The organism is Paenibacillus jilunlii (assembly GCF_900102965.1).
Lineage (GTDB): Bacteria > Bacillota > Bacilli > Paenibacillales > Paenibacillaceae > Paenibacillus_AQ > Paenibacillus_AQ jilunlii.
Map to the genome: position 1 here is coordinate 1 of NZ_FNGM01000021.1, position 111,679 is coordinate 111,679.

The 111,679-nt window shown below is 50.6% G+C and carries 96 protein-coding genes, 1 rRNA gene and 1 riboswitch; of the genes, 69 read left to right on the forward strand and 28 right to left on the reverse strand.

The annotated features are described in order from the left end of the window. The coding region (locus BLQ82_RS32420) for a hypothetical protein (protein ID WP_208861955.1) at positions 1–189 on the forward strand (189 nt) is incomplete at its 5' end. Positions 190–602: 413 nt separating this feature from the next. On the opposite strand, the gene BLQ82_RS26085 is transcribed toward BLQ82_RS32420, so the two are convergent. Beyond that, positions 603–1,544 carry an AraC family transcriptional regulator gene (locus tag BLQ82_RS26085; protein ID WP_062524296.1) on the reverse strand — a complete coding sequence of 314 codons (942 nt, stop codon included), beginning with the start codon at positions 1,542–1,544 and terminating at the stop codon, positions 603–605. 195 nt (positions 1,545–1,739) lie between these two features. On the opposite strand from BLQ82_RS26085, the gene BLQ82_RS26090 reads away from it, so the two are divergent. Next, entirely contained in the window at positions 1,740–2,765 is a 1,026-nt protein-coding gene (locus tag BLQ82_RS26090) for a glycoside hydrolase family 88/105 protein (RefSeq protein WP_062524298.1), read from the forward strand. Between the two features lie 174 nt (positions 2,766–2,939). After that, positions 2,940–6,305 carry a HEAT repeat domain-containing protein gene (locus BLQ82_RS26095; protein ID WP_062524468.1) on the forward strand — a complete coding sequence of 1,122 codons (3,366 nt, stop codon included), beginning with the start codon at positions 2,940–2,942 and terminating at the stop codon, positions 6,303–6,305. Here the strand turns inward: BLQ82_RS26095 and BLQ82_RS26100 are convergent. Further along, entirely contained in the window at positions 6,270–6,743 is a 474-nt protein-coding gene (locus BLQ82_RS26100; protein WP_062524470.1) for an acetyltransferase, read from the reverse strand. The two genes, BLQ82_RS26095 and BLQ82_RS26100, sit on opposite strands and share 36 nt — an antisense overlap. A gap of 94 nt (positions 6,744–6,837) precedes the next feature. Between BLQ82_RS26100 and BLQ82_RS32855 the strand changes: the two genes are divergently transcribed. Next, entirely contained in the window at positions 6,838–6,945 is a 108-nt protein-coding gene (locus tag BLQ82_RS32855; protein ID WP_342028183.1) for a hypothetical protein, read from the forward strand. A gap of 457 nt (positions 6,946–7,402) precedes the next feature. Next, on the forward strand, positions 7,403–8,041 hold the full coding sequence (locus BLQ82_RS26105; RefSeq protein WP_062524300.1) for a glycoside hydrolase family 11 protein: 639 nt from the start codon (positions 7,403–7,405) through the stop codon (positions 8,039–8,041). A 224-nt stretch (positions 8,042–8,265) separates the two neighbouring features. Here the strand turns inward: BLQ82_RS26105 and BLQ82_RS26110 are convergent, their stop codons facing one another. After that, positions 8,266–8,865, reverse strand: coding sequence for a CDP-alcohol phosphatidyltransferase family protein (locus BLQ82_RS26110; protein WP_208810764.1), 600 nt, complete (start codon positions 8,863–8,865; stop codon positions 8,266–8,268). Between the two features lie 81 nt (positions 8,866–8,946). On the opposite strand from BLQ82_RS26110, the gene BLQ82_RS26115 reads away from it, so the two are divergent. The 7 genes from BLQ82_RS26115 to BLQ82_RS26145 all read left to right on the forward strand — a co-directional run bounded on the left by BLQ82_RS26115 (position 8,947) and on the right by BLQ82_RS26145 (position 15,780). Next, the gene (locus BLQ82_RS26115; protein ID WP_062524302.1) at positions 8,947–9,660 is read left to right on the forward strand and encodes a response regulator transcription factor; all 714 of its coding nucleotides are present in this window, start codon (positions 8,947–8,949) and stop codon (positions 9,658–9,660) included. Continuing rightward, positions 9,657–10,754 carry a sensor histidine kinase gene (locus tag BLQ82_RS26120; RefSeq protein WP_062524304.1) on the forward strand — a complete coding sequence of 366 codons (1,098 nt, stop codon included), beginning with the start codon at positions 9,657–9,659 and terminating at the stop codon, positions 10,752–10,754. The genes BLQ82_RS26115 and BLQ82_RS26120 overlap by 4 nt, the downstream gene beginning before the upstream one ends. A 126-nt stretch (positions 10,755–10,880) precedes the next feature. After that, on the forward strand, positions 10,881–11,792 hold the full coding sequence (locus tag BLQ82_RS26125) for an ABC transporter ATP-binding protein (protein ID WP_062524306.1): 912 nt from the start codon (positions 10,881–10,883) through the stop codon (positions 11,790–11,792). After that, positions 11,789–12,496 carry an ABC transporter permease gene (locus BLQ82_RS26130; protein WP_062524308.1) on the forward strand — a complete coding sequence of 236 codons (708 nt, stop codon included), beginning with the start codon at positions 11,789–11,791 and terminating at the stop codon, positions 12,494–12,496. Before BLQ82_RS26125 ends, BLQ82_RS26130 begins: the two co-directional genes overlap by 4 nt. A 17-nt stretch (positions 12,497–12,513) precedes the next feature. Next, positions 12,514–13,254 carry an ABC transporter permease gene (locus BLQ82_RS26135; protein ID WP_062524309.1) on the forward strand — a complete coding sequence of 247 codons (741 nt, stop codon included), beginning with the start codon at positions 12,514–12,516 and terminating at the stop codon, positions 13,252–13,254. A 189-nt stretch (positions 13,255–13,443) separates the two neighbouring features. Then, positions 13,444–13,631: riboswitch (cyclic di-AMP (ydaO/yuaA leader) on the forward strand. Positions 13,632–13,781: 150 nt separating this feature from the next. Continuing rightward, on the forward strand, positions 13,782–14,336 hold the full coding sequence (locus tag BLQ82_RS26140) for an NfeD family membrane protein (protein ID WP_143013556.1): 555 nt from the start codon (positions 13,782–13,784) through the stop codon (positions 14,334–14,336). A 22-nt stretch (positions 14,337–14,358) separates the two neighbouring features. Then, on the forward strand, positions 14,359–15,780 hold the full coding sequence (locus BLQ82_RS26145; protein WP_060862778.1) for a flotillin family protein: 1,422 nt from the start codon (positions 14,359–14,361) through the stop codon (positions 15,778–15,780). Between the two features lie 249 nt (positions 15,781–16,029). Here the strand turns inward: BLQ82_RS26145 and BLQ82_RS26150 are convergent, their stop codons facing one another. Genes BLQ82_RS26150 through BLQ82_RS26160 form a run of 3 tightly spaced genes read right to left on the reverse strand, consistent with a single transcriptional unit; the run spans position 16,030 to position 17,926 of the window. Beyond that, positions 16,030–16,686: an ABC-2 transporter permease gene (locus BLQ82_RS26150; protein WP_062524315.1), complete on the reverse strand. Its 657-nt coding sequence runs from the start codon at positions 16,684–16,686 to the stop codon at positions 16,030–16,032. After that, a complete protein-coding gene (locus BLQ82_RS26155; protein WP_062524317.1) occupies positions 16,686–17,546 on the reverse strand; it encodes an ABC transporter ATP-binding protein in 861 nt (286 codons plus the stop codon). Before BLQ82_RS26155 ends, BLQ82_RS26150 begins: the two co-directional genes overlap by 1 nt. 2 nt (positions 17,547–17,548) lie before the next feature. Continuing rightward, positions 17,549–17,926: a GntR family transcriptional regulator gene (locus BLQ82_RS26160; protein ID WP_025703781.1), complete on the reverse strand. Its 378-nt coding sequence runs from the start codon at positions 17,924–17,926 to the stop codon at positions 17,549–17,551. 172 nt (positions 17,927–18,098) lie between these two features. On the opposite strand from BLQ82_RS26160, the gene BLQ82_RS26165 reads away from it, so the two are divergent. From BLQ82_RS26165 to BLQ82_RS26180, 4 genes are all read left to right on the forward strand, one after another. Further along, positions 18,099–18,779: a response regulator transcription factor gene (locus tag BLQ82_RS26165; RefSeq protein ID WP_062524319.1), complete on the forward strand. Its 681-nt coding sequence runs from the start codon at positions 18,099–18,101 to the stop codon at positions 18,777–18,779. Next, entirely contained in the window at positions 18,776–20,161 is a 1,386-nt protein-coding gene (locus BLQ82_RS26170; RefSeq protein WP_062524321.1) for a sensor histidine kinase, read from the forward strand. The genes BLQ82_RS26165 and BLQ82_RS26170 overlap by 4 nt, the downstream gene beginning before the upstream one ends. A 69-nt stretch (positions 20,162–20,230) precedes the next feature. Continuing rightward, positions 20,231–21,916 carry a S41 family peptidase gene (locus BLQ82_RS26175; protein ID WP_062524323.1) on the forward strand — a complete coding sequence of 562 codons (1,686 nt, stop codon included), beginning with the start codon at positions 20,231–20,233 and terminating at the stop codon, positions 21,914–21,916. Between the two features lie 15 nt (positions 21,917–21,931). Beyond that, positions 21,932–22,639 (forward strand): DNA alkylation repair protein, encoded by a 708-nt coding sequence (locus BLQ82_RS26180; protein WP_062524325.1) that lies wholly within the window; start codon positions 21,932–21,934, stop codon positions 22,637–22,639. Between the two features lie 143 nt (positions 22,640–22,782). Here the strand turns inward: BLQ82_RS26180 and sstT are convergent, their stop codons facing one another. The 6 genes from sstT to BLQ82_RS26210 all read right to left on the reverse strand — a co-directional run bounded on the left by sstT (position 22,783) and on the right by BLQ82_RS26210 (position 27,082). Next, positions 22,783–24,012, reverse strand: a complete 1,230-nt coding sequence (gene sstT, locus BLQ82_RS26185) for a serine/threonine transporter SstT (protein WP_062524327.1) — start codon at positions 24,010–24,012, stop codon at positions 22,783–22,785. 222 nt (positions 24,013–24,234) lie between these two features. Continuing rightward, positions 24,235–24,789, reverse strand: a complete 555-nt coding sequence (locus BLQ82_RS26190) for a CDP-alcohol phosphatidyltransferase family protein (RefSeq protein ID WP_208810766.1) — start codon at positions 24,787–24,789, stop codon at positions 24,235–24,237. A gap of 17 nt (positions 24,790–24,806) precedes the next feature. Continuing rightward, positions 24,807–25,229 carry a VOC family protein gene (locus BLQ82_RS26195; RefSeq protein WP_062524329.1) on the reverse strand — a complete coding sequence of 141 codons (423 nt, stop codon included), beginning with the start codon at positions 25,227–25,229 and terminating at the stop codon, positions 24,807–24,809. A 130-nt stretch (positions 25,230–25,359) separates the two neighbouring features. Further along, complete coding sequence (locus tag BLQ82_RS26200; RefSeq protein WP_062524330.1) at positions 25,360–25,998, reverse strand: NADPH-dependent FMN reductase family protein; 639 nt, start codon at positions 25,996–25,998, stop codon at positions 25,360–25,362. Beyond that, positions 25,995–26,498 carry a flavodoxin family protein gene (locus BLQ82_RS26205; RefSeq protein WP_062524332.1) on the reverse strand — a complete coding sequence of 168 codons (504 nt, stop codon included), beginning with the start codon at positions 26,496–26,498 and terminating at the stop codon, positions 25,995–25,997. Before BLQ82_RS26205 ends, BLQ82_RS26200 begins: the two co-directional genes overlap by 4 nt. Next, the gene (locus BLQ82_RS26210) at positions 26,495–27,082 is read right to left on the reverse strand and encodes a TetR/AcrR family transcriptional regulator (protein WP_062524334.1); all 588 of its coding nucleotides are present in this window, start codon (positions 27,080–27,082) and stop codon (positions 26,495–26,497) included. The genes BLQ82_RS26205 and BLQ82_RS26210 overlap by 4 nt, the downstream gene beginning before the upstream one ends. Positions 27,083–27,428: 346 nt before the next feature. Between BLQ82_RS26210 and BLQ82_RS26215 the strand changes: the two genes are divergently transcribed. Both BLQ82_RS26215 and BLQ82_RS26220 read left to right on the forward strand, forming a co-directional pair. Next, on the forward strand, positions 27,429–28,052 hold the full coding sequence (locus BLQ82_RS26215; protein WP_062524336.1) for a tetratricopeptide repeat protein: 624 nt from the start codon (positions 27,429–27,431) through the stop codon (positions 28,050–28,052). A 734-nt stretch (positions 28,053–28,786) separates the two neighbouring features. Next, positions 28,787–30,589, forward strand: a complete 1,803-nt coding sequence (locus BLQ82_RS26220; protein ID WP_062524338.1) for a sensor histidine kinase — start codon at positions 28,787–28,789, stop codon at positions 30,587–30,589. Between the two features lie 92 nt (positions 30,590–30,681). Here BLQ82_RS26220 and BLQ82_RS26225 read toward each other — a convergent pair whose 3' ends face one another. The 3 genes from BLQ82_RS26225 to BLQ82_RS26235 all read right to left on the reverse strand — a co-directional run bounded on the left by BLQ82_RS26225 (position 30,682) and on the right by BLQ82_RS26235 (position 35,361). Then, positions 30,682–32,457 carry an ABC transporter ATP-binding protein gene (locus BLQ82_RS26225; RefSeq protein ID WP_062524340.1) on the reverse strand — a complete coding sequence of 592 codons (1,776 nt, stop codon included), beginning with the start codon at positions 32,455–32,457 and terminating at the stop codon, positions 30,682–30,684. After that, complete coding sequence (locus BLQ82_RS26230; RefSeq protein ID WP_062524342.1) at positions 32,444–34,219, reverse strand: ABC transporter ATP-binding protein; 1,776 nt, start codon at positions 34,217–34,219, stop codon at positions 32,444–32,446. Before BLQ82_RS26230 ends, BLQ82_RS26225 begins: the two co-directional genes overlap by 14 nt. Positions 34,220–34,371: 152 nt before the next feature. Beyond that, positions 34,372–35,361, reverse strand: a complete 990-nt coding sequence (locus tag BLQ82_RS26235) for a DUF4003 family protein (RefSeq protein ID WP_062524344.1) — start codon at positions 35,359–35,361, stop codon at positions 34,372–34,374. 183 nt (positions 35,362–35,544) lie between these two features. On the opposite strand from BLQ82_RS26235, the gene BLQ82_RS26240 reads away from it, so the two are divergent. Beyond that, complete coding sequence (locus BLQ82_RS26240; protein WP_062524346.1) at positions 35,545–37,098, forward strand: glycosyltransferase family 39 protein; 1,554 nt, start codon at positions 35,545–35,547, stop codon at positions 37,096–37,098. Between the two features lies 1 nt (position 37,099). Continuing rightward, a complete protein-coding gene (locus tag BLQ82_RS26245; RefSeq protein WP_062524348.1) occupies positions 37,100–37,414 on the forward strand; it encodes a hypothetical protein in 315 nt (104 codons plus the stop codon). On the opposite strand, the gene BLQ82_RS26250 is transcribed toward BLQ82_RS26245, so the two are convergent. Then, positions 37,381–37,926, reverse strand: coding sequence for a ClbS/DfsB family four-helix bundle protein (locus BLQ82_RS26250; protein ID WP_062524350.1), 546 nt, complete (start codon positions 37,924–37,926; stop codon positions 37,381–37,383). The genes BLQ82_RS26245 and BLQ82_RS26250 overlap by 34 nt on opposite strands. A 512-nt stretch (positions 37,927–38,438) precedes the next feature. Here BLQ82_RS26250 and BLQ82_RS26255 point away from each other — a divergent pair. From BLQ82_RS26255 to BLQ82_RS26290, 8 genes are all read left to right on the forward strand, one after another. Continuing rightward, complete coding sequence (locus BLQ82_RS26255) at positions 38,439–39,227, forward strand: hypothetical protein (protein ID WP_143013557.1); 789 nt, start codon at positions 38,439–38,441, stop codon at positions 39,225–39,227. Continuing rightward, positions 39,224–39,838 (forward strand): hypothetical protein, encoded by a 615-nt coding sequence (locus BLQ82_RS26260; protein ID WP_062524354.1) that lies wholly within the window; start codon positions 39,224–39,226, stop codon positions 39,836–39,838. The genes BLQ82_RS26255 and BLQ82_RS26260 overlap by 4 nt, the downstream gene beginning before the upstream one ends. 71 nt (positions 39,839–39,909) lie before the next feature. After that, on the forward strand, positions 39,910–41,379 hold the full coding sequence (locus BLQ82_RS26265) for a type I restriction-modification system subunit M (RefSeq protein WP_062524356.1): 1,470 nt from the start codon (positions 39,910–39,912) through the stop codon (positions 41,377–41,379). Further along, positions 41,372–42,544 carry a restriction endonuclease subunit S gene (locus tag BLQ82_RS26270; protein WP_062524358.1) on the forward strand — a complete coding sequence of 391 codons (1,173 nt, stop codon included), beginning with the start codon at positions 41,372–41,374 and terminating at the stop codon, positions 42,542–42,544. Before BLQ82_RS26265 ends, BLQ82_RS26270 begins: the two co-directional genes overlap by 8 nt. A 26-nt stretch (positions 42,545–42,570) precedes the next feature. Next, complete coding sequence (locus BLQ82_RS26275) at positions 42,571–45,918, forward strand: DEAD/DEAH box helicase family protein (RefSeq protein WP_062524359.1); 3,348 nt, start codon at positions 42,571–42,573, stop codon at positions 45,916–45,918. A 95-nt stretch (positions 45,919–46,013) separates the two neighbouring features. Next, entirely contained in the window at positions 46,014–46,211 is a 198-nt protein-coding gene (locus BLQ82_RS26280) for a Fic family protein (RefSeq protein WP_062524361.1), read from the forward strand. A 43-nt stretch (positions 46,212–46,254) separates the two neighbouring features. Then, a complete protein-coding gene (locus BLQ82_RS26285) occupies positions 46,255–46,695 on the forward strand; it encodes a hypothetical protein (protein ID WP_062524363.1) in 441 nt (146 codons plus the stop codon). 26 nt (positions 46,696–46,721) lie between these two features. Then, the gene (locus BLQ82_RS26290) at positions 46,722–47,717 is read left to right on the forward strand and encodes a hypothetical protein (RefSeq protein ID WP_062524365.1); all 996 of its coding nucleotides are present in this window, start codon (positions 46,722–46,724) and stop codon (positions 47,715–47,717) included. On the opposite strand, the gene BLQ82_RS26295 is transcribed toward BLQ82_RS26290, so the two are convergent. From BLQ82_RS26295 to BLQ82_RS26310, 4 genes are read right to left on the reverse strand one after another with little or no spacing between them, the layout of a single operon-like run. Further along, positions 47,714–48,322: a M56 family metallopeptidase gene (locus BLQ82_RS26295; protein ID WP_082722710.1), complete on the reverse strand. Its 609-nt coding sequence runs from the start codon at positions 48,320–48,322 to the stop codon at positions 47,714–47,716. The genes BLQ82_RS26290 and BLQ82_RS26295 overlap by 4 nt on opposite strands. Beyond that, entirely contained in the window at positions 48,312–48,644 is a 333-nt protein-coding gene (locus BLQ82_RS26300) for a hypothetical protein (protein WP_163704252.1), read from the reverse strand. Before BLQ82_RS26300 ends, BLQ82_RS26295 begins: the two co-directional genes overlap by 11 nt. Continuing rightward, the gene (locus BLQ82_RS33265; RefSeq protein WP_074648661.1) at positions 48,554–48,895 is read right to left on the reverse strand and encodes a M56 family metallopeptidase; all 342 of its coding nucleotides are present in this window, start codon (positions 48,893–48,895) and stop codon (positions 48,554–48,556) included. The genes BLQ82_RS26300 and BLQ82_RS33265 overlap by 91 nt, the downstream gene beginning before the upstream one ends. Next, positions 48,892–49,185: a BlaI/MecI/CopY family transcriptional regulator gene (locus tag BLQ82_RS26310; RefSeq protein ID WP_143013558.1), complete on the reverse strand. Its 294-nt coding sequence runs from the start codon at positions 49,183–49,185 to the stop codon at positions 48,892–48,894. The genes BLQ82_RS33265 and BLQ82_RS26310 overlap by 4 nt, the downstream gene beginning before the upstream one ends. Before the next feature lie 86 nt (positions 49,186–49,271). Between BLQ82_RS26310 and BLQ82_RS26315 the strand changes: the two genes are divergently transcribed. Together BLQ82_RS26315 and BLQ82_RS32425 are read left to right on the forward strand one after the other, a co-directional pair. Continuing rightward, on the forward strand, positions 49,272–49,826 hold the full coding sequence (locus BLQ82_RS26315) for a GNAT family N-acetyltransferase (RefSeq protein ID WP_062524476.1): 555 nt from the start codon (positions 49,272–49,274) through the stop codon (positions 49,824–49,826). 68 nt (positions 49,827–49,894) lie between these two features. Beyond that, the gene (locus BLQ82_RS32425) at positions 49,895–50,332 is read left to right on the forward strand and encodes a hypothetical protein (protein WP_062524371.1); all 438 of its coding nucleotides are present in this window, start codon (positions 49,895–49,897) and stop codon (positions 50,330–50,332) included. Here BLQ82_RS32425 and BLQ82_RS26325 read toward each other — a convergent pair. Next, positions 50,313–51,194, reverse strand: a complete 882-nt coding sequence (locus BLQ82_RS26325; RefSeq protein ID WP_062524374.1) for a LysR family transcriptional regulator — start codon at positions 51,192–51,194, stop codon at positions 50,313–50,315. The two genes, BLQ82_RS32425 and BLQ82_RS26325, sit on opposite strands and share 20 nt — an antisense overlap. A gap of 99 nt (positions 51,195–51,293) precedes the next feature. Here BLQ82_RS26325 and zwf point away from each other — a divergent pair, with 99 nt between their 5' ends. The 19 genes from zwf to BLQ82_RS26415 all read left to right on the forward strand — a co-directional run bounded on the left by zwf (position 51,294) and on the right by BLQ82_RS26415 (position 73,756). Next, the gene (gene zwf, locus BLQ82_RS26330; protein ID WP_062524376.1) at positions 51,294–52,805 is read left to right on the forward strand and encodes a glucose-6-phosphate dehydrogenase; all 1,512 of its coding nucleotides are present in this window, start codon (positions 51,294–51,296) and stop codon (positions 52,803–52,805) included. 39 nt (positions 52,806–52,844) lie between these two features. After that, entirely contained in the window at positions 52,845–53,513 is a 669-nt protein-coding gene (fsa, locus tag BLQ82_RS26335; protein WP_062524378.1) for a fructose-6-phosphate aldolase, read from the forward strand. A 119-nt stretch (positions 53,514–53,632) separates the two neighbouring features. After that, the gene (gene gndA / locus BLQ82_RS26340; protein ID WP_062524380.1) at positions 53,633–55,048 is read left to right on the forward strand and encodes an NADP-dependent phosphogluconate dehydrogenase; all 1,416 of its coding nucleotides are present in this window, start codon (positions 53,633–53,635) and stop codon (positions 55,046–55,048) included. 271 nt (positions 55,049–55,319) lie between these two features. Beyond that, positions 55,320–55,802, forward strand: coding sequence for a VOC family protein (locus tag BLQ82_RS26345; RefSeq protein WP_062524382.1), 483 nt, complete (start codon positions 55,320–55,322; stop codon positions 55,800–55,802). A 237-nt stretch (positions 55,803–56,039) separates the two neighbouring features. Next, the gene (locus BLQ82_RS26350; RefSeq protein ID WP_163704325.1) at positions 56,040–57,299 is read left to right on the forward strand and encodes a hypothetical protein; all 1,260 of its coding nucleotides are present in this window, start codon (positions 56,040–56,042) and stop codon (positions 57,297–57,299) included. 294 nt (positions 57,300–57,593) lie between these two features. Further along, a complete protein-coding gene (locus BLQ82_RS26355) occupies positions 57,594–58,955 on the forward strand; it encodes an amino acid permease (protein ID WP_062524386.1) in 1,362 nt (453 codons plus the stop codon). A 120-nt stretch (positions 58,956–59,075) separates the two neighbouring features. Then, positions 59,076–60,302, forward strand: a complete 1,227-nt coding sequence (locus BLQ82_RS26360) for a GGDEF domain-containing protein (RefSeq protein WP_062524388.1) — start codon at positions 59,076–59,078, stop codon at positions 60,300–60,302. A gap of 614 nt (positions 60,303–60,916) precedes the next feature. Next, positions 60,917–62,656: a peptide-binding protein gene (locus BLQ82_RS26365; RefSeq protein ID WP_062524390.1), complete on the forward strand. Its 1,740-nt coding sequence runs from the start codon at positions 60,917–60,919 to the stop codon at positions 62,654–62,656. A 117-nt stretch (positions 62,657–62,773) separates the two neighbouring features. Then, the gene (locus tag BLQ82_RS26370; protein WP_062524392.1) at positions 62,774–63,745 is read left to right on the forward strand and encodes an ABC transporter permease; all 972 of its coding nucleotides are present in this window, start codon (positions 62,774–62,776) and stop codon (positions 63,743–63,745) included. A gap of 41 nt (positions 63,746–63,786) precedes the next feature. Beyond that, positions 63,787–64,722, forward strand: a complete 936-nt coding sequence (locus tag BLQ82_RS26375) for an ABC transporter permease (RefSeq protein ID WP_062524477.1) — start codon at positions 63,787–63,789, stop codon at positions 64,720–64,722. Then, a complete protein-coding gene (locus tag BLQ82_RS26380) occupies positions 64,689–65,705 on the forward strand; it encodes an ABC transporter ATP-binding protein (protein WP_062524394.1) in 1,017 nt (338 codons plus the stop codon). The genes BLQ82_RS26375 and BLQ82_RS26380 overlap by 34 nt, the downstream gene beginning before the upstream one ends. Then, the gene (locus BLQ82_RS26385) at positions 65,702–66,724 is read left to right on the forward strand and encodes an ABC transporter ATP-binding protein (protein ID WP_062524396.1); all 1,023 of its coding nucleotides are present in this window, start codon (positions 65,702–65,704) and stop codon (positions 66,722–66,724) included. The genes BLQ82_RS26380 and BLQ82_RS26385 overlap by 4 nt, the downstream gene beginning before the upstream one ends. Before the next feature lie 192 nt (positions 66,725–66,916). Then, positions 66,917–67,570, forward strand: coding sequence for a M48 family metallopeptidase (locus BLQ82_RS26390; RefSeq protein WP_062524398.1), 654 nt, complete (start codon positions 66,917–66,919; stop codon positions 67,568–67,570). A gap of 477 nt (positions 67,571–68,047) precedes the next feature. After that, positions 68,048–69,976 (forward strand): asparagine synthase-related protein, encoded by a 1,929-nt coding sequence (locus BLQ82_RS26395; RefSeq protein ID WP_062524399.1) that lies wholly within the window; start codon positions 68,048–68,050, stop codon positions 69,974–69,976. A gap of 29 nt (positions 69,977–70,005) precedes the next feature. Beyond that, positions 70,006–70,131: a paeninodin family lasso peptide gene (locus tag BLQ82_RS31635; RefSeq protein ID WP_020426161.1), complete on the forward strand. Its 126-nt coding sequence runs from the start codon at positions 70,006–70,008 to the stop codon at positions 70,129–70,131. A 113-nt stretch (positions 70,132–70,244) separates the two neighbouring features. Beyond that, entirely contained in the window at positions 70,245–71,186 is a 942-nt protein-coding gene (locus tag BLQ82_RS26400; RefSeq protein WP_062524402.1) for a hypothetical protein, read from the forward strand. Then, positions 71,183–71,488 carry a lasso peptide biosynthesis PqqD family chaperone gene (locus tag BLQ82_RS26405; RefSeq protein ID WP_062524404.1) on the forward strand — a complete coding sequence of 102 codons (306 nt, stop codon included), beginning with the start codon at positions 71,183–71,185 and terminating at the stop codon, positions 71,486–71,488. The genes BLQ82_RS26400 and BLQ82_RS26405 overlap by 4 nt, the downstream gene beginning before the upstream one ends. Continuing rightward, positions 71,485–71,943 carry a lasso peptide biosynthesis B2 protein gene (locus tag BLQ82_RS26410; RefSeq protein ID WP_062524406.1) on the forward strand — a complete coding sequence of 153 codons (459 nt, stop codon included), beginning with the start codon at positions 71,485–71,487 and terminating at the stop codon, positions 71,941–71,943. Before BLQ82_RS26405 ends, BLQ82_RS26410 begins: the two co-directional genes overlap by 4 nt. 13 nt (positions 71,944–71,956) lie before the next feature. Then, positions 71,957–73,756, forward strand: coding sequence for an ABC transporter ATP-binding protein (locus BLQ82_RS26415; RefSeq protein ID WP_062524408.1), 1,800 nt, complete (start codon positions 71,957–71,959; stop codon positions 73,754–73,756). A 246-nt stretch (positions 73,757–74,002) separates the two neighbouring features. Here the strand turns inward: BLQ82_RS26415 and BLQ82_RS32430 are convergent, their stop codons facing one another. Both BLQ82_RS32430 and BLQ82_RS26425 read right to left on the reverse strand, forming a co-directional pair. Continuing rightward, positions 74,003–74,272, reverse strand: a complete 270-nt coding sequence (locus BLQ82_RS32430; RefSeq protein ID WP_062524410.1) for a hypothetical protein — start codon at positions 74,270–74,272, stop codon at positions 74,003–74,005. A 631-nt stretch (positions 74,273–74,903) separates the two neighbouring features. After that, on the reverse strand, positions 74,904–76,088 hold the full coding sequence (locus BLQ82_RS26425) for a nucleotidyltransferase domain-containing protein (protein WP_074648663.1): 1,185 nt from the start codon (positions 76,086–76,088) through the stop codon (positions 74,904–74,906). Between the two features lie 261 nt (positions 76,089–76,349). Between BLQ82_RS26425 and BLQ82_RS32860 the strand changes: the two genes are divergently transcribed. From BLQ82_RS32860 to BLQ82_RS26455, 6 genes are all read left to right on the forward strand, one after another. Then, positions 76,350–77,222, forward strand: coding sequence for a DUF1186 domain-containing protein (locus tag BLQ82_RS32860; RefSeq protein WP_062524418.1), 873 nt, complete (start codon positions 76,350–76,352; stop codon positions 77,220–77,222). 191 nt (positions 77,223–77,413) lie between these two features. Continuing rightward, positions 77,414–78,664, forward strand: a complete 1,251-nt coding sequence (locus BLQ82_RS26435) for an MFS transporter (RefSeq protein ID WP_062524421.1) — start codon at positions 77,414–77,416, stop codon at positions 78,662–78,664. Positions 78,665–78,673: 9 nt separating this feature from the next. Then, positions 78,674–79,597, forward strand: coding sequence for a phosphotransferase family protein (locus BLQ82_RS26440; RefSeq protein WP_062524422.1), 924 nt, complete (start codon positions 78,674–78,676; stop codon positions 79,595–79,597). 133 nt (positions 79,598–79,730) lie between these two features. Continuing rightward, complete coding sequence (locus BLQ82_RS26445) at positions 79,731–80,171, forward strand: HEAT repeat domain-containing protein (protein WP_062524424.1); 441 nt, start codon at positions 79,731–79,733, stop codon at positions 80,169–80,171. A gap of 89 nt (positions 80,172–80,260) precedes the next feature. Next, entirely contained in the window at positions 80,261–80,857 is a 597-nt protein-coding gene (locus BLQ82_RS26450; RefSeq protein WP_062524426.1) for an SMI1/KNR4 family protein, read from the forward strand. 70 nt (positions 80,858–80,927) lie between these two features. Continuing rightward, positions 80,928–81,818 (forward strand): CPBP family intramembrane glutamic endopeptidase, encoded by an 891-nt coding sequence (locus BLQ82_RS26455; protein ID WP_062524428.1) that lies wholly within the window; start codon positions 80,928–80,930, stop codon positions 81,816–81,818. Positions 81,819–81,918: 100 nt separating this feature from the next. Here the strand turns inward: BLQ82_RS26455 and BLQ82_RS26460 are convergent, their stop codons facing one another. Then, on the reverse strand, positions 81,919–83,460 hold the full coding sequence (locus tag BLQ82_RS26460; RefSeq protein WP_062524480.1) for an acetate--CoA ligase: 1,542 nt from the start codon (positions 83,458–83,460) through the stop codon (positions 81,919–81,921). A 403-nt stretch (positions 83,461–83,863) separates the two neighbouring features. On the opposite strand from BLQ82_RS26460, the gene BLQ82_RS26465 reads away from it, so the two are divergent. After that, on the forward strand, positions 83,864–84,388 hold the full coding sequence (locus BLQ82_RS26465; RefSeq protein ID WP_062524430.1) for a GNAT family N-acetyltransferase: 525 nt from the start codon (positions 83,864–83,866) through the stop codon (positions 84,386–84,388). A gap of 128 nt (positions 84,389–84,516) precedes the next feature. Next, positions 84,517–85,233, forward strand: coding sequence for a stalk domain-containing protein (locus BLQ82_RS26470; RefSeq protein ID WP_062524432.1), 717 nt, complete (start codon positions 84,517–84,519; stop codon positions 85,231–85,233). 80 nt (positions 85,234–85,313) lie between these two features. Here the strand turns inward: BLQ82_RS26470 and BLQ82_RS26475 are convergent, their stop codons facing one another. The 3 genes from BLQ82_RS26475 to BLQ82_RS26485 form a co-directional block, all read right to left on the reverse strand. Next, entirely contained in the window at positions 85,314–85,439 is a 126-nt protein-coding gene (locus BLQ82_RS26475) for a DUF4023 family protein (RefSeq protein ID WP_074084383.1), read from the reverse strand. A 103-nt stretch (positions 85,440–85,542) separates the two neighbouring features. Then, positions 85,543–86,370, reverse strand: a complete 828-nt coding sequence (locus tag BLQ82_RS26480) for a WYL domain-containing protein (RefSeq protein WP_062524434.1) — start codon at positions 86,368–86,370, stop codon at positions 85,543–85,545. Then, positions 86,357–87,679, reverse strand: coding sequence for a helix-turn-helix transcriptional regulator (locus BLQ82_RS26485; protein WP_062524436.1), 1,323 nt, complete (start codon positions 87,677–87,679; stop codon positions 86,357–86,359). Before BLQ82_RS26485 ends, BLQ82_RS26480 begins: the two co-directional genes overlap by 14 nt. Positions 87,680–88,141: 462 nt before the next feature. On the opposite strand from BLQ82_RS26485, the gene BLQ82_RS26490 reads away from it, so the two are divergent. The 11 genes from BLQ82_RS26490 (at position 88,142) to BLQ82_RS26540 (ending at position 110,585) form a co-directional block, all read left to right on the forward strand. Then, entirely contained in the window at positions 88,142–89,635 is a 1,494-nt protein-coding gene (locus BLQ82_RS26490; protein ID WP_062524438.1) for a TROVE domain-containing protein, read from the forward strand. 619 nt (positions 89,636–90,254) lie between these two features. Then, positions 90,255–92,081, forward strand: coding sequence for a cache domain-containing sensor histidine kinase (locus BLQ82_RS26495; protein ID WP_062524440.1), 1,827 nt, complete (start codon positions 90,255–90,257; stop codon positions 92,079–92,081). Further along, positions 92,074–93,600, forward strand: a complete 1,527-nt coding sequence (locus tag BLQ82_RS26500) for a response regulator transcription factor (RefSeq protein ID WP_062524442.1) — start codon at positions 92,074–92,076, stop codon at positions 93,598–93,600. Before BLQ82_RS26495 ends, BLQ82_RS26500 begins: the two co-directional genes overlap by 8 nt. Positions 93,601–93,778: 178 nt before the next feature. Beyond that, on the forward strand, positions 93,779–95,275 hold the full coding sequence (locus BLQ82_RS26505; protein ID WP_062524444.1) for an ABC transporter substrate-binding protein: 1,497 nt from the start codon (positions 93,779–93,781) through the stop codon (positions 95,273–95,275). Positions 95,276–95,359: 84 nt separating this feature from the next. Beyond that, positions 95,360–96,280 (forward strand): ABC transporter permease, encoded by a 921-nt coding sequence (locus tag BLQ82_RS26510; RefSeq protein ID WP_062524482.1) that lies wholly within the window; start codon positions 95,360–95,362, stop codon positions 96,278–96,280. A gap of 23 nt (positions 96,281–96,303) precedes the next feature. Further along, on the forward strand, positions 96,304–97,221 hold the full coding sequence (locus tag BLQ82_RS26515; protein ID WP_062524446.1) for a carbohydrate ABC transporter permease: 918 nt from the start codon (positions 96,304–96,306) through the stop codon (positions 97,219–97,221). Between the two features lie 27 nt (positions 97,222–97,248). Then, positions 97,249–99,687 carry a glycoside hydrolase family 3 N-terminal domain-containing protein gene (locus BLQ82_RS26520; RefSeq protein WP_062524449.1) on the forward strand — a complete coding sequence of 813 codons (2,439 nt, stop codon included), beginning with the start codon at positions 97,249–97,251 and terminating at the stop codon, positions 99,685–99,687. Further along, positions 99,674–102,916, forward strand: coding sequence for an alpha-mannosidase (locus tag BLQ82_RS26525; RefSeq protein ID WP_062524450.1), 3,243 nt, complete (start codon positions 99,674–99,676; stop codon positions 102,914–102,916). Before BLQ82_RS26520 ends, BLQ82_RS26525 begins: the two co-directional genes overlap by 14 nt. A 407-nt stretch (positions 102,917–103,323) precedes the next feature. After that, positions 103,324–104,643, forward strand: a complete 1,320-nt coding sequence (locus BLQ82_RS26530) for a glycoside hydrolase family 125 protein (RefSeq protein WP_062524451.1) — start codon at positions 103,324–103,326, stop codon at positions 104,641–104,643. Further along, entirely contained in the window at positions 104,640–107,804 is a 3,165-nt protein-coding gene (locus BLQ82_RS26535) for an alpha-amylase family protein (protein WP_074648665.1), read from the forward strand. Before BLQ82_RS26530 ends, BLQ82_RS26535 begins: the two co-directional genes overlap by 4 nt. 27 nt (positions 107,805–107,831) lie before the next feature. Beyond that, a complete protein-coding gene (locus tag BLQ82_RS26540) occupies positions 107,832–110,585 on the forward strand; it encodes an alpha-mannosidase (protein ID WP_062524453.1) in 2,754 nt (917 codons plus the stop codon). 91 nt (positions 110,586–110,676) lie between these two features. On the opposite strand, the gene BLQ82_RS26545 is transcribed toward BLQ82_RS26540, so the two are convergent. Then, complete coding sequence (locus BLQ82_RS26545) at positions 110,677–110,964, reverse strand: hypothetical protein (protein ID WP_062524455.1); 288 nt, start codon at positions 110,962–110,964, stop codon at positions 110,677–110,679. Between the two features lie 523 nt (positions 110,965–111,487). On the opposite strand from BLQ82_RS26545, the gene BLQ82_RS26550 reads away from it, so the two are divergent. Next, a 16S ribosomal RNA gene (locus BLQ82_RS26550) occupies positions 111,488–111,679 on the forward strand; the annotation flags it as partial.

Genomic DNA, 111,679 nt, shown 5'->3' on the forward strand with positions numbered 1-111,679 from the left:
CCGGAAACAACGGCAGAAATGCCGTTGTTGGAGCGCCGTAGGCCGGTTTGGCCTTATCTTGGAAACTATAAAGTTGGGGAACCAGTCGGTCTAGATATCCTAATTCCAACTAGTGCTTTTTCACCGGCTTCTTCACAAACGCTAGTTGGAAAAAGGGAACTTATTTCTCCCCAAAATCAACAATTGTGAGATTGAAGTGGAAAAAGGGAGCTTAATTAGGCCATATTCCCTCGACAGGAGCGAAATGAGCCGGATTAGTGACCCTTTTTCCACTTCACCTGTGGAGAATAGGGTGTACGAGCAAATTAGTGATCCTTTTTCCACTTGGAGTTGCTGAAGGAGTCATACAGGGGTTCTCCAGGGAACGCTTAATTGAAATTCTAAACGGCTGCCTTATCCAGTCAAAGGCGGCGTAGCTGTTTTGTTCAAATATAATCTATATATTCCACGCTATATATTATTCTCCTATTTCTCGCTGAAACACCCCGTCCTTTAAAAGGACGGCGTAGCCGTTTCTACTTGTGCTGCAATCACAAATCTGATCCGCTCACATTGACCAAGGACGAACTCATCTCTACAGGGTTAGCCGATAAGGCCCCCCCTCACACCCACCCCGTAAACTCCAATATCGACGCCTTCGCGGATTGCGCTTCGGCTTGTGCGCCTGTACGCCATTGTTTGGGGGACTCTCCCATAAGCCTGGAGAAGCAGCGGTTGAAGCTGGAGATGGAGTGGAAGCCGACTTGCCCGGAAATCGAAAGAATGGAATCATCTGTGCTTTTTAACTGCTTGCAGGCCTCTTCGATTCGGGTTCTGCTCAGGAATTCCAGGGGGGCGGCTCCCATGATTTCATGGAATTTTCTGCGGAAATGGGTTGTGCTTAAATGGCATAGCCCGGCTAGGGAATCGATGGTGATGGGGGTCATGTAGTTTTTGGTGATATACTCCAGCGCCGGGGAAATGACAAAATCGCCTTTCAGACTATGCTCGGCTTCTTGTTCTGCCAGCATTTCATTCGTGGAATGAATTCTAAGAAGCTCTATATAAAGGGATAACAATAAGCCGTAGGCGTTTTCCTGGTAGTAGGGCTTCTGCTGCTTCAGTTCCTCTACGACCGACGTGGCAAGGATATACACCTTCGGATACTGCTCCTTGTTCAATATACAGTTCTTTCCCGTCACCGCCCACAAATTCGGCTCGAAGCTGCTGTACCCGCTTTTGAATGAATGCTGAAAAAGATCCTCCGGCGAAAAGAAGAGATAGGACCACAGACTGGCGGTATCCGGCGAACTGTATGTCGTATGGGGGAGATACCTGGGGATGAAGGTTACGTCACCGGCTGCAAAAGGTACCGATTCCCCTTGGATCTCCATGATGCCGCTGTCAGAATAGCAGATGCCAATCTCCAAATGGTTATGGAAATGGAGATGTTCGCTTCGGATATCGGAAATCTTCCAGCGTTCCCCGCTTAACAGCAGGACCGGAAAATCGATGGGCAGGCTATAGTGGCGGTATTCAATAACGGGCTTCTTTTTTCTGGGCATATTGAGGTACTCCTGCTCTCATGACGTTAAATTTAGTAATTATGAATAAATGATTGAAATTGCGCAGTTTTGCTGCGAATGTGCTTAGATGTAGACCATTATACTGCTTACAATAGAATACATAAAGCGTTTACAGGATTACGGACGGCTCTCAAGCGCCTTTGGGGGGCGTGTGTATCAGAGAGGGGAATTTAGATGCTTCAATTGAAGGTTGACAGGGAAGAAATCTTAAGCGTTATCGACAGGGTCACCAGAAAAACACTGGCGATGGATTTAACCTGGGAATGGCCTTGCGGGGTAGCTTATTATGGGGTATCCAGAGCCTTCCAGACCACAGGGAATAAAGAGTATCTGGATAGGCTTGTCCAGTGGACGGATGAATATATCGGGCTGGGCCTGCCGGACTGGACAGTGAACACCTGTGCCATGGGCCATATGCTGATCACATTATATGAAGAAACAGGGAACCAGAAATATTGGGATATTGTGATGAGCAAGGTGGATTATCTCCGGAACGATGCGCTCAGGTTCGGGGACAAGGTGCTGCAGCATACCGTATCCGTGTCTAATGATTTTCCGGAACAGGCTTGGGCGGATACGTTGTTTATGGCGGCATTTTTTCTGCTCCGCGCAGGAAGCAAGCTCAACGACCAGGACTTGATTAAGGATGCCCTCAATCAATATTACTGGCATATCAAATACCTGCAAGACCCGGGCAGCGGGTTCTGGTATCATGGTTACAATCATGTGCAGCAGGATCATATGTCCGGATTATTCTGGGGGAGGGCGAATGCCTGGGGCGCTTACACCATGTCGCAGGTCAAACCGCTTTTGAAGGACTGGTATTTGTACCCGCAGTGTATGGATGTGGAGTGTTCGCTCCGGGATCAGCTGGCGGCACTGAAGCTTGTCCAGACTGAGAACGGCTTGTGGCGGACGGTGCTGGATGATGAAGAATCCTATGAGGAAGTATCTGCCTCCTGCGGCATTGCGGCGGCTATGATCAACAACGGCAATCCGCTGCATACCAAATATGTGCAAAAAGCCCTGAAAGGCATCCTGCAAAATATCAGCGAAGACGGACGGGTGCTTGGTGTATCGGGCGGCACAGCCGTCATGAAGGACCGGGAAGGGTACCGCAATATCCCCAAAGACTGGATTCAGGGCTGGGGCCAGGGTCTGGCACTGGCTTTTCTGTCCGATATGCTTAAGAATGAATAGAGGAAGTAATACATTAAGTAATACTAAGGGTAACTTTGAAGGCGGTTGGATAAACGGCTTCACGGTTACCCTTTTTTTGCTGCGGGGATGTCAAATTATAGTTTATTAAAGGGGATGGATTGTGATATGGAGAATAAAGCTTGAATGAGATATGAACAGGTGAAGGAGGGGCTTATGATTTTTAGAAAAGATCCACTGGATAAAAAGAGCCTGCTTAAAGAATTAGACTCACTGGGGTATTCAGGCAGAATTAAAAAGGTAGCGGTTCTAGGCCGTGATCATAGGGGTTCAACCGAGTATTCCGGGCTGCTGTCTTCTTTACTGGAGGATGGTGCTTATGAATCACGTCTTGCATTAATAGGGGCTGAGATAACAAAAGATGCTAATGTGGTTTTGTCGGCCCTGCGCCATCCTATGGCAAGTGTCAGAAATATTGCAGCGGGGCTATTGGCCAAAGTGGCTTCAGATACGGATATTGAGCGTGAGCTTCCTCATTTATCACATGATTGCCGCAGAAAGCTGCTGCGCAGTGTTTCTTTTATGAACCGTCAAGAATTGGCGGAGCGGCTGCTGCCTGTGGTGTATGCCCGGTGGGGAGCAGAGGAGGCAGCCACTCTACTATCGGCATGTAGTAAGGATACGGCCGGTCCATGGCTTGCAGAGATCGGCTATGCCATAAAAGACTGGAACAAATTAACCGCCCGGCATCCCGACGCGGTTGCTGAGTATTTCAAGATGACTTTAGCAAACACACCGTTTAGGGAACAAGGTTATGTCTGGTGGAGGTTCTCCTCAGCTTTTGAAATTTTATGCCGGACAAAGGCGGAGGTAGTGTTAGAATGTGCAGAGAATCATGGACCCATGGGTATCCTTCATCCTGCGCTGAAGAAACAGCTTAGTACTTTAACCCGCACTAACCCTGATGCAGTGTACAGGCTGCTGACACGGAAGGAGTCGCGAAGCGACCTGATCTCACAGGGTATCCCTGATGGGATTCTAAAGAGAAGAGGCTATTTATCCTTAGAGCAATGGATTGAATTAGCCAAATTACTCGCAGACCGGCCTATGCATATAGCGAAATTACTTCATCATATTGCGCCTTCCAACCGTAAAGCGGTTTTTGATGCGGTGTATGAAGAAGATAAACGCGAGGAGCGCATTTTTCCGGAAAAATTACTGTATGTATTGCCGCATGCATTACGTGACAAGGAAGCCGGCCGGATGCTTGGCCTTCGTGAGGTCTATGATGACCGGGAGCGGATGATTAGAATTACGGCTTGCCGTTCTATTCAGCATTCAAGAGAGAAGCTTGAACAAGCAGCACATGTATCCAATGCAGACGAACGCGCAACGGTGCTTATGCAGCTGATCCGGAGTACGGTTCTGTCGAGACAGGGGATGCATGAAACTTTGGTGTACTTGGGACGGATCAAAAATGACCAGGATCCTGTCCGGGGCGCAGTCTTTAAAGAGCTTTCGGATAGTCCTGCGTCTGTGTTCACGGATGCCCATGTGCAGGAGCTTACTCTGCTAGTTGATAGTGTTATGGATGCCAGAGATACTTCATATGGTACGAAGTTTTCCGTTCAACAATTGGCATTTGCTATTCTGCGCCATAACGCATTGCATCCTCACGGTGAGCTGTTCAAGTTCTCGTTGCATACGATCCGGAAACTGGCTAAGCAGAACGGACAGCTTGCCCTTCCATCCTTGGAGAAAAATTTGCCCCAGGGGGTAGAAGAAATTCTTTTCGACGCAATCTATACCTTAGCTGCACAGGCCAGCCGGAGGGAAGACTACAATCTGGTGCTTAGCCTGGCTAACTCATTCGGCAAAAGAGGATATGGCATCACCAAACTTCAGAATCTGCTAAAAGAAGCAACACGGGCGAAAACAGATTCGGTAGCCTTACAAGCAGCCAGGCATTGGCTTGCCCCGCCTCACACACGGGATGAAAGAGTACGGGAATTACTGGCTCTGGATAAATCGTTCATTACCGTATATGAAGTGTTCCTGCATCTGCACCGGAAACGTCAAGAATGGCTGGACCCATATATTTCGGGTGCTGTGATTAAGGGCAGGTTCTTATCGGGCAAAACCATTTATCTGGTGCCGGCTGCGGACGGGTTCAACAGGTGGCTGCCGCGCCAGCAGCAATCTTTAAGTTCTTTATTGGGCAAAATTGCATTTGATGCCAAACGCAACTTTTCAGAGCGCTCCAGAGTGATTAGGATCATGGGAAGTATGCCTGACCTTGGTCCGGATCGGTTACTGGAGCTTATACACGATAAGGAAGTAACTGTAGTAGAGGCTGCACTTCATGCCCTTTCACTTATAGAAGAACCGGAGAAGGCACTTCCCGTTCTGCTGGAGAACCTGGATGGGGACCGGGCCCGTGTAGCCATGTACTCGATACCCAGATGCATCCGCAGAATGAATCCGGTGTTACTGGCTTCAATGCTTAAGGGGCTGCTATACCGGGACAAGCTGAAAGTTACGGTCCGAAAAGAGGCCATCCGGTTACTGGGGGCTTATAGAGGCAGTGACAGCATTCCGTTATTGATGAATGAGTTCGAAAAACCAAATGCCCATAAGGATGTAATTATTGCCATAGGGCATGCAGCGAGACAGCTTCTGGATGATGAACGCGGCTGGACTATTTTAAGTACAATGGCTTCTTCAGCAGAGAGGGACATCGCGGTCAGTTTATTATCTCAGCGGCCTAATGATCTTCCGTTAGACTATAGACCGCGTTATTTAGCATTAATCATTGAGATTGCAGGTCATCCGGATCCGTTTGTTGGCAGCTTTGCATTCAGTAGTATGATGCAGTGGACAAATGGAAATGAAGAAGCCATTGCAGCTGCCACTGCTCAGGCGATTACGGACTTGGAAGACAGCAGCAGGTGGAAGTTTGCCATGAACACGCTGATCGAAACATGCCGTGATGGTAAAATCAATGAAGCTGTAATCAGTGTTTGTAAGAAATTGGCTAGTACAGCCATAAGCGATGAATGGAATGCAGCTGCCACAAGAGATTTGCCTCACCGGCAGCGTCTCATGAAATTTATCAACGAGCTGATAGCTTTGCCCAAAAATACGCGTATTCACCTTATCCCTTTGTATATGGGCCTGATTGACTGTCTGGCATATGACGAGACTTTGCATCAAGTGGTGATGAAGTTGTATGTCGCAGCAATAGATTGGAATAACGTGGAGGAATCCGTCACTTCTCTCAACCGGTTGGTTAACTGTATTACAAATCAGCCACAGCTGTTAAGCGATGCCTATAAGCAGATCGCGCATAACTTACAAGACAGTACAGGGTATTGGAATCCGGAAACTCTACTGGAAATTGTAGATCTCCTAGGTTCTGTAGAAGGTTATGAACATCAGTATATAGGACTTTCTTTGCTTGAAGCTGCCGGAAGTACTTTATTGTGGAGTCCGGAGTGTGCCGAACGTTTGAGGCTGTATAGAAATCATACGAACATTGCGGTTCGCTCACTCGCGCTTAACATTTGGACCCATGAACCGTGATAACTTCATATGCAGAATAGGAAAAGGCTGGCCTTGTTCATCCCGTTCAGACCGGTCAAATACTTGGAATCCCAAATGCTCGTAGAATCCGATTGCCTGGGGATTTTGTTCGTTCACATCAACGTAGAGCACGTTTAGTGTCTGTATGGCGTACGTCACCAGCTGTTTTCCTATGCCTCTTCCCCTGACGGCGGGGTTTACGAACAGCATTTCAATCTTAGTATCCTGAACACCTATAAAGCCGAGATAATGATTCTGATCCGTATAGGCCAGCAAGTGCGGAATTTGCCCGATACCTTGAATAACCAGGGGGCTCAATGCTGCAATATCCTGTTCAGTAAGGAATAGATGCGTAGCCCGCACAGCTGTTTCCCAAATATACAGCAGTTGATGCGATACTTCCTCATTTCTATCTGAGATCCTATGTATCTGGTTCATATGTTCCACCTTAACCGTTTTCCTTTGAGTATAGCATATGGTATGGAAGGGATTCTCAGCAATCATAGCTGGGTGATGGCAGAATTTATGCTGCATCGGGCTTGTAACGCTCCTGGCCTGCAAAGCTTACGGTGCAACAGACATTGTGGTGGCTGATATCATTGAAAAGCGGCTGGAAGCGGCCAAGAAGCTGGGAGCATGAATTCAGCTTTGAGGATACCCAGAAAGCCTTTAATTTTGTGATCGATAATAAGCAAGGAGTGGTGAAGACTGTTATCCGGATGGGGTGACGCACCTAATTTTTATTCTCAAGATTCCATAAAGTTTGCCGACCTTAACCGGGCGGTTTTTTTGCTGTATGGAATCAAATAAGTGAGAAAATATGGGATAATTCTTTAATTTGGTAATGGTAATAAATGCGCTTACATACTATGATTTGCTATATGTAAGACGCATGTTGTCTTGCATTGTACTAGAAAGAGAAATTTCTTCTCAGGATAGAGGTTGCAGTCAGAAGCTCACGGATCAGGACAGAGGTTAGGATATGACTGCCAAGAGAATCAACTGACCCAAAAAGAAAAGGAGGAATCTAAAAAAAGGTATTATTCAAATCGTATGCAGGTGAATAATTACAAATTAAAAATTTGGGGAGGTAAATTATGTTTAAGTTCAATAAAAAAATCATGACGTTAGTGATGGCAGTTTCAATGAGCTGTACCGCTTTGTTTGCAGCAACCGCCAGCGCAGCAACGGATTATTGGCAAAATTGGACCGATGGCGGCGGGACAGTTAATGCTGTTAATGGTAGTGGCGGAAATTACAGTGTCAACTGGTCCAATACAGGGAACTTTGTCGTTGGTAAAGGCTGGACCTACGGGTCTCCCAACAGAGTCATCAACTACAACGCTGGTGTCTGGTCACCGTCCGGCAATGGATATTTAACGCTCTATGGATGGACGAGAAACTCACTCATAGAATATTACGTTGTCGATAGCTGGGGCACTTATAGACCTACCGGGACTTATAAGGGCACAGTGACGAGTGATGGCGGCACCTATGACATCTATACAACTATGCGCTACAACGCACCTTCCATTGACGGCATACAAACATTCCAACAGTTCTGGAGTGTGAGACAGTCAAAGAGACCGACCGGAAGCAATGCCACTATCACTTTTGCCAACCACGTTAATGCATGGGCGAGCAAGGGAATGAATCTGGGAAGCGATTGGTCCTACCAGGTGTTGGCGACAGAGGGATATCAAAGCAGCGGGAGCTCTAACGTAACAGTGTGGTAACAGCCCATCTGCAAGCAAGGCATCTGACGGGTGCATCTGACCGTTTCCAGAATGTTGAGTAGTCTTTAATTATTTGATGTTGCTAAGGCTGTCCGGCTTCATAGCCGGCGGCCTTATTTGCCGCGGCGGGTAAGCGGAAATAAGGCTTGTCAGGTAGGTGCTTTAAGTATATTGAAGTGAGTAGTGATAGGGAAGATTGGGGAGGTGGAGTGATCCCGCCTCTTTCACTTTCTAAACATCCACCCCGCGTCATCCCTTAACAGCTCTTTGGATTTTATATTGATCATCAGTTCTTCTATCGCCGAGCAGGTGGCTAATCCGCAAGTTACAATGGAGGCCGTGGTGAGTCCGAATATACTGTACAGCAACGGGAAGCTGAATAGCGCTAGTCCTGTTGCCTTGTTGGCATAGGTGTGGAGAAAAGACAATGCGTGGTATTTAACATATCCGACCAGCAATGAGCCCAGGCGAACCAGAGCAACAGCGGCTATCCAGCAGATGACCCACAGGGAGAGCTGAAGAATCGGAAGGAAGACAGCCAGGAGAGCTGCTATAAAAACAACATCCGCGACACTGTCTATACTGGCACCTAAAGGACTGGTGCTGTTGGTCTTTCTTGCGATATATCCATCGAGCACATCACTTGCTCCGCATACAAAATAGAGGCCAAAAAATATGGCGGATAATGGTTGCACAACGAGCAGCAGCAGAGAGCACAGTATCCTCAGGGCAGAGAGTATATTGGGTATATGTTTTATCCGTCCCACCTCATCACACGTGGATTCTAGGCATGGGTCAGCAATTAATGCTGCATAGGCGTTCATATTATATCATAGGCGTTATCGTTCATGAGGAAGAAATCCCCATTTTGCAGTATAATCGGAAAGGGAAATGGAGGGGAGACAATGAACGACACGATATTGATCATAGAAGATGAAGCAGGAATTGCCAGCATGCTGGAGCTGCTGCTGTCCAGGGAAGGGTATTCTTCCGTCCTTACCGCGACTAACGGGGCGGAGGCGATGAGCCTGCTGGACAGCCGGGAGCCGGATATTATTTTGCTGGATGTGATGCTTCCGGACTGCAACGGCTTCGAGCTGTGTCTGGAGCTGCGCAAAAAAACAAACGCCCCGGTCTTATTTCTGACATCGAGAGCTGCCGATTATGACAAGCTGACCGGATTTGCAATGGGCGGGGATGATTATATTACCAAGCCGTTCAACTCCCTGGAGGTGGTGGCGCGGATCAAAGCCCAGCTTGCCAGAAAAAGACTTTATCAGCAGGAGGCTCCGGCTGCCTGTTACGCTTTTGCTGATTTTGAGATCAGCAAGGATACCGGGGCGCTGACGGTGCGCGGCCAGCAGGTTCATTGTACGGCTAAGGAGTTCGCGCTGCTGCTGTTTTTTGCCGAGCATCCGGGCCGGCTTTTTACAACAGCCCAGCTCTATGAGCAGGTCTGGGGTGAAATGCTGCTAGGCGATGAGAAAACGGTTGTGATTTATATTTCCAAAATAAGAAATAAGATAGAACGGGACCCGAAGCAGCCCCGTTATATTGTTAATTTCCGCGGGTTAGGCTACAAATTTATTCCGGACCCCGTGCCGGCTGAACAAGCATGAAAGGGATTCTTCGTGTCGGCTTGCGGCTGCTGCTCTTTCTGCTGGTGCTGTTCGTAGGTGCTGTTGTCATCTGGCTCGTTCTGTTTATTCTTTTTCTTTTTTTGCGTGATCTGGTTCCATGGCTGAAGGGGTTTCGGTTCATGCAGTTTCAAATCTGGAGCTTCCTGGCTGTGTGCTTGGCTGCGCTTGCCTTCTATCTGTGGAGCCTGATGAAGCCGGTTTTTTATATGCTGACCTGGCTGAAGCGGCTGGCACAAGGCCACTATGATGAACCTTCGCGGAGCAATTGGCGCGGCCGCCCCCTTTCCGGAAATCAGCTCAAGCTCCCTTATACTCTCTTTAGGGAAATCATCGGGCAGATGTCCACGTTGACCCTTGCGCTGCAGCAGACAGAGGAAGAAAGGCGCGAATTGGATGAGAAGCGCAAAAGCTGGATTGCGGGTGTGCGGCATGATCTGAAAACCCCGCTGGCTTATATTCGCGGTTACAGCTCCATGATTGCGGCTGCTGACCAATATTCGTGGTCCACTGCGGAAATCATCCAGTTCGGCTCCTTAATGGAACAAAAGACGATCCAGGTGGAGCAGCTGATTGAAGATATGAATGCTTCTTATCAGCTGGACGGCAGCGAGGTTCCGCTCTCACAGGAGACAACGGAGATGGCAGGGTTTATCAGGCAGATTGTTACCGATGTCGCCGATCATCCGCTGGCTGCACAGCATACCTTTGCCTTCAATACGGTCGGGGAGAAATGCCTGGGTATCGATAAACGCATGATTCGGCGGGCGCTGCACAATTTGCTGTGGAATGCGGTGGTTCACAATCCCGGAGGGTGCCATATTGAAACTGAAGTATACTGGGATCAGCACGGACTGACGGTTGAGATCCGCGACAATGGGACGGGAATCGATGCGGGGACGCTAGAGCGGCTGAGCGCTGCTGAAGACAATGTGTTGTCGGCGCGGGCCAGATTGGCGGGCTCCGGCCTGGGCATGGTGCTGGCAAAAGATTTTGTAACACGGCATGGCGGCACAATGACGATACATAGTAAACCGCAGCAAGGAACGCACATCACCCTTTTTTTTCTGTTTTGAAAGCAGGCCGGACCCCATTTTTGGGGTGCCGGTCTTGTTTTTTACTTGATTTTTACTTTTCTTTACCCCGCTGCTACTTCCAGCGGCTATGATAGTCTCCATATTACAGATATGAGGTGACAGGAGATGCCGCAACTTATAGTGGAGACCAAAGGGCTGACCCGCCGCTTCGGCGAACAGGTGCCGGTTAATGAAGTGAACCTGGAGGTTCCGGAGGGAAAGATCTACGGTTTTTTGGGGCCGAACGGTGCTGGAAAGACTACAACGATCAAAATGCTGCTGGGCTTGCTCCGCGCAGATGCCGGGACGATCCGCATGTTTGGACAAGAGATGCCGGAGAACAGTCTGGACATTTTGCGCAAGGTAGGCTCTCTGGTAGAGAACCCGTCCTATTACGGCCATCTGACCGGGTACAAAAATTTGAAAATACTGAGCACCCTGCTGAAGCTGCCCGACCGGCGCATCGGTGAGGTATTGGAAATTGTGCGGCTGACGTCAAGCGCGGACCGCAAAGTGAGCGGATATTCCCTGGGCATGAAGCAGCGGCTCGGTATAGCAGCAGCCTTGCTGCGGGGGCCGCAGCTGCTGATCCTGGATGAGCCGACCAACGGCCTGGACCCCGCGGGCATCCAGGAAATAAGGCATCTGATGCTGTCGCTGGCCCATGATCAGGGAATGACGATCCTGCTGTCCAGCCATCTGCTGAGCGAGGTGGATACGATTGCAGATGAGATCGGGATTATCAGCAGCGGCCGGCTCGTCTATCAGGGAGCTTTGGAATTGCTGGAGCGGCGGAGGGGCAAAGTGCTGGAATTTGCCGTGGAGCGCCCGGAGGAAGCACTTCGAACGTTATTGCTGCAAGGATTCGCTGTGGAGCGGAAAGGCAATATGCTTTCGGTTTCGGCAGAGAAAGCCAGTATGCCGCAGGCAGAGCTGCTCAAGCTGCTGGGCCCTTATGGGATTATGAATGTACGGGAAATCAGCAAATCGCTGGAAGAGCTGTTCATGGAGCTGACCGGAACAGGAGTCAGCTTATGATGTGGCGGGCCCTGCGGGCCGAAGGTATGCGGCTCAAACCTGCGGCCCGCTGGCTGCCGGTTATCAGCTCCGGGCTGTTCATCGCGTTTATGGCGCTGGAATGGTACCTCTATTTCAAAGGCCCGGCAGGGGTATACAGCGTATTCAATGTGATGTATATGTTTCTGGGCTTCATAATGCTGCTAAACACCGCGTTACTCGCTGGCATGATTGCCGGGCTGGAACACGAATCCAACAGCTGGAAGCAGCTGCTGACCCTGCCAGTATCCCGCGCTGTTTTTTATTGGGCCAAGGCACTGTGGGTTCTTGTCCTGCTGCTCTGTACTGTCTTGCTGATTACTGCCGGCCTGCTTCTGCTCTGGGTCTGCTACACCTCCGAACCGCTGCCGTTCCAGTTCCTGATCAAGCAGATCGTGTACAGCTTTCTCGCCTCAACTGCGGTGCTGGGGCTGCAGATGTGGCTGTCCATCCAATTCTCGAACCAGGCCATTCCGATGTCTATCGGCTTACTGGGCGCTGTGTCTGGCCTATTCATCGCGCGGGACAGCGGTGCAGCATTGTGGACCTGGGTGTGGCCATGGGCCTATCCGACCTTGTCCAGTCCGTTCATGGCACATCCCGGGAGGTGGATTGGCATTAGCGCAGGTTTGGGAATGGTGCTGCTAGCCGCCGGGACCCTGCACTTCAAAAACAAACAATTCTGATTAACAGGGGTGTGATTATGGAATATTTGATGAAAGCCGAACGGATGAAGCTGCAGTATCCCCTCATCCTCATCCTGCTCCTCATCGGTACGCTGGGAACGGTGATGCTCGGAATCAATAGTTTAAATTCAGAAAATTTTGCCGGTTTTTATGTACGCGGCTGGAAAACCTTCTATCTGCATATGGCCAGCTTTCACGGCTTGTTTTTATATCCGCTGTATGCCGGGGTGCTGGCTTCTTTTATCTGCCGTTATGAGCATATTAACGGGGGCTGGAAACAGCTGTTTTGCCTGCCTGTTCCCCGTTCCCGTGTCTATTATGCCAAATTGGGAACGCTCATGCTGCTATTAGGTTTGATTCAATTGCTTTTTGCCGGGTCCTATCTGCTCGCGGGAGAACTGCTTCAATTGGGGAACGATTTGGATGTTGCCGAATTGATCACCGGTACGGTTGGGGGCTGGCTGGCTATCCTGCCGTTTGCGGCGCTGCAGTTATGGGTGTCCATGCGCTTGAAGTCGTTTGTGTCCTCTCTGATTTTATCGGCTTCGATCGTGATAGCCAATATTGTGCTTACCGGGCTTCATGCTTCGGTCGGCGCCTGGTTTCCTTCCACAACAGCCTACTACGCGATGTATCCAAGGGGAACCGCTTTGTCACCCCGGCTGGATGTGATCCCATTCATTCTCATTGTGGCCGCAACCTCTGCTGCTTACATCTGGGCGGGCCGCCGTTCGCTTATGCGTGGGGCTCAGCTATAGAGCAGATCTCACTGCTTTCGAGAAATGGAGCAAAATAGAGTAAATCACCGGCCGCTTAAGAGCGAAACCCAAGAATGCGCCTTCATTCGTGAAGTGGTGGCATTTTTGGCTTCTTTTGTCACAAGCAACGTTTTACATTAAACGGCTACAGGCGTAAGATTCAAATCAGCAACCGAATGAAATATAACTGTTCTCAAATGGCTGAATTCCGGTACTGGGAACGGGGGAACCAATGGTGAATGCGGCTTTTGCTGGGATAGCTTCCGCTCACCTGGGGTGAATCCTTGCAGCGTGCTGACAAGCCGCTTCTTGCAAGGTAGGGCAATCTCGCTGCCCGAATCCGTCAGCTAACCCCGTAAGCCTCGAAGAGAGAGGATGAGCGCCATGATCGATTAACCGACCACGGAGAGCCCTGCCGCTTCTGTGGTCTTTTTGCTGTGCATGCAAGAAGGGAAGACGGTATCTATTAGAAATCTGTAAATCGTATAACAACGAGATTTGGAGTATTTTGATACTATCTAAACTGCTTGAAAGGAGGGATAGTTATCGTTACTGTATTTATCGTGTGCTTCTGGGTGGGACTATTGCTCCTCCTGAGCGGCGGATTTCATGGGCATGGCCTGGCGGGTCATATGCATGTGGGAGGCGGCGATGCTGGTGGTCCGGGCTTTGTGCCCATACTCCCGCTGATGGTGTTTGTCACGGTCTGGGGCGGCACTGGGTATGTGCTTACCCGGTTCAGCGGAATGAATAGGCTTGCCGTGGTGCTGATCTGCACCGTGGTTGCCTTGCTGGTCGGCTGTCTGATGTATGCAGTGCTGGCCCGGGTGATGACCCGGTATGACAACAGCATGAATGAATTGGATTATGAGCAGGCGGGGCAACTCGGGTATATCAGCATTTCTGCAGCGGATGGAGCAGTTGGAGAAATGAAATATGTGCTGCATGGAACGATGCGCTCCATTGGAGTGCGGGCAGAACCCGGGCAGCAGCTCGTGAGGGGCGACAGGGTGATTATTGTAAAGGTGGAAAAAGGAATGGCGTCTGTAACCCTCTTCGAGAGGGAAAGCGAACAATTATAAATAACGGGGAGTGTCGAACCGGATGGTTATGCTCTATTTAATCTCGGGAATTGTTGTTGTTATTCTGCTGGCTTTGTTCAGTATCGTGAACGCTTATAAAAAGGTTCCGCCCAATCAGGCGATGATTGTCTACGGCCTTGGCGGGAAAAGAGTGGTTCAGGGCGGCGGGACGTTCGTCATCCCCGGCTTCCAGAACAATAAGACCATCTCCATGATGCTGATGAGCTTCGATGTCATCCCGGCGCAGGCGATGTTCTCCCAGCAGGGCATCAAGCTCAACCTGGAGGCGGTGGCCCAGATTAAGATAAAAAGCGATCCTACCGCTATTCTGACGGCCAGTGAGCAGTTTATCGACCGGCCGGAAGAGGACCGCGAGACGATTATTCTGCATTCGGTGGAAGGCCATTTGCGCGGCTTGATCGGACAATTGACGGTGGAATCCATTCTAAAAACTCCCGACGAAATCAACAGCAAGATGCGGGAGACCTGCTCGGAAGACCTCGATAAGATGGGGCTTGAGGTAGTCAGCTTCACCATTAAGAAGATTACGGACGACAAAGGATATATCGATAACATGGGGGTTCCGGAAATTGAGCGCATCCGCCGCGATGCCAGCATTGCGAAGGCGGAGGCGGAACGCGACATTCAGATCAAGCAGGCCGAAGCGGAGAAGGAATCCTCGATCGCCAAAGCCAATGCGCATCAGGCTACCATTGAAGCGGGAACCGCCGCCCGCGCCAAGGAATCCCAGTTTGAGAAGGAATTGAACATTAAGCAGGCGGACTTTAAGCTGGAGACAGAAGTGAAGAAAGCACAGGCGGACCTTGCGTACGAATTGCAGCAGAACAAAATCAAACAGTCGCTGGTTACCGAGCAGGTCAAGATCACGCAGATGGAAGCGGAGGCTAACCGGACTGTCCGGGAAATCGAGGTCGAGCTCAGACAGAAGGAACTGGAGGCAACGGTGATCAAGCCTGCCCAGGCGGAGAACCAGGCTACCATTATGAGAGCGGAAGCAGCCAAGCAGCGGCAAATTCTTGAGGCGGAGGCAGAAGCGGCCACGACGACCAAGCGGGGGCTGGCCACAGCGGAAGCCGAGCTGGCGAAAGGGAGAGCCAACGCAGAAATTGTTCAATTGGCCGGGGCGGCGGAAGCGGGAGCGCTGGAGAAGAAAGCCGAGGCGTACAAACAGTTCACGCAAGCTGCGCTTACCGTGGAATTCCTGAAAGTCCTGCCTGAATTGGCTGAGAAAATCGCTTCTCCGCTGGCCAAAGTCGATAAGATTACAGTGATTTCCCAGGATGGAGCTTCATCCGGCGTGAACAAAATTACCAGCGATATCGCCAAAATCATGGCCCAGGTTCCTGAATTGACTCAGACGCTTACCGGCATGAACGTGACAGAGGCACTCAGCGGGCTGCTTGGGCGGGATAAAGAGCAGTAATCTGTAGCTTCGTAAGGTGTTAATTGTCGCCGATAACATTAAGGAATAAGAAAAATAGCAGGTGAACAATCAATAGTTGGAAAAAGGAAACTTAATTGGGTTATTTTACTCGATCAGGAGCGAAATGAGCTTAATTAGTGATCCTTTTTCCAACTTAAGCTGCGGAAATCCGTGTGCTGGGATAGGGACCCCTGCGCCCCTTCCATTGTTTAAGGCGTGCGGCGTACCTGTTTGTCCTTCTTTCATTTCTTAGTATAAAAGTTCCTTCTTTGAGAAGATCGCATAGCTGATTTTGTACATCATCAAGTTCCATACCAGCGCTATCACCGGGGAGCAGCACAGCAGGATAAATTTAAGCTGATCTGTGAAAGAAACACCAAAGAAGATAAGAATCTCATATACACCAAAGCAAATTACAGCGGGAATTATAAAGGAAACAAGTGATAATGTACGAGCTTTTTCTGTACCGAACTTAAATAAGAGAGGGATAGACATACTTCCTAAGATTTCCGCAATCACAAAACCAACCACAGCCACTACCGGCAGAGTGAGGACGTCGCTCATGTTGCTGTAATCAACTTTACGGACGATGATGCCGCCAATGAAACCAATCACTAGACCGATGACAACACCGATAATCGAGAAAATCAGCAGAACGATAAACTTGCTAGCCACTAAGTCTTTTTTGGTAACTGGGGTAACCATAGCATATTTCATCCACTTGGAGTTGTCATCAAAGCTGAACGTAGTCATAACCATCATACTGCATAGAATCCCACTCGCGATAATATAGGCTTCCGGTCCACTGAAAGGGACAAAGATGAAGGCAAAAACCAGCAGCATAAAAAACATGGATTTTGCGTTGTGTCCAATGTTATATAAATCTTTTAAAATCAAGCTTTTCATTACACCTGTTCCCCCTTTACATAGAGAAGAAGAATATCGTCAATAGAAGCGTCGTCCACTACTGCCGTCTTATGCCTGCGGCGCGCTTGTTCCTTATCGGCAACCAGCACATCCCACTGATAGTCGCACTTCCGGTAGGCAAGGACCTCCGATTTGTCAATCTGTTCAAACAGCGCTGCCCCACAACGAATAATACCGTAGTTGTATCGTAGTTCGTCCTTTGCCTTACAGAACAGAACCTTTCCCTCGTGAATAAAGGTGATGAAATCAGCCACTTTCTCCAAATCCGTGGTGATGTGGGAAGACATCAGGATAGAGTGGTTTTCGTCCTGTACAAAATCCAGAAAAACATCCAGCATATCGTCACGCATGATAGGATCAAGTCCGCTAGTCGCTTCGTCCAGGATCAAGAGCTTTGGCTTATGGGAGAGTGCTACAGCAATACAAAGCTTCATCTTCATGCCTTTGGAAAATGTTTTGATCTCCTTGTCGGGAGAGAGCTGGAACTTTTTTAAATAACTGTGGTATAAGGCTTCGTCCCATTGATTATAGGCAGCCGCTGAAATTTTGCCGACCTTGGCCGGTGTGAGGGTTTCATAGAAGTTGATACCGTCAAACACAACGCCGATGTCCTCTTTGATTTGCTTGGGATTAGAGGACAGCTCCTGACCCCAAAATGTGACGGTACCTTCATCCTTTCGGATGAGTTCAAGAATGGCGTTAATGGTGGTGCTTTTGCCGGCACCGTTCTCACCAATCAGCCCCATGATCGTGCCTCTCGGAATAGAAAAGGAAACCTGATCCAGCTTGAAATCAGGATATTGTTTGGTTAGGTTCTCAACCTGCAAAATAGGTTCCATAGTTATTCCTCCTCTTGGTAAAACATAGTCAAAAGCTCAATCAGCTTGCTGAGTGGTATACCGCTGGTACGCGCAATATCTGCGGCCTCCTGCAAATGTCCTTCTGCTTTTCGCTGTTGTTCTTCTTGGAAGAAATCTTTGTTTTGCGAGGATACAAAACTCCCCCGCCCAACAGTCGTTTCAATAAAGCCATCCCGCTGCAAATCCTCATAAGCCTTTTGTACGGTAATGACACTGACATGAATAGATTTAGCCAATGCACGCATGGACGGAATAGGGTCGCCTGTCTGTAATTCTCCGCCCATAATCATTGCCTTAATCTGTGAGGTGATTTGTTCATATATAGGCTTGCTCGTATTACTGCTGATGATGATTTCCACACGGCCCCTCCTTTACAGTGTATTTAAGTGTACCTATTGTATAAGTACATTATAGTTAGGTGGAGTGCATTTTGTCAAAGGAGTTTCTAATGGCTCTTTTTGAAAGTTTTAGATCACCCCATGTTATTATTAGATAAGTTAGGCTATACATTCCCATGGGAGGACTGTTTGGATGGTCAAAATTCTTATCGTGGACGACGATCCGCACATTCGCGCCCTGATGCGCCTGTACTTGAAGAATGAAGGGTTCGATTTGGCCGAGGCGGACAACGGCATCGATGCGCATGCCATCGTCAAAGGCTCAGGGATCGATCTGGTTATCCTTGATATTATGATGCCGCAGATGGACGGATGGGAGCTGTGCCAGGAGATTCGGACAAGCGATCCCGACATTCCGCTCCTGATGGTAACGGCCAAGGGCGAAGCGGGTCAAAAGATCAAAGGCTTCCAGCTCGGGACCGATGATTATATGACAAAGCCGTTCGATCCGGTGGAGCTTGTAATGAGGGTTAAAGCCTTACTGCGGCGCTCCCGGATTGCCTCTTCCCAGGTCATTGCGCTGGGTGATATCGTACTGAACCGGAAAACGTATAAGGTTATGCGGGGAGACGAGGAACTGACTTTGCCTCTGAAGGAATTCGAGCTGTTATTCGTGCTTGCCGGCCATCCGGGGCAGATTTTCACGCGGGAGCAGCTGATCACCCAGATCTGGGGCATGGATTACGAAGGAGACGACCGGACCGTCGATGTTCATATCAAGCGGCTGCGGGAACGTTTTGGCGGGGATGCCCGCTATTTTCGCATTGAAACGGCACGAAGTGTAGGCTACCGTCTGGCGGTAAATCCGGGATGAAAACATTATACGTCCGCGTCGTGCTGACTTTTCTGGCCGTCATCGTCATCAGCCTGGTCGCATCCCTGCTCATCTCCCTTGCTCTATTTCAGAAGGCGCTTAACGCTACGGGTAAAAACGATATGATCGCGGCCGGCAACCGCATTATCCGGGTGTATGAACAGACGAATCCTCCAGATTTGGATACTTTTATGGACAATATGGCCGAGCTGGTTTCTTATACCCTGCAGCTCTACGACGGCAATGGCGGGGTGGACTCCTATGTACCGGCCAAAGGCAGGCAGGCCGGGAAGATTAGCCCGGAATCTGTCCGCAAGGTGCTGCAGGGAGAGGTGTACCGTTCGCAAGGACAAGATAACGGAACGTTCATCGGCCTTCCGTTTGTATCTGAAGGGAAACGTTATGCCTTATTTGTGCAGAGCTCTTCCAAGAACGAAGCCGCGCTCATCCGTTTGTTCTTTACCATCCTGCTTCTCATGCTAGCGCTCGGAAGCTTGGGTATTCTCGTTGCCGGCAGGTACGTGGTGAAGCCTCTCCAGGTAATGACGGATGCGACTAAGCGGCTGGCCAAAGGCGACTTCGAGGTTGAACTGAAAATAAACCGTGGAGACGAACTGGGAACACTCTCGCAGAGCATTAACGATATGGCCCGGGAAATCAGACAAATGGAGCGGATGCGGCAGGATTTTGTATCGAACGTGTCTCATGAAATCCAGTCGCCGTTGACTTCCATCTCCGGTTTTGCGAAGGCATTGAAGGATGGCAAGCTTGCTATCGGGGAGGAGGAACGCGAGCAATACTTGGATATTATCGTTACGGAGAGCGACAGGCTGTCCAGACTCAGCGATAATCTGCTGAAGCTCGCTTCCCTCGAATCGGAGCATCATCCGTTCAAGACGGAGACCTATAATCTGGATGAGCAGATTCGGCGGGTGATTGTCGCTTGCGAACCCCAGTGGTCGGCAAAAAACATCCGCGTCGATATGGAGTCCTCTTCCGGTGCTGCTGTCCGAATAACGGCCGACAAGGATCAGCTCAATCAAGTGTGGATGAATTTGCTCGGGAATGCCGTTAAGTTCACGCCTTGCGCCCGACACGTCTTCATCACGATCAGCCAACCTCATCCCAATGAGGTTGCCGTGGCGGTAAGCGATTCCGGAATCGGCATTGCGCCGGAGGAGGTAAGCTTTATTTTTGAACGCTTCTACAAAGCGGACAAGTCGCGGGCCGAACACCGGAGCGGCAATGGTCTTGGTCTTGCCATCTCCCACAAGATCGTTGCGCTTCATCATGGAAGCATAGCGGTGAAGAGTACGGCCGGACTGGGTACAACGTTCACCGTGACGCTCCCCGTTGTTTCTCCTTCTGGTTCTGTCCTTTAGGTTCATGCTCCGTTCATATTTCTCTTATAAGATCATTGCGAAACCCATTGAACGATTGGAGGAATATGAATGATGAGCTTTATGCTAGATATGTTCGATTCATTGAAATGGTTGACTGGCTGGGAAATGATTTTGTGCGCGTTGTACTTGTTTGTCTTGCTGGGGTATACTTTTCTCAAAAATAACCGGTGGTTTTATTTTATTCCCGGCGCGGGCGTAATAGTTGCGGTTATAAGTCTTATCAATGGCGATGCCTCTATACTGGCGCTGTTGATTTACGCCTCAACGGCCATACTCTTCTTATGCACCGTTAAAAGAATCTTTAAACCGGCTAAGCCGCCGTCCCCAAAAATTCGGACCGTCATGGTTATTGTGTTCGTCCTCGGTTTCCTGCCAACGCTATTGGCATTAACTATTGCGGGTGAAGTCCGGTACAATCCGGTGAGCGATTTAAGCCATAAGAGCTATACCCAGGCTTTTACCGCGATGAACGAACGATTGTCCGCCGAATATCCTTTTGGAGACTGGAAAAAAATCGATTGGGAAGCAAAGAAGAACAAATACGGACCTCTATTCCGCCAAGCGGAAATCAGCCAAGACCCGAACCTCTACTATAAAACTTTAAGGGATTACCTCTTTTCATTCCGTGACGGTCATATCCAAATCGTGAATGAACATCTGTATGACGATAATAGCGTATTTAAGAATGAAGTTGGCGGCGGCGTCGGAATCAGCACCATTCAATTGGATGACGGCAGGGTGTTGGTTAGCTTGCTGGTACCGGGCAGCCCGGCTGACCAATGCGGCATCAAACTTGGAGCCGAGATCATTTCATGGGATGGGAAAGACGTTAAGAAGGCATTAGATGAGACGTCTTGGAGCGAGAACCCTCCGGCAACGGAAGGGGACCGGATTCACAATCAAGGACGGTTCTTAGCAAGAGCACCGATCGGCCAGAACATTCAGGTCAAATTCCGGAATCTGGACGCTCCGGCGGTCATAACCGCGGCGCTTACAGCCTATGACGATCAGTACGAAACCTTGAAGAAAACGAAGGTAAAGCTGAAGAAAGAAGATCTGCCAGTGGAAGGCCAGATACTTAAGGAGAAATATGGTTACGTAAAAATCAGATATTTCCTTCCTGGTGCAACGCAATCCGATCCCGCGAAAGCGCTGGAAGATATAATAAAAGCGTTTCAGGAGAAACAAGTAAAGGGAATAATCATCGATCTGCGGGATAATCCGGGCGGGGATGATGACCTTGTTGCCCAAATGGCGGGACATTTCGTGAACAGGAAAAGGATCTTTGAATATGTCAGTTACTACAACCGAAATACAGGACGTTTTGAAATCAACCGTGCCGAAACCAGAACCGTTCAACCTTCGCGGATTTACTTTCCAGGGAAAATAGCCGTCCTCATTAATCATAACACCGCGAGCTCGGGGGAAGGCTTACCTTTGTTCTTACAAGGAATGTCCAATGTTAAGATTATCGGGTTTACATCTACGAATGGTTCGTTCGGTGTCGTGTCCGCTCCTATAGAAATGAACATGCCGGAAGGATATGTCGTGCAGTTCCCGGATGGAAGATCCCTTAACCAAGACCAAAAGATTCAAGGCGACAGCGATGAACGCGGTCAAGGAGGAGCAACTCCTGACATTAGGGTTCCCATGAACGGGCAGACATTTAAAATGAAGGTTATTGAAGGGCAGGACGTGGAGTTGGATTATGCGTTAGCTTCTTTCAATGGCTAAAAGGAGTGTTTAACAATGAATTTTGAAATGGTTATGCAGGAACTTGAAGCGCTCGGCAAGGAACGGACCAAAAAAATCTATCAATCCAATGGGGCGCATGAACCGCTTTTTGGTGTAGCTACAGGTCAAATGAAGCCGATTGCCAAAAAAATAAAAATAAACCAGCCCTTGGCTGAGCAGCTTTACGCTACAGGGAACTATGACGCCATGTATTTTGCCGGAATCATTGCAGATCCGCAATCGATGACTGAAGCAGATTTTGAGCGTTGGATCGATGGGGCGTATTTCTATATGCTGTCCGATTATGTGGTTGCGGTAACCCTGGCCGAAGCGGATATTGCCCAAGAAGTAGCCGATAAATGGATTGCAAGCGGCGAAGAACTGAGAATGTCTGCGGGCTGGAGCTGTTACTGCTGGCTTTTGGGAAATCGGCCTGACCATGAATTCTCTGAAACCAAGCTTGCCCATATGCTTGATCTTGTGAAGAATACAATCCATGATTCTCCTGAGCGGACGAAATACGCTATGAATAATTTTATCTACACCGTTGGGGTATCCTATGTGCCGCTCCATGAGGCAGCGGTCGAAACCGCACAGACAGTAGGTCCTGTAGAAGTTCAAAAAGACAAGAAAAAGAGCAGCTTCCTGCTCGCTTCTGAACGTATTCAAAAGGCGGTGAGTAAAGGGGAGCTTGGGTTCAAACGCAAACATGTAAGATGTTGAGCAGCCATAAAGACTCTGGGAAGTTGAGAATGTCCAAGACTTGTTAAGCTATTGCAAAAAGGGCCAGGTGCATCTTCCAAAAGGAGGATGCACTCTAGCCCTTTTTACTCAGAACAATCCTCTTCTGAGAGCCATTATTGTTCTTATACCTTAACCGTATTCCCTGTGTTTTCTTTACGTTGTTTGGCATATTCAGCAGTTGCTGTGAAAAGCACATCGGAGGAGGAATTTAATGCTGTTTCAAAAGAATCCTGTAAAACACCGATGATGAAGCCTACACCAACGACCTGAATCGCAATATCATTCGGAATGCCGAAGATGCTGCATGCCATCGGAATAAGCAAGAGTGACCCGCCGGCAACCCCCGAGGCGCCCGCTGCAGCTACAGCGGATAGAACGCTAAGAATAAGCGCCGTCCCGAAATCGACCTCAATTCCAAGTGTATGAACAGCTGCGAGTGTTAAGACCGAGATTGTAACTGCTGCGCCCGCCATATTGATCGTAGCACCTAGAGGAATAGATACGGAATACGTATCTTTATCCAGCCCTAATTTTTCACATAATCTCATGTTGATGGGGATGTTTGCAGCCGAGCTGCGGGTAAAAAATGCAGTAATTCCGCTTTCCTTCAGGCAGCTAAGCACAAGCGGATACGGATTTCTGCGAATATTGAGATAGACGATCAACGGATTGACCACAAGCGCCATAAAGAGCATGCATCCAATTAGAATAAGAAGTAATTTTCCGTAATCGAGCAAGGAAGAGAGCCCATTTGTGGTAATGGAATCAAAGACCAGCCCCATAATTCCCAGCGGTGCCCAATTAATTACCCATTTGACGATCTGGGATACAGCATCTGAAAAATTAACAAGTCCTTTTTTTGTACTGTCATTGGCATTTTTTAGAGCAACACCAAGCAGGAGGGCCCAAGCCAGGATGCCGATATAGTTGGCACTCAGGAGGGCATTTACCGGGTTGTCGACTACCTTGAACAATAAGGTTTTCAGTACTTCTACAATCCCATCCGGAGGGGTCAGATCTGCGGCCCCTTTTACAAGAGACAAGCTTACCGGAAAGATAAAACTGGCAATAACGGCTACCAGTCCTGCCAGAAAAGTACTTGCACCATAGAGGGTAAGAATCGATTTCATATTGGTTTGATGGCCTTTTTTATGCTGCGAGATGGCAGACATCACCAGGAGCAAGACCAGCATGGGCGCAACCGCCTTAAGTGAGGAGACAAATAAAGAACCGAAAATGGTGATCCCTGTTGCATTGGGAACCAACAAAGCCAGGATAATCCCAACTATAATCCCAATAAAGATTCGTTTGACCAGGCTCAGTTGATTCCACTTGAGTAGTAATGTGTTCATGTATTCCCTCCGGGTTCATTATGGAAATATAACTAAGCCCAGCCACCAGGTTGTTGTGAGGCAAGGTTACATTTCCCGTTAGTTTATCATGAAAATTATCGGTTGTGTGCGGGTGGAAAGATTTGTGCTTAAATCTTCACTTTATCATAGCGATACATTAAAACTTTAACTTTATGAAGGGAAAAGTCAACTGTAAATACATCCCTAATTAAAGATCGGCCACTATTCTCCTGAACGAGAAAAGTAGCCGATTCTTGTAACATCCCGTAATAACTCTTTAGAGGTTAAATTAATCATCAGTTCCTCAATGGCCGAGTAGCTTGCCAATCCGCAGATTACAACTGCGGTTGCAGTGAGCCCGAATACGCTGTACAGAAAGGGGAAGGAGAACAGCGCAAGTCCTGTGGCCTTGTTGGCATAGGTATGGAGGAAAGACAACGCACGGTATTTTACGAATCCTGCCAGCAATGAGCCTAGGCGGACCAGGGCAACAGCAGCGATCCAGCAGATGATCCACAAGGAGGGAAGAAGAATCGGGAGGAAGACCACCAGCAGAACAGCTATAAAAATAGTATCCGCTACACCGTCTATACTGGCACCTAAAGAACTGCTGCTGTTGGTTTTTCTTGCGACATACCCGTCGAGCACATCGCTTGCCCCACAGACGACATAGATGCCAAAAAACAGTGCGGATAACGGCTGTACAACGATCAACAGCAGGGAGCACAGTATCCGTAGTACAGATAGGGTATTGGGAATATGCTTTATTTGTACCACCTCATCATACTTACATTCTATGTATCGGTCTGTTCAGTCATGAGTCCCCAGCGAAAGCCAAATTTATCAATAAGTGAAACCATACAGGAGCTGTATGTCGTACTGCGCAACGGATGAATGATTGTCCCCCCGGCCTTCAAAACTTCGTAGGCCTTTTTTACTTGGCTGGCGGTATTAAAGGTGACCGTAAGAAATAAAGACGTGCTATCCGTTGGATGTAGCTCTAATTCATCGGCAAGCATAATGCGCTGTTCCCCGATATAAGCCTCCGCATGATACACATAGCCTTTTTGTTCTTCAGATAATTCGATATTCCAGTCGCGTTGGTTCGCGTCGTTATAATGCAATATGAAGTCAATTCTGATGTCAAAGGCTTGCTGATATAGACCGAGTGCCTCTTCGCATTGTCCATGAAAGTGCAGCGTAGGTGTTACGATCATTTCTTCATCCCCAATCTTTAGTGACCGGCAGTGAATACTGCATTGGTTTAATATTATATTATAGCGATATCATTCAATGATAAATGCTGGTCACCTGACTATTTTTGGCATAAGTTGTCTATGCGTCACGCTACAGCCTTCTCAATATATCCTTCTTCTTCAGGCCGTTTTTCTTGGCGGTGGCGTTCCAGAAGGAATGTGTCGCTGTGAATTTCCAAGCGAAGCGCGGGAAATTGGGGTTGAACAGCATGGATTCATCCACACTGCGTGAATGGATATTGCCTGCGAGGCCTTGCATGGCACGGCCCAGATTCTTAAGCGGTCCCCGGCCAACGGGGACCTTCGCCAGAAAGCCCATCATTTCACCGGCACCCTGGCCGAGTCCCTGCCCGAAATGGAGGCCGCAGCGGCTGCACCAGTTCTGAATGATCTCAAGCGCAAGGTGATTTTGCTGCCCCTCAAAAAAACCGTTGTTGATAAGGGCGTATACGTAAATGTCCCCCTCACGCTCCGCTTTCATGTATTCCTCAAGGGCAACCAGCATCCTGAACAAATGTGACGGTATCCCGTCTACGTACAGCGGGAAGGCGATAACCAGTACATCCATGCGGCACAGCTCGCTGTATTGCTCTGGGGTCAGCGGTTTTTTGTTCGGATGATAGGTTGTGATCTCATGCCCGGTGCGGATAAGCGGCTCGAGCATGCCAAGCATTATGGCGGAGTTGCTTTTTTTCAGCTTCGGGCTTCCGTTGATCAGGGCGATGTTCATGCCAATACCTCCTTGACCGCTTGCAGGCTGTTATGGAAATACACGTTATTTCCTATAGAATACAAATTCACACTGTTTGCCGCGACCAGTTTTCTGGCCGTTTCCATCTCCGCTTCCGTAAGATCTTCCCCATAAAAATGTACAGACAGGGCGAACTGATGATCATAACGTTTCCGATGATGGGTTTCTCCACTTTGGGTAGAAAAATAAGGGAGGACGTAGGAGATGCTCCGGTTTAACACATTGAGGATGAAGGGGCTGTAGCTTCCATACTCGCATTTGCTGATAATCACCAGTTCATCGCATTTCGAGAGAAGTTCACCCATATTGTGATAGCCATCCTTGAGAACACAGACTCCGGGCGTCCTTACCCAGCATCCGAAGCAGCCGGTGCAATGGCGGATGGTGCCATTATCGGATATGACTGTTACTTCCTCCTGAGGAGCCTCCACCCATGCTGCATATTCGTGCTGGCCCAAGTCGTGAAAGATCATTTTCATTTGTCATCCTCCTTATCGAGTACCGTTAGGATCGAAAAAAAATCGCGCCAGTTGCCGGAATACCGGACACCGTTATTCGTGAGCAGCGAGGCGATGCCATGCACCATGGACCACAGCGCAATCAATTGATGCGAATAAGAGGCTTCCGGCAGACCGATGCTGCGGAACATGTGGTATGCCGTTGTCCGGAACAGAGCGAATGGCGGGTAATTATCGGAATTGTAGTTATCCAGATCAATGGTTATGCCTGAGTGATAGAAGAGGAATTGAAAGTACTGTGGATTCTCTATGAAAAAGTCTATGTAGGCCTGACCCAGCAAAGAAATGGCCTCGGAGCTGTCCTCCTCTCCTTGAATGGATATGCGCAGCTTCTCCATAAATTGCTCTGTGACATGCTCGCCCATGGCAGCAATCAGTTCATCTACATTTTTAAAATGGCTGTAGGGGGCGGTATGGCTGACGTTGCACTGTGCAGCGACTCTGCGCAGGGAAAAGCTTTTTACACCTTCTTCGTTAATCAGGCTAATACCGGTTTCGATAAGCTGCTTGCGTAGATTGCCGTGGTGGTAGGGTTTTTCTTTCATCGTATGAATGCTTCCTTCCATCAATCTTAACACCGTAAAGATTGTAGCATGGAATCTTAGCGGTGTAAATATTTGGAATATATATAAATTGAACTTAAAAATATTACAAGGAAAGGAGAAGTGGCGGAGGAGAAGTTTGGAACTGTAGGAGCGGTAGTGTCCGCCTTTGTCTGCGGATTTCAACCGTGAACAGCGGGTTATAATCAAGAAACCGCTCCACAGGTGAGGCGGTGGTTTTCATAAACAGGGAATAATTGGATACCGGGATTAGTTCCTGCCAGTTATTGCTTGTTCATAGGGGTATGTTATAATTCCCTTAAATTACTGAAGAAATCTGGGAGGAACAATGAAAGCAGACAGAAATGATCCTTGCCCTAGCGGCAGCCCTTTTACCATGCACCGTTTGGAGGCCATGCTGAAGGAGTATTTGTATGAGAGTTCAGGCGAGCGGATTCTGGAACAGTTTTGGGGCATTTGGACGGCGATCAGGGACCATATGATCATTCCCTTCAACTACCGTTCATTTGCGCAAATTACGGAGCGTTTCGATTTTCCTTATGAGATGGACGCTGTCTTCTTCGGCACGGAGGCTAAGATGGTTCGGGAGTGCCGGGAACGGCAGGATCCCGAAGCTTGGGACCGGTTGATCCAGCTATATCGGGAGATGATGGAATATTTGACGGATATGTACGAGGAAAGCAGATTGAACCTGCGCCGCTCCTATGCGGAAGCGCACTTTTATAAGGGCGAAACCGGCACGGCTGATGCGCTTTTTGAGCAATTGACTGAAGAGCATCCGGAATGGGTCTGGGGATATGTGGGCTGGGGAGATTTGTATAATCCCCAATTTGACTCTTCTGCAGCGGGCAGTAAGGATAAGGCTTTGCGCTTGTACCAATCGGGGTTGGACAAGGCCTCGTCCGATAAGGATGTTCTGGAAGAACGGATCATGGAGCTGACAAGGCCATGAAAGGCGGAAACCAGCCGTTGCCGGAGCACGAATTGCGGGCTATTCTAAGGGCTGCCGACGATATCATTGCCCAGGGCGGGCGCTTCTCTCCAAGATATTAAAAGGCTCAAAAGACCGGAAGCTGCCATATTTGGCTTTATGGGAGCGTACCGATTTCAAGAAGGTTCAGATTGAGATTCGCAATGTGATGGAGGCGCTTAAACAACGGGACGGGAACCCCGGCTATTATACGAGCGATGGCTTGTGTTTTCCAGACATATGTATGAATTGCCAGGAAGATGCCCACCGTCATGTGTAGAAAGGAAATAACTGAACCCTGTTGCCAGACCTGCACCTTGGGCATGAGTCTAGGGGAGCAGCAGATATGCAGACTTCGGCAATCGCACAGTAACGTGCGGCTGCCTTTTGTGCATTGAAGAGATAGGACAAAAAAGCATATAAACCTGACCAAAAGGTTGATTTTATTCCATGACCTTCAAAGGTATGCGTTGGAGGAATTCAGATGCCAAACCGAAATATGAAAAAATTTGAGCCATTGAAAAATGCGCAGCTTGGGGTATCTTACGTCAATGGTGGATGAGATCAGAAAAATGCTTAAAACGGAAGAAGGAGCAGCGGTTCAGCAGTCATTTTACAGGCATGTATTGAAGTCGTGGGGAGAGCATGGGCTGGGTTTTCATGAACATTATCCAAAATAAAAGCGGTTTCGACGGCGCTGGGATCGGGGGGGAAAGGTGAAGATCAGCAGACTGAAGCTAAAACATCAGATACTACTAATCTTTTTATTTCCGGTAGTCATATTTGCGGTTATGGAATTCTATTTCTATTACAGCTTTTTTAATCTGACACAGAAAAGAGCTGCAAATTACGGGAACAAAATCATTGAACAAACGCGCCAGAAGATAGACTCCGTGTTCAACGATATCAAACTCAGCACTAACATTGTGGTCAATAATAAGAAGATACAGGAATTTACCGTTGAAGATAATGATTATAAAAGGGATTTTGATATAGGCACTTATGTAATTGATCTAATGGAATATATGAGGTCCTTTAATACTTACGTGAACGGAATTATGATTAATGATAATCATGGAAGAAGTGTATACAGCCTGGCTACAGCCAACGGTGATATCTTTTTTTTGAACCAATATGATGAATTTATCAGCAAGTATAAAAATGACAGTGAGCTTGACAAAAAAGGAAGGTTCACAAAGCTCTTCAAAAATGAAAAAATAGGAAGCGAATATTTCTTTTATATAGTACCCGTTATCGAATCCATCGGCGGGGTTCATTTCTCGCAAAGAACGGGCTATTGCTCGGTTATGGTTAATATGGAGAAGATCAAAGGACTTGTTGTTCATACGGAATTAACACCAAACTCTACGTTGTATATCCTGAACAGCCAAAATGAGGTCGTTGCCTCAAACCATACAAACTCCAGCGGCAATATATTCAAGGAAATCCTTTCCTTGGACCGGCATAGTCTAGCCAATGGCGTAAAAACAAAAATAAACGGAAAAGACGTCATCGTTCAGGAAAAAGGCCTGCAGCAGGCAGACGGGTGGCGTATTTTAAGCATGATTCCGGTGCATGAACTGACCACTGATATGAATGATATTAAAAACATCAGCATCATTGTCGGAATCGGCATCACTCTCAGCATGATTATTCTGGTATATTTTTTCTTGAACAATCTGACACGGCCTGTCATGGGTCTGGTGGCAGATATGAAAAGAGCCGGCAAAAGAGATATGAACTTTAGGGTAAAGGTGCGCTCAACCAACGAAGTTGGGGCTTTGGCCTATGATATCAACAACATGATTGACAAGATGGAGGAAATGACGAGGGATGTCTTTAACACTCAGGTCAGATTATATGAGTCGGAGCTGAGTAAAAAGCAGGCTGAATTTTCGGCCCTGCAGAGTCAAATTAACCCGCATTTCCTCTATAACACCTTAAATTGCATAAGCAGCATCGGGCTTGAATATGGCAGCAAGGAAATCGCTCAGATCACCTCATGCATGTCCAAAATATTTCGCTACAGCATTAAAAAAGACGAGCTGGTACAGATCAGTGAAGAAATTCAATGTATTAAGGCATATATGAATATTATCTCCATCCGGTATGAAAACAAGTTCGCGATGGAAGTAAATGTGGATGAAAAGCTGCTGAAAATGAGGACGCCTAAAATGATCCTGCAGCCCATTGTTGAAAATTCAGTGTATCACGGGCTTGAAAGCATCGACGCAGGAGGGCATCTCCATGTGAGCGGCCATATTGATGCCAATGGAGATATATGTTTTCAAGTAGCCGATTCCGGCAAAGGGATCGCTTATGAGGAGCTTGAAAGCATCCAAGCGAAACTGAATATGGAATATTCGGAGAGAGTGGAGAACAGCTTTGCCGGCAAAAATATCGGTCTTTCCAATATCAACAACAGGATCAAGCTGCTGTTTGGAGAGGAGTACGGGGTAGGGATACAAAGTCAGCTTGGTGAAGGTACTACGGTGACCGTTAAGATTCCCTGTATTTAAGCAATGAGGCAATGAAAAGCAAGCTTTCAGCGCAAACAAGCACAGGCCTTGTATCACGGCCTGTGCTTATTTGCCCTATCCAAATATATGCCTCAAGCTTCCATCTTCTGCGCCGTATAGAGCCTATGGTAGAGACCCCGGCGTGCGATCAGCTCATCATGCGAGCCGCTTTCGGCAATGCCTTTATTCGAGACATACATGATGCGGTCGCAGTTCTTAACGGTGGAGAGCCGGTGCGCGATAATGAAGGAAGTACGCCCCTTGAGCAGCTCGTTCAAACCTTTCTGCAGCAGGCGTTCTGTCTTCGCATCAATGGAAGAAGTGGCTTCGTCCAGGATGAGAATCCGCGGGTCGGCCAGAAGCGTTCTGGCAAAAGAAATGAGCTGCCGCTGTCCCTGTGACAGCTTGGAGCCGCGCTCATTGACCTCGGTCAGGTAACCCTGATCAAATTCACGGATGAAATCGTCGGCACAGACTGCCTTGGCAGCGGCGATGACCTCCTCTTCGGTGGCATCGAGCTTCCCGTAACGGATATTGTCCAGAATGGTGCCGGAGAAAATAAAGCTGTCCTGGAGCATAATCCCCATTTGGCTGCGCAGGGACTTCAGCGTAATCTCCGAGATATCCTGGCCGTCAATTAGAATTCTGCCCCCGGTCAGGTCATAAAAGCGCGAGATCAGATTGACGACGGTTGTTTTGCCTGCTCCTGTCGGTCCTACCAGGGCAATGCTCTCCCCGGGCTTGACATCGAAGGAGATATTCTCCAGAATGTTGAGCCCCGGATCATAGGCGAAGGTTACATTGTCAAAGGTAACCCGGCCTTGCACGGACGGAAGCTCCCGCGCATCCGGAATATCGCTGACGGTAACCGGTTCATCCAGCGTTTCAAAGATGCGCTCCAGGTAGGCTACTGCATTGATGAAGCTGTTGTACAGGTTCGACAGATTCAGAATCGGCTGCCAGAAGCGGGCGGCGTAGCTGCTCATGGCCAGAATGACGCCAAGGGTTGCATCCACGGGGTCCAGAGTCAGCAGTCCCACAAGGAAGATCAGGGCCGTAACAATGGTGGACAGGTTATCTACCGAAAAAGGAATCAGCATGTTATAAGACACCGCCCGCATCCATTCCTTGCGGAAATTGCTGGACAGGCGTGTGAAAATCCCTGCGTTCTGCTGTTCACGGGAGAATATTTGGGTCACGCCAATACCGGTGATGCTCTCCTGCATGTAGGCGTTCAGATTGGAGCTTTTGTTGGATACGGCCTGCCATGCGCGCCGCTGCCGGGTTTTGATCAGCAGCATGATGCCGAGGAAAACAGGCAGTCCGGCAAGAATGACGAAGGACAGCCGTACATCCACAGCGAACATAAATGCGGCGATAAAAATTAAATTAACAATTTCCAGAATAAAGTTGATGATCCCGTTCGATAACACATCCGAAACGGAGTTGACATAGTTTACGACCCGGATCAGAATCTTGCCCTGCGGGCGGTCGTCGTAGTATTTAAAGGGAAGCTGCTGCAAATGCGCAAACAAATCCGTACGGATATCAAAAATAATATCCTGTCCGACGCGGGTCATAATGCGCGAGCGGATGGTAGCCAGAATGACGCTGACCACAATGGTTAGCAGCATCAGCAGCGACCAGCCAAGCAAGGCCAGCTTCTCCTTGGAAGGAATGGTTACGTCAACGACATGCTGCATGATCAGCGGTGCCGACAAGGCGATGGCTGCCGAGAGAGCACTTAGGATAAACGCGATAATCATCGGTTTCTTCTTCCGTCTGATATAGATCATTGCCCGGCGGAAATGCCTGATGTCAAAAGGGGATTCCAGATTCTCATCGACGTCGAATTTATTCCTGGCCATGAGCCATCACCTGCCTTCCAATACCCTCGTTCTGCAGCATAAACACGTCGTAATAATAACCCCGCTTGGCCAGCAGCTCGGCATGGGTGCCTTCTTCGATCAGCCGTCCGTTATCCAGAATCAGGATGCGGTCAGCCTCTGCCGTAGTGGATACCCGCTGCGCAATAATCAGCTTCGTGCAGGGGTAATCCAGCCCGCGCAGACTGTTCTGAATGTGCTCCTCGGTCTCCAGATCGACCGCAGAGGTGGTATCATCCAGAATCAGGATGGGACGCTGGACTGCCAGGGCGCGGGCGAGCGCAATACGCTGCTTCTGGCCGCCTGACAGGCCGACCCCGCGTTCCCCGACCACCGTGTCATACCCTTCGGGCATTTTGACGATGAAGTCGTGGGCGGCTGCAAGCCCGGCATAGGCCACAACCTCTTCTTCCGGAAGCTCAGGGTCGCCATAGGCGATGTTTCCGTCGATGGTGTCAGAGAACAGGAGAACGTCCTGAGTGGCCATGCCGATGTTGCCGCGCAGCTCGTCAAGCTCGAGCTCACGGACATCAATCCCGTCAACCAGCACACGTCCGCCGGATACATCATAAAAGCGTGGAATCAGATTAATCAGTGTTGTTTTGCCTGCTCCTGTTGAACCCATAATGGCAATCGTTTCACCGGGTTCCACCGTAAAGCTGACATCGTCCAGTACTGTAGCGCTGTCATATTTGAAGGTGACATGCTCGAACGTGATCCGGCCATCGTAACGCCGCTTGGTCGTGGCCTGATGCTCATTGACAATAGCGGGCCGGGCGTAATAGATTTCGACGATCTTGGTCAAGCTGGCAAAAAAGCGCTGAATGTCGTTGATAATGATCCCGATGTTGCGCATCGGGTTCGATACAGCCCAGACCAGCGAAGAAAAGGCTGCGAATTCACCAAAGGTGATCCGGCCTTCCATCAGGTACAGCCCGCCCGCCAGCATCAGAATGACGTTGAAGGCCTGAGCGAAGGTTTCGAGATAAGGAAAGTAATCAAGCCACACAAGTGCGGCTTTTTTGTTCGCTGTCGAGTAGTTGACGTTCTTTTCCGTGAATTTCTCGATCTCGTATGCTTCGCGGGCAAAAGCCTTGACCACCCGGTTGCCGGAAATATTCTCCTGTGTGGTCGTGTTAAGCTGGGACAGCCGCTCGCGGAGATCCACATACATGGGGCGGACATGCTTGGCAAATATGTAGGCCACGATAAAAATAAGCGGAGACAGGGTAAGCATCCACAACGTCAGGCCGGAATCGATACTGAAGAAATAGATCACAGCCGCGGCAAAAATCGTCAACGATTCAATGATCGTTTTGAAAATCCACGCCATCGAGTGGCGGACCATGTCCAGATCCCCTGTCATCTTGGTCATGAGGTCGCCGGTACGGTTATGATCGTAATATTCCCTGTCCTGCCCTTGAATCTTGTTGTACAGATAAATGCGGATGCGGTACAGCATGTTCTGGGAAGACAGCTCATACTGCATGGTCGTAAAATAGGCCAGACCCGTACGCAGCAGCGAAAAGCCGATCATCCCCAGACAGAGCGCGATGAGCAGCCCCCGTTTGTCCGTCAGATTCTGCACGGCATTGTCTCCGGCAATAAACGTATCCACAATACGCTGGCTGAGGTACGGATTCACAATCGTCAGAGAGGAGCCAACCACCGATAGGCTTAGCGCCAGAATGTACCGTGCCCGATTTCCCTCCAGATTCTGCCACAGCCATTTTAGTTCAAACATCTGATCACCTGTTTCTGCGTGTTCTTTCACCCTGCCATACAGGAAGGAGTGAACAAATCAACGTGATTATATCACTAACAGGCAGCCAGCAACCGGAATTCCAATATTTTTTGTTACAATCGATTGAACTTTTGAATGCGTAACCAAAGTTGTCAGCTGGAGGAAGAAGCCGCCGCAGCCGATGCGGCGGCAGCACCGGCAATGGCAGCCTGCTGCGCGATTACAATGTTGGTAATGCTGGTGGAGAGCGTCGTGGTGACTACACCGCTTTTTGCCTCATCTACATATTTGAAGGCCACCAGGGCAGCCGACAGCAGCAGCAGCTCCTGCTTCGTAACGGACCAGTTGCCGAAGCCTTTTTGGGTGCGCAGAAATTCATAAGTTTCCGACACACCGTTCACAATGTCTTCATGAACGCAGGGCAGCAGCGATAATACGCCAAGGGAGGATAAGGTGTATTCTTTATCCAGCCGAAGCCCTCTTGCCCGGAAGGCATCCCGGAGTGCAAGGACCTGGGACGCCGTTTCGGAAGCATTGTCCCCCAGCACCAGCACCTGCGTCAGCGCCTGCACACTGTTTCCGGACAGAAACTCCGGTTTCAGCGCAGCATAGAGCTGCTCCATGCGCTGAAGTCCGCTCTCAATAGGAATACCGGAAAGGCCGAGCAGGGCAGCAAAGATATAGTCGTCCCGTCCTGTAAGGAAAGGGTGTCTGGCTTTCATGCCGTCATAGAATGCTTTTGCACGTTCTACCGTCTGCAGGTATTGATCCGATGCTGTATTCACAGCAATCTGATAGGCGGCAATCACAAGATAATCTGATCCTCTGAACTTGGCGTCCTTAAGCAGCTCATAGACAGCCAATGTGTCTGCAAGCTGCTTCTCTTGATTAGCAGACAGGGAGAGCATGGCAGCAAGTCCAATTGCGGAAGTGCCCCGAAAGGAAGAGAAGCTTCCCGTATGCTCCTTAATAAGTTCATGGCTGGCGCGGATCGCGTCACTGTCGGCTATTTTGTCCTCGGCAGTATACAGCAGTGCCGCCAGGCGGTTGACCTGTGCATTTTTCCAGACAAACCCGTTTTTGACCCTCTGTGCATTTTCAGCAAATAATTCAAGTCTGGCTGTGTAGGATGACTCTTTCATGGGACACACTCCTTAATCGGCTGGATTGAACATCATCTCATCTCATACGTAAGTTCCTTCTTCGCCGTTCCTGTTCATTCCTGCGTGATTTTCATCAGATTTTCAGTTTGGACCCTTATACTGCTGTTAAATATTCAGGCATGTGATGATCCGAACGAAGCACTGCCGTATGGAGGTTGGTCCATGGTAAAGGGAATTCAACGAACACTGTATGTGATATTGGCTTTTTTGATCGGGCTTTTTATCGCTTCGTCTTTTTTTCTCCGGGCGGAGTATAACTATTTCGCTTTCGGCGACACACCGGTTCTGGAAAAGCAAAAGCTGGTTCTTTTTATGGTGCTGATCGCAATCATCCTCGCCTTAAGCGCCGTTCTGTACAGAATGTGCCTGAAGCTGGATAAGTACAGCCCCAGGATTGTTATTCCGGTTACGCTGCTTTTTTCTTCAGCCATCCAGATCGTGATCATCTTCCTGTTCACCCGCTTGCCGACGGATGATTCACAGACGGTGCTGTCGCTGGCTATGGATATGCTGTACCGGAACGATTATTCCTCCTTCCAGACCAGCGGTTATCTTCACATGTTCCCGTTCCAATTCTCAATCGTCCTGTACTTGAAGACACTGCTGTACCTGTTCCCGGATAATTATCTGGTCATCAAAAGCTTCAATATTCTGTTTTCGCTGGTTACTACATTAATGATCTACCTGCTATACAAAGAGCTTAACACCAAATCCAAACAAAATGACTATGGGGTCCTGGTCTTTGCTGCCACTTACCTTCCTTCGTTGTTCATGAGCAACCTCATCTATAATGACGTGATTGCTACCGCTTTTCTGACCAGTGCATTATATTTTGCTGTAAAATTCATCAGAACTACTTCGCTCAAGGATATCCTGCTCGCAGCCATTTTATTGGCGATTGGGAACTATTTCCGGAGTATCGGTGTTATTTTTCTTATAACGGTTCTGCTTACCCTTCTATTTCACAGGCGGACTCTTGGACTCCGAAAAGTCATCACCTCAGTGATTCTGACGGCTCTGCTGTTCAATGTTCCGGGCTGGACGCAAAATGCTGTACTTCAGGGAACGCATGTCGTGGAGGAACCGGTCAGCACTAACTCTGCGCCTGTCTACATGTGGCTGAATATGGGTGTCAACCTGGAGACGTTCGGGTTCTGGGACAACCGGGAGAGCTACACCATCTATCAGCGGGATGCCAACTATAGCAAGGCGGAAAGCACCAGGCTGTTCAAGGCGTCGATTGCCGATAAGTTCTCCGGGGCCACTGTAGGCGAATTAGTGAATATGTATTATAAAAAGCTCATCTGGACCTGGACCGAAGGTACTTACCAGATGGAGAGATACGGCATAGGAAATGACGGCTCGTCCAGCAGCGGAGGCAGAATGGGCTTTGTGATGGACCGCTATGTATACACTACATTTGCTTCGGACTGGTTCAAGGGGGATTCGAATGCCAGAAGCGGGCTGCTCTGGATGATGTATGTCCTGAATATCCTGATGTATGCTTGTATTCTCGTGCGGTTAATCAGTGGCATAAAAGCAAAGCGGTATGCGGAAACCCCGCTGATTCTGGTCATTCTGGGGTTCATCGGATTCTATCTGTTATGGGAGATCAAATCCCGCTACATTTACCCGGTGTATCCGCTGCTGATTGTATTTTCCTATATGGGTTTTAAGGACGTATATGATTATACGTTTGGAAAGAGGGGGGCTTAGGATGCGGACTCCAAAAGGCTATATCTCATTGCTGGCCGCAGTGCTCGGCTGCTCCATGATTCTGACTTCCTGTGACGCCATTACCTCCCAAAAAATTACGGATACGGACTCCGGCTCCAGGATGAACGGATTCCCGGGAAGAAATGGCGGCACGAACTTTAACGGTGGAGGCAACGGAAACGGCGGCTTTCCAGGCATGAATGGCGGAACGCAAAGGGACGGCAGCTTACCGGACATGAATGGCGGAACGCAAAGGAATGGCGGTCAAGGGACGGACGGTGGTCAGGGGGCTGACGGCGGGTCCAGCGGCACATGATGAAGGTTTTTCTTCCACTTTCTGATTTTGGCCCGGAAGCTTGTGAATGGGGCCGCCGAATTGATATGAATCCACCGGGCCATCGGCCAGTTCTCCTTGCTGCCTGTCCATTTGCGGATTCCCTGGATGAACAGCTCTTCTTCCGTCAGCGTGCTGACCCAGTCCAGCCATTGCTGCTCTGTCTGCCGGAATAAGTCCCGCAGTTCGGGAAGGGACAATGCTGCATATTGGTCATAAAAGGATTGATACAGTCCGCCGAGCTGGTTCCACTTGTAGCCGGGTGCCGGCATTTGTGCCTCCCGGCCTTCCCGTTCATCCTTGTCCCAACCCATGACAAGCTGAAGCCAACCCAGCTGGTAGGCGATAATTTCGGCGGGCGTTTTATCCACCCCGGGAAGCCTCACGTCTTTTTGACTCGTATCGACGTCTTCAAATTCCGCATCCAGCAGCACATACTTGCTGTGGATGGCCTCCAACAAATCCTTCTTGGACGAATATTCATAGCTTGCCATAGCGGTGCACCTCGTTTTTATTTTGTTATAGCATAGAGTAGTGACAGCAGTATGTCATATTTATCTTAATCTTGTTGAATGGCCAGTAACCTGGTTCATCCTTCGCTGCAGGGTGGCCGGGTTTTTCTGTTACTATAATTTTATGAACAGAGCCGGTGATCCTTAATGGGAAAAAGTATCACTAATTGAGCTTATTCGGCTTATGGAGTAGCCTATGTTGGAATAAGTACCACTAATCCGGCTGAAAGTGGCGATATGGGATAAATATGCACCAATTAAGTGTCCAAAATCCAACTAAATCCACCTGCAGGCCGGTTTTCAGCTCATTAGTTTTACTTTTTCCACTTAGCTTCCGTTCCAGAGGAGCCTCACTTACGTTCCCGAGTTTTCAAGTTCAATTTATGCAGCATGAAAATATTGGTATTCTAAACCAACTGCATATTATAATAGATTCAAAAACAGGACTTTTGTAGCAGAGCAGTCTGAATAAAATACTGAAGGGAAGTTGGTAAATGATAGAGTTTAATTGTTCTTTCTACCTTGCTTCTACCCCTACACGCAGTATTGGTCGTGTACATACATATCGTATTACAAAATCAGAAATGGGTATTTATGGAGAAGTATATACGGGCAATCTCATCAGATCCCTCGGGGTTCACTATGGGGACTATGTGAATTCAACCGGAGCAACGATTTGGAGAATTCATAATTTGTATTCGGGACCTTCGGTTGGAAGAATACAGATTCATTCTGAAAAACACAAGTCTCAAGCGGTAACCGGAAACATTGGCGAGGCCGTAGTTATGCCTGCTTTGGGTGCTGCTATGGGGGTTGTTCGAATCCCTTTTCAAAGAATGAAAGCTCACAATTTGAGATGTCCGGATTTCAGGTTTTATTGTGACTGGGTACAGTTGGATAGACTGTGGAATACTTCTTGTTCCTCAATGAGTAATTTGCCTAATGATATGCCTTTGGAAGTGAAGACGCATTTAGGGAGAGACGAGGGATATCCTCTCGATGCTCTAGAGCAGTTATTGAAGTATTGGCATGAATGCAGCAGCAACGGGTACGCGAGTGCAGTTGGTTTTGGTGTTATAGCCCGGGTAGATTTAGATGTGAACAAAAATTCAGGTTCCAATCATCACTTTATCCGTTACTTATTATTTGTTCCCAGAACGGGTTTTAGCCTGAGGAGGTTCGAGAGAGGATTTAAAATTATCAAAAGTACAGATTTTAAAAAGAAATATAAAACGGAGTACAAGCAAAAATTTATCCGGTGGTTAGGCAGGTACTTTATATGAATGAGAGAATTCTTCACTTATTCCAAAAGATAAACTCGCTGCTATGGGTTTACGATATCAGAAAGACAGAGCCTTTGCTCAAAGAGGCTAAAGCTTTGTTGGCTGAAATGAAGGACCCGTTCTTGCAGAAGATTTTTGACCAGTATAAAGACACTTATGATGAATTAAATATTAAGGAAATGCAAGTAGAGTTAGACAGTATGTACAACAATGCGAATATTGAGTCCAGTAATATTTTCTATAGTAATGCAAACTTTTCTGAATTATTGATCATTAAAAATGAATTTGAAGCAGACATCAGAATTGTGACTTCAAGTGAATTCCTATGGCGATTCAAGGAACACCACCAGGAAATCTCTGTTGTTGATCGTGAATCACAAAACAGTATACATGCGGAAAAAAGTGAGGAAAGTGACAGCGGAGTTGTCTACGAACTTGTCTTCCCAAATCATGTGGAGCAGTTCGGAGCAATAACATTTACCAGCTCGGGAATAACCGAAGGAAGGTTCTATGCTAAGCATTTAAGTAAATCTGATGGGTCACATCACTCCGTAACATGCAAGCTGTTCATTGAGCTAGCCTCTAAAGTATATGGAGTATCCAATGATTAAGGAGATCGGTGTATAATATAGGAGATATTATCGAATAAAGAATGATTATGGAATAGAATGGAGAAAGATGCATGCTAACAGGAGAAGTTCGCAACAAGGTTGATAAAATATGGTCGGATTTATGGGCAGGTGGAATCAGTAATCCTCTTACCGTTATTGAACAACTTACCTATCTGATGTTTATTCGTTCTCTGGATGAAAAGGAACTGGAGAATGAGAGTTTTGAAGCTTTAAGCGGTGAAAAGATGCCGAAGATTTTCCCCGAGGACGAAGAGGGACAAGAACTGCGCTGGAGTAAATTCAAAACCAAAGATGCCCGTATCATCTATGATATTGTCGGCACGAAGGTGTTTCCGTTTATCAAAGCCATGAATGGAGCGAACACGACGGCCTTCTCGCGCTACATGCAGGATGCCATGTTTCTGGTTCCTACCCCTCAAGTATTGCAAAAGATGATCACAGGTCTCGATGAACTGTATGAACATGATATCAAGAACCTGGATATGCAAGGTGATCTGTATGAGTACATGCTGGGAAAGCTGGCTTCGGCTGGACAAAACGGCCAGTTCAGAACGCCCAAGCATATTCGCGATCTGATGGTGGATCTGATTGCGCCTACACCAAATGACAAGATCGTTGATCCGGCTTGCGGTACAGCGGGTTTCCTTGTCTCTTCTGCCGAATATATCCGCGAAAAATATGAGGCGGAGATGACCAGCGAGCAGTGGGAACATTTCTCGGGTGAAATGTTCTCCGGTTATGATACCGATAGAACGATGCTCCGCCTATCTGCCATGAACCTGATGCTCCATTCCATTAGCCAGCCGCATATTGATTATGTGGACAGTGTGTCCAGACAAAACAATACGGCATCCGCCTATGATATTGTGCTCGCCAATCCACCATTCACTGGAACGGTAGACGCGGAGAGCATCAACGAAAACTTAAGAACGATCACAGATACCAAAAAGACGGAGCTTTTGTTCGTGGCCCTCTTCCTGCGCATACTGCGCAAAGGCGGACGCTGTGCGTGTATCGTCCCTGACGGTGTGCTGTTTGGTTCGACTAAAGCGCATAAATCTCTTCGCAAAGAACTGGTAGAGAACCATCAGCTTCAGGCGGTAATCTCCATGCCGAGTGGTGTGTTTAAGCCCTATGCAGGAGTTAGCACAGCGATTCTCTTGTTCACCAAAACAGATGCAGGCGGCACGGATAAAGTGTGGTTTTACGATATGAAAGCGGACGGTTATTCTCTCGATGATAAACGCTCTCCTATTGCGGCAAACGATATCCCGGATATCATCGCCCGTTACCATAACCTTGAAGGTGAAGCCGACCGTCAACCGACAGAGCCTAGCTTTCTGGTGGACAAGTCTGCGATTGAAGCGAATGACTATGATCTGTCAATTAATAGATATAAAGAGGTCGTGTATGAAAAGGTAGAGTATGACAAGCCCGAAGTGATCATGACTCGATTAGATGAGTTGAGCCTTGATATTTCCTCTAAGATGGAGGAATTGAGGGGGTTGTTGGGTGAGTAAGTGGGAAAAGGTAAAACTAGGTGACATTGGTGAGTTTAAAAGTGGTGGAACCCCCACAAGAAATAAACCGGAATATTTTGAGGGGGAGATCCCATGGATTACAACCACCTCACTTGGAAAGACATTTATTGAAGGTGCAGATGCAACTGTATTTATTTCGCAGGAAGCTGTTTTAAATAGTGCAACCAAGATAATCTCAAAAAATTCAATTATGATAGGAACTAGAGTCGGCGTAGGAAAAGTCTCTATTAATACAGTTCCTATGTGTACTAGCCAAGATATTATATCAATTGAGAATATTGACAATGGTCAATTTTATAAGCCTTATATTCTCCATTGTATAAAAAGCTACAGTCAATATTTTGATACTCAAAAGCGAGGGGCAACGATCCAGGGAATTAATAGCGGTGTATTAAAATCAATTGATATACCTCAACCACCGCTCGAAATACAAAAGCAAATTGCCAAAACACTAGACACTGCAGCCGAACTGCTCGCCATACGTAAACAGCAGCTTGCTGAGCTGGACAATCTGATCAAAGCTACCTTTTATGATATGTTTGGTGATCTTACTACTAATGAAAAGAAGTGGAACAGCACATCGATTGTTGATGTGTGTACTGAAATAGTAGATTGTGTAAATAAAACCGCGCCTATTATTGATGAAATTAGCCCGTACAAAATGCTGAGAACAACAAACATCAAAAAAGGCTATGTAGATACTCGAAATGTTAATTATGTGGATGAACAGACATTTCAAAAATGGACAAGACGATCAGTTCCTAAAAGAGGAGATGTTCTACTAACAAGAGAGGCACCTATTGGGGAAACTGGAATAATTGAGAGTGATGACTTTTTATTTTTAGGACAAAGGATAGTGTCATACAGAGCTAATAATTCAATAATAGACTCGTTATTTCTTATGTATCATATGCAGTCAGAGTATTTTCAAGATCAAATAAGGAGACTCGCACGAGGGTCAACTGTTAAGCATTTATCAGTTCCAGAGTGTAACCTATTTGTGGTGTATGTTCCACCAATCGAACTCCAAACCCAATTCGCCAACATCGTCACCAAAATCGAAGAACAAAAAGCCCTCGTCAAAAAAGCCATAGACGAGACGCAATACCTCTTCAACAGCTTAATGAGCGAGTACTTCGAATAAAAGAAATTATCCGTGAGGTGAATCCAATGCCTGCAAATTTTGAGTTCTTGCTAGGGCAACCGGAATATAAGTTATTTGCTAACGCCTGTATCGAAGCGGAGAGAGTGCTTGCCACCTCTCCGGCGATGGCAGCGGTGGGCAGCCGTAAGGCTTTTGAGCTTGCAGTGAAATGGGTATACGCTGCCGATAACACCATCACTATGCCCTATAAGGACAATTTGCAGGCACTCATTCATGAACCTACCTTCAAATTCGCAATGGAGAACCAGACTTGGGGGAAGCTGCCTTATATTATTAAGCTGGGGAACCTTGCGGTACATACAGACAAAGCGATTAGCTCCAGTGATGCTGTTTTGTCGCTTGCTGCATTATTTGAATTCATCCAGTGGCTTGATTATTGCTATGGTGTGAATTATGAAGAACGCCATTTCGCAGAGGATAATATCCCTGTAGAGAAGGTAGTTCTGGATGAAGCCCGTATCAAGGAGAAAGACAGCTTAATTGAGCAAAAGGAATCTGAAATCGAAGCGCTGCGCGCCCAGATCGCGGCAATGAGTGACCGGCTTACTGCCGACAAAGAACAGCACCAGGAAGAGCGTCACTTTACGCCGGAGGATATCTCGGAGTTCCGCACGCGCAAGAAATATATAGATGTTGATTTGAAGCTGCTGGGCTGGACACTCGGGGATGATGTGAGAGAAGAAGTCGAATTGTACGGGATGCCCAATGATGAGGGGAAAGGGTATGCCGACTACGTGCTGTACGGTAAGGACGGCTTGCCTCTGGCGATCATTGAAGCCAAACGCACCTCCAAAGATCCGAAGGCAGGTACCCATCAGGCCAAGCTGTATGCGGATTGCCTGGAGCGAATGACCGGCAGAAGGCCTATGATGTTTACATCCAACGGCTTCGAAACCAATCTCTGGGATGACGTTACCTCTCCGCAGCGCAAGGTCAGCGGCGTATTCTCCAAGTCGGATCTGCAGAAGCTGATGAATCGGCGGAATGAACGCAAAGTTCTGGATGAGGTGGTCATTGACGATAACATCACAGACCGCTACTACCAGAAGGAAGCCATACGTGCAGTTTGCGATAATATTATGACGGGTCATAGACGTTCCTTGCTGGTTATGGCGACGGGTACCGGGAAGACCAGAACCGCCTCCAGTCTAACCGATGTGTTATCCCGAGGGGGATATGTGACTAACATCCTCTTTCTGGCTGACCGAAAGGCTTTGGTCAAACAGGCAAAGGACGACTTCAAGAACTACCTGCCGGATATGTCTCTCTGCAATCTGCTCAGCAATAAGGATGACAAGACGGCCCGTATTGTGTTCTCCACCTATCCTACGATGCTAAATGCCATTGACAGGGCCAAGAGTGATGACGGTAAGCGGCTCTTCACACCCGCCCACTTTGACTTGATTATCGTGGATGAAGCGCACCGGAGTATCTTTAAGAAATTCCGCGCCATATTTGAGTATTTTGACGGCTATGTGGTAGGGCTGACCGCAACCCCGAAGACGGAAGTGGACCGCAATACGTATGACTTTTTCGAGATGGAGAGCGGCGTGCCTACCTATGCCTATCCCTATGAGACGGCTGTAGAGATGGACCGTGTGCTGGTGCCTTATCATAATATTGAAGTGACAACGAAAGTTCTGGAACAAGGCATCACCTATGATACGCTCTCTGCAGATGACAAGGCGCGCTATGAGGAGGATTTTACAGAGGAAGATGGCGAAATGCCTGAATTCATCCCTTCTCCGGCCATTAATGATTTCATTTTTAATCAGGCCACAGTGGATCAGGTGCTTGAGGATCTAATGACCCAGGGCATCAAGGTATCAGGCGGAGACCGGCTGGGCAAAACGATTATATTCGCTCAGAATAAAAATCACGCTCAATATATCGTGGAACGATTCAACAAGCTGTATCCTCAATATAAGGGGGATTTTTCCAAGCGGATTGTATCCGAGGATGATTATACACAAAGCCTGATTGATGACTTCAAGCTTGCGAACAAAAGTCCTTATATCGCTGTTTCAGTAGATATGCTGGATACAGGGATAGATGTGCCGGAAATCGTCAATCTGGTGTTCTTCAAGCGGATTCGCTCCAAAACTAAGTTTTGGCAGATGATCGGCCGCGGGACAAGACTTTGTAAGGACCTGTTTGGAGAAGGAGAGGACAAGACTCATTTTGTCATTTTTGATTATCTGGGCAACTTCGAATTTTTCCGTCAACACAAGGAGGGATTGCAGGGGAATGAAGCCTACAGCTTGTCCGAAGTGATCTTTGCGAAGCGTGTACGGTTAATCCAGCACTTGCAGCAGGCTGTGTTTATAGATGAACCCTATCAATCCATTCGTACAGACCTGATTGAGATCGTAATCGGGCAAATTCAAGCACTCAATACGGAATTGGTATCGGTGAAGATGCAGCTGCAATACATAGAGAAGTATAAACATCAAGCTGCATTTGTCTGCCTGCTGGAGCAGGACCAGTCTAATCTAATTAAATATGTTGCCCCCATTGTTTACACGGATGATGCAGACGAGCATGCCAAACGGTTTGATAATTTGATGTACGGCTTAATGCTTGCCCAGGCAGAGGAAGCGCCACAATACAAAAAATCGAAGAAACAACTGATCGATGTAGCAACAACTCTTTTACAGCGTGCAACTATACCGCAGGTGAGAGACAAGCTGACGCTAATCCAGACGATAGGGACGGAAGAGTTCTGGGACAGCGCTAATCTGCTGGATTTTGAAAAGGTACGTCAGGAGTTGCGTGGTCTGATTAAATTTATCGTGGATGAGGGAGGTAAGAATCCGATCTATACCAACCTTGCCGATGAGGTTCTTGAAGTTCACGAAGGGAAAGCTATGTATGAGGCCTATACTTTCGAGGATTATAAGCTTAAGGTCAACCGCTATATCGAGAAAAACCGGGACAATCTGGTAATCCACAAACTCCGCAATAATATTCCGTTAACGGCGCTGGACTATGAAGCCTTGGAGAAGATTTTTACAGGCGAGTTGGGCACAGCAGAGGATTATGAGCGGGAATTCAAGGATACTCCATTCGGGCTGCTGGTCCGCAAAATTGCTAAGCTGGAGTATGAGGCGGCAACGGCTGCATTCTCGGAATTCATTAATGACCAGTCGCTGAGTCAGGGGCAGATCGTATTTGTAAAAAAGGTTATTGATTACATTGTGCAGAATGGTTATATGGACAACGTAACCGAACTGACTAAGCCGCCTTTTGACAAGCCTCAGAGCTTTGTTAAGCTTTTCGATAGAACGAAGCAGAGAAGACTTGTAGAGGCGGTTACGCAGATTAAAGAGAATGCGGTTAAGATTATCGGGTGAACATGAGGTAATAAAAAAGGGAAGGAGTGAGGTGTGGACTATCCCGAAATCCTGCGTAAAAAAGCCTTGTATGAGCAGGGCAAACATACACTATTATGAACTACCAGCTGCTGGCGAACGGTTTTTTACCCATCTCGATTGCGAAAGAAAGCAGACTGGATTATTTTAATACCTTGGAAGCCTACGCCGTACATCGCGATCTGGAGCCTTTTGCTGACATGATTGCCTCTTTGGAGGAGGAGCAATTGGATCGTTACTTGGGAATGATCGAAAGACAACGGGAGCAGCAGTAGAAGTCTCGAGTATAGTAACTGCCCTGAACGAAGGGAGCTTAAAATGTCCGGACACGTCATAAGGCTGATACCTGAAGATAACTATAAGCTAATTCCGGCTCCGCACATTATTCAGAATTTGAGAAGTCTTCTGGATGACTGTTCGATCTTTTGCGATATCCATGTATTTGATTCGGTACAGTTTATTGATCAGGGCGGGAACTTCGAATATGTGGCCTGCCCTTTTTGTTCTGAAATACTGGATGTGGCATGGTGGCAGGAAGAAATGTCCAGGAGCTTCACACATAATTTTGAAGACTTAAGTATACATATGCCTTGCTGCAATCTGAGAACTGATCTTAACCGTCTAAAATATCACCTTCCTGCAGGGTTCGCTAGGTTTACCATTGAAAGTAAAAGGAATGAAAAAGAATTAACTGATTTGATTCCAGAGATGGAAGGGCATCTAGGATTCAAGTTAAGGGTAGTAAAGGCTAGGTATTAGAGAATGTGAATTAAACGGAGGATATAATGGGACAGAGGGCAAATCTGCTAATTGTAAGAAATCGATCTTATGAGCTGTATTATAGCCACTGGTGTGCGAATACACTGCCACGGGACTTGTTCTGGGGTCCTGAATATGCCGTTGAATTTATTGAACTGCAAACAAGGGTAGATGAATCCGGGTGGCTTAATGATATATGGGCTGAAGGCGGTGCTGTCCTTGATCTGGACATTAAGAAATTATTGATTTTCGGCGGTGAAAATATACGGTTTGACATTCCGCTTCGAAATTTATATATACAGCTTATGCAAAAGACGTGGGCTGGCTGGGAAATCGAGTGGGCTTATGGAGGCATTGCAGATTTAGCCTCTTATGTAGGCTACCCCAAGGAAAAGGTGTTAACCGTTGGTGATAGTGATTTAAAAGGTATCTGTTTAGCGCCTCCTGAAGAGAAAGACTGGGTTGAGACAGTGGCAAGTGTAAGATTCTCGGCAAATGAAATGCTGATATTCCCCTTAGGGGGAGGGGTCGAAGAGTATTTGCTTCACGGCCCTGAAATGGTCGATAAGATCGATAAAGCATATGGCTATCAAAAGCTTAATCTTAGCGAATGGAAGAAAGACTTTCCTCTGGGTGGCTTCCATCTTGATATTCCTCAAAAACGGTTAGAATTTTGGCATGCTGATGTGATTTCTGACTTATTCAGACAGCTTCAGAGTAAATGGCCTGGCTGGAATATTAATGAGAAGTTTAGTGATTATAATGCACAACTCCAGAGCACGCAAGGTCTGCTGGAGTTTCAGGCGGTCAACGAACAGCAACTACTGGAGGAACTAACCGTTCATCTGTTGAATGAATCATCGAACCCATTAAACGCGCTGTTATATTTAGCTGAGAAGCTGAGAGAAGAAGGCAAGGAAGTGGAAATAAGTCCACACGCTTTGTCATTTAATAATAAGCCCTTAACCAAGGAGTTAAAGGAAGAAATATTAGCTTTTGCACTAAAAGGTCTATCCTCTTAAACCGTTATGCGGATTGCATAATCGGCCACCCAGGGGCTGGATACGCCGATGCTGTAATTCCAATTCTCTCCCCGTCTGGCGGCTTGCTCTTGCTTGAATTGTTCCTTCATGGCTGGCGACATCATCTCATAGCGGGGCTGACCGTCACGGGAGACGAGGGCATCCGCCCAGACGGAAGCAAGCTTGTTGACCTGATCCACAGACCTCTCCATTTTCCCAGCCGGATTAGCCATAAATCCCACCATGAAGAGTAGCGATACGATGCTGGCTGCGGCGACCAAGCCGACCTTCGGCTGTTTATAGCTCAGCACATTTTTAATTCGGGCATGGATGCTGTTGTGGCCAAAGGCAAGCGGACTGCCGGACAGCACACGCCCTCTTTTCACGGAAAAAGCCAGCAGAGAGTGTGAATAACCGGCCTTCGCGCCATTGCCCAGTTTGCGGAGCACGCTTTCGTCGCAGGACATTTCCATATCCTTGCTCATCAGCACAAAGGACATCCACATCAGCGGATTGAACCAGTGGACAACAAGCACCAGGAAGGCTAAAAGTTTGATTAGGTAATCCCGTCTGCGGATATGTGCCAGCTCTTGCTCAAGGACTATAAGTCAGCTCATTCTTCTTGATACCCACAGGGATCATGATTCTGGGCCGGATGAAGCCATATACAAAAGGGGTGGTGATCCGGTCAGACTCAAACACATTTCCCTGCACCAGCGTCGCCGTCCGCACTTTATGAGTGATCTTGAGGTAGGAAATTATACTGCAGCCGAGCAGCAGAACGATACCAACCAGCCAGACAATGGCGGCAAGCTCCAGCATGAATTGCATGGGATTTACGCTTGCGGCAGGAGTGGCCGCGGGCAGAGAAGCATTGACCGCTTGATTGATGACGTCCGCCCCAACGTTAACTGCCGGGTTGTGCATTGAACGATAACGCCGGGGACATATTCCATTGCTCCACTCCCCGTTAGGACGTTGGGTGCCAGAAAGCTTAGGAAACTGAAGCCGGAACTAAAGCTAAAAGGAAGTACCAGCCTTATAAGCACAACAGCCCATAATGTATAGGAGAAAATCTTAGGTACTCTGCGCAAAAACAGGCGGACGATCATTACAGCAACGGCTACATAACTTGCAGTAATACTCATATTCAAAATGGCGGTGAACCACGCGGTCATTTTGTCGCCTCCTCAATAATGCGTTTAAGCTGCTCTGCTTCTTTGAAGGAGAGCTGGTGGTTCCCCGGGAAGGCAGTCAGAAATTTCAGCAATGAACCGTCAAAAGCCTTGTCGAGCAGGGCCTCGCTCTCATACCTCTGGGCCTCCTCGTGTTTGATCAGGGCAGATACGACGGCATTTTCATTCTGCAGAATCCCCCGTTCACAAAGCTTTCTGAGCACGGTGTAGGTCGTGGATTTTTTCCAGCCCAACTTACCGTGGCACAGCTTCACCAGCTCGGTTGAATTTATAGGTTACATTATAAAAGTTATCAGGAGGGTGCAACATGAATCAGCAGGAACCATGGAAACGACTTGATGCAGAGTCCTCAGAGTTTCTGGATATCTCCATCCGGGAAATGACGGCTGAGGATCAGGGCCGCTGGACGGATATGGACGATTCTTTTATTGTAGATTCGGCTCTTGTCCTTTCATACATAGAGAATCAGTTCACATACACCGTAAAAGACATTCCAATCTATGAGAAAAGATACTCAGAAGAAACCTCTGAGCAGGCAGACGAAACAGAGGATTCTGAGTACATCAATAACCCCGATCAAGTGGTTTATTTGGCTTTTGCGGAACAACAGGCGGTGGGGCGAATGGTATTGAAAAAGAATTGGAACCGTTATGCGCTTATTGACATGATCCAGGTGGACAAGCAATTCAGAAGGCATGGGATCGGCCGGCAACTGATGGAACAGGCCAAGCGCTGGGCGCTGGAACGGGAATTGCCTGGAATCATGCTGGAAACGCAGAACATCAATGTGCAGGCATGCAGGTTCTATGAGCGCTGCGGATTTGTAATCGGCGGGTTTGATCAATATGTGTATAAAGGAATCCCTGCCGTCAGTGGAGAGGTTGCGGTGTACTGGTATCTGCTTTTCGAATAGTGGGGGGAGCATCTAGATTCAGGGCAGTCAGACAGTGTGGCTGGAAAAGAGGGCAAATACAAAGAGCCGTGCGGCCAACACAGCTCTCGGAGCATAGCCGCAACGGCAAAAGTGCCGTTGTTGAAGCCGCCGGGGGCGGAATGCCCGGAAACAACGGCAAAAGTGCCGTTGTTGAGCCGCCGCCGGGCGGGATGCCTGGAAACAACGGCAGAAATGCCGTTGTTGAGCCGCCCCGGGGCGGGATGCCCGGAAACAACGGCAGAAATGCCGTTGTGGAGATGCCCCGGGGCAGTTTGCCTGGAAACAACGGCAGAAATGCCGTTGTTGAGCCGCCCCCGGGCGGGATGCCTGGAAACAACGGCAGAAATGCCGTTGTTAAAGCCCCCCGGGGCAGTTTGCCTGGAAACAACGGCAAAAGTGCCGTTGTTGAGCCGCCCCGGGGCGGCTCGCCGTTGCATTCCCCGGCGTTCGCTTGTTCGGGCCGCTCTACTTCGTCAGCTCAATGAACTTGCTGGCCGCAGTCGTCAGCGGCATGTTGCGCATGGTCATCATGCCCACCTGGGCAGGGGGGAGCTGTACGTCCAGTTGAATCTCGAAGAGGGAGCCCTCCTCCAGCTCCTTGGATACGAATTCCCGCGTCACGAAGGAGATGCCGAGTCCTTTGCGGGCAAACTCGATCAGCAGGCCCACGCTGCCTACCTCGAATTCCGGCTTCAGCTCGTAGCCGTACCCCCGGAACAAGTCCGTAATAGCCATACGTGCGCGGCTGCTGCGGGAGAAGAGGATGATGGGATATTGAAGCAGCTCTTCAATAGAGAGCACCTTCTGGTTCAGCCCGGCATAGTGGCTGCCCGCAATGAAGCAGTCCTGGAGCTGAAGCCCCTGCCGCACTTCTAGCTGGGGATCGGCGATCGGCATGCGCACCACGCCCAGATCAACGAGGCCTTCTTTTAAATAAGAGATGACTTCGGGTGTAGTCCCGTGGATCAGATGCAGGCGGATGCCGGGGTAGCGCTGGTGAAAGACTTCGATGAAGGGCAGCAGATAATGCTTGAACAGGGAATCACTGCCGCCAATCCGCAGCTCGCCGTTGTCGAGGTTTTTGAGTTCGGCCATCTTCTTCTCCGCCTGGGTGATGAGGATGTGCGACTGCTCAATATAAGAGTACAGGGTAGCCCCCTCAGGGGTCAGCACCACGCCTTTGGAGTTGCGGGTGAACAGGGTCAGGCCAAAGCTGTCCTCCAGCTGCTTGATGGCATGGCTGACGCTGGGCTGGGTAATATAGAGGGCTTTGGCGGCCTGGGTCAGGCTTCCAGTCTTCGCTGCCCAGTAAAAAACCTTATACAGTTCAAAATTGTTCATAGACATGGTCTATAGCTCCTGTGAAATATATTAATTACTTGTATGGTTCGTATTTGTATTATAGTGTACTCAGGAAAGATAAACCAGAGCAGAAGGAGAATGGAGATGGAGGCAACTACATTTGTTTTGTTTGGAGCGACAGGAGACTTGGCCCGAAGAAAGATCTATCCTGCGCTGTATAATTTATATCTCGACCACAAGCTGCACCATTCATTCTCTGTGATTGGTCTTGGCAGAAGAGAAGTGGCTGATGAAGCCTTTCAGGCTATGGTGGAGCGGTCGATCCGGGACTTTTCCCGGCGGGAAGTGAATGATTCTGCGTCCGTGCGCGGCTTCCTGAAGGCCTTCCGATATAATGTGCTGGATGTGGGGCACACAGAGGATTATCTTAAGCTGCTGCAGCGGGTGGAACAGCTGGAAGCGGACATGGGCAGCGCCCCGAACCGGATGTTCTATTTATCCGTCGGCCCTGAGTTTTTTGAACCCATTGCCTTGAATATCAAAGAAAGTGGTCTGGGTGCCGCCAAAGGCTGGAAACGCCTGGTGATTGAGAAGCCCTTCGGCCATGATCTGCAGTCGGCCCAGGAGCTGAATTTGAAGCTTAGCGAGGCTTTTACCGAGGATGAAATTTTCCGGATCGACCATTACCTGGGCAAGCCGATGGTGCAGGAGCTGGATGTGTTCCAGCAGACGAATCCGGTGCTTCATGCCCTCTGGAACAACCGCTACATTGCCAATGTGCAGATTACCGCAGGCGAAACGGTGGGTGTGGAGGAAAGAGCGGGCTATTACGATCATGTGGGTGCGCTCAGAGACATGTTCCAGAATCATATGCTGCAGCTGCTGATGATGCTGGCGATCCGCCTGCCGAAAGACAGCACCGCAGAAGAAGTGCGCTTCAAAAAGAAAGAGGTTATGGAGTCCCTTGAGCCGCTGGAAGAAGCCGATGTCCGGTTCAATGTAATCCGCGGGCAGTATACCGCAGGTACTATTCAAGGTAAGCCGGTCCCAGGCTATACCGCTGAACCGGGAATTCCCGCCGATTCGCAGAACGACACCTTCATTGCTGCCAGACTTATGATTGATGATCCCTTCTGGAAGGGCGTGCCTTTCTATATCCGGACCGGTAAGAGAATGAAAGAGAAATCGACGCGCATTGTCATTGAGTTCAAAGAGCCGCTTAAGCAGAACTCGTCAGCCGCCGAGGATGATATCCCTAATCTGCTGGTATTCGAGATCAGCCCGAACGAGGGGATTACCCTGCAGCTCAAGGCCAGAGATCCTCAGCACAAAGGGAAGTTCAAGGCGATGCACATTGATTTTCATACCAGCTCTATTGAAGTGCCGGAGGCATATGAAAATCTGATTCATGATGCGCTGCACGGAGATCCGTCGTTCTTTGCGCATTGGAATGAGGTGGAGCTGTCCTGGAAATGGGTGCAGCCGATCCTGAATGCTTTTGCCAAGAATAGCGTTCCTCTCAATCACTATGCAGCCGGAACGTTTGGACCTGCCGAAGCAGACCAGCTGCTTGCGGAGAACGGGCATCACTGGTGGCTTGACTCTGCCGTCGAAGAAGAAGGCGAGCTTACGCTGCCCGTTGCTTCAAATTTTTAATACTGCAATTAGTTCAACTAAAAATGGAGGTTTAAGCATATGAAATTTTTTATCGATACAGCTAATGTGGAAGACATCAAAAAAGCATACCAAATCGGAGTGTTGTCTGGAGTTACAACGAATCCATCCCTGGTTGCTAAAGAGGGCGTGAAATTCGAAGACCGCATTGCAGAAATTCTGCGCACCGTACCTGAGGTGGAATCTGTGTCCGCCGAAGTTACGCCGGATGCGGTTACCGCTGAAGAGATGATTGCACAGGCGAATGAGCTGATCAAGATCAACAATTATGACAAGAACATTACTATTAAGCTGCCAATGACACTCGCGGGACTGGAAGCCTGCCGGTATCTTACTCAAAAAGGTGTAAAAACCAACGTGACGCTGATCTTCACTGTGAACCAGGCGCTGCTCGCTGCCCGTGCAGGAGCTACCTATGTATCGCCGTTCCTGGGCCGTCTGGATGACATCTCCGAGGATGGCGTCCAATTGATCGTAAAAGTTGCCGAGCTGTTCCGCATTCACAACCTGGACGCACAGATCATTGCCGCTTCGGTCCGCCATCCGGACCACGTAACCCGTGTAGCCATGGCTGGTGCGCATATTGCCACTATTCCGTTCAGCGTGATCGAGCAAATCTCCAAGCATCCGCTGACCGATCAAGGGCTGGAGAAATTCGCCGCTGACTGGAAAAAGGCACCACAGATTTAATGCGGTAAATAAAACAACAATTGATCAAGGGGCTGAAGTGACGGAGGAGAAGTCTGGAACTGGGGGAGGTCCCTTATCACAGATTGGTTCAGCACATATCATTGGGAGGGTATTGAATAATGGGTAAACAGCAGATTGGTGTGGTCGGCTTAGCCGTTATGGGTAAGAATCTGGCCTTGAATATGGAAAGCAAAGGGTTCTCGGTGGCATTGTACAACCGTTCCCGGGAGAAAACGGATGAACTGCTTGCTGAAGCAGCAGGCAAAAACTTCACAGGTGCCTACAGTATCGAAGAGTTCGTCCAGTCCCTGGAGACGCCGCGCAAAATCATGATTATGGTCAAGGCCGGTAAGCCGACAGATGATACGATCCAGCAGCTGGTGCCGCATCTGTCGCCAGGGGATATCCTGATTGATGGCGGCAACGCCTTTTTCCCGGATACGCAAAGACGGAACAAGGAGCTTCAGGCGCAAGGCTTCCGCTTCATCGGGGCCGGGGTTTCCGGCGGTGAAGAAGGGGCGCTGAAGGGACCGGCCATCATGCCGGGTGGACAAAAGGATGCCTACGAACTGGTGGAACCGATCCTGACAGCCATTTCAGCCAAAGTAGACGGCGATCCTTGCTCTACCTACATCGGCGGGGACGGTGCCGGACACTATGTCAAAATGGTGCACAATGGCATCGAATACGGCGACATGCAGCTCATTGGCGAAGCCTATCAACTGCTGAAGGATGTCCTCGGGCTAGATACCGCTGAACTGCATGAGATTTTCTCGGAATGGAACCGCGGGGAGCTGAGCAGCTATCTGATTGAGATCACAGCTGACATCTTCGCCAAGGCTGACCCGGATACAGGCAAACCGATGGTTGATGTAATCCTGGATTCCGCCGGACAAAAGGGAACAGGCAAATGGACGAGCCAAAATGCCCTCGATCTGGGTGTTCCATTGTCCATCATTACCGAATCCGTCTTTGCCCGGTTTATCTCAGCGATGAAGGATGAACGGGTGGCTGCAAGCAAACGTCTGAAGGGTCCTGAGGTCAAGGGCTATGACGGCGATGCCAAGGAGTTCATCGAAGCGGTCCGCAAAGCGTTGTATGCGAGCAAAATCGCCTCCTACGCCCAGGGCTTTGCCCAAATGAGAGTGGCTTCGGACGAGTATAACTGGAATCTTAACTATGGCAGTATTGCGATGATTTTCAGAGGGGGCTGCATTATCCGCGCAGGCTTCCTGCAGAATATCAAGGATGCCTATGACCGCGACCCGGAGCTGAAGAACCTGTTCCTGGACGAATACTTCAGCGGTGTGGTACACAACTACCAGGAAGCCTGGAGAGATGTAGTGGCGCTTGCCGTCAAAAGAGGAATCCCGGTTCCGGCATTTGCCTCCGGCCTGGCCTATTATGACAGCTACCGTTCCGAACGTCTTCCGGCCAACCTGCTGCAGGCGCAAAGAGATTATTTTGGAGCGCATACCTTTGAACGGCTGGACCAGCCGGGAAGCTTCCATTTTCAATGGATGGACCAGAACTAATCAGATAGGGTTAACCTATGAAGTCCGGGCGCAGGCCCGGGCTTTTTTATAAGAATTTATATGCTTCACGCTATAAATTAAATTTCTCGCTGAAACGGGTACCGTCCTTATAAGGACGGCGTTTACTTGGCGTATCAGAAAATTATATATTTTCGGGGTCCCTTTTTTTAGCAATCCATAAGAAATTAAGCCAGCTCTTTGGTCTATAATGAAGAGGAACGCTGACAGCGGAGCGTTCCAGCTCTGCAAGAACATTCAGGAGGGATCTGTTGTGCCGAAAATTGTCACGAATCTGTGGTTCGATACGGAAGCGGAAGAAGCAGCGAAATATTACACCTCTATTTTCAAAAATTCCCGGATCACAAATACCTCATATTATGGAGAAGGCGGCAGGCGTCCTGCCGGGACGGTGCTGACAGTGACGTTTGAACTGGACGGACAAGTATACACTGCGCTGAACGGCGGCCCGGAATTCAAGTTTACAGAAGCAATTTCCTTATTGGTGAACTGTGAGGGGCAGGAGGAAGTCGACGAACTGTGGGAGAAGCTGTCCGAAGGCGGCACGGAAGGGCCGTGCGGATGGCTGAAAGACAGATACGGCTTATCATGGCAGATTTTCCCCACCATTCTGGGAAAGCTGCTGAACGATCCCGATCCCGTCAAATCCCAAAGAGTCATGCAGGCTATGCTGCAGATGAACAAGCTGGACATTGCCGCTCTACAGCGGGCACATGAGGGCAGCGATTTGCACTAATCAACCGTAGAACCAGGATTTTTCTGACTCTGGGCCTTCCCGCTCAGCCGGCTCACTACATGTTTACCGTACGGATTACACCGGAAGTACCAAAAATACCCGTTCACCTTCTTTTTTACAAAAAAATAGTTTATCATTGCTTCATTCCAAATTCTAGGAGGATTTATGATGCGGGGGTTAGTAAGTAAGGTAAGCCGGTTGTGCGCAGGTCTCATGTTGATAGGTGTTGTATCATATGTGGAGGGACAGCAGGCGCTGGCCTTGCCTATCCAGGAAGAGCTGATTGCAGCTGTGGCTCCGGACGTTAGTTCATCCATGGCGGTGCTGGGCAGCCCGTTCAAGAAAGCGCCTTATGCGCGCAACGTCTGGGATATGCAGCTTTTTGACGGGAAAATCTATCTGGGTCACGGCAACAGCAGCAATGAAACACCTTCGCCCAATGCTGGACCAGTCCCGATCTATTACTGGGACCTTGCCCAAAACAAGTTTTCAGTTCAGGATGTTACGTATACCAACCCGTCCACGGGCAGGGTGACCACTAATGTCTATGTCATGGACGAGCAGATCGACAACTTCAAGGTGCTGAATGGAGAGCTGTACATCCCCGGGAATGACTCCAGAGTGCCTGGTTGGGCTTATGGGAATTTTTATCGCCTGAACGGGGATCACTGGGACCAATACATGAACATTCCCGGCGGCATCCATGTATATGATATGGCCTACTATAAAGGCAAGCTGTACGCTGCACTCGGGGCTATTGAAGGCCCCCTGATCTATGTATCCTCTAACAGAGGCAATAGCTGGACCCGATTGGATTCCGTCTCCCAATTCGGTATTATGCGTGCCTACAATCTGTTCGAGCTGGGCGATGCGCTCTATGCTTCTTCAGCCACGGCGGGGAAGACACAGGGGGTTGCGAATGAAAAAGGCTACATGATATCCATTAAGCAGAATAGCAGTCAGACCTCCAAGCTGACCTTTACCAGCAGCCAGTTGTTCCCCGGACTTAGTTTTGTCACCAAACCCGGTGAAGTGAACGTTCCCGGTGTCAGCGGGCAGCCGTGGCTGAAGCTCCTCCGCACGACGCCGGTTAACGACCGGCTGCTCTATATTCCAGGCGTTATCTATAATGACCATCAATCCATTCCGCAAGGCCTGTTCTCGGCCGGGGCCAATTTCCAGAATGTGCGCAAGGAGCAGCTGCCTAACCCTGCTGTAGTGCCTATTGACATTCTGGAGCGCGGCGAGACGGTATATGTGCTCGGTTATATCAAAGAAGCCCCGGGCCATTATACGAATTACGTCTACCGCAAAAGCACCGGCAGCTTCGGAGCCAGCGGGGAGGGCTGGCGTGAGGTTTTCCACTTCGGCCGGGATACGTTCGCCCGTTCTTTCGAGGAACAGAACGGTGACTTTTATTTTGGACTTGGCAGCTACGCGGACGTGGTCCCGGCGTCAACCGGCACGATCCTGAAGCTGAGCGCAGGAGCTTATTGAACGTTATACCGGCAAACGGGATATAGATACTGAGAATAATGAAGACCCGAGTCCTCCGCTTATTGGAGGGCTTTTCTAATTTCCATAATCATCCAACCTCTTCCGGTAAAAGGAGTGTTGTATTTCCTTGAAGATTCCCGTACAATTTTGTGGAGTAATTCTGCATTGCGTTAATGTATGTCACAGCAGCCGGATATACTCACATATTATGATAGGTGTACGTAACGAAGGCGGGGGCGTTCTTCCTACATCATTACGGGCTGCAAGGAACACATACGAAGGGGAGCGTTCTTGTTGGAAGCAAAGCAATTGAACAGAGGACTTAAGACAAGGCATATTGAGCTGATCGCACTCGGGGGGACTATTGGTGTAGGCCTCTTCATGGGATCGGCAAGCACGATCAAATGGGCAGGGCCTTCAGTGCTGCTGGCTTATTTGCTGGCGGGAATCATCATGTTTTTTGTTATGCGCATTATGGGGGAAATGCTGGTGCTGGAACCGGTGACCGGTTCTTTCGCTACGTTTGCTCACAAGTATATTCATCCGCTTGCGGGCTTCGTGACCGCATGGAGTTACTGGTTCCTGTGGGTTACGGTAGGCATGGCGGAAGTTACGGCAATCGGGATCTATGTGGGCTACTGGTTCCCGGGGATTCCGCAATGGCTGCCGGCATTGGCAGGTGTAGGGATTATCGCGGCGGCGAATCTGGCGGCGGTGAAGTTCTATGGGGAATTTGAATTCTGGTTCGCCATGATCAAGGTGGTGGCCATTGCGGTAATGCTCGTGCTGGGCACGGGGATGATCTTTTTCGGTCTGGGCAATGGGGGGCATCCCATAGGCCTTTCCAACCTATACAGCCACGGTGGTTTTTTTGCCGGGGGCTTGAAGGGTTTTCTGTTTGCGCTCTGCATCGTCACGGCCGCCTATCAAGGAATTGAACTGGTGGGGATTACGGCCGGGGAAGCAGAGAACCCGAAACATACGCTGCAAAAAGCGATCAAAAATATCATCTGGCGCATTCTGATTTTTTACGTGGGTGCGATCTTTGTGATTGTCACGATCTATCCTTGGGATCAGGTAGGGGAGATCGGCAGTCCTTTCGTGTTGACCTTTGCCAAGGTGGGCATTGTGGCTGCCGCGGGCATTATCAATTTTGTGGTGCTGACCGCTGCCATGTCCGGCTGCAACAGCGGAATTTACAGTGCGGGAAGAATGCTGTACACGCTGGCGAAGAACGGACAGGCCCCGAAATTTTTTGGCAAAGTCTCGAAGACCGGTGTTCCGAGGAACAGTATTATCACGACAATCGCCCTGCTGCTGCTGGGTGTGCTGTTCAACTATCTGATGCCCGACTCTAAACTGTTTCTGTACATTTACAGTGCGAGTATTCTTCCGGGAATGGTGCCATGGTTTGCACTCGCAGTCAGCCAGTTCAGATTCCGGGCAAAATGGAAAAGCGAAATGGGTACTCATCCGTTCAAGTCACTGTTCTTTCCGGTCAGCAACTATATCACGGTAATCTTTCTGTCGCTGGTGCTGGTCGGCATGTGGTTTAATCCGGATACCCGCACTTCTCTGATTGTCGGCGCAGTCTTTATTCTCATCGTCATTGCGGGATATTATATGTCCGGGATTGGCAGAAGCCAGCAGCGTTGACAGGGTATACCATGAAATACCATAATAAATCCCGAATAACTGGTTCGCTTTATTTAGCAGCTCAATACAACCGATATTAATATGGAGCCTTAGAAAACTCCATGAAAGGAATTATTGAGCTTGAAGACTACGATTAAAGCAGCCTTTTCCAGAACTCTTCCATTTATAGTGATGGCGGCAGCCTACTTTTTGTACACAAAAATCAATACAATGTCTAATCCGCAGGTAGAGGCTATAGGTTTTTCTCCGTATGCGATTTTTTTTGTAGGGGCCGTATTATCCTGGAAATTTAACCGAAGCCGGGAATTTTACATTCTGCTGATTCTTGCGATTTGTATCGCATCCATGTCCTATCTGCCGGAGATTTCAGGTACAGCCCTGCGGAGTAGTGACATTTATTCCGTTATCTGTCTGGCGATTCCGTTGAACATTGCACTGTTTTCCTTTTTTAAGGAGAGGGGCATCATCAGCTTATGGGGAAGCCTCCGGATGGCTCTGATCCTGGGGCAATGCCTGTTTCTGTTCTGGCAGGTGAAGTCGGGAGAAAGAGAATGGCTTCATCTGTTGAATAAAGAGGTGGTGCCTGTAAATCTCCACGCTATAACTCCCATACCGCAGCTGTCTGTGATTGCGTTTGTGATTACCTTTGCCATCCTGATAGTCAGGGCAACCGTATACCGGTCCTCTTCGCAGGAGATTTCATTCATAAGCGTCTTATTAGCTATATTTTACGTGCTGCACCAGAACAATAGTCCGCTGCTGTATTCGATAATATTTGCTGCTTCAGGGATTGTTTTTATTGTTTCGATCATTCAGGATTCGTACTCGATGGCTTTTTCCGATGAGCTGACGGGTCTGCCTTCCCGGCGGGCGCTTAAGCAGGACATGATGAAGCTGGGCTTTAACTATGCGATCGCCATGCTGGACATTGATTTTTTCAAAAAATTCAATGATACCTATGGACATGACACGGGAGATGAAGTGCTGAGGCTGGTGGCTTCCAACATTAAGGAGGTTACGGGCGGAGGGAGGGCCTTCCGCTATGGCGGAGAGGAATTTACTATTCTTTTTCCGGGCAAAAACATAAATGATGTGCTTCCCCATCTCGAAGAGCTGCGGGAGAAAATATCCAAACAGGCCTTTACCATACGCGCCAAAGGCAAATCCAAAAACAAGTCTTCAAAAAGGTCCTCCAGTGCCAGAACCTCTAAGCAAATATACATAACCGTAAGCATCGGTGTCTCTCAAAAGAATGAGAAGTACAAAACCACAGAAAGTGTGATGAAATCGGCAGACACGGCCTTATACCGCGCGAAAAAAAAGGGCAGGAATTGTGTAAGTAAATAAAAGGGGATGTGGCAATGGAAGACGCCCGTTATCAATTAGATTTTGGAAAGCTTTAATATTAGAAGCATATTTATTAAGAAGCGAACAGAAGACCGGGTGGATACCCTAGCTGTTTGCTTCTTTTTTGTGTGTGATATGAATAAATATATATACCAATAAAAATATCACATGTAATTAACATAGTTAAATCAAACGGCTGTGATCTAAACTCTCTTTATTTTAACTTTTAATGGTATTAATGATTTGTTTCGGAAATACAATGGAATGAAAAGGAATTATACTACATTATATAGAAATGAGACTAGGTAAAAAACGGATAAAAAAGATATTGACGTAAGAAAATTTAACATGTAATATAAACCATAATTTATATGGGAAAGCTAGCTTCCCGACATGAGTTGTTGCTGCTGGAAATTGACCTTTGGTCTATTTCAAGAGATGACGGCTTAATAGTAAAAGGATTTTTTGTGAGGTATTATTACATACCTTGAAGGCTGTTGGACTGTTCTGTTTTGTACAAGGGAGGTTGAAAGCTTCAGCAGAGAGAGCGTAATAGAACCCGGCAGCGCTGGCGGTTCACAGAACACGAACCTAACTAAGGAGGAGTAAATCGAATGGCAAAAAAGAGAAAATGGTGGTCTGGGTTACTGGTTTTATCTCTAGTAGGGGTTCTATTCACAGGTTGCAGTACAAATAACACCGCAACTAAATCACCTAATGCTGCAGCAGAGAGCTCTGCTCCAGCCGCAAGCGAAGCTCCCGCAGCTTCCGAACCGGCTGCAGGCGCCCCTGTTGATGGCGGCACGCTGGTTATGAGCACATTCTCCGATATCGTCAATCTTAACCCTCTTATGATCAACGATACTTCTTCCGGTGATTTAGCAGAATTCGTATTTGCCAAACTTTACAATTTGGACCGCGAAGGAAATGTTAAGGCAGAACCTTGGTCTCTGGCAGCGGATGTGCCGGAAATCTCTGCTGATGGATTGACTTATACTGTGAAGCTGAAAGACGGCATCAAATGGAGCGATGGCCAGCCGGTCACTGCAGACGATGTGGTATTTACGGTTGATATGGCGAAGAATCCGGAAACCGGATCGCCGCTTACAAGTCTATTCGACAAGGTAAAGACCGTTGAGAAAGTCGATGACAAGACAGTGAAGTTCACAATGAAGCAAGTGTACGCGCCATTCTTGTACTCCTTGGTTCAAGCCGTTGTACCAGCCCATGTTCTGAAGGATGTTAAGCCGAAAGAAATGCAAACTAATGCATATGGTACCGACCCGGCTAAAACCGTTACGAACGGACCGTGGAAATGGACCTCCTGGAAACAGGGCGACAGCCATACCCTTGATGCTGATCCAAACTATTGGGGCGAAGTTAAACCTCACATTGCACAACTGGTTTATAAAATCTACGCTGACCAGAATACCGAGGTTCAAGCTCTCCTGAAGGGTGACACGGACCATATCAGTGCGATTCCGGTTACACAGGTTGAGGCAGTCAAAGCAAACAACTCGATTAATATCATCCAAAAGCCGGGCGCCCAGTATGAATATGTAATGTTCAACTTCGATTCCAAGAACTTCAAAGATAATTACGGTCTGTTTGCGGGACAGAAGACCAGACAGGCCATTGCACATGCACTGAACCGTCAAGGTATGGTTGATAACATTCTGAAGGGTGTCGGCGCGCTGATGAACGCACCGTTCCTGCCGGACACTTGGGCTGATCCGGGCGATGCAGCCGTTAACTACGATTACAATGCAGAAACAGCCAAGAAGCTGCTGGCGGAAGACGGATGGGTTGCCGGCAAGGATGGCATCCTGACCAAAGACGGACACCGGTTCTCCTTCGAACTGCAATATAATGCGGGCAACAGCCGCCGCGAGCAGGTTGCTGCAGTCATTCAGCAGAACCTGAAGGAAGTCGGCATTGAAGTTACACCGAAGGCCATTGACTTTGCGGCCTGGATTGACCAGAACGTAACACCGGGTAAATTCCAAGCCCTGCTGTTAGCATGGTCCCTGAACACTCCTGACCCCGATTCAGAGAGCGTCTTCTCCTCGAAGTACTTCCCGCCTGCCGGACAGAACAGCGGCTGGTATAAGAATGAGAAGCTGGATCAGCTGTGGGTAGACGGATATTCTACGGTTGACCAGGCCAAGCGCAAAGAAATTTATAAAGAAGTAGGTAAAGAAATCTCTACCGACCTGCCTTACGTGTTCCTGTATCAATATGGGCAAGCCATTGGTACGGGGCCTAGAGTTCACTGGGCAGAGGAAGATGCTCCTGAACCTTCACTGGGATATGGACAGTACTTCCATGCGATCAAATGGTGGGTAACCGACTAAATGAACAGACACAGGAAATAGAATCGCGGGGGAGGAAAGAGAATTCTCTTTCCTCTTCTCCTTTTGTCTTGAAGAGGCCCGCGATCCTATGCCTTACCATCTCTAGGAGGACATTAGATGACTGAATATCTGATCCGTCGCGTACTGCAATCGGTGCTGGTGATCTTTTTGATTACTATACTTACCTTTCTTCTAATTCATGCGGCCCCCGGAGGGCCGACCCAGATGATGCTGTCTCCGGGACTTTCACCGGAAGTCTTCAAGCAGCAAGCGCATAATCTCGGCCTGGACCAGCCTGTCCCTGTACAGTATGTGCGCTGGATTAGCGGCTTGCTGCAGGGAGACCTGGGTTATACTTTTAAAAATCATCTGCCGGTTGCAGATTTGCTATGGCCCCGTATCGGCAATACCTTCATTCTCATGGGGGCAGCCTGGCTGTTATCTCTACTCATTGCGATTCCCTGGGGAATCTATAACAGCACCAAAGTATATGGGTTGTCCGATCAGTCGGCCTCCTTCATCTCTTATCTCGGTTTTGCGATGCCAACGTTCTGGTTCGGAATACTGCTGCAGCAGTGGTTTTCCCTGAAGCTGAACTGGTTTCCTCTGTCCGATATGCATACAAGAGGCAAAGAAGGGGATATCGGCGACTTGTTCATGCACCTTGTGCTGCCGGTAACGGTGCTGTCACTAGGATTTCTGGCTTCCTACATGAAGTATGCGCGGGCAAGCATGCTGGAAGTGCTGGACCAGGATTATATCCGTACTGCACGCGCCAAGGGTGTCAAAGAACGGAAGGTCGTTTTCCATCATGCGCTGCGCAATGCGCTTATTCCTATCATCACCATTCTGGGCCTGGATCTTCCTATATTGGTGGCAGGGGCCGCCTTGACAGAGAGTGTGTTCAACTGGCCGGGCATGGGACGCTGGTTCGTGCAAATGGCGACCGAGCGCGAATATTCAGTTCTCATGGCTATAACGATCGTAACGGCGGTTATGGTTGTGCTGGGCAATCTGCTCGCAGATATTTTGTATGCGATAGTAGATCCCCGCGTCAAGCTCGGCAAGCAAGGAGGGAAAGCAGCATGAGTACTAACCCTTCACAATTGCCCGCGGATGCCTTGCCTTCAATGGAAACGAAAAAAGCGGCTGAATTAAAAAAACCTCCGGGCCCCTGGGCCATCTTGTGGAAAAAGTTCTCGCACAACCCATACGCGATGAGCGGACTTGTCGTGCTGCTTTTTTTCATAGTGATTGCTGCACTCGCTCCCGTCCTCACTAAATATAAGCCGGAAGCCATTGATTTGATGTTTGCCAACCTGAAGCCCGGAGTGGACGGGCATCTGCTGGGAACAGACGAGCTGGGCCGTGACATCCTGACCAGACTGCTGTACAGTGCGAGAATCTCCCTGATGATCGGGTTTTCAGTAGCCTTTGCTTCAGTAGCCATCGGTTCGATTATCGGGGCGATTTCAGGTTATTTTGGCGGCTGGGTGGATACCATCTTCATGCGTATTGTGGACGTGATGAACTCTGTTCCTACGCTGTTCCTGAATATACTCGTGCTGGCGATATTCGGCTCCAGGATGGAGTATATGATCATGATTCTGGCTTTGACCAGTTGGATGAGCATTGCCCGGCTGGTGCGGGGGAACTTCCTGCAGCTTAGGGAAATGCAGTATGTCGAGGCGGCCAAAGCGATCGGGGTATCGAGCTGGGGGATTATTTTCCGGCATCTGCTCCGGAATGCAAGCTTCCCGATTATTGTGAATGCGACTCTGATGGTCGGCGGTGCGATTCTAAGTGAATCGGCATTGTCCTATCTGGGTCTGGGTATCCAGGCTCCGGCCACAAGCTGGGGACTGATGCTCAGCAACGCACAGGAATTCATGCTGATAGATCCGCTGCAGGCCGTATATCCGGGTCTGTGCATCCTGCTGGTGGTGCTGGCGGTTAACTTTATCGGCGATGGCATCCGGGATGGACTGGATCCCAGACAGCAATTGACCAAATCCCGGAGGAGGCTGGACAAATGGCGGAAAAATTACTCGAAATCCGGAAACTGACCACCGGCTTTGTAACGGAAAAGGGGCTTGTGAAGGCGACCGACCAAATCTCCATTAATGTGGATAAAGGACAGACGGTGTGTCTTGTCGGGGAGTCCGGCAGCGGTAAAAGCGTGACCTCGCTTGCCGTTATGCGGCTTATCGATTACGCCGGCGGAATGATTCTTGAAGGCAATATTAACTTTCATGGACAAGATCTGGCTGCGAAAAAGCAGGAAGAGATGCGCGATATCCGCGGCAACCGGATTGCGATGATTTTTCAGGACCCGATGTCCTCGCTGAATCCGGTATTTACGGTTGGCGAACAGATCGCCGAGAGTCTGCAGCTGCATCAGCAGAAAAGTCCCAAAGAGGCTATGCAAATGGCCATTGATCTGCTGAAGCTGGTCGGGATTCCGGCGCCGGAGATCCGGGCGAGACAGTATCCGCATGAACTGTCCGGCGGGATGTGTCAACGGATTGTTATCGCTATTGCTCTGGCCTGCAATCCGGAGCTGCTGATCGCCGATGAGCCGACAACGGCCCTCGATGTTACGGTTCAGGCGCAGATTCTGGATTTGCTGCGCAAGCTCCAGGCGGAGCTTGGCATGTCCATTCTGCTGATCACCCATGATATGGGGGTGGCTGCCGAAATTGCGGACCGTATCGCTGTTATGTATGCGGGAGCTATTGTAGAAGAAGGTACAGTAGAAGAGATTTTTGATCATCCCAGCCATCCGTATACGATTGGTCTGCTGCAATCCATTCCCGGCTTTGAGGGAGGGCGCGGCGGAGAGCTGTATACGATTAAAGGAACGATTCCGCCGATCGGCCAGCTTCCGCCGGGCTGCCGCTTTCATCCGCGCTGTCCGCATGCGATGGAGGTCTGCAGCATGAAGGAGCCGCCGGATTTCATGATTACGGATGATCACCGTACCGCCTGCTGGCTGTTTCAGGGTAAGCCGGTCCAAGCTGACAACAAAGATGGGGTGAGACAGGCATGACGAATGAGACAGCAGTCAAACCGTTGAATAATCCAACCTCCGCCGCCGAAGTTCTGGTGGAAGTGAAGGACATCCGAAAATATTTCCCGATCACCAAAGGCCTGCTTAACCGGACGGTTGGCCAGGTGAAGGCCGTTGATGGTGTTTCTCTGTCTATCCGCAAAGGGGAAACCTTCGGCCTGGTTGGTGAATCCGGCTGCGGCAAATCCACTTTTGGACGGGTGCTGCTCCGGCTGCAAAGCGCCACCGGGGGAGAGGTGCTGTTTAACGGCCGGGATATCCATTCGCTGCGCTATCAGGAGCTCAGGAAGCTGCGCGAGGAGATGCAGATTATTTTTCAGGACCCGTTCGGTTCCTTGAATCCGCGGTTTCTGGTCAAGGATATTATTGGCGAACCGCTGAAGATTCACCGGAACATGACAGCCAAGGAGATCGATGCCAGAGTCGTAGAGCTGATGGAGCTGGTTGGTCTGGATGCTACGCGGAGAAACCGCTACCCGCATGAATTTTCGGGCGGACAACGCCAGCGTATAGGGATCGCGCGTGCGATTGCGCTGAATCCGCAGTTCATTGTCGCTGACGAAGCGGTATCCGCGCTCGACGTATCTGTGCAGTCCCAGGTTATCAACCTGCTGATGAAGCTCCAGAAGGAGCTTGGGCTGACCTTTCTGTTCATTGCCCATGGACTGAATGTTGTCCGCCATATCTCGGACCGCGTAGGCGTCATGTACCTGGGCAAGCTGGTTGAGGTCGCGGAGACGGAGGCGTTGTTTGCCGCCCCGCTGCATCCGTATACTGCGGCGCTGCTCTCGGCAATTCCTAAGCCAACGCCAAGACGGAAGCAGGACCGCATTGTACTGCAGGGCGATGTTCCTTCACCGGCGAATCCGCCGTCCGGCTGCCGGTTTCATACCCGTTGTCCGCTGGCCCAGGAGAAATGCCGCCAGCAGGAGCCGCTGCTTGAAGAACTGCATCCCGGACGAATGGTGGCCTGCCATTTTCCGCTGGCAACTTCGTAAGTCTGGCTTGTCTGCATTGATAATATAAATATCGTATATAAAAGGGGATGTTCCAGAAGCCGCTCTCCGGCTGCGGGAACATCCCCTTTTGGTCACTTGGGAGTTTCAGATGATGATCTCTCTACCCCGGTGAATATACTTATAATTCATGCTAAGCTAAAAGAAATCAATCCTACAGAAACGAGGGTGGCTATGCAGATTCAACTTGGGGATCAGACCCTGCAGCTTCATGTTCAATATGGCAAACGGAAAAAGATCTCCCTGCAGATCGATATGGTGGGGCTTATTATAGTTAAGGCGCCTACAGGCGCAAGTGAAGAAATGATTCGCAGTGCAGTAGAGCGGCATGGTGAATGGATTCTGGAGAGTCTGCGCAGGAATGCGGCGGCCCGGCAGCTCCCGGCTCCTAAGGAGTACCAGGGGGAAGATAAATTCCTATCCCTGGGGAAGGAGTATCTGCTGCATGAATTGATTAACACCAATGAGCAGGACGTGGAGAAGCTGAAGCTTGAGCTGAAAAAGTTTTATTTTGCCAGCCTGAAAAAGATTGTGGCCGAGCGGATCACCCGTTATCAAACGATGCTGAAGGTGAAGCCCAAATCCATTGAAATCGTTGAATCCCGGACCAAATGGGGAAGCTGCAGCGCGGATAAAAAGCTGACCTTCAACTACCGGCTGGCCATGGCGCCGCCCGAGGTTATCGATTATGTAATCATTCATGAATTGTGCCATCTGCTGCATATGAATCATGACCGGTCCTTTTGGCGCCGTCTCGGAAGTGTGATGCCTGACTACAAGGAGAAGGAAGCTTTTCTCGCGAAGCAGGGGCAGTTTATGACGCTTTAAGCGATGGATGTAACCGGGTGTTTAACGTGATCAGGGAATATATTATCACCGCCCGTATGTAAGCCGCTGTTATGCGGGGTGCTTGTGACAGCAATCCCTTCGTAATCCGGAGTATAGTGGAAAGTACTTTTTCAGTATTTCAGCTTGCCAGCTTAGTTAGAATCTCTTCAAGGCGGATCTCTCTGTGGCTAATGATATCAAAATGCTCCGGATGATCTGGTTCCATGGTCTCAATTCCTGGAAAGGGTTTTCAATTCAATAGGTTATAGTCTTTCTGCCTATGTTCATAACAAATATAAAATATATTGTCAATACGCTAAAGGATACCAAAAAGTAGTCGGTGGTGTTATTCACAATTAATGGGCAGGGCGTTATCTTATATATAAAGAAACGTTCTTAATTAAGAACCAGTAAAAAAGCTCTAATCGGTGCTTTCCAGAAGCCCGAAGTAGGCTTTTGACCAGGTGGGGGCTTGCCATGAGCGCGATTGCGGGAATCTATCATTTACAGCATCAACCTCTGGACCCTAAGATGGGACCCGATCTTATGCAACAGCTCAGCCGCTATCCGGCCGATGAGCTCAGGACGTGGCAGAGCACAGATGTATTCCTGGGCTGCCTGTCGCAGTGGATCACGCCTCAATCCCTCGGGGAGACGCTTCCTTACTATGATTCCCTGCGGAAGCTGGCCATTACGGCCGACGCCATTATTGATAACCGTGAAGAGTTGTTCGAGCGGCTTCAGGTGCCGCGCGGGGACAGAGTCTCTATGCCGGACAGTCTGCTTATTCTGCTGGCTTATGAGAAATGGGGCGAGCAGGCACCAGTTCATCTTGTTGGTGACTTTGCCTTTATGATCTGGGATGAACGGAAGCGGGCGCTGTTCGGGGCCAGAGATTTCTCCGGGAACCGGACGTTGTACTTCCTCCGGTCCGGTGGGCTGTTATCTTTCTGTACCGTCATTCATCCGCTCCTGTCGATGCCGGGGGCAGACCGGACACTGAATGAAGGGTGGGCCTCCGAGTTCCTGGCGATCCATACGCGGACCGATGTTTCGGACCAGTATTCCACCGTCTATCAATCCATCGAACAACTGCCGCCGTCCCATTCTATTTCCGTAAAGGACGGGAATATCTTGTTCTCCCGGTACTGCACACTGCAGGCTCCACCCGAGCTGCGGCTGCGGTCAGATCAGGAGTATGAGGAAGCCTTTCGTGAGGTGTTCGGGCAAGCCGTCCGGGACAGGCTCCGGACGCATCGCGCGGTTGGTGCCAATCTAAGCGGAGGCCTCGATTCCGGATCGGTAGTCAGCTTCGCCGCCAGAGAGCTTCGCCGTCAGGGCCAGCCGCTGCATACCTTCAGTTCCTATCCGGTGGATAACTTTGTCGATTTCAACATCGGCAAACGTGTCGCCGATGAGCGTCCCTATATCCAGGAAACCATCGATTATGTCGGGAATATCCGGCCTAACTTTCTGAACTTTCCCGATCTGAGTCCGTACAGTGAAATTGATGAGTGGCTGGATATTATGGAGATGCCTTATAAATTTATCGAGAATTCCTATTGGCTCAAAGGGATCTTTGAGCAGGCGCAGATGAAGAACATCGGCGTGCTGCTCAGCGGACAGAGAGGCAACTGGACCATTTCCTGGGGTCCTGCACTGGATTATCAGGCCAAGCTGATTCGTGAATTCCGCTGGATCTCCTTTTACCGGGAAAACCGGAAGTACAATGAGTCAATGGGTGCAAACCGCAGAAAAGTATTTCAAATTGTCGGCAAAAAAGCCTTCCCGTCGCTGACTGGACTGCTGCCGGCTAAGCACGAAGCTCCGCCTGATCTGATTCACCCTGATTTTGCAAGGCGTACAGAAGTGGACGAACGGCTTAAGACGCTGGGGATTAACAGTGGCTCTTCCCAGACTATCTATGATATCCGGCGCAAGCATTTTGAACAGCCGCATGTCTGGAATGTGAATGGGACGATAGCGACGAAGCTGTCATTGAAATACCGGGTGTGGGATCGTGATCCCACGAATGACCTGCGTGTTATCCGCTTCTGCCTGTCCGTGCCCGAAAGCCAGTATGTGCAAAACGGGGTGGACCGCTCGCTGATCCGCAGAGCGATGAAGGGCCTGCTGCCGGACGAAGTACGTCTGAACCGGAAACGGCGCGGCGTTCAGGGGGCGGACGGGATTTACCGGATGCTTCCGAAGTGGGACACTTTTCTTCAGGAGCTTAGAGAGATGATCCAAGACCCCCGCACCTCTGCTTACCTCAATAATACCGGGCTCGCCGGATGTTTGAACCGGCTGGGTAGTGAGCCCGCACCAAATATGATTTTCAACTCGGATTTTCGCCTTCTGACACGTGGACTTGTGTTTTACCGTTTTCTGAAGCGTCTGTCCTGATGAGGGAATGCTTGAAAGGGGGTGAAAATATGAAAAAGGAATACAGCAAGCCTGCTTTGGAAGTACTCGATGTGAAAATGACTATGGCTGGACCTGGTGTTGCTATCGTCGACGCGTTCCAAGATGATCCGGATGAAGTACAACACTACTCCTAGGATGGTTTTGTTCGCCTGGCCCTCGTCTCCCTAAGCTTGCTGAGGGGGACCAGGGCTATCCTTTTACAGCAGTCCCCCGAACCCGGGCAAATCGAAGATATGGAGTGAATCGCATGGCGAGTACCGTTCAAGGTTTGGCTTACAAAGCATTTGGTCTGCACATCCACAGCGAATTCCCTTTGCCGGAACTTCCGCTTACCGGTGAGCCTGGGCTTATTGGCAGTGTATCGGTGATTCAGGGAGATCTGAAAGAACGCTGGGAAGCTATGCCGAAGATCACGCCGAGTCTTGGGGTATCCGGGCATGAGGTCATGTTCGAGTCTAAGGATACAGCCATCTTTGCTATTCAGGGCGGCAATACGATTACAGTATCACCGGCTCCCGGTGCAGATCCGGATTGTATCCGTCTCTTCATTCTGGGAAGCTGCATGGGTATCCTGCTGATGCAGAAACAGATACTTCCGCTTCATGGCAGCGCGCTTGTTATTGATGGCAAAGCCTATGCACTGGTTGGGCGTTCAGGGGCAGGCAAATCAACGCTCGCCTCGTATTTGATGGATCAGGGAAGTCCGCTGATCAGTGACGACGTTATTCCCGTTATGGTGCACAATGGCTATCCATTTGCCGTTCCAGGTTATCCGCAGCAGAAGCTGTGGCAGCAGAGCCTGGACTATTTGGGAATGAATTCGTCCCTCTACCGTCCGCTGTTTGAGCGGGAAACCAAGTTTGCCGTACCGGTGCATGACCGCTTTCACGGCGAACCTGTGCAGCTTGCAGGGTTGTTCGAATTATCTGCCGCCCCGGAGGCTCCGGTCAGCCTGCAGCCGATTCAAGGCATGGAGCGGTTTCACACGTTGTACCATCATACCTATCAAAGAGCGATTGTGGACCGGATCGGGATCCGCGAGTGGCATTTCGGCATGTTGGCTTCTTTCGTGGGGCGGCTGCCCATGTACCGGCTGACCCGGCCTGAGCAGGGCTTCAGCGCTCCGCAGCAAACATCGCTTATTCTTGAAGTATTGCAGCAGCAACAAGTGAAGGAGATGAACTCATGAATATGAATACGGCGGATGTCTTGTCCCTTGAATCCCTGCTGGTACAGCGTGAGGGGAATATTGCCAGCGATATGGACGGCGAAAAGGTTATGCTGAATGTAAAGAATGGTAAGTACTACAACCTGGGTGAGGTTGGCGGAGAAATCTGGACGGCGCTGGCGTCGCCTGTAACCGCTGGCCGGGTGGTGGAGATCATCCGGGAGACTTTTGAGGTTCCGGAAGAGACTGCCCGCCAGGATGTGTTTGCTTTTTTGCAGAGCCTGCTGGATGAGGATCTTGTGAGTGTTGTAAGCCAGCCATGATTACCTTACGGCGCATACGCCTGCTGCTGACGGTAGATAAAGCCGCCTTGGCGCTCATTCCCGAGGCGCTTTGGAGGCTTTTTCTCGTTCGGATCCAACTGTTGTTCCCGTTTGCCAGAACAGCTCCGCAGCTTGGCATACAGGCGCAGGAAACGCCTATGACATCCAAAGAGGGCGATGTTGCCCGCATTCGGCATATTACCAAGGCGATCCGGGTCATGAGCCGCTTTACGCCCTGGAAAAGCACTTGCATGGTCAGAGCGGTAGCGGGACTCAAAATGCTCGAAAAACGCGGGATTGAGAGTACTTTGTACATGGGGGTTGCCAAGGACAAGCAGGGCCGGATGATTGCCCATGCCTGGCTGCGCAGCGGGTCTTATTATGTCTCGGGCGATGATGCCATGAAGGGGTTTGTAGTGGTGGAGAAATTCGCCAAAGTGTTACATGCCGATTGATCGAGGTGGGTCCATGCAAGCGATAATGTATTACATCCGGCAGCTTCAGCGCTTGTCCGGAGTCAAATTATATCTGAATCTGCTCGGTATGGTGATCAGCGGCCTGCTGGAGAGCTCTGCCGTGCTGCTGCTGGTGCCCATGCTGGGCATGGCTGGGATTCAGCTTGGCGGGAACGCAGCAGGCATCGATCTCCCTATGTTCGATTTCATATCGGAGCTGCCGCAGACCTCTGCGCTTGCGCTGGTGCTTGGCGCGTATGTGTTCATCGTGCTTTGCCAGAATCTGATTTCCCGTTTTGTCGCCATTCGGAACGTGGACATTCAGCAGAGCTACAGCCGGCAGCTGCGATATGAGGTGTACGGCGCATTGCTGCGGGCCGAGTGGTCTTTTTTTCTGAAAAAGCGTACTTCGGACCTCATCAATATAATGACGACTGAGCTCGCGAGGGTGCTTGCGGGAATCAGCAGCTTTTTGCAGTTCCTGACTTCGCTGCTGTTCACGCTGGTACAGATCGGCTTCGCGTTCTGGCTGTCTCCCCAAATGACTATTGCCGTCCTGATCTGCGCCGTTCTGTTGTCCGTATTCTCCCGGCGCTTCATCCGCAAGGCGAAGAGGCTGGGCAGCCGTAGTTCCGAGCTGGGCAAGCAGTATCTGGCCGGAATTACGGATCAATTGAACGGCATCAAGGATATCAAAAGCAACAATCTGGAGGGCTCCCGGCTGAGCTGGATGCATGAATTCACAGATGAGGTCAAAAAAGAGCAGCTGGATTATACGCGGCTGCGCACGAATTCCCAACTGCTGTACAAAATGTCATCCACGCTGCTGATTGCGATGTTCATCTTCGTGTCGTTCCGCTTCCTGCATGTGGAGGGACCTTATCTGCTCCTGGTGATTCTGGTGTTCGCCCGCCTGTGGCCAACCTTTTCCTCACTTCAGACCTTGCTGGAGCAGCTTGCTTCCGTGCTGCCTTCCTTCAAGATACTGCAGCAGCTGCAGGAGGAATGCCTGCAGGCTGCGGAGCATGGCGCACACGGTGAATCCGGTGCTGCGGCTGCTCCAATGACATTGAAGCATAGTCTCGAAGCGCGTGATGTGAATTTCCGCTACAATCCGCAGGAGGAGAATTATTCACTGCGCGGTGTGGACGTGGTGATCCCGGCGAACCGCATGACCGCCATTGTGGGACGTTCGGGTGCCGGAAAAAGCACTCTTGTGGACTTGCTCATGGGACTGATGCAACCGGAATCGGGTGAGATTCTGGCAGACGGGGAGCCGGTTACGGGGGAGAGGCTTTTGCCTTACCGGCGTTCCATCGGGTATGTAGCGCAGGACCCTTTTCTGTACAACGCTACGATCCGTGACAATCTGACGATGATCAAGCCGGATGCGAGCGAGGCCGAGCTGTGGGAGGCGCTGGAGTTCGCCTCGTCGGCTGACTTCGTCCGCAAGCTGCCGCAAGGACTCGATACGCTGCTTGGCGACCGCGGCGTCCGTCTCTCCGGGGGAGAACGGCAGCGCCTTGTGCTGGCGCGGGCGATTATCCGCAAGCCGTCCATCCTGGTGCTGGACGAAGCGACAAGTGCGCTGGATACCGAGAACGAGAAGCGGATTCAGGAGGCGCTGGAGCGCCTGAAAGCAACAGTTACGGTCATCGTCATTGCGCACCGCCTGTCGACCATCCGGGGCGCTGACCAGATCCTGGTCATCGACCAGGGCCGGGTCATCCAGCAGGGAGTATATAGTGGCCTGGCCTCCGAAAAAGGCGGCATGTTCAGCCGCCTGCTCAGCAGCCAGGAAGAGGCGATGTAGCCTATTGCGCTCCGGAGTTGGGTGAAGTTAGGTGGTGCTAGTTAGAAGTCTTGTGGGCGCTATGTAAGTTAGGTATAGTTCGAAGTGCTGTGAGTGCTAATTGAGCTAGGCATAGTGCGGGGTATTGGAAGGGTAAGGTATGTTACCAATATTAGAAGGGCCGGCTTAGCTGGTCCTTGACTGCATTTTGTGCAATAGATTCCGCTACAAAGGAGCAGAAACTGCATTCTATTGCACTTTGTGCAATCAAATGAGGGCAAATGTCCTCAAAAAGGCAAAAGTAAAGGATTCTGCTGCACGAAGTGCAGCAGAATCCTTTTTTGTGCGCAGAAAGCTGAAATCTGCTGCACATTCTGCAATAGATGCGGCAGGGGCGTCCGCCTGGCTGACTCCTCCCCAATCCGCAGGCCAACTGCGTCCTCCGCAATCGGTCCGCCTGGCGTCCTCCGCAATCGGCCCGCCTACCTGCGTCCTCCGCAATCCGCCCGCCTGCTGGGTCCTCCGCGATCTGCCCACTGGCTGCGTCCTCCGCAATCCGCCCGCTGGGTCCTCCGCGATCTGCCCACTGGCTGCGTCCTCCGCAATCCGTGCGATTGCCGATTTCTACACGCCAGTCGCCCGCCTTCCACTATAGTTGTATTTTCTACAGTTAGAATAAGCTGTATTGGCTTATTTCAAGATATAGTTGTAGTTTGTGCAATTAAAAGCGGTGAAATGAGGCCAGTTAGCCAGTATTAGCCTATATAAGTGTACAGAATGCAGTTACAGCCGCGTCGCCTCAATAAAGTGAAGTTTTAACTGTACAAAGTGCAGTTAACCGCTTATCAAGGGCATCGGCCGATTCAGCGGTGCAAGCCCTGCCCACCCGGCCTCGAGGCCACTAAGGCCAGGCAGTCCGGCCACCCGGCCTCGAAGTACTAAGGCCAGGCAGTCCGGCCACCCGGCCTCGAAGTACTAAGGCCAGGCAGTCCGGCCACCTGGCCTCGAAGTACTAAGGCCAGGCAGTCCCACCCACCTGGTCTCGGAGCCACTAAGGCCAGGCAGTCCGGCCACCCGGCCTCAAGGCCACTAAGGCCAGTCGCCTGCCCTCCTGAGCGCTCGGAGCTGCTAAGCCCAGGCAGCTCCAGCCTTCAACCCCTGAAGCCTCCTATTTCTCCTGGCCGCTCACTTTGCGCCAGGTCCACAAAAAGGGGCGCAAAGGGAAATAAAGCACATGCAGCGGCTTCGGCAGCGGCAGTGTCTTGGCATCTACCGCATAAGGATAGAGGAAGCCGGCTACATATAAGAACTGATGCCAGCGCGTCAGAATTGCCGGCTGATAATATTTGTAATGCCGCTCGGCCTCAGGCTCCAGGGGAGGATTATGGAGATTGATCATGCGCGCCACATAGAAAAGCGCCAGCTGGGCAATCCGCCGGGCCTTAGGCCGCTTCGTGAAGCCCTCCAGGGCGGGCTCAACCGGTGCTGCCAGCAGATCGGCAGCCAGCAGCAGCGTCTGGCCGCCAACATCGGCGTAATTATACTGCTGTATGAGTCGGACCAGTTTGCCGGGGTCGGGCTTTTGCAGCAGCAGCTGACGGATATCCAGCAGCCATCTTAGCCTCGACCAGCCGTGGCGTGCGCCATGGGCCGCCAGAAACAGAAACAAGTCTTCGCTGCCCAAATAATGAACATTCTGCCCGAAGTGGCTGCTGGTCCGCGCACATTTCCACAGCTCGTCGAACTCCGGTTCCTTGGAAGGGCCGGGGCTTAGGCGCCAATGCACCTCCACCTTAATCCCTTTGTCCGGGTGATTGAACGTGGTGTGATGCTCCCGCCATTTCCAATCTCCCAGTATACTTTCGAAGTCTTCCTCCTTCACATAGCCAAGACGGACCAGCAGCGCTTCGGTTTCGGCCAGTTGTGCCATCGGCACCAGAAAGTCAAGGTCACGGGAGGTCCGCAGCGAAATATCGCCGTACAGCTCCTGGGCAAGCACCGGTCCTTTCAGGAACAGGGAACGTATTTGCAGCTTTGCAAGCTCTTCCCCGAGATAGCCCATTTCCCCGCTGAGCTGGAGCATCTGAACGGTGTTTTTGCGGTACTCCCATTTCAGGCGCTGGGTAACCGCGGACGGCACATGCTCTTCACGCATCCGGCTAAGCTTAGGATATATATAAGGAAATACACGATGATGCAGGGACAACCGTACCCATAGCTCCCAGTCGATATCCGTGAATATTTGCGGATTTCGTTCTGCCGTTTCATCGATGTCGTCAGTTTTGAGCACTTCAAGAAGAAGCCTCAGTTCCTTGGAAAAGCTTTTTTTATCCAGGGCATACCCGTCGGTCATAGGAAATCTCCTTACTTGGATTTGTACAGCTTCCTTCAAAAAATTGTTCGGTTTAAAGAACGCACTGTGAGCGTACCATCGAAACCCGAAATTTGTCAATTTCCCGGCTGATGCCAAATTTAACATTCTGAATCCCTGCGGAATTCCCCTAGAAAGTATATAACATTACAGATAGACTATTGACGCAGTCAGCGTGGTTGATAGACTAAGAAGAGTACTATAATACTGGAATTGGCAAATCTTTTCCCTGGAGGGATCAAGATGCAACATCTGATAGAATCTATCAAATACAACAAGGATCGCCGGTTTCCCCGCGAAGAGCTGGAGGAGATCATAAGCAGAAAAGATGAGGCCATTCCCCATTTGCTGGAGATCATGCGTGAACTTCAGGCACTTCCTCAGTTGGCGGAGGACCCGGCGCGCTTAGATTATATATACGCTGCTTATCTGCTTTCGCAGTTCCGTGTCACGGCATTATACCCTATTCTGGTTGAGCTGTTCTCGCTCCCGGAGGAATTATTAGACATGATCTTCGACGACATTCTGACGGATGCCGGAGGAAGAATGCTGGCATCCGTCTACGATGGCGACCTTTCTTTGTTAAAGAGGCTGATCGAAAATGGAGAAGCCAGTGAATATGCCCGGGGGCAAGGGCTTCGGGCGCTTACTATCCTTGTATATGAGGGCCAAATCTTAAGGGAGACGGCAATAGGCTATGTGAAAGAGCTGCTGACAAGTAAACGTGTGGATTCTGATTACTATTTTAATGCGGAAATTGTGTGCGCTGCAGTTGATTTGTATCCCGAAGAAGTATACGCAGATATTGAAAAGCTGTATGAAGATGAGGCACTTGACCCCTATGTCATCCTTCTGGATGAGGTGAAGGCCACCCTGCAAATGAGTCAAGCCGAAGCGATGCAGCGCAAAAGTGCCCAAGAGTCATATCAATACATTAATGATATCCATACCGAGATGGAAAACTGGGTGTGCTTCCAACCGGAAAGCTCAGGGAAAATAGAATTGCTAGGCGATCTGTTGAAACAAAAGTCAGTTAAGGTCGACCCAAAACCCGGACGCAACGACCCATGCCCTTGTGGAAGCGGCAAAAAGTATAAGAAATGCTGCGGAAAATAGGAAGGTGACATACGACTGCCCCTACATTGCTTGAAGAGTGATAAAGCCACGCTGATCTCCCGCTTCGTGCCCGAGCCTTGATGAACAGCACGATTACAGAAATGACAGCAGCTGGAATCTTTTTTCCAGAATGACCCAATCTATGCTAAGATAGCTGCAAAATATCCAGAGATAGGAGTGTTCCTCCGCCCATGCCTTCGAACTGGAAAAAGAACATTGTGCTCTTTCTGACCAGTCAGACCATTTCTTTATTTGGCTCTTCACTGGTTCAGTACGCGATCCTCTGGTATATCACCCTGAATACCCAGTCCGGCCTTATGATGACAATTTCGATTATTTGCGGGTTTGTGCCGACGTTTCTGCTGTCTCCGTTTGCCGGAGTATGGGCAGACCGGTACAGCCGCAAGCTGCTGATTGTCCTCTCCGACTCCTGCATCGCGGCTGCCACGCTGGTTCTGGCGCTGCTGTTCCTGATGGGCTATGACGAGATGTGGCTGCTGTTTGTGGTTTCTGCGGTGCGGGCCCTCGGAACCGCGGTGCAAACACCGGCTGTAGGTGCAATGCTGCCCCAGCTTGTGCCGGAGGAACACCTCACGAAGGTAAACGGAACCAATGGGAGTATTCAAGCCCTAATCATGCTGCTGTCCCCGATGCTGAGCGGCGCGCTTCTCACTGTGGCTTCCATTGAGGTGATCTTTTTCATCGACGTGATTACGGCGGCGCTGGCGGTGGCTGCGATGCTGCTCTTTGTGAAGGTGCCGCTGCATGCTAAGGCTGCCGCAGAACAGACCCTGAGCTACTTCAGCGATATGCGGCTGGGCTTCAGCTATATTAAGCAGCATAGCTATATCCGTACATTTTTTATCTTCATGGCCTTTTTCCTTGTGTTGGCTGCCCCGGTTGCTTTTCTGACCCCGCTGCAGGTCACACGGACCTTTGGTGATGATATTTGGCGGCTTACGGCGATCGAAATTGCGTTTTCCATCGGGATGATGCTTGGCGGTCTGATCCTGGCCGGATGGCAGGGATTCCGCAACAGAGTGTATACGATGACGATGGCTTCACTCGCGATGGGAGCATTCACGTTTGCGCTGGGCGTGATCCCCGGGTTCTGGATTTACCTGCTTTTCATGGGGCTGGTTGGTCTGGCGATGCCGTTCTTTAATACCCCGTCCACCGTGCTGCTGCAGGAAAAGGTGGAGCCGGATTATCTGGGCAGGGTATTCGGCGTGCTGGGGATGATCTCAAGCTCTATGATGCCGCTCGGGATGCTGATCTTCGGACCGCTGGCCGATGTGGTGAAAATTGAATGGATGCTAATGCTCACGGGGCTGCTCATGTTTATTCAAGGCTTTTTCCTGCTGGGCAGCAAGGTGCTGGTGAAGGCGGGTGAACCTGTGCCGGCTGAAGCGGACGTGGAGCAAGGAAATGCAGGGAGGTAAAACATCATTATGGATGCCGTAAGCGGAATACCGGGAGCAGAGTCGTGGACAACATTAGAGCCGGTACTGAAGGGCTGGTCGAGTGACCGGAAGTTCTACATTAAGGACCAGGCGGGGCGCAGGCTGCTGCTGAGACTCTCGCCAGGCCCTGCGCTTCACCGCAAACAGCAGGAATATGAAGCCGTTCAGCGGTTTAACGGGCTGGATTTTCCGATGTCCCGGGCTGTCGATTTTGGATTGTGCGGTAAAGGAGAAGGCGGGGAGCAGTACGTTTATATGCTGCTTACTTGGGTGGATGGCGTCCCGCTGGAGGAGCGTCTATCTGGACTGCCGCCGGAGGAACAGTATCGCTTGGGCGTAGAGGCCGGAAGAATATTGAAGCAGATGCACATGATCCCGGTTGAAGAGGAACTCCCTCACTGGGAAGCAGACATGCAATCCAAAATCCTCTCAAGGATCAAGGAATACGAAGATTGTCCCTATCACCTGGAGGGTGATCAGCAAGTGATTGCCTTTGTCAGACAAAATATTGGCCTGATCCATAACGTAGAGAAGGTGTATCATCACGGCGACTTCCATGTCGGCAATTTGATCTACACCCCTGAAGGAAAGATAGGTGTGATCGATTTCAACCGCTGGGATATTGGAGATTATGCGGAGGAATTCTATAAGCTGCAGATCTTCGACAGAGAGCGGAGTATCCCGTTTGCAGCAGGCAAGCTGGAGGGCTATTTCGGCGGACCGCCGACGGAGGCCTTTTGGAAAAGACAGGCGCTCTATGTGGCGTATACCTCGCTGTATTCCATTAAGTGGTCGATACCCTATGGCGCAGCCGACATTCAGGACATGATGGACCGCTGCCGCCTCGCGCTTTCGGATTATGATCATTTCCGGAGATCTGTTCCCGGGTGGTACCTCGTAGCCGGGGAGTAATATTTTGTCCAAAAGATTGAAATGATGGAGTCCATTACGGTAGAATTGCACTTATAAGCTGTGCCTTGGAATGTTCAAAATCCCAAGCCTGCTATACAACCAGCAGATTTAACCAAGAAGGGGACTGTAACGTTTGAATAATGAAGAATTGAACAACGGGCTGCCGGAGAATTATGAGGAACTGAAGAAGGCTGCCGGACGCTCCGCCGATTGGAGAGCGCGTCTTGAGGCCGTGGAGGAGCTTGGCCGCTTCAACCATAAACAAATTATTGATATTCTGAATCGCCTGATGGTCAGCGATCCTGTATATACCGTCCAAGAAGCTGCATACGAGAAGTTGAAGGCCTTCGGTGAAGAGGTTACAGTGCCGTCGAAGAACAAAGCCGAGCTCTTCAGAGGCATTTCCAAGATTGTGCTGCGCATCAAGAAGAGTCTTCCGCGGGACCATTCGTATGAAGAGTTCAAGGAGAAGCTGAAGAAGATGCGGATTGACGTCTACGACGCTTACGAAGGTGAGAAAGGCGAGAATTTTGACGCCTGGCTGCAGAAGCTGTGGGCTTCGTCCACAAAATAGGTCATGCAATAGAGCGGAGAGACGGGGAAGATTCCCTATCGCTCCGCTTTTTTAAGCGTACCCAAATCCAAGCAAGCAAAGGAGATCACATGCATAAATCTTCAGCTACTGAATCATTAACACGGTTATTTCAGGAATATCTTGAGCTGTCTGCCCGATTGCGCCCCGGCTATACCGCCAGCTTAGGGAGCGGACAAGGAGAGGCGCAGCTTGCAATCAGCGGCATCGTGCCGGATGTGCCTGAGCTTTTGCAGGCCATTTACAGCCAGGTTTCCGGTACAGGCAGCGATGAAGAGGATCCTAGTCTGATCGAGTTCATTCCGGGCTACCGGCTGATTCATATTCAGGAGTATGCGCAGGAAATCAAGGTGCTGGAAAGCATCCTGAAGGAAAAGGGCTACAGCGGCGGCGGAACTGTACTGCCCGTTCTGACCAATTACGGAAGTGATTTCATCTGTTATTACCAAAGCGAGGACGGCACAGAGCAGATCTGCGACCTGCTGCATGACTACGGCGACCTGGTCGTGATGTACGATTCCCCTGAGAAGTTCCTGGAGACTCTGTGTGAATTCTACAAGCAGGAAGTTTATTTTTTGGATGAGGAAGGTTATCTGGACTGCGATCTGGTGCTGGAAGGGGAAGTTGGGGCGGCACTGAATCCGTCGGCAAACTATTGGTCCGAATAATTTGTGAAGTACCGCAGTGTTTCTTCCTGTTTATCCAGTCTAACAGACAGTTTAAAGAGGAAGGTGAATTGTGGTGCATTACATATTCAGAAATAGAACGCGCCAGCTAAGGGCGGGATGGGAGATCCTGCTTGTCGCCGCGGCTATTTTTATGCTTACCATGCTGATGTCCTTGGGTTTATCTCTGCGGGTGAATTCCAGGCAGCTGTTTGATCCGGACGGCTGGGTACGGGTATTCAAATCAAGTGGGCTCTACATGCTGATCGTCGTTTGTTTTACAGTACGTGTTATCCGCAGGCTTCCGCTTAGCACCATAGGCCTGTCACGGCCGGATGTGAAGCGGTTCGCACAAGGGTTTCTGAGCGGGACCGTGTTAATGGCTATGATCGTTATGGTTCTATGGGCGCTGGGGAATGCGGCCTTTCAGAATGAAGGATGGAAGCCTCAATTCAGTCAATTGGACCTGCCGGGCCTGATGCTTACTGCTTGTATAGCGGGAATCTGCGAAGAAGTTTTATTCAGGGGATACATCCAGCATTTGCTGGCAAGCCGACTGGGAACCGCGTGGGCTGTAGTTATAACCTCTGTCTTATTCTCGGCGGCCCATATGGCCAATCCCGGTTATAATTGGATCAGTGCCCTGAATATTGTGCTGATTGCCTTGATTTTTTCGTGTGCGGTTCTTCGGACAGGGAATCTGTATTTTGCAATGGCACTGCACCTCTCCTGGAACCTGGTTCAGGGTTATGTGTTTGGTGTCTCCGTCAGCGGAAAGGTCCCGCAGGGATTATACTCCGTGATCCTGGAAGGGTCTGACTGGATTACTGGCGGAAGCTTCGGCCTGGAGGCGAGCATCCTGACGACAATCCTGCTTGGGTTAATCTGTGCAGGCTTGCTGCTGATGCCTGTGATGAAGCAGCGCGGAAGAACGCAGCAGACGAAAATTTCTATTCGTTTTTAGAGCAACTCTGAAATATAAGAAGGTATATGTACGGGTGCCATCCAGAATAAGGATGGCACCCGTTTTAATGGAGTAGTTCTCCGTATGTCTACCGCTGCTGTTATTCCTGCGTTGCCTTCTTTTCCTGCTCCCGCAGTTCTACACGCCGGATCTTGCCGGAGGCAGTTTTGGGAAGATCCGCGATAAATTCAATTTTGCGCGGGTATTTGTAAGGCGCAGTCCACTCTTTGACATGGGACTGCAGCTCTTTTGCCAGTTCAGGTGTACCGGCGCTGTGGTCCTTCAATACAACAAAGGCTTTGACAACCGAGCCGCGAATCTCGTCAGGGCTTGCTACCACGGCGCATTCCTTGACCAGCGCATGTTTCATCAGGGCATCCTCCACTTCAAACGGTCCGATGGTATAGCCTGAGCTGATGATGATATCGTCGCCCCGGCCCTCGAACCAGAAATAGCCGTCCTCATCTTTGCGCGCCCGGTCTCCGGTGACAAAATACTCGCCATGAGAGCAGTTCACCTTGCGTTCAGGGTCCTTGTAGTAGTTCTTGAACAAGGCTGGCATGCTTAGGTGCACGGCAATATCTCCTACGACGCCCGCAGGCAGCGGATTTCCCTCCTCGTCAATGACCTCGACAATCCCCGGGGCAATGGATTGGCCCATGGAGCCGACCCGGATCGGTTGATCCTTGAGTGCCGCGATGATCAGCGTGCTCTCCGTCTGCCCGTAGCCGTCACGGATGGTAATGCCAAAATGCTCCTGGAAGGTGCTGATAACCTCCTGGTTCAGCGGCTCGCCTGCAGATACGGCACAGCGCAGCTTCGACAGGTTATACTGCGCCAAACCTTCAGTCTTGGCCATCAGGCGGTACTCGGTCGGTGTGCAGCATAATACCTGGATGCCTTGATCCTGGAGCAGCTGCAAGTAACGGTCGGGGTGGAACGGTCCGTTGTAGACAAAGCCGGTTGCGCCGTTGCCGAGAACGGTCAGGAAGGGACTCCAGATCCATTTCTGCCAGCCTGGTGCGGCTGTGGCCCAGACGGTGTCGGATTCCCGGATATCCAGCCACAGGGACGACACAATTTTCAGGTGGGCATATCCCCAGCCATGCGTGTGTACCACAGCTTTAGGATTGCCCGTGGTGCCTGAAGTATAAGCCAGAATGGCGATATCGTCGCGGCGGCTGGCAACGGCCGGGAAAGATTCCGGCTGGCCTTCCATCAGGCCCTCCAGGCCGGTCCATCCGCTGCCAAGCTCATCCGCATTGCCGCCAACAGCGAGACGGTAGTCGAGTGCAGGCAGATCCCCGGTGATTTTATTGACTTCCCCGGTCACTTCAGACCAGACAATGACGGCTCTGGCTTCGGAATGGCGCAGCCGGTAGGCCAAATCCTTGGCCCGCAGCATTTCAGAGGAAGGGATGACGGCAAGCCCGAGCTTCAGGCAGGCCAGATAAATAACGTAGGCAATAATACGGCGCGGAACCATAACGAGCACACGGTCGCCCTGCGTAAGGCCCAGCCCGGACAATCCGCCCGCCAGGCGGTTGGCCTGCTTCATGAGGTCACCGTAAGTGATTTCTTCGTAATTTCCGTTCTCTTGCAGCCACTTAAGCGCAATCTTATCGGCTGGATGATGCTCCATTTCCGAAGTGAGATTGTAGAATTCAGGTGCAATCCACTGCTGATTGTCCAAATGAATCTCTCCTAATGCAAATGTGATGTTTTTTTCAATAGGTATAGTATAGCACGTTATCCTAGTACCAGATGCTAAACTGGAGGAATCGCAGTAAAGAATGTTCTGTGTCTATTTTTTTGTTTGGAAACTTATACAAAGCTGAAACAACTTGTCCAGAGCAACCTTCTATAATAGTAGAATCAGTGTCCAGTTAGTCATTAAGGAGAGATGATCCGCTATGCATCGAAAAAAAACCTTCCGGGCTGCAGCTGAGCTAATCCTGCCGATTATACCAAGCCCCGTTAAGGGTAAAATAAATTAAGACCGTGAGCCAAGAAGCGGCAGCGATCCAGAAAGAAGGAAAAAGACTATGAACGCTACAGCGTTTGACGAGATATATGCAATTATGGAAGCTTCCTTTCCTGATAATGAGTTTAGAACCTACGGCGGACAAAAGGGATTGCTGAACCTTCCGCACTACCGGCTGTACACCGAGCGCGGTGCGGATAACCGCATCCTGGCTTTTCTGGCTGCGTGGGAGTTCCCGGAGCTGAGGTTTGTTGAGCATTTGGCGGTCAATCCGGATATCCGCGGGGGCGGGATCGGCAAAAAGCTGATGCAGGATTATCTCGCTCACCCGGACAAACCGATTGTGCTGGAGGTGGAGCCGCCGGTAAATGAGCTGGCAGCGCGCAGAATCGGCTTTTATGAGCGGCTGGGCTTTCACCTGAATCCCTATGATTATATGCAGCCTCCACTGCGGGAAGGGCAGGCGGAGCTGCCGCTGCAGATCATGACTTATCCCCGTCCGGCAGCGCAGCAGGAATTCCGGCTGTTCCGGGATATCCTCTACAGCGAGGTTTATAACATACCGCTTCCTGGCCGCCCCCGTTAACTGCAAATTCTTGATTGTACTTGGAATTACTTCTTTACATTCACGATACAAGTTGGAAACAAGTTCATGATTAAATGAATCTATAGCAAGGGGCACACAACAAACGAACCTACAAGGAGACGATAATAATGAAAAGCAAAAAAATGATCATAGCAACCATGGTATTCGGAATGGCAGTTACAGGCTCAGCGGGGGTGTATGCAGGGACCAATCTGCAGAAGATCAGCGCCTACCTCAACCACAGCATCGGGTTCAAAGTAAACGGAGCCGCATACACACCGGTAGACAAGGATGGCAAGAAGCTTGCGCCAATCACTTATAAGGATACAACGTACCTGCCTGTCCGGGCGATGGCGGATGCGCTCAAGGTACCGGTAACCTTCGATCCATCGACCAATCAGGTTGTGCTGGGTTCAGGAACAGGAACAACGGTGCCGGGCAACGGTTCAGCGGTCACTTTAGCTGCCGTTCAATACAGTGCCGCGCAAAAAGAAGCCATAACCAAGGCATTCTCGGCCTTCCAGGGCTTCGAAACCGCCTATGCGCCGATGCAAATGACCAGCGGAGACAGCTTCCAGAAGGTGGCTGCAGGCTCTGATGGCGTCAGATTCCTTTTCAGCCGCATGAGCGTGGATATCTCGCCGCGGGATTACTCCTATGAGTACGATGGCACGACAGTGAAGCTTTCGACCGGAGCTGCAGGCAAATGGTATACCCCTTCGGATATTCCGATGCTGACCTTTAAGCTGGATGACCGCTATGTTACCCTCAGTTCGCCGGACAAAATGCTGAGCAAAGCCCAGCTTGAAAAAGTAGCAGCAAGCGTAGCGAAATTAAGCAAATAAACTAAATTACAGCGGAGCACAGGGAAAAGAGGATGTCCGTCCAAGCCAACCGGCTTGCGGGCATCCCCTTGCGCGTGTAACTATTTATTCGTGCCGTGCTGCTTGGTGGCCAGTCTGGCTTCCGGTGAGCCTTTGCCGCGGCGCTTATTTTTCTCCGCCTTCTTCATGTTCTCCTGAAACTTCTCCACGAACTCGTGAGTGTCCATTGACATCCTCCTAAACATTTGTAAGCTGCGAAAGCATACACTTTAAGTTTTTGTGAACAGTGTTTCTCAGACCTGCTGTTACTGTGTCCACTTTTGCGGAGGATCATTCCTGGCCTGGCCGTGTCTGATCCGGGGGGGATTCATAGAGGGCCAGCGCCTTCAACGCGGATTCCCGCATGCGTTTTTTTAGCCAATTCCCTTCCACGATCCTTACCCGTTTGCCCAAAAAGCGTATTTTGGACAGGACGTATTCCCCTTCATTGCCCAGATAGGTTAATGAGATGAAATAAGTGTCTTTCTCCTCGTCATACCGGACCTCTTTCTCAAAGCAGGAAAAGGCGTAGAGAATCCGCGACAATTCCTTGTTGTAGCCCGGGAGAACTTCAATTACGGCGCTCTGTCTGCGGCTTTCCAGGATTCGCTGAATCTCGGCTTGAGTCGTGCGGACAAGCTCAGGAGAGGCCGGGATTTCGCATACTGCTGCTATTTTTTGGAGCCGGATGCTCATGAAGTCACGGCGGGTCCAGCTGTACCACAGCAGATACCACTCCCTTTTGACCATGGAATATTCGAGGCGGTAGGGAAGACCGGACTGCTCCGGCCCGGGTTGCCCGTTGGTCAGGCCTATGCTCACCTGAATGCCCTGATGGTTCTGAATACTGCGGCGGAGCACGCGCATTAGCGGATGATAGACCTGCACCTCTTGGGTCGAACCCTTGTGGATCAAATCCCCGGCAAGACTCAGGGGAGCCTCCTGTGCCAGGAGCGTCTGCAGCTTCTCAAGCGTCACCCCGGAAAAGGCAGCGGCCGCAGAAGGATGGTCCAGCATCAGCTTCAGCCAGGAGCGTTCATGCGAAGTGGAGAGAAAAACACCGGTATCCTCCATACGGGAGGTGACGCGGTAATTAAAGATTTTTTCAAAAGGATTCATAGTAGTCCAGAATCTCCTTCCATTCAGCCATCAGCTCTTCCCTCAGCTGTCCCGGAGCCAGCACTTCACAGCTTGAGCCGAAGCTGCGCAGCCAGGGTTTGATTTCTGTCGTTCCGTTCACAGTGATTTCATAGATGAAAAAGTGCGGAGCTTCCTCCGTAATCTTCCCCCACTGCCCTTGCAGCAGCACACGCTCCTTCACAAAATTACGGGCAGAGCCGCGGCGGTGCGGATTCAGGAATTTGGCGCGGACCGTAACGGGACGCCCGGTGTCGATCAGCCAGCTGGTGGAGATTTTCTGCTCCAGAGCAGTTTTTTCGGCCAGGAATAACTCTTCGGCAACGGCTTCGCCTTCTTCAATTTGCAGCATGCCTTCCAGCCGGTATTTGCGGATACCCTGGTGTTTGCTGTGGGTGAGTAAATACCATCTGCCGTACTGGTGATCGTAGACAATCTTGAGCGGCAGCGCTGTTTCGGTTCGGCCGCCGGATTCACGCTCGAAGAGCGGATTGGTGTTTTGGGAGGCATAGCTGGTGCTGGCTTTTGGTGAGAAGTAGAGAAACTGGATTTTCCGGCGGCCCCTGATCGCTGAGAGCAGCACAGACAAGTGGGCTTCATCCAGAATTCTGGAATAATAATGGTATTTATATAAAAAGGGCTCAATCGCCTGCTTCTCCTCATCCTGCCGGATCAGCTCTTTTTTCAGACTGTCGCGCAGCAAATAGCCTTGGACAGAGGGCAACTGGGTGTTGGCCATAATATCCACGAAGTCGAACAGATCCAGCAGTTCCTCCCTGGACAATTGCCTAACCAGATTATTATTCAGCCGGTAGCGGTAAGGGCGCGGACCTGCCCCTTTGACAATCGCGCCTACCTCCTCTAAATATTTCAGATCGCCGCGGACCGTTTTTTCATCGGGAAAAGCGCTGTCCAGGTCCAGCCCGCTGCAGCAAATGTCCAGCAGATCTTTCATAGTCAGCTCTTGACTGTTGTTCAGGGCAGCAAGAATCCGTGAGATTCTCAGACTTTCGGTTTCCTTGAGCGACTTGGCCTGAAACAGAAACAGCAGCAGGGGATCGGCGGATTCATAGTAATTAGACCGGAGCGCGTCGGTGAAGACCTGGACTTGTGCTTCCGGCGGCTGTTCCAGCAGAGTGTTGGCGACTTCCTTCAGCTTCTTCAGGGTTTTATCGAAGGTATGGACCGAGATGCCGAGACGTTCGGCAAACTGCTGGCGGCTGTAAGCGCCGCTGGTCAATACCAGCATCCGCAGAAACTGGATTTCCTTATCAAAGCTTTCCTTGGCCATGGCAGCCTCCGATCATACGTAATAGACAACTAATTTCTATTGTACCAGCGGCAGCAAATGGAGAACATGGAGAAGTTTCTTTGGTCGTAATACTTCCGCCATGTTCGCCGGGAAGAAAATAAGCGAAGATGGATACAAGACAGCCGAAGCTGCAAAGCGGAGCTGACTTGAAAAGATTCTCCGAGGCGCACGGACGGGGTACTTCGCCTTTTAAGCGACCTGTCGCTGGTTCGACTCCAGCTTCCTTCAATAGAAGGAATAGCTCAGTGGTAGAGCAGTCTGTGCCTGTCCAATTTTGTTTTCCTCGGAGGATCAATTCATCAAGCCGGTAAGGCGCCGGGACGGGTTACTTCACACTCCAAACGTGACCAATGAATTACCCTGGGCAATACGGCAGGTTCGACTCCTGCGAGACACCTGTCCCACCTTTTCCTCGCCGGCATTGAATTTAGGAGGTTGAATATGAGCTTTGCTTCCAAGCTGTTTAGTTCCAAGAAACCAAATGCCCGGAACCAGGAAGGATATCCTGCTTATACGCGTTCTGCGGAAGAGCAGTATCTGCAGATGCTTTTAACTAACACAATGAGTAACACGTTCTATGCCGACCAGCAGGAGCTTCTAGATAATGCGGCGGAGCTGCATGAACAAATGGCTCTTGAACAGCCGGAGTTTATGGCCAAAGCGCTGGTCTATGCCCGCAGCGAAGGGTTCATGAGACTGCAGCCGCTGTTCGGGCTGGCGGTGCTGTCCGGCACCCGTCCGGATTTGTTCGCCAAAGTCTTCATGAAGGTTGTGCAAATCCCGTCAGACCTGTCCGATTTCCTGACGATCCTGCAAGGATTGGGACGCGGGGAGGGCGGCCGGGCGGTGAAGCGGCAGGTCAACCTGTTCCTGGCGGGAATCAGCGAGTACTGGGCGCTGAAATACAATGGCCGCGGCCGCGGCTACAGTCTCGGGGACGCCATTGCCACGGCTCATCCGAAACCGGCTGATCTCAAGCAGCAGGCCTTGTTCCGTTACTTGCGCGGCCAGGAGGCTAATCTGGGGCTTCTGCCCCAGGTGGAAGCCATGGAGAAGCTGAAGCAGTCCGGGTCTGCCGAGGAGCAGATCGCCTGGATCGAGCGGGGCAAGCTTCCTTATTCAGCCGTAACGGGGGCGATCAAGCCTTCGCAGGAAGTCTGGAATGCCATCCTGTATCAGATGCCGACGTTTGCGCTGCTCCGCCATTTGAATACGCTCTTGCGGTCCGGCGTGCTTGCAGATCAGAAGAACTTGGATTATGTTGTGGGCAGGCTGGTGGACCAGGATGCACTGCGCAAGGCAAGAATTCTGCCTTTTCGTTTTGCCACGGCGTTCCGTCAGGTCAGCGAGCCTGAGCTTCGGGATGCACTGAGGGAAGCTGTTGACCTGACTTTTGACAACCTGCCGGACATGGGAGGACGGACCGCGATATTTCTCGATATTTCCGGCTCGATGCAGGGGGAGTACTTGGAGATTGGTTCGGTATTTGCTCTGGCTCTGTATAAGAAAACCCAAGGGAAGTCGCTGTTCTGGCTCTTCGACACCGATGTTACCGATGCGAAGCCTTCCCGGCGGGACAGTATTCTCGGGCAGGCCGAACGGATACATGCCCGTGGCGGAACCGATACCGGTGCCCCGGTCCGCAAGCTGCTGGAGCAGCGCACGAAGGTGGATCAGATCATCATCATCACCGATGAGCAGCAGAACAGCGGCAGCCCGTTCTATCAGCAGCTCAAACTGTACCGCAAGAAGGTGAATCCCGCTGTTAAGGCATTCGTCGTCGATATTGCCCCTTACCGTCATGCCATGGTGCCTGAGCAGGATGAGCAGACTTATTATGTCTATGGCTGGAGTGATACCGTGTTATCCTATATTGCCCGGTCGGTGCAAGGATATGGGTCAATGACAGAGCGGGTAGCAGCGATTGGGATCTAGGCAAGGGTGTAAGCGCCAGATGAGCAGGAGGCTCATCCGGCGCTTTTTATAGTGGTTTAGGAAATTACGATTTCCCTTGCTAATGGAAGTAGCTAGGCAGTATTAGTTGGAAAAAAGGAACTTATTTCTCCCCAAAATCAACAATTGGCAGATTTAAGTGGAAAGGAAACTTAATGGGGCCAAATTCCCTCGTCAGAGCAAAATGAGCTGAATTAGTTATCCTTTTTCCACCTAACCTCCAGCGAATGGGGTGATGGGGCAAATTAGTTACCCTTTTTCCACTTGGCTGCTAAAAATTATATGTATCTGAGCGGAGGAACCAGCGGGAGTTAGCTGCAAACGTTAACCTTTAATTTGTATATTAAACCTTTAGATTTTACCCTATTGCCACTTCTGAGCTTAACTTATTGTTGAAGTAGAGGCATGAACGAAGTGTACATCTCTGATGTGCCTCATTGCGCTCCCCAAGCTTTCAGTCTCCAGTTGAGTCGCCGTCCTTGACAAGAACAGCCCAGCCGGTTCTTCCTGCGTGATATAATGTGGCAATCTGGTTAAAATATAAGGCTGAAGTGTTGCAAGTGAAACACGAGGCTGCATGAGTAGGAGGAATAGACACATCATGCTGTTCCCGGGGAAATGGTACAAAAAGCATTTGAAAAATAATCTGTTCATGAAAATCATTCTGATCTTCTCCATTATAGCTGTGGTTACTACAATTACCTTCTCCTATCTGATGTTCCTTCTGATGTCGCAGTCTGTTGTGCAAAGGCAGCTGGAAATCCAGAAACGGACTGTGGAGAGCGTGAATGACTATATGCAGCGTAAATACGATGCTGTGCAGACGATGATGCGCGATGTGTACCGGGACAGTGAACTCACGGCTAATACATCCTACCTGCTGGAGCATCCCTATCAGGATTATGTAACCTACCGGCTCGACCGGTATCTCAATGAGAGCAGCGCCACCACGGACAGCGTACAGTTTTTCCGCAACCAGATGGAGGATGATCGCGATATCCGCAGGCTGCTGCTCTACAGCTCTGCCAAACAGCAGTTGTACGTATTCAATGACCGGGAGAATTTCAATATTATCTCCACTAACGCGGCGCATTCACTGGTTCCGGATGCTTTGTACCTGGAGGAAGCCAGCAGTGTGACGCTGCCGAATGTCTGGGTCCGCAAAACGATATCCCTCGCCGATTCCCCCATGTTTTCCGTCCGTGTGCCTATCAATGATAAGCAGTCATTGCGTAATATCGGTCAACTGCTGGTCTTCTACGACGCAGATCATATCTGGGAGAGCATGGGAGATTATAAGGATGATTTCAAAGGCGATATTATCGTGCTGTCGGCGGACAATGATGTATTGTTTGACAGCTCAGGGACCTTTTATGGCAAGAAATATCCATATCCCGAGCAGATCGAAGCCATCTATGCGGATGGTGAAAAAGTGAACGGCATGCTGATTACGAAGCTGACGCATACCCAAGGCGGTTTTACCGTGCTCAGTGCGGTGCCGGAGCGGGAGCTCGCCGCAACTTACAGAGGTCTGCGCAACATGATTGTTACCATTTGCCTGATCTGCATTCTGTTCGCGGTGATTACCCCGTCGCTGTTCATCAGCAATTTTGCCACCCGGGCGCATAATATTATCCGCTTTACCCGCAAGGTGAAGAACGGGGATCTCGATGCCCGTATCGCCGATGTGAAGGAGGATGAGCTGGGCCAGATTTCCAAAAGCTTCAACGATATGCTGGACGAGCTGAACCTGTACATCGACAGGGTGTTTAAGGCGGAGATCAAACAGAAACACAGTGAGATTTCGGCGCTTGAGGCCAGGGTCAATCCGCATTTTTTATATAATACGCTGGAAGTCATCCGCATGCGCGCGATCTCACAGGGGGCGGCGGATGTCGGAGAGATGATCTACAGCTTATCCGTTTTATTCAAAAGCTATGTCCATCCGAAGGCGAAGCACACCATGAAAGACGAGCTGGAAGCCTGCCGGCTGTATCTGGAGCTGTTCCGCATCCGGTATAAGGATAAATTTTCTTATGAGCTGCACTGCCCCAAGGAGCTGGAGGGACGGGTTGTACTAAAAATGTCGCTGCAGCCCATTGTGGAGAATTATATTCTTCACGGTATGCGGACAGACCGCAGCGATAACCATATCTCGATTCATCTGGCGAAGGAAGGTGTGATTCTGCGCGCCGTGGTGACCGATAACGGCCGTGGCATTAAGCAGGAGCGGCTGGAGCGGATTCAGCACGATCTGCTGGATAAGGACAGCTCATCGCAGTCCTTTGGCCTGCGGAGCATTAATGAGCGGATGAAGCTGCTGTATGGGGAGCCGCACGGTTTAGCGGTCGATAGTGAAGAAGGCAAGGGTACGACTGTGACTGTATGTTTCCCGGATTTGGGTGAGGAGGAGCCAACCTATGTATAAGGTATTCATTGTAGATGATGAGCCCTTTATCATTGAGGGCCTGTATGATATTGTCGATTGGGCCGGAATGGGCATGGAGATTGTCGGCAGGGCGGAGAATGGACAGGAAGCGCTGGAAGCGCTATCCTCGCTCCGCGCGGATATTCTGATCACCGACATCTCCATGCCGCTGATGAACGGGCTGGATCTGATCCGTGCCGTCCGCAAGCTTCAGCCCGGGATGAAGGTGATTATCCTCAGCGGGTATGATGAATTTGGCTATCTCAAGGAAGGAATGACGCTTGGCATCGAAAATTATCTGCTCAAGCCGATCAATCTGGAGGAGTTCAAGGCTACACTGAGCAATACCGTGGAGAAGCTTCATATGAGCAGAGTTGAAGATGAGCTGAATGCGCAGAGTATTTCTATATTAAGAGACAACATTATGCACCGCTGGCTCCGGGAACAGATTGGGGCGAATGAATTCCGGGAGCGCTCAGAGCTGCTTGGCATACAGCTGGACAAGCCGCTGCTGCTGGTTGCACTGCTGCGGCCGGGGAAGGGGGCTGCCGGCGGGGAGTTTTTGAAGGCGGTTTCGGAAGCGCTTGTGGACAGCAGCTCCACCATTCTTTTTCAGGATATGGAAGGAAATACGGTGCTGCTGCATGGCTTAAGTGAATACCAGCGCGGCAAGGAGGAGGTTGACCGCTGCCATGGGCGGCTGGCGAAGCAGTTGTCTTCCTTTCAGCCGCTGTGCTTCTCGCTGGGTTCTGTTGTGGAGACAGAAGGGGGAGCGGCACAGAGTTATGTCCAGGCGAAGAAAGCCCAGGAATATTTCATGCTTTTTCCGGAGCGGACCGTGATCCGCTATGAGGAGATTGAGAGCCGCAGTGAAGCTGCCGGGCGGGAGATCACGCATAACTGGGAGCAGGTGCAGAAGCTGATTCTGGCCAAGGATAAGGAAGGGCTGCTGCAGCGGATTGACGAGCGGTTCGAGCAGCTCCGGCATATGGAAGGTGTCACCCCGGAGATCCTGCAGGATTTCTCCATGGAATGGTTGATCCGCTTCAAGATGCAATTGAAGGAAATCAGGCACTGTGAAGAGCCGGAGCTGTACCAGGAGGGCTTCCGCAGACTCCGTGAGACGACCTCGATTCATGAATGGATTCATATTCTGAAGGAAGCCGCTGCGCTTACGATTGATCTGCTGATCCGCGATGTGAAAAGTCCGGTCGTGCAGCAGGTGCTGAATTTCATCCATGAATCCTACGCCGAGGATATTTCGCTGAAGACGCTCGGAGCACAATTCAACATTCACCCGGTATACCTGGGGCAGCTGTTCAGCAAAGAGGTGGGCGATACTTTCACGGAATACATCAACCGCTACCGGATTGAGAAAGCCAAGGAACAGCTGCGGGGAACCTCCTCGAAGGTCCACGAAATCGCCAGAAATGTGGGTTACTGGGAGACGGGATACTTCTATAAGCAGTTCAAGAAATATGTAGGAATTTCCCCCACCGAATATAAAGGACTTGTGTAGCGGCTGTCTGCCGGGCAAGTTCTTTTCTTTATTTTCTACATGATTTTATTTAGTTTAGCTTCTGTCTGAAAATGCTTACATCAACTAAAGTTAAGATAATCCTTGAAAGGACAGAGGCCAGCAAGGGCTTCGGAGATTCCTGCAGTTTCGAGGTGAACAAAAGGGGAGGTTATAAAGAATGAGCAAGAAAAGCAAACGGTTGTCTCTGTTAGTAACATCCATGATGGCATTCTCGGTGCTGCTCAGTGCATGCGGCGGCTCGAACAACAATGCCGGGACCAATGATTCTGCTTCGGGCTCGGGGGAGAAATCGGAGAAACCGGTAGAGCTGATTTGGTACACCATCGGTGCGCCGCAGAAGGACCTGGATACGGTCGTGGCCGAAATCAACAAATATACCAAAGAGAAAATCAATGCAACCCTGAAAATCAACATGATCGACTTCGGCGATTACTCGCAAAAAATGCAGGTCAAGGTAGCCTCCGGCGAGCCTATGGATATTATGTTTACAAGCTCCTGGGCCCTGGATTATGTGCAAAATGCCCGCAAAGGCGCCTTTCTGGAAATTGACAGCCTGATCGACCAGTACGGCAAAGGCATCAAGGATGCCATCGACCCTGCCTTCCTGGAAGGCTCCAAGGTAGACGGCCACAACTACGCCATCCCTGCCAACAAAGAGCTTCCGGCACAGGAAGTATGGCGCTTCAACAAAGAGCTTGTGGACAAGTACAAGCTTGACATCAGCAGCGCAACCACAATGGAAAGCATTGAGCCTATGCTCAAAACCATCAAGGAAAATGAACCGGGCATCACGCCATATGCGATGGTGAAGGATTTTATGCCGGTGATGCCGTTTGACTATATTATTGAAAAAATGCCGATGGCCGTCTATCTGGACACCAAGGACTATAAAATCGTCAACATTCTGGAAACTCCAGAGCTGAAAGCGAATCTTGAAACCGTACACAAATATTACAAGGCAGGTTACCTGTCATCAGAAGTAGCGACGACTACCTCCGTGGATGACCTTTACAAATCGGGCAAATGGTTCATGGACCGTGCCTCTACACAGCCAATGGCTGACAATCTCTGGTCAGCCAGCTACGGCTACCCTGTAGTCTCCTCGCCGGCAGGCAAATCCTATATTTACAACTGGTCCGTTATGGGATCGATGCAGGCCATTTCCGCCAACTCCGAGCATCCGGAGAAAGCCATGGAATTCCTGAACCTGCTGAACACCGATCCGGTCCTGCGCAACATGGTCGATTCCGGTATTGAAGGCGTGCACTATGAGAAAGTCAACGACAATACGGTGAAGTTCCTGCCGGAAGCCAAAAATTATGACATGCCGACCTTCTCCCTGGGCAATGTCATGATCACTTACTTGAACGAAGGCGACCCTGCGGACAAATGGGAGCAGTTCAAGAAATTCAACGAAGCGGGCATCAATGCTCCGCTGCTCGGCTTCAACTTTGATACCTCCAAGGTAACGAGTGAAATCGCCGCTGTGCAGAACGTGAAGGAAGAATTCTGGGCTCCGCTGATGACGGGAACTGTAAATCCTGACGAATACCTGCCAAAAGCGATTGAGAAATTCAAAGCTGCCGGACTCGATAAAATCATCGCAGAAGCACAAACCCAAATTGACGCCTGGAAAGCCGCGAACAACAAATAATTCATTCCCTTAAGGAAGACCGGGCGGGTGCCAAGCCCTTTGCCCGGTCTTTCTTTTACAGTTTAGGAGGGCTCACCCGTGAAAATGATCCGAAATATCATCAATAACAAAGTTATGCTGCTCATGGTTCTGCCGGGCGCGCTGTGGTTCCTCTTTTTCTCCTATCTGCCGATGGTGGGGACGGTTATTGCCTTTAAGGAATACCGCTACAGCCGGGACGGCTTCTGGGCCAGCATTTTTAACAGCAAATGGGTAGGCTGGGACAACTTCAAGTTTCTTTTTACCACGAATGATGCGTATATCATCACCCGCAATACGCTTTTATACAATGCAGTCTTTATTTTGCTGGGGCTGGTATTGTCAGTGGCGATGGCGGTTGTTCTTGCGGAGATTGCCAACAAGAAGCTGGCTAAGGTCTATCAGACCGGCATGTTCCTGCCGTATTTTCTGTCCTGGGTTGTGGTCGGCTACTTTGCCTTCAGCTTTCTCAGCTCCGAGAGCGGTGTACTGAACCAGATCCTGAGCTATTTCGGGGCAGAACCAATCAATTGGTATTCCGAGAAAAAATATTGGCCGGTAATCCTCGTGCTGGTATATCTGTGGAAGGCGCTTGGCTATAACAGCGTGGTCTATCTGGCGGCTATTATGGGGATCGACAAATCGCTGTATGAAGCGGCGATGATTGACGGTGCAGGCAAATTCCAGCAGATCAAGAACATCACGCTGCCGCTGCTCAGCCCGATTATTACGATTATGACCCTGCTGGCCATCGGAAAAATCTTTTATGCCGACTTCGGCCTGTTCTATCAGGTGCCCCGCAATTCCGGGACGCTCTACAGTGTTACGAACGTTATCGATACCTATGTCTACCAAGGTCTCAAATCTACAGGCGAGATTGGCATGAGTACTGCGGCGGGCCTGTACCAATCCGTGGTCGGCTTCGTGCTTGTCATCACCTCGAACTATATCGTGCGTAAATTCAATAAGGACAGCGCCTTATTCTAGTCAGGGCGAAAGGAGTGAACCAGATGTCCACATTAGTCAAAAAAGAACGCGATTTCCATAATCTATCCAAAACCTGGAACGTGCTGTTTAATCTGTTTGCCGGTATTTTTGCCTTCCTGTGTGTATTTCCGTTTATCTTTGTCGTGATCATTTCCTTCACGGATGAAGGGGTCCTGGCGAGAGACGGGTACAGTCTGTTTCCGGCCAAATGGAGTCTGTCAGCGTACCGGTATGTATTCGAGTCCGGGGATATGCTCCTGCGTTCCTATGGGGTGACCATCCTGGTGACCGTGCTCGGCACCTTGATCAGCCTGCTGTTTATTTCTTTTTATGCCTATGCCATTTCGCGTAAAAGCTTCAGATACCGCAATTTTTTTGCGTTCTTTGCCTTTTTCACCATGCTGTTCAATGGCGGGCTCGTTCCGACTTATATCATTGTTACCCAGTTTCTGGGTTTGAAGGATACGATCTGGGCACTCGTAATGCCGCTGGCGGTCAACGCTTTTTACATTATGATCCTGCGGACCTTCTACAGCACCAGCGTTCCGGATGCCCTCATTGAATCCGGTAAAATCGACGGCGCGGGTGAATTCCGCATTTTCCTGACACTGGTGCTGCCGCTCTCCTTGCCGGGTCTAGCCACGATTGCCCTGTTCAGTACGCTGGGCTACTGGAACGACTGGTTCAACGCGCTGCTCTACATCGATGATCCGAATCTGGTGCCGCTGCAGTCCATGCTGATGCGGATCGAGACCAGCATGCAGTTTATTATGCAGAACTCCACCAACAGCTCACTCAGTCTGGAGGCGCTCCGCTCCATGCCGCAGGATACTTCGCGGATGGCGATGGTGGTGCTGGCAACCGGGCCGATTATTTTTGCCTATCCATTTTTCCAGCGTTATTTCATCCAGGGCCTTACGGTTGGAGCCGTGAAGGAATAAGACGTCAGCAGAGAGGGAGTGCAGTGAATGATCTATAAAGATCCAAGCAGGCCGCCCGCAGAACGGGCGGAGCATCTGCTGGGACTGATGACCTTGGAAGAGAAGGCCGCGCAGCTGGTTCAACCCTTCGGCTGGCAGGCCTATGAACATACAGATGGAGAAATTACGCTCACGGAAGACTTCAAACGCCAGGTGGCGGAGACAGGCATCGGTTCGCTGTACGGCATGCTTCGCGCCGACCCGTGGACCGGAGTGACGCTGGCCAGCGGGCTGTCCCCGCGCCAGGGTGCGGAGGCGGTGAACGCCCTTCAGCGTTATGCCATCGAGAATTCCCGGCTGGGGATTCCGATCCTGATCGGAGAAGAATGCTCGCACGGCCATATGGCGATTGGAGCTACCGTATTCCCCGTTCCGCTGTCGCTCGGAAGCTCATGGAACGTGGACCTGTACCGGGAAATGTGCCGGGCGGTGGCCCTGGAGACGCGGAGCCAGGGCGGAACGGTAACCTATTCGCCCGTGCTTGATGTCGTGCGCGATCCCCGTTGGGGGCGCACGGAGGAGTGCTTTGGCGAGGATGCCTATCTGATCAGCGAGCTGGCCGTTGCCTCTGTAGAGGGGCTTCAGGGGGAATCGCTGAGCAGCCAGGAAAGTGTAGGCGCCACGCTGAAGCATTTCGTCGGCTACGGCAGCTCCGAGGGCGGCCGCAATGCCGGGCCGGTGCATATGGGCTGGCGCGAGCTGCTTGAAGTCGATCTGCTGCCGTTCAAGAAGGCGGTTGAAGCGGGCGCAGTTTCCATTATGCCCGCCTACAATGAAATCGACGGCGTGCCCTGCACGACGAATACTGCACTAATGGAAGATATTCTTCGCGGAGCCTGGGGCTTCGATGGTCTTGTGATCACCGATTGCGGCGCGATTGAGATGTTGGCCGCCGGCCATGACGTAGCCGAGGATGGACTGGATGCTTCGGTGCAGGCAATCAACGCAGGTATCGACATGGAGATGTCCGGCGCGATGTTCGGCAAGCATCTGGTGAACGCTGTCCGCACGGGCAAGCTCGCGGAGGCGGTTCTGGACCGTGCCGTGCAGCGGGTGCTGGAGCTGAAGTTCAAGCTCGGCCTGTTTGAGCAGCCGTACGCCGACCCGGATGCCGCAGAGAAGTTCATCGGCAGCGTGAAGCACCGGGAGCTTGCCCGCAAGCTGGCCGCCGAGAGCATCATTCTGCTGAAGAATGATGGCGGCATGCTGCCGCTGGCCGGCAGCTCCAGCGGTACTGGCGGCACTGACAGCGCAGGCGGCAGGCTGCCGCTGACCGGCAGCTCTAGCAGTACTGGCAGCGCAAACAGCTCCAGCGGCATAGGAAATGCAGGCAGCGCCGTCAGCGGCACCGGCGGCTCCGGGAAGGTTGCCGTGATCGGGCCGAACGCCGATGCGCCTTACAATCAGCTGGGCGACTATACCTCGCCGCAGCAGCGCTCAAGCATCGTAACCGTGCTGGATGGTGTGCGCAGCAAGCTTGGGCCGGAGCGGGTGCTGTATGCCCCGGGCTGCCGGATCAAAGGCGACTCCAGGGAAGGCTTCGAAGCGGCGCTCGCCTGCGCAGAGCAGGCCGATACCGTGGTGATGGTGCTCGGCGGGTCAAGCGCCCGCGATTTTGGGGAAGGCACGATTGATCTGAAGACCGGAGCTTCGAAGGTGACGGAGCATTCCTGGAGCGATATGGACTGCGGGGAAGGCATTGACCGGATCTCGCTGGCTCTTTCGGGTGTGCAGCTGGAGCTGGTCCAAGAGATCCATAAGCTGGGCAAGCCGCTTGTTGTGGTCTATATCAACGGCCGTCCCGTCAGCGAGCCTTGGATTGAAGAACATGCCGATGCCATTCTGGAGGCCTGGTATCCGGGTCAAGAGGGCGGACATGCGGTGGCGGATATTCTGTTCGGTGACGTGAATCCTTCGGGCCGGCTGACGATTTCCTGGCCGAAGGATGCAGGCCAGCTTCCTGTGTACTACAACGGCAAGCGTTCGCGCGGCAAAAGATATCTTGAAGCGGACTCGCAGCCCCGTTACCCGTTCGGGTTCGGATTGAGCTATACAAGCTTCAGCTACTCTGACCTCAAGGTGGAGCCGCAGGCGATTGCTGCTGACGAAACCGCAACGGTAACCGTGCGGGTGCAGAATACAGGTGAACTTACCGGAGCTGAGGTAGTTCAGCTGTATATCTCAGATATCGCCAGCAAGGTTTCAAGACCTGCCAAGGAATTGAAAGGCTTCCGCAAAATCACGCTGTCTCCGGGCGAATCGCAAATTGTGGAATTCGAAATCGGCGCGGAGCAGCTGCAGTATATCGGCCCGGACTATCAGCCTGTCGTAGAACCGGGAGCCTTTAAGATACTGGTGGGCAGCCATGTTAATGATGTGCTGGAACAAGACTTGAATGTCATGGAGGGTACACATGGAACGGATTAGAAGATTTATCCGTGAGCTGTCCGAGCGGCAATGGCTGGAACAGCATACGCTTGAGGGTTGGGATATTCAGGCTGGGGTGTATACCGTGCCGGGTCAATATGACGGAATGCGGCCGTATACCGGGGGCGGGGATTTCACCCTGTTTCCAAGCGTTCAAGGAACCACTTACTTTTTTCGGCGCACACTTGCGATACCTGCGGAATGGGCCGGGCAGCGGGCGGGTCTGATTTTTGAGTCGGGAGGCGAGGGGCTGCTGCGGGTGAACGGAGAGTCACGCCAGGGACTGGACCGGAACCACACCTTTGTCACCCTTGAGGCATCTTCGGACGGAAGACCGCTGGAGCTGGAAATCGAATTGTTCGATCCGATTCCGGAGCCAGTGGACCCGCTGAATCAGCAGGCGGTCATCCAGCCGCCGATCCGGGCTATCCGCACTGTGCTTGTACTGGTGAATGAACCGGTTCAGAGCTTGATGTACAGCACCGTAATCGTCTGCGATGCGGCAGTTTTGCTGCCGGAAGCGGATATGCGCCGGACCCGGATGCTTGAAGCCTTGTACCGCGTAATCGATGAATTTTTGAATGTGAATGAGACCGCAGTCCGTGAAGGCAGTGCTGTCGCCGCCCTTGAAGAGAAGCTGCGCGCAGAGATTGCAGGGATTGGCGGAAATGCAGAGGGCACCATCCATATGGTCGGCCAGTCGCATATCGATATCGCCTGGCTGTGGCCCGCGCGGGAAACCGTGCGGAAGACCAGCCGCACCTTCTCAACCGTGAACGCCTTAATGGAGGAATACCCGGAATATCAATTTGCCCAGAGCCAGCCGCAGCTGTTCGAATATCTCAAGGACAACGATCCGGCTCTGTTCGCCAAGGTCAAAGAGAGAATCCGCGAAGGCCGCTGGGAGCTGGTCGGCGGCATGTGGGTGGAGCCGGATCTCAATATTCCGAGCGGAGAATCGCTAATGCGCCAGATGCTCTATGGGCAGCGTTTCTACCTGGAGGAATTCGGCAAAACCTCGGACATTGAATGGCTGCCGGATACCTTCGGCTACTGCGCATCGCTTCCGCAGATTTTGCGGCATGGCGGCGTGCGTTATTTCATGACCACGAAGCTCGGCTGGAACGATACCAATGTGTTCCCTTACGATCTGTTCCATTGGGTCGGCATTGACGGCACCTCCATGCTGTCCTATCTCAACCATGGGGTGAACGAGAATACCCTGCCGAAGGATGTCCACGATCACTGGCAATCCTTCCGTGAAAAAAATATCCACAACGAGCAGATGCTGCTCTACGGCCATGGCGATGGCGGCGGCGGTGTGACCCGCGAGATGCTGGAATACATCCGCCGTGCGGAACTGATGGTCGGCCAGCCTGCCAGTACGTTCAGCAATGCTGCCGGGTTCTTCTCCGGCATCGGGGAGCGGCAGCATCAGCTGCCGGAATGGCGCGGCGATCTGTACCTGGAGCTGCACCGGGGCACCTATACCACACACGGGCGCAACAAACGGAATAACCGCAAGGCGGAGATTTTGTACCGCGAGGCGGAGCTGTGGCAGACGCTGGCAGCTTCGTCCATGGCGCCGGAGCTGCAGCACAGCATTGCCGGACAGCTGCACAAGGGCTGGAAGCTGGTGCTGCTCAACCAGTTCCACGACATTATTCCCGGCTCGGCCATCACCGAAGCCTATGAAACCTCAGAGAAGGAATACCGCGAGGTATTTGCCCTTGGGAAATCGTCGCTCCAGCCGGGGCTGGAGGCCTTGGCATCCCAGGTGGCAACAGCAGGCGAAGGCACACCTTACGTGCTGTTCAACAGCCTCGGCTGGGCACGGGATGCCATAGTTCCGATTCACTTGCCGGGAGGCCAGACTTGGGCGGCTTATGACGAGGCTGGACGCTCACTGCATGTGGATCTTGCTGCCGGTCTGTCCGCTGCGGATGAAGCAGCAGTACGGGCTGTAGAACGAGCAACAGAACAAGCTACAGAACAAGCTACAGAACGGGCTGCAGAACGAGCAACAGAACAAGCAACAGAACGAGCAACAGAACAAGCTACAGGCCAAATCACTGCTTATATTCATGTCCCGTCCATTCCGGGTTTTGGTTATAAGACGGTATGGCTTAGACAAGAGGACATGAGCATGACGGACAGCATGACGGACTGCATACCGGAAAGAAAGGAACTAAATGATAGCTGGGAAACGCCGCACTATCGCCTTGCCTTCAATGAACGGGGCGAAATCACCAGCCTGTTCGACAAATCGGCAGGCCGTGAAATCGTGCAGCCAGGCGGACGCGCCAACCGGTTCCACTTCTTCCATGACCGTCCGACGCTCTGGGATGCCTGGGATATTGACAACCGTTATGAAGCCCAGCCCGCCGGTGAGGCGGAGCTGGTGGAGAAATATGTGCTTCAGGCCGGCAAAGTCCGGGATGTGCTGAGATTCCGCTGGAAGCTGGGCCAATCCGAAATCACACAGGATTTGATCCTGTATGCGGACGACCGCAGAATCGACTTTAAGACACATGTGGACTGGAACGAAGCCCACAAGCTGCTGAAGGTTGGATTTCCGGTCGATGTGGTTTCAGACAAGGCGACCTATGAGATTCCTTTTGGAGCGCTGGAACGTCCGACGCACCGCAATACCAGCTGGGAGCAGGCGCAATATGAGGTCTGCGGGCACCGTTTTGCCGATGTATCCGAATATGGCTACGGTGTCAGCCTGCTGAATGATTGCAAATACGGCTACGATATTCAAGGCAGCACCATCCGCCTGTCTCTGCTGCGTGCGCCGAAATGGCCTGACAGAGTAGCGGACCAGGGTGCCCATGACTTTACGTATTCTCTCTATCCTCACACCGGGGATTGGCGCAGCGCGCATACGCTGCGCAAGGCCGCAGAGCTGAATCATGAGGTTCCGGTTATCGCTGCTGATGGGAAGACGACCGGACAGCTGCCGTCCACGGGAGCTTTTATCGGCTTTGGCGGGCAGCATGTTGTGCTGGATACAGTTAAGCCTTCTGAGGATGGGCGCGGCAGTGTTCTGCGGCTCTATGAATCCTCCGGCGGGCGCGAAACCGTGAAGCTAGCCTGGAATCAGCCTTTTAGCGAAATTTATATATCGAATGCCCTGGAAGAGGAGATGGAGCCTGTAGCCCATCACGATGGTGAATTCGAACTGCATTTCGCCCCTTTTGAGATCAAGACCCTGCACATCCGATAAACTCATACTTTGCCTTGCATATAAGGTACCTAAGTGTTCCCATAAGTGTGCCCAAGTGTGCCCAAGTGTACCTAAGTGTACCCATGAGTGGCTAAGTGGAATTTCTCCATCTATTTTACTCAAAAACCGCTGCTCACTAGCAATTAGTGGGAATTACTCCACCTAAATTGGTGAAATTGATTGAAAATTAGCCTCGGAGGGCTGATTAAGTTTACTTTTTCCCAGTATTTATTTATAGAGGGGCCGACAGCAGTAAATAGTGGGAGTTTTTCCACTTCGCTCAAGGCTCAACCGCCACCCAACTACTTTAAACCGGGGCCATAGACCGTATCAGTTGATCTGTCCGGCTCCCCTGTCTTTAAACACATGACTATTCTACCTACATGAACATAAGGAGTGTACCTTCCTTGGAACAATTCAGACTACCGAAAATCCCGATGCCGAAGCTTACGCTGCCGCATGCCGTACAGGAGGTGCTGGCTGAAGCTGAAGAGAAGCTGGCCCACCGTCCGAAGCTGCTGCAGCTGTTCAAAAACTGTTTTCCCAATACGCTGGAGACGACCACCAAGCTGCTTGATGACGGTACGACCTTTATCATTACCGGAGATATCCCGGCTTCCTGGCTGCGCGACTCTGTGGAGCAGGTCATTCATTATGTTCCCTTAGCCAAAAATGACCCGGACCTCCAGCGCATCATCGGCGGTCTGATCAAACGTCATATCCAGTACATCCACATTGACCCTTACGCCAATGCTTTTAATGAGTCGGCCAATGACTGGCACTGGAACACCACCGATGTCACGGAGATGTCCCCGTGGGTCTGGGAGCGGAAGTTCGAAATTGACTCGCTTTGCTTCGTTGTGCGGCTGGCCTATACCTACTGGAAGGAAACCGGTGTTACTGATTTCTTCAATGCGGAGTTCAAGTCTGCCCTGCGTACGATTATTGATTTGTTCCGCAGAGAGCAGCGCCACTTCGAACAGTCGCCTTACCGCTTCACCCGCAACAATGGCATTCCTGAGGACTCGCTGCGCAATAGCGGACTGGGCATGCCGGTGAACTATACAGGCATGATCTGGTCCGGCTTCCGCTCCAGCGATGATGCCTGCGATTTCCACTACAACATCCCGGGCAATATGTTTGCTGTTGTAGCCCTGCGCCAGATGCAGGAGTTCGCCGAGTGGGTGTTCAGGGACATGGATCTGCTGGCTGAACTGAAAGAGCTGGAATTCGAGGTCGACTACGGGATCAAGCTGTACGGAATTTACCGCCACCCTGAGTTTGGGCCGATTTATGCCTATGAGACAGACGGCTTCGGCAACTACTGCCTGATGGATGATGCCGGAACCCCCGGGCTGATCTCCATTCCGTATCTCGGCTATACCACGGCGGATGATCCGGTTTATCAGAACACCAGACGGTTTGCACTCAGCAAAGAGAATCCTTTCTATTATGAAGGAACCGCCGCGAAAGGCATCGGCAGCCCGCATACACCGAAGGATTATATCTGGCATATGGCCCTGTCCATGCAGGGGATTACTGCACAATCTGTGGAGGAAAAGCTGGAGCTGGTCGCTCTGCTGGAAAGCACAGACGCGGATACCGGCTTCATGCACGAAGGTTTCCATGCGGACGACCCGTCCGTGTTCACCCGCAGCTGGTTCGCCTGGTCGAACAGCCTGTTCTCCCAGCTGGTGTACCGGATGATGAAGGATGGACAGCTGTGAGTGCGGGCATTGTGATTCTGTTCAGCGACCCGCTGTTCCCCGGCTATACTGCCTCGGCTGGACGGATACAGGAACAGGCGGAGCGTCTTGGCGGATTACAGCATGCCGCCCATGATGCCCATGCTGTCCATACTGCCGGTGCGGAGCAGCTGGCACCGGCACTGGATGCTGCCGGGCCTGGCGCATGCTTTATCAACCTGCACGCCCCCTATTTCCCGAAGGAGGCCTGGGGCTCGATCCTGGCCTACCTTCAGCGGGGCGGCGGGCTGCTGAACATCGGCGGCGCACCGTTCAAGGTTCCGGTGCGCTGCGAGAATGGCGTCTGGCAGGCGGAAGCCGAGCAGACCGCCTACCACCGGCAGCTTCATATTCATGAAGCGCTGCGGGTGGACGGCGGGCGTGTCCAGTCTCACGCCGCCCTTGCGGACATCCCTTTGTTCGCAGGCCGCGAGGGACTGCTCGCACCGGCGGACACCTGGAATCTGGTGCCCCATGTGACCAAAAGCAGCGATCTGCCGGAGCAAATGGGCGCAAGCGGCCCTATGGACACCCGGATCTATCCGCTGCTGAAGGGCATCTCGGCGGAAGGCCGTGAGGTGTCTGCTCCCGCTGTGCTGTGGGAGCATGTCGGCGGCCCCTTCGCCGGAGCGCGCTGGATCTTCATCGGCCAGAGGCTTACGCCTGAGCACTGCGGAGATGAAGGGCTGAAGCTGCTCGCTGCCTGCGCGGCCTTTGCCGCCAAAGGCGTCACCGAGCTGTGGCTAAAGCCGAACTACGCCTCTTATGAGCAGGGCGAGCGGCCAATTATCAGCCTGCAAAGCCAGCAACTTAGCCGCACCGGTGCTGGCCAGGAAACCTGGAGGCTTCAGTTTTCTTTGCAGAAGGACGGATCGGCATCCCCTTGTTTCGAGCACAGCTGCGAGATCGTGGCCGGCACCGAAATGAACTTTTTCCGGCTGCCAATCCCTGTCGAGCTGGAGCCGGGCCTGTATGACCTGGTCTGCCATGCCGAGGCGGTGGACGGCGAGCAGCGTGTGCTGCGCCAGGGCTTTTGGAGCTATGATGCGGCATTGCTCTCGGCTGGAGAGCCTATCACTGCCGGACGGGACTACTTTCAGAAGAACGGACGCCCTCTTCCGGTTGTAGGCATGACCTATATGACCTCGGATGTGGCGCGGAAGTTTCTTTTCCTGCCGAACGTTGCCGTCTGGAACCGCGATATGGCCCAAATGAAAAAAGCCGGAATCAACTGGATCCGCACCGGCATCTGGACCGCTTACCGCAATATCATGCAGGTCGACGGCCATGCCTCTGAAGAGGTGATGCGGGCCATCGATGCTTTTCTGCAGACGGCCAAGAAGCATGACCTCCAGGTGACCTTTACCTTCTTCTCCTTTACACCGGAGACCTGGGAGGGGCGCAACCCTTATCTGGACCCGCGCAGCGTAGAGGCACAAAAGCGGTTTATCCGCTCCATTGTTGCCCGGCACGTTCATACCACACATGTGGATTGGGACTTAATTAATGAGCCGTCAATGTTCGATCCGCCGCGCATCTTCTCGGACGGGCCGAGCACTGCGGGGGACCCTTATGAGCAGCAGGCCTTTTCCGCCTGGCTGGAGCAGCGTCATGGCAGCATCGCCGTACTTCAGGAGCGCTGGAATATGACCCCGCTGGAGCTGCCCGATTTCGCATCGGCACGTCCCCCGGAGCAAGCGGAGATCAACTTCAGCATCCAGGATATTCATTCGGGCAAACGCGGAACCCGCTGGCTCGATTACTGCCTGTTTTCCATGGACATGCATAACGTTTGGGCTAAGGAGCTATATGGAGCAATCAAGGAGTTGAATCCCGCGCAGCTGGTGACCGTAGGCCAGGACGAGGCGCTGGGCGCGCAAAGGCCTTCGCCGTTCTTTTACGAACAGGCTGTAGATTACACAACTGTCCATAGCTGGTGGCTGAACGACAATCTGCTGTGGAGCGGAATCTTTGCCAAAACAGAGAACAAGCCGAACCTGGTGCAGGAAACCGGAATTATGTATGTCGAAACCCCCGACGGGCGCGCCAAAAGAACCGAGGAAGAGCTGCGCTCCATCCTGGAACGCAAGTATGCCTATGCCTTTGCTGCAGGCGGAGCGGGAGCGGTTCAGTGGATCTGGAACACCAACTTTTATATGGATAATGCCAATGAATCGCAGATCGGCGCACTGCGCGCGGATGGCACCGAGAAGCCGGAGGCGGATGTCTCGTATGATTTCGGGCGTTTCATGGCGGAGGCCGGGGCCCTGTTTGCGGGACGGGAGCTTGAGGATATCGCCGTTATTTTCCCGTATTCCAACGATTTCTCCAACCGCAAGCTCGCCTATGAAGCCACTACCCGGCTGACACGCATTCTGTCCTACCAGCTGCGCCTGCCGTTCCGTGGCGTTTCGGAGTATGGTCTGGAAGCGCTGGAAGCCCAGCCGCCCAAGCTGATTTTGCTGCCAAGTGCACATAATCTGGATGACAGCGCGATGGAAAAACTGATTGCATTCGTGGAACGCACTGGTGCAGTGCTGTTGGTAACAGGTACGCTGGGACTCAACTCCTACTGGCAGCCTTCCGAACGTCTCGTGGAGCTTCTCGGCACGCGTGAACTGGGCAATGTGCGGCGCGAGGAACGTATGAAGCTTGACGGTAGAACCTTTGCCGTTTCCTACGGGCAGCGCCGGATTGCTGAACTTGTAAAAGAAGTACAGGTGCGGGAACCCGCAGCCGCCCAACCAGCAGAGCCTGGAGACACCGTAATGGATCTCCCGCTTGGGAAGGGACGCCTGATCTGGTGCCCGCTTCCGCTGGAACTGAATGAACGCGACGAACCCATCGCTGAACTTTACCGCCATGCGGCGGAACGCTCAGGCGTTTCTGCAGGACTGGAATGGATCAGCGGGGGCGATTTGCCGGGCATCTACGGGCGTAAGCTGGATTTTGCCGCTGGAGCGCTTTACATCTTCGTATCCGAATACGCTTGGGACGCAGACATTGAAGTCAAAGACCCGCGGACAGGTGTAAGCTACAGCTTCCGGCTTGAGAAAGAACGTTCCGTACTGTTTGCGGCAGATAAGCAAGGACAGCTGACTTCTGTGTACAGAGCGGAAGAAACTGCGATTACAATACACTGAGCAAGAACTAAGGGAGAGATGGGGTTCATGACTAGCAAAAAGACCGCACATATCGTTTCCCACACCCACTGGGACCGGGAATGGTATCTGCCTTACGAGAAGCATCATGTCCGTCTGGTGCAGCTGGTGGATGCATTACTCGATAAATTAGACAGCAGTACAGCCTTCCGCAGCTTTTATCTGGATGGCCAGACCATTATTTTGGAGGATTATCTGCAGGTACGCCCCGAGAACAAGGAACGTCTGGAGCAGCACATCCAGGCCGGGCGGATTCTAATTGGCCCGTGGTACATTCTGCAGGATGCTTTTCTTACGAGCGGCGAGGCTAATGTGCGCAATATGCAGATCGGCCATCAGGATGCCCTGAAATACGGCGAGCCGTCCAAAATCGGCTACTTCCCCGATACCTTCGGTCTCGTCGGCCAGACGCCGCAGCTCATGCTCCAATCCGGCATCCGCAATGCCTTCTTCGGCAGAGGCGTGAAGCCTACCGGCTTCAATAATACCGTATCGGACGGCGGCTACGAGTCTTCGTTCTCCGAGCTGATCTGGGAAGGGCCGGACGGTTCCCGTATTCTTGGCATCCTCTTCGCCAACTGGTATTCCAACGGCAATGAAGTTCCGGTGGACGAAGCTGCTGCGCGGGAGTTTTGGGACCGGAAGCTGTCAGATGCGGAAAAATATGCTTCCACAGGCGAACTGCTGTTCATGAATGGCTGTGACCATCAGCCGCTGCAGCTCGATTTGCCGGAAGCAATTGCTGCCGCGCAGGCGCTGTATCCCGAGGTGGAGTTCGTTCATTCCAACTTCCCGGATTACCTGGACGCGCTGAATGCTGAACTGGAAAAGGGGGGCGAATCCGGCACACTGGAGCTGTCCTCCGTTACAGGCGAGCTGCGCAGCCAGCGGACCGACGGCTGGGGGACACTTGTCAATACGGCTTCGGCCCGTGTGTATTTGAAGCAAATGAACCAGAAGGGCCAGACCCTGCTTGAAAAAGTAGCCGAGCCGCTGGCGTCCATCGCGGGGCTTGCCGGCAAAGAATATCCGCATCATCTTTTTACCTACGCCTGGAAGACGCTGATGCAGAACCATCCGCATGACAGCATCTGCGGCTGCAGTGTAGACGAGGTGCACCGCGAGATGGTGACCCGTTTTGATAAAAGCCGCCACGTAGCAGAAAGCATCATAGAAGACAGCGCCAGATTTATCGCCGGGGCTGTGGATACCACTGTTTTTGCAGGCGCTGTGGAAGCTGTTCCTTTTGTGGTGATGAATACTACAGGCTGGAGCCGCACGGGCACTGTCAGCATTGAACTCGACGCTGCCCGCTTGTACCTGCGTGAGGGCTACGGCCTGGAAGAGACCTCCCGCAGAATGCAGGAATTCGATCTCTCCGGCCGGGTATTGCTGGATGACGGCGGTCAGGCATTGGCCTGCACTGTGGAGGATTTGGGCCTTGAATTCGGCTACGATCTGCCGGACGACAAGTTCCGCCAGCCTTACATGTGCCGCAAAGTCAAGCTCACCTTCGAAGCGGCTGAAGTTCCGGCGCTTGGACTTCGCGCCTATGCCTGGACCACACAGCAAGCGGCAGCAGCTCCGGCTGAGCCTTCGCTCTTGAGCGGCGGGCATGTGCTGGAAAATGCCGCAGTTCGTGTTGAAGTCGCCGCAGACGGCTCCTTCAGCCTGCATCACAAGCAGAGCGGAGCGGTATACCATGATCTTGGCATCTATGAGAATACCGGAGACATCGGCAACGAATATATGTACAGACAGCCCGATGGCGAGATTCCTTTGACTACCAAAGGGTTGAGAGCAGCGATAAATGTAACCGAAGATACGCCTTTCCGGGCGTCCATTGAGATTAAGCATGCCTGGGAGATCCCCGCTTCGGCAGACGCCAGACTGAACGAAGAACAGCGGGCGCTGGTCTATTATCCGGAACGTACAGCACAGCGCAGCAGCGAGACTGTGATTTTGCAGCTTCGCACGGTGATTTCGCTGGAACGTGAAGGCAAAGGGCTGCATATTGAATCCACAATCAACAATGTCGCGAAGGATCACCGTGTGCGTATGCTGTTCCCTACGGATCTGCAGACCCCGGTGCATCATGCCGATTCCATGTTCGAAATTGCCAAGCGGGACAACGAGTCAGCGGCAGAATGGCAGAACCCGAGCAACACTCAGCATCAGCAGTCCTTTGTGGACGTTAGCAGTGCCCAGGTAGGCATGACTGTAGCCAATCTCGGACTGAATGAATATGAAGTGCTGCGTGATGGACGTAATACAATTGCCGTTACCCTGCTTCGCAGCGTAGGCGAATTGGGCGACTGGGGCTGGTTCCCGACACCGGAGGCACAATGCCTCGGCGAGCATACCGCACAGCTGATGCTGATTCCGCATACTGGAGACGGTGTTACTTCAGGCGCATATGCTCAGGCATACCAGTTTCAGGCTCCGTGGACTACCTTCCAGACGGATATCCACACAGGGACCATTGCCTCGGGTTATTCACCGCTGAGCTGGAAAGGCACAGAAGCTGCATTTTCTTCTATGAAAATGAATGAAACCACCGGAGACCTCCTGCTGCGCTGGTATAACATGAGCGGCTCACAGGCACAGCTGAATGTAGAATTGGATCTGCCTCATGAACATCTGTACCGCACAGGCATCCTGGAAGAAAGTACGGCTCCATTGCCGGATTCGGGTGATTCCCGACATCTGCTGGAGCTTGGACCTTGCGAGATTGCCACGTTCGGGATTCATTTAAGAGCTTAACCTTATCTGCCCAAAAGATCCCCCGGCGCTTCCCTGCCGGGGGATCTTTAAATGTTCATTCTATTCATTACGTTACCTACATAGAATCGGCTTACTTTCTTTTGTACATCTTATACCAGTCCATAACAGCCTGAGCGAGCGAGGGATTTCTTTGTCTCTCCCAATCAGAGGTTTCCCAATCGTGAATCGCCTGCTGCTTTGTTTTGTAAAAGCTGTAATCGCGAATATTCCAAGGGGAGTAGACTTTTCTGTACCATTTGCCGTTAGAGGTTTCGCGCGTGTAGCGGCGGACGGCTTTGCTCGCCTGTCTTTTTGCCCAGACAGAAGCCGGGGAGCACTGATCATTCCATACAGGGTGTTTCTTTACACTTCGGCTCATTGTGACTCTAACCTCCTTATTAGGAAGGGAAGCTAGAGATCGTGAAGTGTCTTCATAACACTCACCTCCTTCTGATTAGAATGATTCTGCGGATAATGGGCATCATACTGTATGGACGTAGGTGATCGGGAAAAGTTTCATAGCAGACTTTATAAAGCTTACTATCACAATGTCAGAGTGAATTCTAAAAAGATGAAAATTAATGCTTGCAATGAATCGCTATACATGGTATATTCTTATTCCGGCCAAGAAACATCAACGCCGAGCTCGAAAAGAAGTTGAAAAAAGAGCTTGCATTAATCGGCCGAACATGATATATTATAAGAGTTGCTGGTGACGAGATAATCGGCGCCGACGACGAGCTTGATCTTTGAAAACTGAACAACGAGTGAGTGGGATTTCACGCAAGTGAGATCCAAAATAGATAAGGTTCACAGCGTGTTTCACGCTTTTGGATACTTATCATGAGAATGAAAATTCTCGTCAGATGTTTCAAAATGAGCAATCGCTCTTTCTAAATACCAATTTGGAGAGTTTGATCCTGGCTCAGGACGAACGCTGGCGGCGTGCCTAATACATGCAAGTCGAGCGGAGTCTTGTTGGAAGCTTGCTTCCAACCTGGCTTAGCGGCGGACGGGTGAGTAACACGTAGGCAACCTACCCTCTAGACTGGGATAACTACCGGAAACGGTAGCTAATACCGGATAATTCCTTG

Excerpts from the sequence above, each read along its gene's own strand:
- BLQ82_RS26085 (WP_062524296.1), bottom strand. The coding sequence starts at position 1,544 with ATGCCCAGAAAAAAGAAGCCCGTTATTGAATACCGCCACTATAGCCTG.
- BLQ82_RS26090 (WP_062524298.1), top strand. The coding sequence starts at position 1,740 with ATGCTTCAATTGAAGGTTGACAGGGAAGAAATCTTAAGCGTTATCGAC.
- BLQ82_RS26095 (WP_062524468.1), top strand. The coding sequence starts at position 2,940 with ATGATTTTTAGAAAAGATCCACTGGATAAAAAGAGCCTGCTTAAAGAA.
- BLQ82_RS26100 (WP_062524470.1), bottom strand. The coding sequence starts at position 6,743 with ATGAACCAGATACATAGGATCTCAGATAGAAATGAGGAAGTATCGCAT.
- BLQ82_RS26105 (WP_062524300.1), top strand. The coding sequence starts at position 7,403 with ATGTTTAAGTTCAATAAAAAAATCATGACGTTAGTGATGGCAGTTTCA.
- BLQ82_RS26110 (WP_208810764.1), bottom strand. The coding sequence starts at position 8,865 with ATGAACGCCTATGCAGCATTAATTGCTGACCCATGCCTAGAATCCACG.
- BLQ82_RS26115 (WP_062524302.1), top strand. The coding sequence starts at position 8,947 with ATGAACGACACGATATTGATCATAGAAGATGAAGCAGGAATTGCCAGC.
- BLQ82_RS26120 (WP_062524304.1), top strand. The coding sequence starts at position 9,657 with ATGAAAGGGATTCTTCGTGTCGGCTTGCGGCTGCTGCTCTTTCTGCTG.
- BLQ82_RS26125 (WP_062524306.1), top strand. The coding sequence starts at position 10,881 with ATGCCGCAACTTATAGTGGAGACCAAAGGGCTGACCCGCCGCTTCGGC.
- BLQ82_RS26130 (WP_062524308.1), top strand. The coding sequence starts at position 11,789 with ATGATGTGGCGGGCCCTGCGGGCCGAAGGTATGCGGCTCAAACCTGCG.
- BLQ82_RS26135 (WP_062524309.1), top strand. The coding sequence starts at position 12,514 with ATGGAATATTTGATGAAAGCCGAACGGATGAAGCTGCAGTATCCCCTC.
- BLQ82_RS26145 (WP_060862778.1), top strand. The coding sequence starts at position 14,359 with ATGGTTATGCTCTATTTAATCTCGGGAATTGTTGTTGTTATTCTGCTG.
- BLQ82_RS26150 (WP_062524315.1), bottom strand. The coding sequence starts at position 16,686 with ATGAAAAGCTTGATTTTAAAAGATTTATATAACATTGGACACAACGCA.
- BLQ82_RS26155 (WP_062524317.1), bottom strand. The coding sequence starts at position 17,546 with ATGGAACCTATTTTGCAGGTTGAGAACCTAACCAAACAATATCCTGAT.
- BLQ82_RS26165 (WP_062524319.1), top strand. The coding sequence starts at position 18,099 with ATGGTCAAAATTCTTATCGTGGACGACGATCCGCACATTCGCGCCCTG.
- BLQ82_RS26170 (WP_062524321.1), top strand. The coding sequence starts at position 18,776 with ATGAAAACATTATACGTCCGCGTCGTGCTGACTTTTCTGGCCGTCATC.
- BLQ82_RS26175 (WP_062524323.1), top strand. The coding sequence starts at position 20,231 with ATGATGAGCTTTATGCTAGATATGTTCGATTCATTGAAATGGTTGACT.
- BLQ82_RS26180 (WP_062524325.1), top strand. The coding sequence starts at position 21,932 with ATGAATTTTGAAATGGTTATGCAGGAACTTGAAGCGCTCGGCAAGGAA.
- sstT (WP_062524327.1), bottom strand. The coding sequence starts at position 24,012 with ATGAACACATTACTACTCAAGTGGAATCAACTGAGCCTGGTCAAACGA.
- BLQ82_RS26195 (WP_062524329.1), bottom strand. The coding sequence starts at position 25,229 with ATGATCGTAACACCTACGCTGCACTTTCATGGACAATGCGAAGAGGCA.
- BLQ82_RS26200 (WP_062524330.1), bottom strand. The coding sequence starts at position 25,998 with ATGAACATCGCCCTGATCAACGGAAGCCCGAAGCTGAAAAAAAGCAAC.
- BLQ82_RS26205 (WP_062524332.1), bottom strand. The coding sequence starts at position 26,498 with ATGAAAATGATCTTTCACGACTTGGGCCAGCACGAATATGCAGCATGG.
- BLQ82_RS26210 (WP_062524334.1), bottom strand. The coding sequence starts at position 27,082 with ATGAAAGAAAAACCCTACCACCACGGCAATCTACGCAAGCAGCTTATC.
- BLQ82_RS26215 (WP_062524336.1), top strand. The coding sequence starts at position 27,429 with ATGAAAGCAGACAGAAATGATCCTTGCCCTAGCGGCAGCCCTTTTACC.
- BLQ82_RS26225 (WP_062524340.1), bottom strand. The coding sequence starts at position 32,457 with ATGGCCAGGAATAAATTCGACGTCGATGAGAATCTGGAATCCCCTTTT.
- BLQ82_RS26230 (WP_062524342.1), bottom strand. The coding sequence starts at position 34,219 with ATGTTTGAACTAAAATGGCTGTGGCAGAATCTGGAGGGAAATCGGGCA.
- BLQ82_RS26235 (WP_062524344.1), bottom strand. The coding sequence starts at position 35,361 with ATGAAAGAGTCATCCTACACAGCCAGACTTGAATTATTTGCTGAAAAT.
- BLQ82_RS26240 (WP_062524346.1), top strand. The coding sequence starts at position 35,545 with ATGGTAAAGGGAATTCAACGAACACTGTATGTGATATTGGCTTTTTTG.
- BLQ82_RS26245 (WP_062524348.1), top strand. The coding sequence starts at position 37,100 with ATGCGGACTCCAAAAGGCTATATCTCATTGCTGGCCGCAGTGCTCGGC.
- BLQ82_RS26250 (WP_062524350.1), bottom strand. The coding sequence starts at position 37,926 with ATGGCAAGCTATGAATATTCGTCCAAGAAGGATTTGTTGGAGGCCATC.
- BLQ82_RS26255 (WP_143013557.1), top strand. The coding sequence starts at position 38,439 with ATGATAGAGTTTAATTGTTCTTTCTACCTTGCTTCTACCCCTACACGC.
- BLQ82_RS26260 (WP_062524354.1), top strand. The coding sequence starts at position 39,224 with ATGAATGAGAGAATTCTTCACTTATTCCAAAAGATAAACTCGCTGCTA.
- BLQ82_RS26265 (WP_062524356.1), top strand. The coding sequence starts at position 39,910 with ATGCTAACAGGAGAAGTTCGCAACAAGGTTGATAAAATATGGTCGGAT.
- BLQ82_RS26275 (WP_062524359.1), top strand. The coding sequence starts at position 42,571 with ATGCCTGCAAATTTTGAGTTCTTGCTAGGGCAACCGGAATATAAGTTA.
- BLQ82_RS26280 (WP_062524361.1), top strand. The coding sequence starts at position 46,014 with ATGAACTACCAGCTGCTGGCGAACGGTTTTTTACCCATCTCGATTGCG.
- BLQ82_RS26285 (WP_062524363.1), top strand. The coding sequence starts at position 46,255 with ATGTCCGGACACGTCATAAGGCTGATACCTGAAGATAACTATAAGCTA.
- BLQ82_RS26290 (WP_062524365.1), top strand. The coding sequence starts at position 46,722 with ATGGGACAGAGGGCAAATCTGCTAATTGTAAGAAATCGATCTTATGAG.
- BLQ82_RS26300 (WP_163704252.1), bottom strand. The coding sequence starts at position 48,644 with ATGCACAACCCGGCAGTTAACGTTGGGGCGGACGTCATCAATCAAGCG.
- BLQ82_RS33265 (WP_074648661.1), bottom strand. The coding sequence starts at position 48,895 with ATGACCGCGTGGTTCACCGCCATTTTGAATATGAGTATTACTGCAAGT.
- BLQ82_RS26325 (WP_062524374.1), bottom strand. The coding sequence starts at position 51,194 with ATGTCTATGAACAATTTTGAACTGTATAAGGTTTTTTACTGGGCAGCG.
- zwf (WP_062524376.1), top strand. The coding sequence starts at position 51,294 with ATGGAGGCAACTACATTTGTTTTGTTTGGAGCGACAGGAGACTTGGCC.
- fsa (WP_062524378.1), top strand. The coding sequence starts at position 52,845 with ATGAAATTTTTTATCGATACAGCTAATGTGGAAGACATCAAAAAAGCA.
- gndA (WP_062524380.1), top strand. The coding sequence starts at position 53,633 with ATGGGTAAACAGCAGATTGGTGTGGTCGGCTTAGCCGTTATGGGTAAG.
- BLQ82_RS26365 (WP_062524390.1), top strand. The coding sequence starts at position 60,917 with ATGGCAAAAAAGAGAAAATGGTGGTCTGGGTTACTGGTTTTATCTCTA.
- BLQ82_RS26370 (WP_062524392.1), top strand. The coding sequence starts at position 62,774 with ATGACTGAATATCTGATCCGTCGCGTACTGCAATCGGTGCTGGTGATC.
- BLQ82_RS26375 (WP_062524477.1), top strand. The coding sequence starts at position 63,787 with ATGGAAACGAAAAAAGCGGCTGAATTAAAAAAACCTCCGGGCCCCTGG.
- BLQ82_RS26380 (WP_062524394.1), top strand. The coding sequence starts at position 64,689 with ATGGCGGAAAAATTACTCGAAATCCGGAAACTGACCACCGGCTTTGTA.
- BLQ82_RS26385 (WP_062524396.1), top strand. The coding sequence starts at position 65,702 with ATGACGAATGAGACAGCAGTCAAACCGTTGAATAATCCAACCTCCGCC.
- BLQ82_RS26390 (WP_062524398.1), top strand. The coding sequence starts at position 66,917 with ATGCAGATTCAACTTGGGGATCAGACCCTGCAGCTTCATGTTCAATAT.
- BLQ82_RS26395 (WP_062524399.1), top strand. The coding sequence starts at position 68,048 with ATGAGCGCGATTGCGGGAATCTATCATTTACAGCATCAACCTCTGGAC.
- BLQ82_RS31635 (WP_020426161.1), top strand. The coding sequence starts at position 70,006 with ATGAAAAAGGAATACAGCAAGCCTGCTTTGGAAGTACTCGATGTGAAA.
- BLQ82_RS26400 (WP_062524402.1), top strand. The coding sequence starts at position 70,245 with ATGGCGAGTACCGTTCAAGGTTTGGCTTACAAAGCATTTGGTCTGCAC.
- BLQ82_RS26405 (WP_062524404.1), top strand. The coding sequence starts at position 71,183 with ATGAATATGAATACGGCGGATGTCTTGTCCCTTGAATCCCTGCTGGTA.
- BLQ82_RS26410 (WP_062524406.1), top strand. The coding sequence starts at position 71,485 with ATGATTACCTTACGGCGCATACGCCTGCTGCTGACGGTAGATAAAGCC.
- BLQ82_RS26415 (WP_062524408.1), top strand. The coding sequence starts at position 71,957 with ATGCAAGCGATAATGTATTACATCCGGCAGCTTCAGCGCTTGTCCGGA.
- BLQ82_RS26425 (WP_074648663.1), bottom strand. The coding sequence starts at position 76,088 with ATGACCGACGGGTATGCCCTGGATAAAAAAAGCTTTTCCAAGGAACTG.
- BLQ82_RS32860 (WP_062524418.1), top strand. The coding sequence starts at position 76,350 with ATGCAACATCTGATAGAATCTATCAAATACAACAAGGATCGCCGGTTT.
- BLQ82_RS26435 (WP_062524421.1), top strand. The coding sequence starts at position 77,414 with ATGCCTTCGAACTGGAAAAAGAACATTGTGCTCTTTCTGACCAGTCAG.
- BLQ82_RS26440 (WP_062524422.1), top strand. The coding sequence starts at position 78,674 with ATGGATGCCGTAAGCGGAATACCGGGAGCAGAGTCGTGGACAACATTA.
- BLQ82_RS26450 (WP_062524426.1), top strand. The coding sequence starts at position 80,261 with ATGCATAAATCTTCAGCTACTGAATCATTAACACGGTTATTTCAGGAA.
- BLQ82_RS26460 (WP_062524480.1), bottom strand. The coding sequence starts at position 83,460 with ATGGAGCATCATCCAGCCGATAAGATTGCGCTTAAGTGGCTGCAAGAG.
- BLQ82_RS26465 (WP_062524430.1), top strand. The coding sequence starts at position 83,864 with ATGAACGCTACAGCGTTTGACGAGATATATGCAATTATGGAAGCTTCC.
- BLQ82_RS26470 (WP_062524432.1), top strand. The coding sequence starts at position 84,517 with ATGAAAAGCAAAAAAATGATCATAGCAACCATGGTATTCGGAATGGCA.
- BLQ82_RS26475 (WP_074084383.1), bottom strand. The coding sequence starts at position 85,439 with ATGGACACTCACGAGTTCGTGGAGAAGTTTCAGGAGAACATGAAGAAG.
- BLQ82_RS26480 (WP_062524434.1), bottom strand. The coding sequence starts at position 86,370 with ATGAATCCTTTTGAAAAAATCTTTAATTACCGCGTCACCTCCCGTATG.
- BLQ82_RS26485 (WP_062524436.1), bottom strand. The coding sequence starts at position 87,679 with ATGGCCAAGGAAAGCTTTGATAAGGAAATCCAGTTTCTGCGGATGCTG.
- BLQ82_RS26490 (WP_062524438.1), top strand. The coding sequence starts at position 88,142 with ATGAGCTTTGCTTCCAAGCTGTTTAGTTCCAAGAAACCAAATGCCCGG.
- BLQ82_RS26495 (WP_062524440.1), top strand. The coding sequence starts at position 90,255 with ATGCTGTTCCCGGGGAAATGGTACAAAAAGCATTTGAAAAATAATCTG.
- BLQ82_RS26500 (WP_062524442.1), top strand. The coding sequence starts at position 92,074 with ATGTATAAGGTATTCATTGTAGATGATGAGCCCTTTATCATTGAGGGC.
- BLQ82_RS26505 (WP_062524444.1), top strand. The coding sequence starts at position 93,779 with ATGAGCAAGAAAAGCAAACGGTTGTCTCTGTTAGTAACATCCATGATG.
- BLQ82_RS26510 (WP_062524482.1), top strand. The coding sequence starts at position 95,360 with ATGATCCGAAATATCATCAATAACAAAGTTATGCTGCTCATGGTTCTG.
- BLQ82_RS26515 (WP_062524446.1), top strand. The coding sequence starts at position 96,304 with ATGTCCACATTAGTCAAAAAAGAACGCGATTTCCATAATCTATCCAAA.
- BLQ82_RS26520 (WP_062524449.1), top strand. The coding sequence starts at position 97,249 with ATGATCTATAAAGATCCAAGCAGGCCGCCCGCAGAACGGGCGGAGCAT.
- BLQ82_RS26525 (WP_062524450.1), top strand. The coding sequence starts at position 99,674 with ATGGAACGGATTAGAAGATTTATCCGTGAGCTGTCCGAGCGGCAATGG.
- BLQ82_RS26540 (WP_062524453.1), top strand. The coding sequence starts at position 107,832 with ATGACTAGCAAAAAGACCGCACATATCGTTTCCCACACCCACTGGGAC.
- BLQ82_RS26545 (WP_062524455.1), bottom strand. The coding sequence starts at position 110,964 with ATGAGCCGAAGTGTAAAGAAACACCCTGTATGGAATGATCAGTGCTCC.